This is a genomic window from Bradyrhizobium sp. Leo114 (genome assembly GCF_055229415.2).
On record NZ_JBUYEN020000008.1, the window covers coordinates 167,661 to 258,541 of the forward strand.

83 protein-coding genes, 2 tRNA genes and 1 riboswitch (1 of these 86 only partly in view) are annotated in these 90,881 nt (G+C 64.3%); of the genes, 44 read left to right on the forward strand and 41 right to left on the reverse strand.

Features of this window, described 5'->3' with window-relative positions:
* Positions 1–943, reverse strand: partial view of an MATE family efflux transporter gene (locus tag ACZIRK_RS12210; protein ID WP_463327385.1) — the 5' portion only. The gene continues 404 nt to the left of window position 1, outside the view; 943 of the gene's 1,347 nt are visible here — the first part of the coding sequence; it begins with the start codon at positions 941–943; its stop codon lies off the left edge, out of view.
* Between the two features lie 215 nt (positions 944–1,158).
* Entirely contained in the window at positions 1,159–1,740 is a 582-nt protein-coding gene (locus ACZIRK_RS12215; RefSeq protein ID WP_130226316.1) for a DUF2239 family protein, read from the reverse strand.
* 159 nt (positions 1,741–1,899) lie between these two features.
* On the opposite strand from ACZIRK_RS12215, the gene ACZIRK_RS12220 reads away from it, so the two are divergent.
* Entirely contained in the window at positions 1,900–2,565 is a 666-nt protein-coding gene (locus ACZIRK_RS12220; RefSeq protein ID WP_463327386.1) for a glutathione S-transferase, read from the forward strand.
* A gap of 134 nt (positions 2,566–2,699) precedes the next feature.
* Here ACZIRK_RS12220 and ACZIRK_RS12225 read toward each other — a convergent pair whose 3' ends face one another.
* The 4 genes from ACZIRK_RS12225 to ggt all read right to left on the reverse strand — a co-directional run bounded on the left by ACZIRK_RS12225 (position 2,700) and on the right by ggt (position 8,495).
* Positions 2,700–4,088, reverse strand: a complete 1,389-nt coding sequence (locus tag ACZIRK_RS12225) for a serine hydrolase domain-containing protein (RefSeq protein ID WP_463327387.1) — start codon at positions 4,086–4,088, stop codon at positions 2,700–2,702.
* A gap of 206 nt (positions 4,089–4,294) precedes the next feature.
* Positions 4,295–5,191 carry an SDR family oxidoreductase gene (locus ACZIRK_RS12230; RefSeq protein WP_130226298.1) on the reverse strand — a complete coding sequence of 299 codons (897 nt, stop codon included), beginning with the start codon at positions 5,189–5,191 and terminating at the stop codon, positions 4,295–4,297.
* A 19-nt stretch (positions 5,192–5,210) separates the two neighbouring features.
* Positions 5,211–6,509, reverse strand: coding sequence for an MFS transporter (locus tag ACZIRK_RS12235; protein ID WP_130226297.1), 1,299 nt, complete (start codon positions 6,507–6,509; stop codon positions 5,211–5,213).
* A gap of 339 nt (positions 6,510–6,848) precedes the next feature.
* Positions 6,849–8,495 carry a gamma-glutamyltransferase gene (ggt, locus tag ACZIRK_RS12240; RefSeq protein WP_245474745.1) on the reverse strand — a complete coding sequence of 549 codons (1,647 nt, stop codon included), beginning with the start codon at positions 8,493–8,495 and terminating at the stop codon, positions 6,849–6,851.
* Positions 8,496–8,714: 219 nt separating this feature from the next.
* On the opposite strand from ggt, the gene ACZIRK_RS12245 reads away from it, so the two are divergent.
* Positions 8,715–10,100, forward strand: a complete 1,386-nt coding sequence (locus ACZIRK_RS12245) for an MFS transporter (protein ID WP_130226295.1) — start codon at positions 8,715–8,717, stop codon at positions 10,098–10,100.
* A 182-nt stretch (positions 10,101–10,282) separates the two neighbouring features.
* Here the strand turns inward: ACZIRK_RS12245 and purH are convergent, their stop codons facing one another.
* The 3 genes from purH to ACZIRK_RS12260 all read right to left on the reverse strand — a co-directional run bounded on the left by purH (position 10,283) and on the right by ACZIRK_RS12260 (position 15,428).
* The gene (purH, locus tag ACZIRK_RS12250; protein ID WP_130226294.1) at positions 10,283–11,875 is read right to left on the reverse strand and encodes a bifunctional phosphoribosylaminoimidazolecarboxamide formyltransferase/IMP cyclohydrolase; all 1,593 of its coding nucleotides are present in this window, start codon (positions 11,873–11,875) and stop codon (positions 10,283–10,285) included.
* A gap of 23 nt (positions 11,876–11,898) precedes the next feature.
* A riboswitch (ZMP/ZTP riboswitch) is annotated at positions 11,899–11,980 on the reverse strand.
* 156 nt (positions 11,981–12,136) lie between these two features.
* Complete coding sequence (locus tag ACZIRK_RS12255) at positions 12,137–13,891, reverse strand: heparinase II/III family protein (protein WP_130226293.1); 1,755 nt, start codon at positions 13,889–13,891, stop codon at positions 12,137–12,139.
* Positions 13,892–14,081: 190 nt separating this feature from the next.
* A complete protein-coding gene (locus tag ACZIRK_RS12260; protein WP_130226292.1) occupies positions 14,082–15,428 on the reverse strand; it encodes an RsmB/NOP family class I SAM-dependent RNA methyltransferase in 1,347 nt (448 codons plus the stop codon).
* 196 nt (positions 15,429–15,624) lie between these two features.
* Here ACZIRK_RS12260 and ACZIRK_RS12265 point away from each other — a divergent pair, with 196 nt between their 5' ends.
* Both ACZIRK_RS12265 and ACZIRK_RS12270 read left to right on the forward strand, forming a co-directional pair.
* On the forward strand, positions 15,625–15,822 hold the full coding sequence (locus tag ACZIRK_RS12265; protein ID WP_028165213.1) for a DUF1674 domain-containing protein: 198 nt from the start codon (positions 15,625–15,627) through the stop codon (positions 15,820–15,822).
* Positions 15,823–16,038: 216 nt separating this feature from the next.
* Complete coding sequence (locus tag ACZIRK_RS12270; protein ID WP_035690561.1) at positions 16,039–16,548, forward strand: thermonuclease family protein; 510 nt, start codon at positions 16,039–16,041, stop codon at positions 16,546–16,548.
* A 51-nt stretch (positions 16,549–16,599) separates the two neighbouring features.
* On the opposite strand, the gene ACZIRK_RS12275 is transcribed toward ACZIRK_RS12270, so the two are convergent.
* The 3 genes from ACZIRK_RS12275 to acs all read right to left on the reverse strand — a co-directional run bounded on the left by ACZIRK_RS12275 (position 16,600) and on the right by acs (position 19,771).
* The gene (locus ACZIRK_RS12275) at positions 16,600–17,130 is read right to left on the reverse strand and encodes a L,D-transpeptidase (protein ID WP_028165211.1); all 531 of its coding nucleotides are present in this window, start codon (positions 17,128–17,130) and stop codon (positions 16,600–16,602) included.
* Positions 17,131–17,404: 274 nt separating this feature from the next.
* Positions 17,405–17,797 (reverse strand): Kazal-type serine protease inhibitor family protein, encoded by a 393-nt coding sequence (locus ACZIRK_RS12280; protein WP_130226291.1) that lies wholly within the window; start codon positions 17,795–17,797, stop codon positions 17,405–17,407.
* Between the two features lie 21 nt (positions 17,798–17,818).
* The gene (acs, locus tag ACZIRK_RS12285) at positions 17,819–19,771 is read right to left on the reverse strand and encodes an acetate--CoA ligase (protein ID WP_165435248.1); all 1,953 of its coding nucleotides are present in this window, start codon (positions 19,769–19,771) and stop codon (positions 17,819–17,821) included.
* A 373-nt stretch (positions 19,772–20,144) separates the two neighbouring features.
* Here acs and ACZIRK_RS12290 point away from each other — a divergent pair, with 373 nt between their 5' ends.
* Positions 20,145–21,293: a DNA topoisomerase IB gene (locus ACZIRK_RS12290; protein WP_130226289.1), complete on the forward strand. Its 1,149-nt coding sequence runs from the start codon at positions 20,145–20,147 to the stop codon at positions 21,291–21,293.
* Positions 21,294–21,386: 93 nt separating this feature from the next.
* On the opposite strand, the gene ACZIRK_RS12295 is transcribed toward ACZIRK_RS12290, so the two are convergent.
* From ACZIRK_RS12295 to tsaD, 3 genes are all read right to left on the reverse strand, one after another.
* On the reverse strand, positions 21,387–21,800 hold the full coding sequence (locus ACZIRK_RS12295; protein ID WP_130226288.1) for an EVE domain-containing protein: 414 nt from the start codon (positions 21,798–21,800) through the stop codon (positions 21,387–21,389).
* Between the two features lie 2 nt (positions 21,801–21,802).
* Positions 21,803–22,783 (reverse strand): NAD(P)H-dependent glycerol-3-phosphate dehydrogenase, encoded by a 981-nt coding sequence (locus tag ACZIRK_RS12300; protein WP_463327388.1) that lies wholly within the window; start codon positions 22,781–22,783, stop codon positions 21,803–21,805.
* A 198-nt stretch (positions 22,784–22,981) separates the two neighbouring features.
* A complete protein-coding gene (gene tsaD, locus ACZIRK_RS12305; RefSeq protein ID WP_130231333.1) occupies positions 22,982–24,055 on the reverse strand; it encodes a tRNA (adenosine(37)-N6)-threonylcarbamoyltransferase complex transferase subunit TsaD in 1,074 nt (357 codons plus the stop codon).
* A 134-nt stretch (positions 24,056–24,189) separates the two neighbouring features.
* Here tsaD and ACZIRK_RS12310 point away from each other — a divergent pair, with 134 nt between their 5' ends.
* From ACZIRK_RS12310 to ACZIRK_RS12325, 4 genes are all read left to right on the forward strand, one after another.
* On the forward strand, positions 24,190–24,927 hold the full coding sequence (locus ACZIRK_RS12310; protein ID WP_130231325.1) for a uroporphyrinogen-III synthase: 738 nt from the start codon (positions 24,190–24,192) through the stop codon (positions 24,925–24,927).
* 112 nt (positions 24,928–25,039) lie between these two features.
* Complete coding sequence (locus ACZIRK_RS12315) at positions 25,040–26,314, forward strand: COG4223 family protein (RefSeq protein WP_463327389.1); 1,275 nt, start codon at positions 25,040–25,042, stop codon at positions 26,312–26,314.
* A gap of 7 nt (positions 26,315–26,321) precedes the next feature.
* Positions 26,322–28,082, forward strand: coding sequence for a heme biosynthesis HemY N-terminal domain-containing protein (locus ACZIRK_RS12320; protein ID WP_463327390.1), 1,761 nt, complete (start codon positions 26,322–26,324; stop codon positions 28,080–28,082).
* A 90-nt stretch (positions 28,083–28,172) separates the two neighbouring features.
* Positions 28,173–28,248: transfer RNA gene (locus ACZIRK_RS12325), tRNA-Thr, on the forward strand.
* A gap of 137 nt (positions 28,249–28,385) precedes the next feature.
* Here the strand turns inward: ACZIRK_RS12325 and ACZIRK_RS12330 are convergent.
* Positions 28,386–29,435 carry a polysaccharide deacetylase family protein gene (locus ACZIRK_RS12330; protein ID WP_463327391.1) on the reverse strand — a complete coding sequence of 350 codons (1,050 nt, stop codon included), beginning with the start codon at positions 29,433–29,435 and terminating at the stop codon, positions 28,386–28,388.
* Between the two features lie 283 nt (positions 29,436–29,718).
* Here ACZIRK_RS12330 and ACZIRK_RS12335 point away from each other — a divergent pair, with 283 nt between their 5' ends.
* Positions 29,719–29,934, forward strand: a complete 216-nt coding sequence (locus ACZIRK_RS12335) for a hypothetical protein (protein WP_130227354.1) — start codon at positions 29,719–29,721, stop codon at positions 29,932–29,934.
* 58 nt (positions 29,935–29,992) lie between these two features.
* Here the strand turns inward: ACZIRK_RS12335 and ACZIRK_RS12340 are convergent, their stop codons facing one another.
* Positions 29,993–31,684, reverse strand: coding sequence for an MFS transporter (locus tag ACZIRK_RS12340; RefSeq protein ID WP_130227353.1), 1,692 nt, complete (start codon positions 31,682–31,684; stop codon positions 29,993–29,995).
* A gap of 251 nt (positions 31,685–31,935) precedes the next feature.
* Here ACZIRK_RS12340 and ACZIRK_RS12345 point away from each other — a divergent pair, with 251 nt between their 5' ends.
* The 5 genes from ACZIRK_RS12345 (at position 31,936) to ACZIRK_RS12365 (ending at position 37,440) form a co-directional block, all read left to right on the forward strand.
* Positions 31,936–33,321: a cytochrome P450 gene (locus tag ACZIRK_RS12345; RefSeq protein WP_463327392.1), complete on the forward strand. Its 1,386-nt coding sequence runs from the start codon at positions 31,936–31,938 to the stop codon at positions 33,319–33,321.
* Positions 33,322–33,367: 46 nt separating this feature from the next.
* Positions 33,368–34,777: an adenylate/guanylate cyclase domain-containing protein gene (locus tag ACZIRK_RS12350; RefSeq protein WP_130227352.1), complete on the forward strand. Its 1,410-nt coding sequence runs from the start codon at positions 33,368–33,370 to the stop codon at positions 34,775–34,777.
* Between the two features lie 219 nt (positions 34,778–34,996).
* Positions 34,997–35,500, forward strand: coding sequence for a tellurite resistance TerB family protein (locus ACZIRK_RS12355; RefSeq protein ID WP_028165197.1), 504 nt, complete (start codon positions 34,997–34,999; stop codon positions 35,498–35,500).
* Between the two features lie 229 nt (positions 35,501–35,729).
* Positions 35,730–36,509: an SDR family NAD(P)-dependent oxidoreductase gene (locus ACZIRK_RS12360; protein WP_130227351.1), complete on the forward strand. Its 780-nt coding sequence runs from the start codon at positions 35,730–35,732 to the stop codon at positions 36,507–36,509.
* Positions 36,510–36,636: 127 nt separating this feature from the next.
* Complete coding sequence (locus ACZIRK_RS12365; protein ID WP_130227350.1) at positions 36,637–37,440, forward strand: glutamine amidotransferase; 804 nt, start codon at positions 36,637–36,639, stop codon at positions 37,438–37,440.
* A 153-nt stretch (positions 37,441–37,593) separates the two neighbouring features.
* Here ACZIRK_RS12365 and ACZIRK_RS12370 read toward each other — a convergent pair.
* Positions 37,594–37,669, reverse strand: a tRNA-Ala gene (locus ACZIRK_RS12370).
* Positions 37,670–37,849: 180 nt separating this feature from the next.
* Here ACZIRK_RS12370 and ACZIRK_RS12375 point away from each other — a divergent pair.
* From ACZIRK_RS12375 to ACZIRK_RS12385, 3 genes are read left to right on the forward strand one after another with little or no spacing between them, the layout of a single operon-like run.
* Positions 37,850–38,140, forward strand: a complete 291-nt coding sequence (locus ACZIRK_RS12375) for a YggT family protein (RefSeq protein ID WP_028165194.1) — start codon at positions 37,850–37,852, stop codon at positions 38,138–38,140.
* 25 nt (positions 38,141–38,165) lie between these two features.
* A complete protein-coding gene (locus ACZIRK_RS12380) occupies positions 38,166–38,495 on the forward strand; it encodes a DUF167 domain-containing protein (RefSeq protein WP_130227349.1) in 330 nt (109 codons plus the stop codon).
* Between the two features lies 1 nt (position 38,496).
* Positions 38,497–39,381 (forward strand): bifunctional methylenetetrahydrofolate dehydrogenase/methenyltetrahydrofolate cyclohydrolase, encoded by an 885-nt coding sequence (locus ACZIRK_RS12385; RefSeq protein ID WP_130227348.1) that lies wholly within the window; start codon positions 38,497–38,499, stop codon positions 39,379–39,381.
* Between the two features lie 140 nt (positions 39,382–39,521).
* Here ACZIRK_RS12385 and ACZIRK_RS12390 read toward each other — a convergent pair whose 3' ends face one another.
* The 3 genes from ACZIRK_RS12390 to ACZIRK_RS12400 form a co-directional block, all read right to left on the reverse strand.
* Positions 39,522–41,003: a M20 family peptidase gene (locus ACZIRK_RS12390; RefSeq protein ID WP_130227347.1), complete on the reverse strand. Its 1,482-nt coding sequence runs from the start codon at positions 41,001–41,003 to the stop codon at positions 39,522–39,524.
* A 61-nt stretch (positions 41,004–41,064) separates the two neighbouring features.
* Entirely contained in the window at positions 41,065–41,592 is a 528-nt protein-coding gene (gene ppa, locus ACZIRK_RS12395; protein WP_130227346.1) for an inorganic diphosphatase, read from the reverse strand.
* 168 nt (positions 41,593–41,760) lie between these two features.
* A complete protein-coding gene (locus ACZIRK_RS12400; protein WP_028165189.1) occupies positions 41,761–42,270 on the reverse strand; it encodes a GNAT family N-acetyltransferase in 510 nt (169 codons plus the stop codon).
* A gap of 269 nt (positions 42,271–42,539) precedes the next feature.
* Here ACZIRK_RS12400 and ACZIRK_RS12405 point away from each other — a divergent pair, with 269 nt between their 5' ends.
* Both ACZIRK_RS12405 and ACZIRK_RS12410 read left to right on the forward strand, forming a co-directional pair.
* A complete protein-coding gene (locus tag ACZIRK_RS12405) occupies positions 42,540–43,436 on the forward strand; it encodes a dienelactone hydrolase family protein (protein WP_130227345.1) in 897 nt (298 codons plus the stop codon).
* Between the two features lie 44 nt (positions 43,437–43,480).
* Positions 43,481–43,888: a thiol-disulfide oxidoreductase DCC family protein gene (locus ACZIRK_RS12410; RefSeq protein WP_130227344.1), complete on the forward strand. Its 408-nt coding sequence runs from the start codon at positions 43,481–43,483 to the stop codon at positions 43,886–43,888.
* Positions 43,889–44,109: 221 nt separating this feature from the next.
* Here the strand turns inward: ACZIRK_RS12410 and ACZIRK_RS12415 are convergent, their stop codons facing one another.
* The 3 genes from ACZIRK_RS12415 to ACZIRK_RS12425 form a co-directional block, all read right to left on the reverse strand.
* The gene (locus tag ACZIRK_RS12415) at positions 44,110–45,354 is read right to left on the reverse strand and encodes a flavin monoamine oxidase family protein (RefSeq protein WP_130227356.1); all 1,245 of its coding nucleotides are present in this window, start codon (positions 45,352–45,354) and stop codon (positions 44,110–44,112) included.
* A 151-nt stretch (positions 45,355–45,505) separates the two neighbouring features.
* Positions 45,506–47,332 carry a translational GTPase TypA gene (typA, locus tag ACZIRK_RS12420; protein WP_028165184.1) on the reverse strand — a complete coding sequence of 609 codons (1,827 nt, stop codon included), beginning with the start codon at positions 47,330–47,332 and terminating at the stop codon, positions 45,506–45,508.
* A 326-nt stretch (positions 47,333–47,658) separates the two neighbouring features.
* Positions 47,659–48,420 (reverse strand): Crp/Fnr family transcriptional regulator, encoded by a 762-nt coding sequence (locus tag ACZIRK_RS12425; RefSeq protein WP_130227343.1) that lies wholly within the window; start codon positions 48,418–48,420, stop codon positions 47,659–47,661.
* Between the two features lie 200 nt (positions 48,421–48,620).
* On the opposite strand from ACZIRK_RS12425, the gene ACZIRK_RS12430 reads away from it, so the two are divergent.
* Positions 48,621–49,001, forward strand: coding sequence for a response regulator (locus ACZIRK_RS12430; protein WP_130227342.1), 381 nt, complete (start codon positions 48,621–48,623; stop codon positions 48,999–49,001).
* Between the two features lie 99 nt (positions 49,002–49,100).
* Here ACZIRK_RS12430 and ACZIRK_RS12435 read toward each other — a convergent pair whose 3' ends face one another.
* Both ACZIRK_RS12435 and ACZIRK_RS12440 read right to left on the reverse strand, forming a co-directional pair.
* Positions 49,101–50,648 carry an alkaline phosphatase D family protein gene (locus tag ACZIRK_RS12435; protein ID WP_463327393.1) on the reverse strand — a complete coding sequence of 516 codons (1,548 nt, stop codon included), beginning with the start codon at positions 50,646–50,648 and terminating at the stop codon, positions 49,101–49,103.
* Between the two features lie 288 nt (positions 50,649–50,936).
* Positions 50,937–52,379 (reverse strand): TAXI family TRAP transporter solute-binding subunit, encoded by a 1,443-nt coding sequence (locus tag ACZIRK_RS12440; protein WP_165435319.1) that lies wholly within the window; start codon positions 52,377–52,379, stop codon positions 50,937–50,939.
* Positions 52,380–52,551: 172 nt separating this feature from the next.
* Between ACZIRK_RS12440 and ACZIRK_RS12445 the strand changes: the two genes are divergently transcribed.
* Both ACZIRK_RS12445 and ACZIRK_RS12450 read left to right on the forward strand, forming a co-directional pair.
* Positions 52,552–52,851, forward strand: a complete 300-nt coding sequence (locus ACZIRK_RS12445) for a 4a-hydroxytetrahydrobiopterin dehydratase (protein WP_208823086.1) — start codon at positions 52,552–52,554, stop codon at positions 52,849–52,851.
* Positions 52,852–52,962: 111 nt separating this feature from the next.
* The gene (locus ACZIRK_RS12450) at positions 52,963–53,346 is read left to right on the forward strand and encodes a YkvA family protein (protein WP_130227339.1); all 384 of its coding nucleotides are present in this window, start codon (positions 52,963–52,965) and stop codon (positions 53,344–53,346) included.
* Here ACZIRK_RS12450 and ACZIRK_RS12455 read toward each other — a convergent pair whose 3' ends face one another.
* The 3 genes from ACZIRK_RS12455 to ACZIRK_RS12465 all read right to left on the reverse strand — a co-directional run bounded on the left by ACZIRK_RS12455 (position 53,347) and on the right by ACZIRK_RS12465 (position 56,735).
* Entirely contained in the window at positions 53,347–54,522 is a 1,176-nt protein-coding gene (locus tag ACZIRK_RS12455; RefSeq protein ID WP_028165177.1) for a TAXI family TRAP transporter solute-binding subunit, read from the reverse strand.
* Positions 54,523–54,540: 18 nt separating this feature from the next.
* Entirely contained in the window at positions 54,541–55,407 is an 867-nt protein-coding gene (locus ACZIRK_RS12460) for a hypothetical protein (RefSeq protein ID WP_130227338.1), read from the reverse strand.
* Between the two features lie 353 nt (positions 55,408–55,760).
* Positions 55,761–56,735 (reverse strand): NADPH:quinone oxidoreductase family protein, encoded by a 975-nt coding sequence (locus ACZIRK_RS12465; RefSeq protein ID WP_130227337.1) that lies wholly within the window; start codon positions 56,733–56,735, stop codon positions 55,761–55,763.
* Between the two features lie 89 nt (positions 56,736–56,824).
* Between ACZIRK_RS12465 and ACZIRK_RS12470 the strand changes: the two genes are divergently transcribed.
* The 8 genes from ACZIRK_RS12470 (at position 56,825) to ACZIRK_RS12505 (ending at position 65,811) form a co-directional block, all read left to right on the forward strand.
* Complete coding sequence (locus tag ACZIRK_RS12470; protein ID WP_130227336.1) at positions 56,825–57,664, forward strand: SDR family oxidoreductase; 840 nt, start codon at positions 56,825–56,827, stop codon at positions 57,662–57,664.
* Positions 57,665–57,786: 122 nt separating this feature from the next.
* A complete protein-coding gene (locus tag ACZIRK_RS12475) occupies positions 57,787–58,407 on the forward strand; it encodes an invasion associated locus B family protein (RefSeq protein ID WP_130227335.1) in 621 nt (206 codons plus the stop codon).
* Positions 58,408–58,472: 65 nt separating this feature from the next.
* On the forward strand, positions 58,473–59,687 hold the full coding sequence (gene rlmN / locus ACZIRK_RS12480; protein WP_130227334.1) for a dual-specificity RNA methyltransferase RlmN: 1,215 nt from the start codon (positions 58,473–58,475) through the stop codon (positions 59,685–59,687).
* 153 nt (positions 59,688–59,840) lie between these two features.
* Positions 59,841–60,326, forward strand: a complete 486-nt coding sequence (locus tag ACZIRK_RS12485) for a hypothetical protein (protein ID WP_463327394.1) — start codon at positions 59,841–59,843, stop codon at positions 60,324–60,326.
* Between the two features lie 179 nt (positions 60,327–60,505).
* Positions 60,506–61,261 carry a phosphatase PAP2 family protein gene (locus ACZIRK_RS12490; protein ID WP_130227332.1) on the forward strand — a complete coding sequence of 252 codons (756 nt, stop codon included), beginning with the start codon at positions 60,506–60,508 and terminating at the stop codon, positions 61,259–61,261.
* A 101-nt stretch (positions 61,262–61,362) separates the two neighbouring features.
* Positions 61,363–62,700: an argininosuccinate synthase gene (gene argG, locus ACZIRK_RS12495; protein ID WP_130227331.1), complete on the forward strand. Its 1,338-nt coding sequence runs from the start codon at positions 61,363–61,365 to the stop codon at positions 62,698–62,700.
* A 192-nt stretch (positions 62,701–62,892) separates the two neighbouring features.
* Positions 62,893–64,650, forward strand: a complete 1,758-nt coding sequence (locus ACZIRK_RS12500; protein WP_130227330.1) for an alkaline phosphatase — start codon at positions 62,893–62,895, stop codon at positions 64,648–64,650.
* Between the two features lie 225 nt (positions 64,651–64,875).
* Positions 64,876–65,811, forward strand: coding sequence for a homocysteine S-methyltransferase family protein (locus tag ACZIRK_RS12505; protein ID WP_130227329.1), 936 nt, complete (start codon positions 64,876–64,878; stop codon positions 65,809–65,811).
* 139 nt (positions 65,812–65,950) lie between these two features.
* On the opposite strand, the gene ACZIRK_RS12510 is transcribed toward ACZIRK_RS12505, so the two are convergent.
* Positions 65,951–66,886 carry an OmpA family protein gene (locus ACZIRK_RS12510; protein WP_463327395.1) on the reverse strand — a complete coding sequence of 312 codons (936 nt, stop codon included), beginning with the start codon at positions 66,884–66,886 and terminating at the stop codon, positions 65,951–65,953.
* 271 nt (positions 66,887–67,157) lie between these two features.
* Here ACZIRK_RS12510 and ACZIRK_RS12515 point away from each other — a divergent pair, with 271 nt between their 5' ends.
* Together ACZIRK_RS12515 and ACZIRK_RS12520 are read left to right on the forward strand one after the other, a co-directional pair.
* The gene (locus tag ACZIRK_RS12515; RefSeq protein WP_463327396.1) at positions 67,158–67,514 is read left to right on the forward strand and encodes a hypothetical protein; all 357 of its coding nucleotides are present in this window, start codon (positions 67,158–67,160) and stop codon (positions 67,512–67,514) included.
* A 118-nt stretch (positions 67,515–67,632) separates the two neighbouring features.
* Entirely contained in the window at positions 67,633–68,223 is a 591-nt protein-coding gene (locus tag ACZIRK_RS12520) for a hypothetical protein (RefSeq protein ID WP_463327397.1), read from the forward strand.
* Between the two features lie 197 nt (positions 68,224–68,420).
* On the opposite strand, the gene ACZIRK_RS12525 is transcribed toward ACZIRK_RS12520, so the two are convergent.
* The 4 genes from ACZIRK_RS12525 to ACZIRK_RS12540 all read right to left on the reverse strand — a co-directional run bounded on the left by ACZIRK_RS12525 (position 68,421) and on the right by ACZIRK_RS12540 (position 72,345).
* Entirely contained in the window at positions 68,421–68,663 is a 243-nt protein-coding gene (locus tag ACZIRK_RS12525; protein WP_130229005.1) for a hypothetical protein, read from the reverse strand.
* Positions 68,664–68,792: 129 nt separating this feature from the next.
* A complete protein-coding gene (locus tag ACZIRK_RS12530; protein ID WP_130229004.1) occupies positions 68,793–69,176 on the reverse strand; it encodes a VOC family protein in 384 nt (127 codons plus the stop codon).
* A gap of 17 nt (positions 69,177–69,193) precedes the next feature.
* Entirely contained in the window at positions 69,194–70,129 is a 936-nt protein-coding gene (locus tag ACZIRK_RS12535; protein ID WP_130229003.1) for a glutathione S-transferase family protein, read from the reverse strand.
* A gap of 71 nt (positions 70,130–70,200) precedes the next feature.
* Positions 70,201–72,345 carry a hybrid sensor histidine kinase/response regulator gene (locus ACZIRK_RS12540; RefSeq protein ID WP_463327402.1) on the reverse strand — a complete coding sequence of 715 codons (2,145 nt, stop codon included), beginning with the start codon at positions 72,343–72,345 and terminating at the stop codon, positions 70,201–70,203.
* 225 nt (positions 72,346–72,570) lie between these two features.
* On the opposite strand from ACZIRK_RS12540, the gene ACZIRK_RS12545 reads away from it, so the two are divergent.
* The 8 genes from ACZIRK_RS12545 to ACZIRK_RS12580 all read left to right on the forward strand — a co-directional run bounded on the left by ACZIRK_RS12545 (position 72,571) and on the right by ACZIRK_RS12580 (position 81,781).
* On the forward strand, positions 72,571–73,044 hold the full coding sequence (locus ACZIRK_RS12545) for a nuclear transport factor 2 family protein (protein ID WP_028165160.1): 474 nt from the start codon (positions 72,571–72,573) through the stop codon (positions 73,042–73,044).
* A gap of 273 nt (positions 73,045–73,317) precedes the next feature.
* The gene (locus ACZIRK_RS12550; protein ID WP_028165159.1) at positions 73,318–73,596 is read left to right on the forward strand and encodes a hypothetical protein; all 279 of its coding nucleotides are present in this window, start codon (positions 73,318–73,320) and stop codon (positions 73,594–73,596) included.
* Between the two features lie 264 nt (positions 73,597–73,860).
* The gene (locus ACZIRK_RS12555) at positions 73,861–74,745 is read left to right on the forward strand and encodes a LysR family transcriptional regulator (RefSeq protein WP_463327398.1); all 885 of its coding nucleotides are present in this window, start codon (positions 73,861–73,863) and stop codon (positions 74,743–74,745) included.
* A 113-nt stretch (positions 74,746–74,858) separates the two neighbouring features.
* A complete protein-coding gene (locus tag ACZIRK_RS12560; protein WP_130229001.1) occupies positions 74,859–75,293 on the forward strand; it encodes a cupin domain-containing protein in 435 nt (144 codons plus the stop codon).
* Between the two features lie 317 nt (positions 75,294–75,610).
* Positions 75,611–75,982 carry a hypothetical protein gene (locus ACZIRK_RS12565; RefSeq protein ID WP_130229000.1) on the forward strand — a complete coding sequence of 124 codons (372 nt, stop codon included), beginning with the start codon at positions 75,611–75,613 and terminating at the stop codon, positions 75,980–75,982.
* A gap of 97 nt (positions 75,983–76,079) precedes the next feature.
* Positions 76,080–76,952, forward strand: coding sequence for a hypothetical protein (locus tag ACZIRK_RS12570; protein ID WP_130228999.1), 873 nt, complete (start codon positions 76,080–76,082; stop codon positions 76,950–76,952).
* A gap of 94 nt (positions 76,953–77,046) precedes the next feature.
* On the forward strand, positions 77,047–80,391 hold the full coding sequence (locus tag ACZIRK_RS12575; RefSeq protein ID WP_130228998.1) for an adenylate/guanylate cyclase domain-containing protein: 3,345 nt from the start codon (positions 77,047–77,049) through the stop codon (positions 80,389–80,391).
* A 196-nt stretch (positions 80,392–80,587) separates the two neighbouring features.
* The gene (locus ACZIRK_RS12580; RefSeq protein WP_474417939.1) at positions 80,588–81,781 is read left to right on the forward strand and encodes a GGDEF domain-containing protein; all 1,194 of its coding nucleotides are present in this window, start codon (positions 80,588–80,590) and stop codon (positions 81,779–81,781) included.
* Between the two features lie 119 nt (positions 81,782–81,900).
* Here the strand turns inward: ACZIRK_RS12580 and ACZIRK_RS12585 are convergent, their stop codons facing one another.
* The 5 genes from ACZIRK_RS12585 to ACZIRK_RS12605 form a co-directional block, all read right to left on the reverse strand.
* Positions 81,901–82,683 (reverse strand): succinate dehydrogenase iron-sulfur subunit, encoded by a 783-nt coding sequence (locus tag ACZIRK_RS12585; protein WP_130228996.1) that lies wholly within the window; start codon positions 82,681–82,683, stop codon positions 81,901–81,903.
* A gap of 24 nt (positions 82,684–82,707) precedes the next feature.
* Positions 82,708–84,549 carry a succinate dehydrogenase flavoprotein subunit gene (sdhA, locus tag ACZIRK_RS12590; RefSeq protein ID WP_130228995.1) on the reverse strand — a complete coding sequence of 614 codons (1,842 nt, stop codon included), beginning with the start codon at positions 84,547–84,549 and terminating at the stop codon, positions 82,708–82,710.
* 3 nt (positions 84,550–84,552) lie between these two features.
* Complete coding sequence (gene sdhD / locus ACZIRK_RS12595; RefSeq protein ID WP_130229006.1) at positions 84,553–84,927, reverse strand: succinate dehydrogenase, hydrophobic membrane anchor protein; 375 nt, start codon at positions 84,925–84,927, stop codon at positions 84,553–84,555.
* Between the two features lie 17 nt (positions 84,928–84,944).
* On the reverse strand, positions 84,945–85,343 hold the full coding sequence (sdhC, locus tag ACZIRK_RS12600) for a succinate dehydrogenase, cytochrome b556 subunit (protein WP_028165151.1): 399 nt from the start codon (positions 85,341–85,343) through the stop codon (positions 84,945–84,947).
* 209 nt (positions 85,344–85,552) lie between these two features.
* Positions 85,553–86,476 (reverse strand): LysR family transcriptional regulator, encoded by a 924-nt coding sequence (locus tag ACZIRK_RS12605; RefSeq protein WP_130228994.1) that lies wholly within the window; start codon positions 86,474–86,476, stop codon positions 85,553–85,555.
* 89 nt (positions 86,477–86,565) lie between these two features.
* On the opposite strand from ACZIRK_RS12605, the gene ACZIRK_RS12610 reads away from it, so the two are divergent.
* Entirely contained in the window at positions 86,566–86,820 is a 255-nt protein-coding gene (locus ACZIRK_RS12610; protein WP_130228993.1) for a hypothetical protein, read from the forward strand.
* A 17-nt stretch (positions 86,821–86,837) separates the two neighbouring features.
* Positions 86,838–87,698, forward strand: coding sequence for a sulfite exporter TauE/SafE family protein (locus ACZIRK_RS12615; protein ID WP_463327403.1), 861 nt, complete (start codon positions 86,838–86,840; stop codon positions 87,696–87,698).
* A 98-nt stretch (positions 87,699–87,796) separates the two neighbouring features.
* On the opposite strand, the gene ACZIRK_RS12620 is transcribed toward ACZIRK_RS12615, so the two are convergent.
* The gene (locus tag ACZIRK_RS12620; RefSeq protein ID WP_130228991.1) at positions 87,797–88,294 is read right to left on the reverse strand and encodes a DUF3658 domain-containing protein; all 498 of its coding nucleotides are present in this window, start codon (positions 88,292–88,294) and stop codon (positions 87,797–87,799) included.
* A 26-nt stretch (positions 88,295–88,320) separates the two neighbouring features.
* Positions 88,321–89,850, reverse strand: coding sequence for a malonate--CoA ligase (locus ACZIRK_RS12625; RefSeq protein WP_130228990.1), 1,530 nt, complete (start codon positions 89,848–89,850; stop codon positions 88,321–88,323).
* A gap of 89 nt (positions 89,851–89,939) precedes the next feature.
* Here ACZIRK_RS12625 and ACZIRK_RS12630 point away from each other — a divergent pair, with 89 nt between their 5' ends.
* On the forward strand, positions 89,940–90,701 hold the full coding sequence (locus tag ACZIRK_RS12630; protein ID WP_130228989.1) for an SDR family oxidoreductase: 762 nt from the start codon (positions 89,940–89,942) through the stop codon (positions 90,699–90,701).
* Positions 90,702–90,881: the final 180 nt, after the last annotated feature.

A 90,881-nucleotide genomic window follows, 5' to 3' on the forward strand; every position in this document is an offset into this window, starting at 1 on the left:
TCGCGCCGATCTGGCTGGCCTCGCCACGGCCGATCGCTTGCGCGCCGAAGATCGAGACCGCGATCGCGATCGACAGCGCGGGAAACTGCACGTAGCTCAAGACCTGGTTGACGGCGCCATAGGCCGCCGTGGCATTGGAGCCGAAACCGTTGACGAGGCCGAGCAGCACCAGCTCGGCAAGCGACATCACGACCATGCCGAGCGCTGCGGGAATGCCGAGCCGCAACACGGTTCGCAGCAACCTGCCGTCCGGCCGCATCGCGCGCAGGAACGCGCCATCGAAAGCCAGCGCATGGCGTCGTCGCCACAGATAGAGGTTGAGCCACACCAGTGTCAGCAGGCTCGATACCGCCGAGGCCCAGGCCGCGCTGGCGACGCCGAGATGCGGCAGGCCAAGCCAGCCGCGGATCAGCGCCGGCGTCACCACGAGGCCGATGACGGTCGAAATCGCGAGCGCGAACAGCGGCGTGAGCGTGTCGCCGACACCACGCAGCATCGAACTGGCCAGGATGAAGGCGAAGGTGAGCGGCATCGTGACCATCATGGTCTGCGCGTAGGAGGTGGCGGCATCGAGAATGTCGGATGGTGTGGCGAGCGCGACCAGGAGTTCGCGCGTGAACAGCAATCCGAACAGCGCGATTCCACTCGCCAGCAGCAGCGCGACCGTCAGCGTCGTGCCGGCCACCGCCTTGACCTTGTCGACTTGGCCGGCGCCGAAGGCTTGGCCGACCAGCACGGTCGCGCCCGAGCTCAAGCCCATCACGAAAGCGATCAGGAAGAACATCACCGGGAAGAACACCGAGACCGCTGCGAGTGCCTCGACTCCGATCATCTGTCCCAGATAGATGTTGTTGATGGTGCCGAACAGCGCCTGCAGGATGTTGCTCAGCATCATCGGCAGCAGGAAGGCGAGGAAGGTCCTCCAGAGCGGCGGCTTGGACATGGAAAGGGTACCTGTTGAAATGTGATAGGTCGTTGATTGAATCAGTCGTGCCGCGAGTTCACCTCCCCCGCTTGCGGGGGAGGTCGGATCGTTAGATGCGATCCGGGTGAGGGCTCTCACCACCTGAAGAATCCCGCCGCGGAGACACCCTCACCCCAACCCTCTCCCGCAAGCGGGAGAGGGGGTGCAGCTCCGTTGTGGCTTAGTTCCACGCGCTAATCCGCGCGGTCGCTGTAGGCGAGCTTGACGACGTGGTCGCGAATGTCCGGCGGCCAGTCGGCGATCTCGCTGATAAAGCGGCGGCGGTCGTCCGCGAACAGGGCGCGCGAGGCCTCCTCGAATTTCGGCAGGTTGCCAGCCATCGCCGACATGAAATGATAGGCGGCATCGCGCGCGGCGCGCTGACGGTCGCGGTCGCCGCTGCTGCGCCGGGCTTCGTCGACGAGCTTGCGGAGCGCGACCGAGGCGCCGCCGGGCTGCGCGTTGAGCCATTCCCAATGGCGCGGCAACAGCGTCACCTCGCGCGCGACCACGCCGAGTTTCGGCCGGCCGCGGCCACGCGGCTCGCTCGGCGCCAGCTCCGGCGCTTCACCTGGCGGAGCCGATGTTGGCAGCCGTGCCAGGATCTCGTCATCGCTGCCGCGAAGGTCCAGATCGAGGGCGCGTCCGGTCCCGTCGCAGAAGATCGCAATCGGCTCGGCGCTCTGGCCGGCCCGTTTGATCGCCAGCGCCACTTCCGGCAGGGGCCCGGCGGCGAGGCGCCGCTGGCCTTCGAAGGCCGTAAAGGTCTGATTCATCTGAGACATCTGGTTAATCTGTGTTCAGCAATTTATGCCCGGGTATAATTCAGGTGTCAATATCACCCGGGTAAATAATTTGGCCGCTCGGCCAATCGCGAATCTGGCGATTGCCTGATACGGAACGCCCGGTAAGTTTTTCGAATTCCGGGGGACGCCGTGCTGACCGTTCATCACCTCAACAATTCGCGCTCGCAACGGGTGCTGTGGCTGCTCGAAGAGCTCGGCGTGCCCTATGAGATCGTGCGCTATCAGCGCCAGCCGGACATGCGCGCGTCGAAGGAGCTTCTGGTCGTCCATCCGCTCGGCAAGTCGCCGGTCATCACCGACAAGGGCAACACGATCGCGGAATCGGGCGCGATCGTCGAATACATCCTCGGCGCCTATGGCCAGGGACGCCTGATCCCGGCGGCCGAGACGCCGGAACGGCTGCGTTACACCTATTGGCTGCATTATGCCGAAGGCTCGGCGATGCCGCCGCTGCTGTTGAAACTGCTGTTCACGACAATGCCGAAACGCGCGCCCTCCTTGCTGCGCCCGCTCGTGCGCAAGGTCTCCAACCAGGTGCTGACGGCGCTGGTCAATCCGCAGCTCAAGCAGCACATGGCGTTCTGGGAGGCGGAGCTCGGCAAGAGCGAGTGGTTCGCAGGCAATGAGTTCAGCGCCGCCGACATCCAGATGAGCTTTCCGCTGGAAGCAGCTTCCGCGCGCGCCGGGCTGGAGGAGGGGCACCGGAAGTGCATGGCCTTCCTCGAACGCATTCACGCGCGCCCGGCCTACGCCCGCGCGCTGGAGAAGGGCGGGCCGTATCAGGTCGGACGGTAGATGTGGCTCACCTCTCCCCGCTCTTGCGGGGAGAGGTCGGTGCGCAGCGCCGGGTGAGGGGACTGACCGCACACTCCTGTCCATCGAATTCGCGGAGGCAGCCCCTCACCCCGCAAGAGCGGGACGAGGGAGTCTCACTGCCCCACCGCCGCGATCACCTCTTTCACCAGCCGCGCCAATCCGCGCATGTCGCCGGTCCGATCAACGCTGTTGCCGAGGCGGACAACGACGAGGCGCTGCGTCGGCATGATGACGATGCGCTGGCCGAGATCACCAGAGGCAAAGAAGGCGTCGCGCGGAATGCCGAGCGCGACGCGGGCCTTGGCATTCCGGTGTTCGCCGCGGTTGGTCCAGAAGCCCGCGCCATAGTCGGTCTTCAGGGTTGGGGCGGCGGAAAAGTCCACCCAGTCCTCGTGCAACAACCGCTTGCCGCCGACCACGCCGTCATTGAGATAGAGCAGCCCGAAACGGGCCCAGTCCCGGGCGCTCGCCAGCATGTAGGCGGTGCCCTGCAGCGTGCCGCTGCCGTCGAACTCCAACGTAACGCTGCGCATGCCGAGCGGGTTGAACAATTCGCGCCAGGCAAAGGCGAGCGTCTGTTCGGGCCCGCCGACGGCATCGCGGATGATCCGCGCCAGGAGTTGCGTCGAGGGGCTCGAATAATGCCAGCGAGTGCCGGGCGGCGCCATCAGCGGTGCCTTCACTGCAAAGCCCGCCATGTCGTCACGCAGGTAGACCATCTGGCTCGAGGGATCGAAGCCCGAATTGGTCTCGTCCAGCGCCAGCCCTGAGGTCATGCGCATGAGGTGCTCGACCTCGATCTCGCGACGCGGATCATTCCTGCCGCGCCATTCCGGAATCGGCGCCGGCATCGACGGCGTGACCACGCCTTGTTGCGTCAGGATTCCGATCAGCGCATTGATCACCGACTTGGTCAGGGAAAAACCAAGCAGCGGTGTGTCGACACTGATGCCCTCGGCATAGCGCTCGGCGATCACCTTGCCGTTATGGACGACCACCACCGCCTTGGTGCGCCGGAGTGGCGGTTCCGACGGCTCCTCGAAGGCATGATCGAGTGCCGCTTCTAGCGCTGGGTCCGAAGGCTCGACAGGTTCAGGGCCCCCGATCTCCTCAAGCAGCGGCGGCGCTTTTGCCACCTTCAGCGCGTCGATATCGCTCTTGAGCACATAAGGCGCTTTTCTACCGTGCAGCAGCACGCAACCGAGTCCGTCGTGAAAGGCGGCGCGGCTTGTCAGCCATCCCACAACCGACGCATCGACGGTCTTGCCGGTGCGGTCGAGCGCAAAGCGTAGCAGCGGACGCAGTCTGCGGATGCCGGCCCGATCGATCGTTTCCGAAAACACCGTCTCCGGATCGAGGCCAGAGACGAACACTTTGGAACACACATTGTGTGCGACCACGCCCGTCGCGACACGAACGGCCCGATCGGGACGGAAGTAGGCGGCAACCGCCACCGCGGCGGCGAACGCGATTGCTGCCGCGATCCATTTCTGCCAGCCCACAAATTCCTCCGCGCTGAAGCTGAGTGGTACTCTACCTCGCCCCGCTTACGGGGAGAGGTCGGAATTCAAGCGGAGCTTGAATTCCGGGTGAGGGGACTCTCCGCGAGTCCACCTATCACCGTGCGCGCGGAGACAGCCCCTCACACCGCCCCTCTCCCCGTGAAGGACGGGGAGAGGGAGAGGGCCCGCGATCGTGTCGTTGAGTCTTACCGCGACTTCTGCGCTTCGCCAACGGAGGGCAGCGGCTGAACGGTGACGCCGGGCGGCGGCACGTCGTCGTCGGGCACGAAGAAGTCGGACATCAGCGGCCGCGACGGATCGACGCGGTAGCGCTCGAAATCGCGCACGCCGCTGTCATAGAGCACCTTGTCGTCAATGCAGAACTGCCCGGTGAATTCGCGTGCCGGTTTGGTCAGGATGACATGCGCGGCATCGCCCATGATCTCGGGCGTGCGGCTGGCGCGCATCATGGCGTCGCCGCCGAGGAGATTGCCGACCGCGGCGGTCGCGATCGTCGTACGCGGCCATAGCGCGTTGACGGCGACACCAGCCGATCGCAATTCGCCCGACAGCCCCAGCACGCACATGCTCATGCCGTATTTCGCCATCGTGTAGGCGGTCGAGTTCTCGAACCACTTTGTCTTCATATCGAGCGGCGGCGACAGCATCAAAATGTGCGGGTTCGCCGCTTTCTTCAAATGTGGGATGCAGTATTTCGACACCATGAAGGTGCCGCGCGTGTTAATGCCCATCATCAGGTCGAACCGCTTCATGTCGGTGGCCTGCGAGGTGGTCAGGCCGATCGCGCTGGCATTGTTGACGCAGATGTCGATGCCGCCGAATTCCCCGACCGTCTTGTCGATCGCCGTGATCACCTGCGCCTCGTCCCTGATATCGCAGATAACAGGCAGCGCCTTGCCGCCGGCGGCGCGGATCTCGTCTGCGGCGGTATAGATCGTGCCCTTGAGTTTCGGATGCGGCTCGGTGGTCTTGGCGGCGATCGCGATATTGGCGCCATCGCGTGCCGCCCGTAGCGCCATCGCGAGCCCGATGCCGCGGCTCGCGCCGGTGATGAACAGTGTCTTGCCCTTGAGCGACGTCATCCGAACCCTCCCGTGTTATTTATCCCTCAGCATGCAACACCCGTCCGCGCGTCTCCGGCAGCGCGTAGGCGGCCAGGAAGAATACAGCGTAAGCGGCGACCGCGAAAATCGCGATCGCGTTGGCGAGCGAGGTCGTGGTCGAGAGCGCGCCGACGAGAAACGGGAACAGCGCGCCAATGCCGCGGCCAAAATTATAGCAGAAGCCCTGTCCGGAGCCGCGCAGCCGCGTCGGATAGAGCTCGGTCAGGAACGCGCCCATGCCGGAGAAATAGCCTGACGCGAAGAAGCCGAGCGGAAAGCCCAGCACCCACAGCAATTCGTTGCTGATCTCCACTTGCGTATAGACCAGCACGACGGCGATGGCGCCGAGCGAGAAGGTCAGGAACAGGTTCCGACGCCCGATACGATCGGCGAGCCAGGCGCCGACAAGATAGCCGATGAACGAGCCGATGATCAGCGCGGCGAGATAACCGGTCGAGGTGACCACCGAAAGGTGCCGCTCGGTGGTGAGGAAGCGCGGTACCCAGAAGGTGATGGCGTAGTAGCCGCCCTGGCAGCCGGTCGCCGCCAACGACGCCAGGATGGTCGTCTTCAGGATCGGTCCGTGGAAGATCTCCCACAGCGACGGCCGGTCGCCCGCGGCCTGCTGCTTTTGGCGCGTGGCAGCGGCGATCTCGGGCTCGGTGACGTAGCGGCGCAGATAGAACACCAGGAGCGCCGGCAGCGCGCCGATCACGAACATCCAGCGCCATGCGATTTCCGCCGGCAGGATCGAGAACAGGATCGCCTGCGCGAGCACCGCAAGACCCCAGCCGACGGCCCAGCCCGATTGCACCGAGCCGACCGCGCGCCCGCGATATTGCGGCCGGATCGCTTCGCCCATCAGCACCGCGCCCGCCGCCCATTCGCCACCGAAGCCGAGGCCCAGAACTGCCCGCGCGATCAGGAGTTGATCGAAGTTCTGCGCGACCGCGCAGACCAGCGAGAAGAACGAGAACCAGAGAATGGTGAGCTGCAACGTCCTGACGCGGCCGATGCGGTCGGCGAGATAGCCGCCGAGCCAGCCGCCGATGGCCGACGAGAGCAGCGTCACCGTTCCCGCAAGGCCCGCGGTGCCGGGATCGACCTTCCACAGGGTGATGATGGTGCCGATCACCAGCGGATAGATCATGAAATCCATGCCGTCGAGCGCCCAGCCCGAGGCGCACGCCCAGAAGGTGCGCCGCTCCTGCAGGTTCATGTCGCGGTAGAAGGCGAGCAGGCTCGTGTCGTGGATTTCGGCGACTTCCACCGCCTTCGATGGCTCCGATATCGTCATGTTCGAGGTCTCCGCGAGTTTCTTCTTGATTGGCGCTATTGCATGCGGCCGGTTTGCGGGAAAGTTAAATTTATCGCGATGGTTCCGCAAAAAGATGTAGGGTCGGCGGCCTTCCCTTCTCGCCTTGTGGGAGAAGGTGGCGCGCATGCAATGCGCGACGGACGAGGGATTGTCTCCGCAGGCGGAGGCGTTGGTGGAGAGAGACCCCTCACCGAAGCGAATTCGTGGCTAGATCGGAACAGCCCTCTCCCACAAGGGGAGAGGGCACATCAACTGGAAGAGTCTTGGTGGTGGGCACGCCGCGCTTTGCCTACCCTACGCTTTAGCCAACCGCCTCCGTCAATACCCCGCCGCTTCGGCGCCGCGAGTGCGCGGATCCGGGGCGCCGAGCGGGCCGTTCGATGTCAGCAGGATCGAGTTGGCGGAGGAATAGCCGAGCGGCTCGACCAGCTTGTGGCCTTTGGCCCTGAGCTCGGCCAGCACGTCATCGGGAAATCCCTTCTCGATCCGCACTTCATCCGGCAGCCATTGATGATGCACGCGCGGAGCGGCGACGGCGGCGGCGATATCCATTTTATAGTCGATGACATCGACGATCACCTGCGTCACGGCCGAGATGATGCGGCTGCCACCGGGTGTTCCGGTCACCAGCACTGGCTTGCCGTTCCTCAGCACGATGGTCGGCGACATCGACGATAACGGCCGTTTTCCCGGACCGGGCAGATTGGCCTCGAAGCCGACCAGGCCGAATGCATTCGAGGCGCCGGGCGCGGCGGTGAAATCGTCGAGCTCATTGTTGAGCAGCACGCCGGTGCCCTCCGCGACGAGGCCGACGCCATAGGGAAAGTTCAGCGTATAGGTGTTGCTGACTGCATTGCCGCTGGCGTCGACCACGGAGTAATGGGTGGTGTTGGAGCCTTCGCGTTGCGGCGGCACTGCTGCCGCTTCGGCCCAGGGCGTGGCGCGGGCAAGGTCGATGGTGGCACGCTGCTTGGCGGCATAATCCTTGTCGAGCAAAGCGAGTGTCGGCGCGTTGATGAAAGCGGGATCGCCGAGATAGCGGGCGCGATCGGCATAGGCGCGCTTCATCGCTTCGATCATGACATGGAGCGAGGAGGCGGAGCCCTGCTTCATGTCGGACATCTGGAAACCTTCGAGGATGTTCAGTATCTCCAGCAGCACGATGCCACCAGAGGAAGGCAGCGGCATCGAGACGATGTCATATCCCCGATAGGTGCCGCGCACCGGCGTGCGGATCACGGGCTGATAGGATTTCAGATCGTCCAGCGCCATGATGCCGCCGGCATCGCTGATAGCCTTGACGAGTTTTTCCGCGACCGGCCCTTCGTAGAAGCCGCGCGGACCCTGTTCGGCGATTGCGGTGAGCGTGGCCGCAAGATCGCTCTGAATCAGCGTGTCGCCCTCATGCAGCGGCGAGCCATCGACGCGGGAGAACGTCCTGGCCGAGTTCGGCCAGCGCGACATGCGGCGATACATGTCCGGCAGCGTGTCCGCGATATCGTCAGCAACGGGAAGTCCGTCGCGCGCCAGATCGATCGCGGGTTTGACGATCTGCGCCAGCGTGAATTTCCCCGAGCCATATTTCTGAAGCGCCAGCGCGAGACCGGCAACGGTGCCGGGCACGCCGATGCCGAGCGCGGAATTGCGCGACTTGTCGGGATCGGGCTTGCCCTCGGCATTGAGGAAGATGTCGCGGGTGATGGCGCTGGGAGCGGTCTCGCGATAGTCGATCGCGACATCCTCGTTGCGGTCGGCAAGGTGGATCACCATGAAACCGCCGCCGCCGATATTACCGGCGCGCGGATAGGTCACCGCCATGGCAAAGCCGGTCGCGACTGCCGCATCGACGGCATTGCCGCCCTGGCGCATGATGTCGGCGCCGACGCGCGCTGCCAGCTTTTCCTGCGCCACCACCATGCCATGTTCGGCCGCAATGCCCCGCATGGTGTCGGCAGCCGGTGGCATGTAGAAGCGGCGCTGTTCCTGCGCGGCCGCCGGCATGATGGTGAAGACCACGAGCACGACAGTCGCGACAATCCTGCGCCAACCATTTGAGGAAGTTGTCATCAATATTTCGCCGCGGTTGGAGCCGAAGTGAAGCGCTCGCGTCGGGACCGCATGCTATATGGATTTGAAGCCGACAGGCAAAGCGCCTGTTCGTGATTGGGGCAGGACGATTTTCGCATGGACATGGCAATCAGCGAGGCAGGCAACGCGGAGTTGCCGAAGGGATATCCAGGCCGTGCCGCCGTCGTTAGCTGGATCTTTTTCGACTGGGCCGCGCAGCCTTATTTCACGCTGATCACGACCTTCGTCTTCGCGCCCTATTTTGCAGGTTTCGTCGCGCCCGATCCGGCGAGCGGACAGGCGATGTGGGGCTTTGCCACCGCTGCAGCGGGACTTGCGATCGCGCTGATGTCGCCGGTGCTCGGCGCTATTGCGGATGCGAGCGGCCGACGCAAGCCGTGGATCGCAGGCTTCGGCGCGCTGCTCGTGCTCGGTTCCTCCCTGATGTGGATCGGCCGGCCCGGCGATGCCAGTATCATCCCGCCGCTTCTGTTCGCCTATGCGCTCGCCTCTGTCGGCGCGGAATTCGCCACCGTCTTCAACAATGCGATGATGCCGACCTTGGTGCCGCCGAACCGGATCGGGCGGCTGTCAGGAACGGGCTGGGCTACCGGCTATGTCGGCGGCGTGCTTAGCCTGTTTTTGGTGCTCGGCTTCCTCGCGGCGAGCCCCGACAGCGGGCGCACGCTGTTCGGTTTCAAGCCGCTGTTCGGGCTCGATCCCGCCACGCATGCGGGCGATCGCATCACCGGGCCGTTGACGGGGCTGTGGTTCATCCTGTTCGTGACGCCGCTGTTTCTGTTCACACCGGACTATCCGGCGAAGCGGCCGGTGCGGCAGGCGCTGCGCGAAGGTCTGCGCGAACTGAGGCAAACGATCGGCGAATTGCCAAGGCGGAAATCGGTGGCGACGTTCCTGCTCGCCAACATGATCTATGCCGATGGGCTGGTGTCGCTGTTCGCCTTCGGCGGCATCTACGCTGCCGGGACCTTCGGCTGGCGCACGATCCAGATCGGTACGTTCGGCATCATCCTCGCAATCGCCGGCGTGTTCGGCGCCTGGCTAGGCGGCAAGCTCGACGATCTCCTGGGGCCGAAGCGCGTGATCGTGGGCAGCCTGGTCATCCTCTTGTTCTCGATCGCAGCTATTCTGCTGGTCGACAAGGATTCGATCCTGTTCGTGCCGGTTGCGCCGCCCGAACCGGGCGGTGCGCTGTTCGCTGGCGCGGCCGAGCGCGCCTATCTCGTGCTTGGCTGTCTGATCGGCGCCGCCGGCGGGCCGTTGCAGGCGGCTTCGCGCACGCTTCTCATCCAGCTCGCGCCGAGGGATCGAATCGCGCAATATTTCGGATTGTTCGCGCTGACGGGGAAGGTGACGTCGTTCATGGGCCCGCTCCTGATCGGCGCCATCACCGCAGCAACCGCGAGCCAGAAGGCCGGCATGGCGGTGCTGGTGCTGTTCTTCCTTGGGGGGCTGGCGCTGATATTGCGGGTGCGGGATTAACTCCCGTCGTCCCGGCCTTGAGCCGGGACGACGAAGTCGTCATTGCGAGCGTAAGCGAAGCAATCCATCGCGCCACTTGCGGAGACGTGGATTGCTTCGCTGCGCTCGCAATGACGGGTGAGGTTCGGCTCAAGGCCGGGACGACGGCGGGTAGCGCGGATGGTGCGGAGCGTGATCCCGGCTCAATGCCGGAAATGCCGCACGCCGGTGAACACCATGGCGATGCCGTGCTGGTCGGCGGCCTTGATGACTTCGTCGTCGCGCATGGAGCCGCCGGGCTGGATCACCGCGGTGGCGCCGGCCTCGATGCAGGCGAGCATGCCGTCGGCAAACGGGAAGAACGCATCCGAGGCGACGACCGAGCCCCTGGTCAACGGCTCGGCGAGCTTCAATTCGGCTGCGGCGTCCTGCGCCTTGCGCGCGGCGATGCGGGCCGAATCGACCCGGCTCATCTGGCCGGCGCCGATGCCGACGGTGGCGAGATCCTTGGCGTAGATGATGGTGTTCGACTTCACGTGCTTTGCAACGCGGAAGGCGAATTGGAGATCGCGCAGCTCGGCATCCGACGGCGCGCGCTTGGTCACGACTTTCAGCGCCATGTCGTCGACCACGGCATTGTCGCGGCTCTGCACCAATAGCCCGCCGGCGACGGTCTTGGCGGTGAGGCCGACGCTTCGCGGATCGGGCAGGCCGCCGGCGAGCAGAAGACGGAGATTCTTCTTCGCCGCGACGATCTTGATCGCTTCATCGGTCGCGTCAGGCGCGATGATGACTTCGGTGAAGATCTCGGTGATCGCGCGCGCGGCGTCCGCATCGAGCGTGCGGTTGACGGCGACGATGCCACCAAAAGCAGAAGTCGAATCGCAGGCGAGCGCCTTGCGATAGGCGCTGACGAGATCGGTGCCCTCGGCGACGCCGCAGGGATTGGCGTGCTTGACGATGACGCAGGCAGCGGTGCGCTTGGCGTCGAACTCGCCGATGCATTCATAGGCCGCATCGGTGTCGTTGATGTTGTTGTAGGACAGTTCCTTGCCCTGCACCTGCCGCGCGGTGGCGACGCCGGGGCGTTTCTCCGGCGTCGCGTAGAACGCGGCGCTCTGGTGCGGGTTCTCGCCATAGCGCAGCTTCTGGATCAGCTTGCCGCCGAAGGCGCGGAAATCCGGCGCCTCGGTGTTGAGCTCCTTCGCGAACCAGTTCGAGATCGCCGCGTCATAGGCCGCGGTGCGGGCATAGGCCTTGGCGGCGAGGCGGCGGCGAAGCGCGAGCGTGGTCGCGCCCTTGTTGGTCGCGAGCTCGTCGAGCACCGCCTGATAGTCCTGCGCTTCGACGATCACGGCGACGTCGTCATGATTCTTCGCCGCGGCGCGGATCATCGCGGGACCCCCGATGTCGATATTCTCGATGCACTCTTCGAAATCGGCGCCCTTCTCGACGGTGGCCTCGAACGGATAGAGATTGACGACGAGCAGGTCGATCGGCGCGATGCCGTGGGCCTGCATGGCCGCCGCATGCTCCTTGTTGTCGCGGATCGCGAGCAGGCCGCCATGCACCTTGGGATGCAAGGTCTTGACCCGGCCGTCCATCATCTCGGGGAAGCCGGTGAGGTCGGAAACGTCCTTCACCTTGAGGCCGGCGCCGGCAATCGCTTTCGCGGTGCCGCCGGTGGAGACGAGCTCGACGCCATGGACGGCGAGCGCGCGGGCGAACTCGATCAGGCCGGTCTTGTCGGAAACGGAAAGGAGGGCGCGGGTGACGCGGCGGGTCGTGTCAGTCATGGGCAAGATCCTCTGTTAGGGAGTACCTATGCCCAGGCGCGCGGCAGATAGATCCCGCGCTTCCCGATGGTGCTCCATCCAAGGTCGCCAGTCGCGCGAGCGAGTGCTCGTTAGCAGCTTTCGACGATCTTCACAACGGCCCAATAGGTCTGGACGGCGGGCGTCTAGAGCATCTTCGGTTCTGATTGAACCGAAGCTCTAGACTCTTGTTTTGACGCGTTTTCTTCACGCGAACCGGTATCCACTTCGCTCGAAAACGCTCTACAGCGGAAGTTCCGGCTCCCGTCGTGCATTGCGGCGTGCATTGGTGACCGACGCCGAAGTGCTCGAGCGGACGAAACTCCAGCGGATGGTGGAGACCTGCCTTGCATCCTGCCGGATCACGATCTGGGAGGTGCGGCGCGGGCCGTCATTGCCGGCGAGGAACACGCTGTCCTCGAGATCGACCTTGTCGTCGACCGCCTCGAAGGTCCAGACGTCGCGGTTCGGCAAGACCAGCATGACGCCGCGGGCATCCGAAAGCCGGCTCGCCTTCACCGACGGGTGCAGGTGAAACCGCAGGGCGTATTCGCTGTCGTGGCCCTTGATGCGGCCACCTGATGGCGGCGACACCGTGTCCTCGCCGTCGAGCCGCGAGCCGTCCTGCGCCGCCATCAGCACGCGGTGGTGGATGACGCCGAAGCGCGAGAGATAGCCGTCATGCGAGGTCGTCAGGACATCGCCATTGCCGGTTGCCTCGCGATAGCTCTCGACATTGCTCGGGCCGCTGGTGATCGGCGCGCCCTTGAGCAGGCGCTTCATCGCGGACATCTCGACGAACTGGCAGGATGAGGTGTCGTGATAGGTCAGTGTCGAATGCGCCGCCGTCGAGCGCGCGAACGGCCGCCAATTGTCGCGACCGGTGGCAGGCATGCCGCAATTGACGACGATCCGGCTCGGTCCGGATGAAAGCTCGAACGACAGACATCCGGCATGGGCATCCTGGCTGATGCTGGGCGGCGGCGGCGGGCCGGTGTCGATGATCACGGTCATGTTGCCGGCGTCGAGCCGCTGATAGCCGGTATGCGGCATGCTCGCCATCGGTGCGCCGTGGGCGTCGTCATAGGCCAAGAGTGTCGCGACGAGGTCGGACGGCGCGGTGCTCATGCCGTTGAACAGCGCGAAGCTGCCATCGCCATGGCGGAAGAAGCGCAGCATCGGCATCATGCGATCGATGGCGTTGAGCAGCGCCGGCGGCGGGGCGATGTTGCGAGCGGCGAAGGTCTGGCGCAGCGGCAGCATATCGCTGAGCAGTTCCACCAGCGCGCCGGGATTGCGCGAGATGTGGCCGCCATCGGGCAGGATCTGCCGTTGCAATTCGTCGGACAGACGTCGCGTCGCCGAGCGGACGTGGCGGGCCTGGTTGGCAAGGCAGAGCGAGGCGTAGCACAGCGCGATCAGGACCTGCAGCCGCGGCACGCCATCGGCGGCATCGACCATGCCGTAGCGCAAATGGCGGATCTCGCGTCCCAGCCCGCGCAGATATTTTCGGTAGAATTTGCCGTCGGTATCGCTGAGCACCAGCGGCGCCTGCGACAACAGCGAGATGACACGGCGCGCCCGCACGTCGGCGCGCCGCTCCAGCGGCCGCTTGCGCGACGCATTCGACATCCAGTCGTCGATCAGGGAACGCGCATTGGCCCGGGTCAGCGCGGTATCGGCGACGCGCAGATGGCGCAGCCAGCCGAAGCCGAGCAGGGCCGCCTCCCAATCCTCCGATGGCGGCTCGAGGTCGAAGATCGAACGGCCGTGGCAGGTCACGATCTTGCCGGCGAACACGAAGCGGCCGGCATAGATTTCCGCGGCGCGGGTGGCATCCGCCGTACGCAGGTCATGCGGGGCGATGATCAGGCGGTCGCTGCGGCCGGGCCACAATCGCGAGAGCGCGACGGTTCCGCCGCTGGCGCGCGCGGCCACGCTGCGCGCGAAGCGGCCAGCGATTAGCGTCGAGATGCGTCTGCGTTGGGCGACGGACACGCCTAACCTTTGAAGGGAGAAGGGATTCTGGCGAATCCTTTTAATCCGGAAACGCCGCCAAGACACCATCTTGAAACGGCGCGAATCAGGTGCAGCGCGATCCGCACAAGGGCGCACCGGTTTTCTTCGCGCCAACCGCAAACCATTGGCGCGAAGATCGGGCTCCGGCGATGGCGAAAATGCAATGAAATCAGGATTTAACCAGTCGCGCGGCGTAGAATCCGTCCAATCCGCCGAGCCTCGCATCGGCATGGGGCAGATGGCAGGGCAGTGTGCGCAAGTCGCCGTCGGCGGTCACGAGCTCGGAGAGGCCGGCGACCTCGCTTGGGGTGATCGGCGCGCGGCGCAGCCCTGATTCGCTGCCCAGGAGCGCCGCAATGGGTTGCTCGCCCTCCTCCGGCTCCAGCGAACAGGTGCAATAGACCAGTGTTCCGCCTGACTTGAGCAGCGTGACCGCCTTTTGCAGCAGCCGTTTCTGCAGGGCGGCCAGCGTCGCGATCTCGGCCTCCTGCCGCAGCCAGGCCACATCGGGGTGGCGGCGGATGGTGCCGGTCGAGGTGCAGGGCGCGTCGAGCAGGATGCCGTCGAAGCCATCACCACCGCCCGGCCACTCGACGGCGTCGGCGACGATGCATTCCGCCGAAAGCGAAAGTCGCGCAAGGTTGTCGCGCAGCCGTGCCATCCGCGCCGGCGAGCGATCGACGGCAGTCACCTGTGCGCCGGCATAGGCGAGCTGCGCCGTCTTGCCGCCGGGCGCGGCGCAGAGATCGGCGATTCGCTTGCCTTTGATGTCGCCGAACAGCCGCGCCGGAAGTGCCGCGGCGGCGTCCTGCACCCACCATTGCCCTTCCGGAAAGCCCGGCAGCATGGTCACCGAGCCGTGCAACAGCGTGCGCACGGTTCCCGTCGGCAGCATCTCGCCGTGCAGCCGGCTCGCCCATTGCGCGGGGTCGGATTTCACCGTGAGGTCGAGCGAGGGCTCATTGGCGATGGCAAGCGCCATTTCGCGCGCGGTGGCTTCGCCGTAATGGGCGGCCCAACGCGCAAACAACCAGTGCGGGAGATCCAGCGTCTGGGTCCTGACCTCGTCGACCAGCGCATGGCCCTCGCGGGCGCAGCGGCGCAGCACGGCATTGACGAGGCCTGCATATTTGGCGGCACGCCGGTCCGATTGCACGAGTCGCACCGACAGATCGACCGCGGCATGATCGGGTACGTCCATCCAGAGGATCTGCGCGGCGCCGATCAAAAGCGCGCTCTGCGCACGCGGCGCATCGGTCGGGATGCCGCGGTCGAGCAGGCGCGACAGCAGATGGCCGAGGGTTCCGAGCCGGCGCAGGATCGTCGACACCAATCGGCGCATCAGCGCGCGGTCGCGATCGGCAAGCGTCTTGAGGCCGGGATGGGCGCCAGTGCCATCGAGCTGGTCATCGAGCGTGCGATGCTTGTGCAGAACGCCGTCCAGAATGTCGGCTGCGATCCGTCGCGCCGCAAGGCCGGGCACTTCGATCGACGCTGCAAATCTTGAAGGGGGCATGGAGCGGAAATATCTCAGTCAGGGAAAGCGGATAGCGCCTCGGCTCATGCCATCATGGGGAAGAGACCACAGCTCTGGCATGCGAATAAGCCAAATCTAAGAATCGGTCTTCCGATTTCTTGATCGTGATGCCAAAGGTTTGTGGTCATCCGCGATATAAAAATCCGTTGCAGGAAAGTTGCAGGAAAATCGTAGCATGGCCGACAATGGATCACCGCCGGAACGCAAGCCGCTGACGCCAGCCGCGCAGCGCGCGCTTGCCGAAGCCGAAGCGCGACGGAAGGCCGCGGCGGCAAACGCAACGCCGATGCAGAAGGAGGTTCAGGGACCAAAGGGACCGGAACCGACACGCTACGGCGATTGGGAGAGCAAGGGCATCGCGTCGGATTTCTGACGCAGGCGTCTCTTCTCACCTCACCGGGCTCGATCTTGTTTGGGCATGATCTTCCTACGCAAACGCTTCGCGTTTGTCGCGAGGGAAAACCGGTTTCCACTTTTCCGGATCATGCTCTAGCGTGGGGCGATGCCTCCCGATGAGCGAATCAATCCATATCGGCGATCATTTCGCCGCGCTCCATTTGGCCGTCGGTTCTCGGCTGCTTTGCCATGGGTGTTCGTGATCGGTATTGCGCTCGGCACCATGCTTCCAATCCGGCAATGGGTGCCTTGGCAGCTTCCGCATTGGGGCAGTAGCCGCGTGCAGGATGCCGATGCGATCTGGCAGCGCGGCGGCACTCCAGATGTCCGCCGCACTGTCGACGTCATCAGGACGATCGACGGCGACACGTTCGAGGCGCGCGTGCATCTGGAGCAGGGACGCGATCTCATGACCCATGTCCGCTTGCGCGGCATCGATGCGCCGGAGTTGAAGGCATCATGCCAGGAAGAATTGGAAAGGGCCGAGGCTGCGACTGATGCCTTGCGCAATCTTCTCAGCCAGGGCGGCGTCGTGATCTACAATATCGGTCCCGACAAATATCCGGGGCGCGTCGTCGCCAACGTCGCGACCAGGCGTACGGACAACGTGTCGGCGGCATTGCTCGCGGCAGGCCATGCGCGCAGCTACAATGGCGGCCATCGCTTTGGCTGGTGCGCGAGGAGCCGACGCTTCTGGGAATGAAGAAAGCCGCGCGACAGCGCAGGTCTTGTTAATTCGCGTGCTTCGATCGGTTCAGTGCGTGACGACCACGGTGGCGCCGACGGGGACGCGGGAGTAGAGGTCGGTGATGTCATCGTTCAGCATGCGGATGCAACCATAGGAGACGAAGCCGCCGACCGAGCCCGGCACGTTGGTGCCATGGATCGCATATTCGCCGCCGGCGAGCGTCATCGCCGCAACGCCCATCGGATTGCGCGGCGAGCCGCCGGGAATCACGTCGGGCATGTGGGGCTTGTCGCGCTTGACTTCGGCGGGCGGCGACCAGGCCGGATAGCGGTATTTGCCGTCGATCTGCGTGGTGCCGGCCCACTGCTTGCCGGCCTTGCCGACGCCGACCGGATAACGCATGGCGTGACCGTAATCGAGAACCAGATAGAGGCGCCGCTCGCCGGTCCTCACCACGATCGTGCCCGGAGAATAATGGTCGTCGTGCATATCGACCATTTCCGGCCGCGCTTCGGCGGCTGTCGGCATCAATGCGCCCAGCGCAAATACGCCCAGCCCAAAGGTGGCAGCCATGGCCACCGCGATCCTCATCGACATGAAACTCTCCACATCCAGCCGCCCCTTCCGGGGCCTCAGATATCGCGCCGCCGGTCAGGCTCCGGCCTGCCGTTCGCACCCGGCATTCTTGACCGTGTGTGTTAACCGGCTGTTTTCTTATGTCGCGCGGGGGGCGGTTCGCGTCGGGCGGAAGAGCGGAAAAGTTGCAAATAAAGTAAATGACCCGCAAACAACACAACCTGCGGCGGCAAACGTGCCGCTCCCGCTGCGGACGCGTGACAATCGCGTGAGGATTGGAAGATGTCGATCGCGCCTACTTGCTCGATTTTTTCTTCTTGGTCGCGGGCGACTTCTCCGGCTTCGGCTCGGCGGCACCCGGTGCCTTCTTGCAAGGGCCGGTATAATCGACCGCGACCTTGACATGCCGCGCTTCGCACTCGTTCGGATAGGTCTTGCCGTTGCAACCGCAAACCGGCCGGTGAATCCGGATGCAAAAAGCCGGGGCTTTTTCGCAGGTGCCCTTGGCATCCGCGACCCCGCACTGTCCGGCCTCCTTGCGACAGAACAGTGCCGAGTTGCAGGTGATCTTCTCCGGCCCCCCGCAGGCATCGTCGAGATTCGCCGCGCGCAAGCTCGGCATGCCGACCACGAGACCGGCCGCGGCGATCAGCGCCGCGGCGGCAAGACGACCAAAGTGCAACCCCATGAACTCCCCCCTGCCGCGGTGTTAAACCGCGGCGCCCTTCTTGTTCTGCCGGTTCTTGACGAGATCATCAACCACCGCGGGATCGGCCAGCGTCGAGGTGTCGCCGAGGCTTGACGGTTCGTCCTCGGCGATCTTGCGCAGGATGCGGCGCATGATCTTGCCGGAGCGGGTCTTGGGCAGGCCCGGCGCGAACTGGATCAAGTCGGGCGAGGCGATCGGACCGATGTCCTTGCGCACCCAGGCAACCAGCTCCTTGCGCAACTCCTCGCTCGGCTCGGTGCCCGCCATCAGCGTGACATAGGCGTAGATGCCCTGGCCCTTGATGTCATGGGGATAGCCGACCACGGCGGCTTCCGACACCGCCGCATGCGCCACCAGCGAGCTCTCGACCTCGGCGGTGCCCATGCGGTGGCCGGAGACGTTGATGACGTCGTCGACGCGGCCGGTGATCCAGTAAAAGCCGTCGGCGTCGCGCCGGCAGCCGTCGCCGGTGAAATACTTGCCCTTGTAGGTCGAGAAATAGGTCTGCTCGAAACGGGCGTGGTCGCCATAGACGGTGCGCATCTGGCCGGGCCAGGAACGGATCAGGCACAGATTGCCGGTCGCCTCCCCCTCCAGCACCTTGCCCTCGGCATCGACGATCTCAGGCACCACGCCGAAGAATGGCCGCGTCGCCGAGCCCGGCTTGAGCTTGGTGGCGCCGGGCAGCGGGGTGATCAGGATGCCGCCGGTCTCGGTCTGCCACCAGGTGTCCACGATCGGGCAGCGGCTGTCGCCGACCACGCGGTAATACCATTCCCAGGCTTCCGGATTGATCGGCTCGCCGACCGAGCCGAGCAGCTTCAGGCTCTTGCGCGACGTCTTCTTGACGGGCTCGTCGCCACCCTGCATCAGCGCGCGGATCGCGGTCGGCGCGGTGTAGAAGATGTTGACCTTGTGCTTGTCGATGACGTTCCAGAAGCGGGAATTGTCGGGATAGTTCGGTACGCCCTCGAACATCAGCGTGGTCGCGCCGTTGGCGAGCGGACCGTAGAGGATGTATGTGTGGCCGGTGACCCAGCCGACGTCGGCGGTGCACCAGTAGATGTCGCCATCGTGATAGTCGAACACATATTGATGCGTCATCGACGCGAACACGAGATAGCCGCCGGAGGTGTGCAGCACACCCTTGGGCTGGCCGGTCGAGCCTGACGTATAGAGGATGAACAGCGGATCTTCCGCGTGCATCGGCTCGCACGGGCAGTCCGTCGTCACCATCTCGGCCGCCTCGTGGTACCAGAAGTCGCGGGTCGGATTCATGTCGACGGGAGCGCCGGTGTGCTTGACCACGACGACCCAGTCGACGCCCTCGGTCTTGGCCAGCGCCGCGTCCACATTGGCCTTCAGCGGCACCTTCCTGCCGCCGCGCAATCCCTCGTCGGCGGTGATGACGATCTTGGATTTGCAGTCGCTGATGCGCTGGGCGAGGCTGTCGGGCGAGAAGCCCGCGAACACCACCGAATGAATCGCGCCGATCCGCGCACAGGCCAGCATCGCATAGGCGGCCTCGGGGATCATCGGCAAATAGATGGTGACGCGGTCGCCCTTGCTGACGTTGCGGTTGCGCAAGATGTTGGCCATCCGGCAGACTTCGTCGTGCAGCTCGCGATAGGTGATGTGCTTCGACTTCGAGGGGTCGTCGCCCTCCCAGATGATCGCGGTCTGGTCGCCGCGGGTTTCGAGATGGCGGTCGATGCAGTTCCAGGCGACGTTGAGCACGCCGTCCTCGAACCATTTGATCGAGATGTTGCCGGGCGCGAAGGAGACGTTCTCGACCTTGGAGTACGGCTTGATCCAGCCGATGCGCTTGCCGTGCTCGGCCCAGAAGCCGTTGGGGTCGGAAACCGAGCGCGCATACATCTCCTGGTATTTGGCGTCGTCGATATAGGCGCGTTTGGCCCAATCGGCTGAGACGTCATAAATCTTCTCGGACATCACATTCCCTCCACTCGACATCCGGCCCGCGTGATCCCGGTGTTGCGGGCCATCTTCATGGTTACGGTGATTATGCGTCGCCGGACAATACCCGGACAAGCGCTGGTGTCTTGGACCTTGGTCGGCTTCTCGTGCCGGAGCCTTGCTTCCAGTTGGGGGGATTGATCAAAATCGCGTTTTGAGCGAGGTCAAAATCAACGTTATCGCGCGAATGGCGGCCATGAACGGTATTTAGGAACCGTTAATGACTGATTCGCGACTCGCAAAAGCCGGAGTAACCCCCTAAATGGCGTTCCCGAGGCCAACAGCCTCCGGAACCAAGCCATAAAAATCGGCATTACCGAAAACCAGTGGAGCCAAGGCGTCAACGGTCATGATGGATCAGCAGAATTTTGTGGCTACGCGGCCCGTTTCCGCCGATCCGACGCTGCCGCTGGCGAAAGCACTGGGCCAATGGCCGACCAAGCTGCCCACTCCCAAGCAGAAGATCACCGTCAAGGGCTCGGTGAAGGAACTGGCTGCGGAACTTGGCCTCAAGCTCGGCGACCAGGCTCTGCTCACCATCCGCCGTGTCAAGCGCGGCAAGAACTATTCATTTGTTCGCGCCAACGGTTCGCACATCCGCGACGCCCGGACCATCCGCCGCCTCCATGCGATGGCGGTACCGCCCGCCTATCGCGAGGTGCGCTACTCCCACGATCCGAGTTCGCATCTGCAGGCGATCGGCCGCGATGCCGCGGGACGGCTGCAATACCGCTATCACGCCGACTGGGAGAAGGTCCGCGAGCACCGCAAGGCGCATCGGCTGGCAAAGCTGGTGGGGGCGCTGCCGAAGATCCGGCGGAACGTCTCGAAATATCTGTCCGGCGATGAGCCGACGCGCGAATTTGCGCTGTCTGCGGTGATCGAATTGATTGCGCGCACGGCGATACGCCCCGGCAATGAATCCTATGCGCGGCTCAACGGCACCCGCGGCGCCACCACGCTCTTGAAGTCGAACGTCACGCTCGAGGACGACTGCGTGGTCCTGACCTTCAAGGCCAAGGGCGGCAAGGCCGTGCGCAAGGAATGCGACGCGGCCAAGCTGGTGCGCGCGATCGGCATCCTGCGGAGCGTGCCGGGCAAGCGCATGTTCCAGTATCGCGACAGGTCCGGCACCGTCCGTGCGGCGTCGACCACGGCGGTGAATGCGTTCCTGCGCGAGATCGCCGGTATCAAGATTTCGCTGAAGGATTTTCGCACGCTGATGGCCTCCGCCGTCGTGCTGGAATCGCTGTCGCGGATCACGCCGGCCTCGAGCGCCCGCGGCCGCAAGAAGCAGGTGCTGGAAGCGGTGCGCGCGGCGGCCGATGAACTCTCCAATACGCCCGCGATCTGCCGCAAGAGCTATGTCCACGACACCATCGTCACCGCCTTCGAGGACGGCATCCTGGAGCGTTTCGCCGCGACCATGAAAGGCTATCGAACGCAAGCCAAGCGCGAGCAGCTATTGGCGCAGGTGGTGACCGCAGCGGCGGTTTGACGACATTCGTCATGCGCGGGCTTGACCCGCGCATCCATCAAGAAAAAGTCTTTGAAAGATGGATTGCCGGGTCAAGCCCGGCAATGACGAGGCTTACAGCCCGCCCATCTTGCAGACGATCTTCCACTCGTCCGCGGTCACGGGCTGCACCGACAGGCGCGAATATTTGACCAGCGCCATATCGGCGAGCTTGTCCTCGGCCTTGATCGCTCCGATCGTCACCGGCGTCTTCAAGGGCTTGTCGGCCTTGATGTCGACGCAGACGAATTTGCCGGTCTTGTCGGTCGGGTCGGGATAGGCCTCCTTGATGATCTCGGCGATGCCGACGATCTCCTTGCCCTCGTTGGAGTGATAGAAGAAAGCCTTGTCGCCCTTCTTCATGTTCACGAGATTCTGGCGCGCGGTGAAGTTGCGCACGCCGGTCCAGGCCTCACCCTTGGCGCCCTTCGCCACCTGCTGGTCCCAGGACCAGGTCGACGGTTCGGATTTCACCAGCCAGTACGCCATCATCATCCCTCCGCCTTGAACGGCCGCGTCAACAGGCCCTCGATCGCAGCATCGATCGTCAATTGCCTGGTAAGGATCGCTGCGACCGCATTTGATACCGGCATCTCGATATTTTGCGAAGCCGCAAGCTCGATCAGCACCGGTGCAGTGAACATGCCTTCGGCAAGCTTGCCGGCTGGCGGCTCTTCCCCGCGGCCGAGCGCAATGCCAAGCGCGAAATTGCGCGACTGCGGGCTGGAGCAGGTCAGGATCAGGTCCCCGAGGCCGGACAGTCCCACCAAGGTTTCGGCGCGTGCGCCGCACGCACGTCCGAGCCGCGCCAGTTCGCTGAAGCCGCGCGTGGTCAGTGCGGCAAGCGCTGACGCGCCGAGCTCGCGGCCAGCCACGATGCCGGCCGCGATCGCCAGCACGTTCTTGGCGGCACCGCCGATCTCGACACCGCGCACATCGGTCGTGTGATAGGGCCGGAAGGTCGGCGACCCCAGCGCCTGCACCAGCGCGCTCGCCAGGGATTCATCTCTCGTCGCCAGCGTCACCGCTGTTGGAAGCCCGCGCGCGACATCGTCGGCGAAGCTTGGTCCCGACAATATCGCCGGCGTCGCATCGGGTGCGGCCTCCGCAATCACGTCGGTCATGAACTTGTGGGTGCCGCGCTCGATGCCCTTGGCGCAGGCGATGACGGGCGTCGCCTCTGCAAGTCGGGGCGCCAGATGCATGACAGCCGCACGCAAATGCTGCGCGGGGGTTACGACGAGGAGGAGATCGGTGCGGGCAGCCGCTGCAATGTCGGCGGTGACCTTGACGCTGGAGTCGAGAGGCACGCCGGGAAGTCTTGGATTGGTGCGCCTCGCCTGGATCTGCGCAGCGTGCGCCGCGTCGCGCGCATAGAGCACGACATCGCGACCGGCCCGCGCCGCGACGGCCGCGAGCGCCGTGCCCCACGCGCCCGCGCCGATCACTCCAACGGATTGATGCGCCGGCATCAGGCAGACTCATCTGAACTCCCTCTCCCCGCTCTTGCGGGGAGAGGGTTGGGGTGAGGGGCTGCTCTCCGCGAATCCGCAAAGTGAGGTGTGCGCGGAGGCTCCCCCTCACCCGGATTTGCGCTACGCGCAAATCCGACCTCTCCCCGCAAGCGGGGCGAGGTGGCACGGCGTCTGCGGCGTGATCCTTCAAACATCTCAGAATCCCGCGCGGGTGTTGGCGTAGCCCGCGGGCGCCTTGGCGTTGGCGTCGAGCAGCCAGCGCGCGCGCGGCGGCGCGTCCATTGTGTCGGTGAGGCCGAGCGCCATCCGCTCGGCGCCGGCCCAGGCGATCATCGCGCCATTGTCGGTGCAGAGTGCGGGCGGCGGAATGATCAGCGTCGTCTGCGCCTTGGCGGCGACATCCTGCAGCGCGCCGCGGATCGCGTGATTGGCGGCGACGCCGCCGGCCGCGACGAGCGCGCGGGGCGGACCGAATTGCTCCTGGAACAATCTCAAACCGACGCTCAACCGGTCCGCGGTCGATTCCAGCACCGCGGCCTGAAAACCGGCGCAGAGGTCGCTGACATCCTGCGGCTCCAGCGGCGCCAATCGGCTCGCCTCGTTGCGCACGGCGGTCTTCAGGCCCGACAGCGAGAAATTGGCGTCGGGACGGCCGAGCATTGGCCGCGGAAATGCAAAGCGCGTGGCGTCACCGCCCTCTGCCGCGCGTTCCACCTCCGGCCCGCCCGGATAGGGCAGCGACAGCATCTTTGCGATCTTGTCGAAGGCCTCGCCCATGGCGTCATCGACGGTGGTGCCGAGCCGCACATACTGGCCGACGCCGACCACGGCGACGATCTGGGTGTGGCCGCCGGAGGCCAGGAACAGGCAATAAGGAAACGCCAATGCACAGGTGAGCCGCGGCGTCAGCGCATGCGCTTCCAGATGGTTCACCGCGATCAGCGGCGTGTCGTGCACCATCGCGATCGCCTTTGCCGTGGTGAGGCCGACGATGACGCCGCCGATCAGGCCAGGACCCGCGGCAGCAGCGACGGCGGACAATTGCGCATAGCCGACATCAGCGTCTTTCATGGCGCGATCGATGATACCGTCGAGCAGGTCGACATGGGCGCGCGCGGCGATCTCCGGCACCACGCCGCCGAAGCGCGCATGCTCTTCTGTCTGCGAGCGCACGATGTTGGACAGAATCCGTCCGCTGCCGTCGCTCTGGCGCTCGACCACAGCGGCTGCGGTTTCATCGCAGGTGGTCTCTATACCCAACACCAGCATCGGCGTGTCGTTACCCAAGTTCGGTCCTTGTGCTATTTCGCGTGCTATCTTCCGTTCCGTCACTCGGTAGCATTGTGAGGTCACAGCGTGCAATCGTCGGTTCTGCCCCAAATGTCGCTCCCGAAAGCCTGAAGATGGCCGTTCTTGTCACGCGCCCGCAAGGAGATGGTGAGGCCACTGCCGATAGTCTGCGCAGCCTGGGTTTTGAGGTATTGCTCGCACCGGTGCTGCGGTTCGAGGTGCTGCCGTTCCAGGAAGACGATGCCGCGGACTATGACGCTGTCATCGTCACCAGCGCCAACGCGCTGCGCGCCGCTGCGCCCCAGCTCGCCGGCCATGCGCTGCTTCGCCTGCCGCTGTTTGCGGTCGGCGAGCATACCGCTGCCGCGGCCCGCGAGGCTGGATTTGGCGAAGTGGCAAGCGCCGACGGCGATGCCACCGCACTCTACGAGCTCGTGCGGGCGCACAGGAAAGCGAAGAAACTGAAAAAGGCGGCAACCTTGCTTTATCTCGCGGGTGCCGATCTTTCGCGCGATCTCGCCGGCGAGCTGGGCGATGCCGGCTTTACGGTCATAACCCGCACGACATACCGGATGAGCCCGGTGGCGGGACTGCCGCGTCCGGTGTGTGACGCTTTCATGGCTGGTGGTATCGAGGCCGTGCTGCATTATTCCCGCCGCAGCGCGCGGGCGTTTCTCGATGCGGCGCGGGCCGAAGGCCTCGAAATATCGGCCCTGGCGCTGCCGCATTGCTGCATTTCGCCTGCTGTTGCCGCCGTCCTGCGCGAGGCCGGAGCCACCCAGGTCGTCACCGCCGCCTCGCCGGACGAAAATGCCCTGTTCGAAGCCCTGACGCGTGCTTTGCGGCCCTGATTGGCTTAAGAGAACGGTCCGATTCTGGTAAGTCTTATTCTGGTAAAGTCTTGTTCTGGTAAAGTCTTGGCTTTCCCGGTTTCGGCGTATCAACAGTCAAGGGAACCGCTGCATGGTCGATGAGAGGCCTGAAGACACCGAATCGGCGGCGGATTCCTCCGCCCGGTCGCGGCGCGCGCCGCCAACCATCGATCTCAAGGCGACCGAGGTGTCGAGCGAACCGCCCAAGACGGATTCCGTGAACATGGATAGCGCTCAGGCGGATAGCGAAAATGTGAGCGGTGAAGCGGCCGCCGCCGAGGCGGCGCCGCAACCCGAGCCTGCGATGGAGACGGCTGCAGCCGCGCCGGATCCGGAACCCTCCTCCGCCGAACCTCCGCCTCGGCCGATCTCGCCCTGGGTGATTGCGCCTGTTTCGGGCGCTGTCGCTGCCGCGCTGGTGATCGGCGTCGGCTGGTTGCTCGGCTGGCCCGCGGTACAACCGGCGCAGCCGCCTGTGCCGCAGCTTAGCGCCGGCGCTATCGACGAGCTTACGGGGCGCGTCGCAGGCGTCGAAGCGAAGATCGGCAGGCAGGCTTCAAGCGATCAGGCGCTGGCCGCGCGGATCGACGGGCTGGAGAAATCCGCGAATGCGCTGCGCGGCGAACTTGCGGCATCACGCGCGCAATCGGACAAGCTGGCCACGGCGATCGATCAGGTGAAATCGATGCCACGCGATGGGTCCGCCTCCACGCCGGATCTGTCAGCAGTCAACGATCGGATTTCAAGAATCGAGAGCGCGGTACGGAAGCAAACGGCTGAGCTCGCCCAGCAAGGCAACAAGATCGCGGAAGTGGGCGCAGCCGATGCAAAGCTCGCTGACGATCTGCCGCTGCGCCGCGTGGTTGCCGCATCGCTGCTCGATGTCGCGGTCCGCCACGGCGATGCCTATGCAGCGCCGCTCGAGGCCGCCAGGCAGTTTGCGGAAAATCCTGACGTGCTCAAGCCGCTCGATACGTTCGCAGCCAGCGGCGTGCCGAGCGCCGGCGCGCTCTGCCGCGAGCTGCTCGAGATCGTGCCAAGGCTTGCGCCGCCCCCGCCGTCGGCCGCGGCCACCACCGGCACCGGCATCGTCGATCGCCTGCAGGCCGGCGCGGCCAAGCTCGTGCGCATCGAGCGCACCGATGCGACGGGTACCGATCGCGGCAGCGTGGTTGCGCGCATCACCCAGGCCGCACTGCGCAACGATCTCGGCGAGGCGCAGCGCGAACTGAAGACGCTGGCGCCCGCCGATCGCACGGCGGCGCAAGCGTGGCTCGAAAAAGTCGAAGCGCGCGCCGCAGCGCTGGCGGCCTCGCGAACATTTGCCGACAACGCCATGGCTGGGCTCGCGAAGGCCGGACAGTAGGTTCTCCATGATCCGGATCATTCTGTTTCTCGTATTGATCGCGCTTGCCGCGGCCGGCGCGGCCTGGGTCGCCGACCAGCCCGGCGATGTCGTGCTGTCCTGGGGCGGCGGGCGCGCGGTGACCACGCTGCCCGTGTTCGCGCTGGGGCTCGGCATCGTCGCGGTCGTGGCCGTCATCGTCTGGTCGGTCCTGTCCTGGCTGTGGCGGGTGCCGGCCCGCATCCGGCGCGGCCGGCGCGAGCGCCGTCATGCCCGTGGCCGTCATGCGATCACTCAAGGGCTGCTCGCGATCGGCCATGGCGATTCGACGGCGGCGCGGCACCATGCGGAAACCGCGCGGCGTCACGCCGGCAGCGATCCGTTGACGCTTCTCCTCCATGCGCAATCGGCGCAGCTCGATGGCGATCGCGAGGGGGCGCAGCGCGCATTCCGCGCAATGGCCGAGCGCGAGGATACGCGGCTGCTCGGCTTGCGCGGCCTGTTCATCGAGGCGCAGCGTTCGGACGATGCGGTCGCCGCCGTCATGATCGCGGAAGAGGCGCTGAAGGTTTCGCCGTCCTCGCCATGGGCCTCGCAGGCCGTGCTCGGCTTCTGCTGCGCCAAGGGCGACTGGGCCGGCGCGCTTTCGATCCTCGACAACAACCAGAGCTCCGGCCTCATCGACAAGGCGACCTATCGGCGGCAGCGCGGCGTGCTGCTCACCGCACGCGCGCTGGAGTTCGAGACCGTCGACCGCGATTTGTCGCGCGAGAGCGTGATGGAGGCGATCAAGCTCGCGCCGACGCTGATCCCGGCCGCGGCGCTTGCCGCCAAATATGAGAGCGAGGCGCATCAGGTTCGGCGCGCGATGAAGATCGTCGAGACCGCGTGGCTGTCGCAGCCGCATCCCGAGCTCGCCGATGCCTATGCGCATGTGAAGCTCGGGGACTCCGCGCGGCAGCGGCTGGTGCGGGTCGAGACGCTGGCGGCGAAGACGCCTGATAATATCGAGGGCGCGCTCGCGATCGCGCGCGCGGCGATCGACGCCGCCGAATTCGCCAAGGCACGCGAGGCGCTGACGCCGTTCATCGCCGCACCGACCCAGCGCGTGGCGCTGTTGATGGCCGAGATCGAGCGCACCGAGCATGGCGACAGCGGCCGGGCCCGCGCCTGGACCTTGCGCGCGGTGCGCGCGCTGCACGATCCAGCCTGGACCGCGGACGGCTATGTCAGCGACCGCTGGCGGCCGGTCTCGCCGGTCACCGGCCGGCTCGATGCCTTCCAGTGGAAGGCCCCGGTCGCCGCGCTCCCGTCCGACAAGGGCCCGGCGATCGAATCCTCGCCGTTCGAGGAAGCGATGCTGGCCTCGAAGCGGATCGAGCTGCCGAAGGAAGCCCCGCCCGCGAAACCGCTCGAGCGAGTGGCCGAAAAGCCGGTCGACATCATAAAACCGGTTGAAGCAGCGCCGCCCGCCCCACAGGACAACACGCCGCCGGCCGCATCCCCGGCCCCGGTGGAACCAGCGCCCGCCGCCCCGTCGGTGACGGCATCCGCCCCGCCAGCTCCACAGCCGGCTCCAGCCGAAGCGGTCGCGCCATTGTTCCGCGACCGCCAGGACATCCCCAAAACGCCGCCGGCGCCGATTCCGGCCGTGATTCCCATCGTCCGCGCCCCCGACGACCCCGGGATCGAGGAAGACGGCACCCGCGACGAATTTTCCGAGCAGATCGGGCCGCCAAAGGCCCAGGCCGGCGGCTGGCGCGGATTTCTGTCCCGCTGGGGGAGCTGAGACGCGGTCAAATGGCCGCGTCAATCTTGCCAATCGGGGCTACGCCCGATATCAGTGCGCACGCTTTCCGGCTAAGTTGCCGAACGGTTCGCCGCAATAGCTCAGTTGGTAGAGCACGTCATTCGTAATGACGGGGTCGGGGGTTCGAGTCCCTCTTGCGGCACCATCGCTCAAAAGTGATTCCTGCGACGAACTCAGCGGTAAGCGTCTGGCGCGCGCGAGCCCTTTCGAACTTAAGCCGTCCCCAAAAACGTGGATGGCCGGGACGAGCCCGGCCATGACGACGATACGCTATTCGATCGGCTACTGCTGCGACACCGTCTGCACCACGCTTGAGAGCGGACGCGCGCTCACGGCCGGGACCTTCATGTCCTTGACCATGAGGGCGTCGTATTCGGGCAGGGTTTCCAGCTGCTCCTTCGCCTTCATCTGGACCACCTTGTAGCCGCCGGCCTTCAGGCGACGCAGCAGCGTCGGCAGGGCTTGCGCGGTGTGCTTCTGCAGGTCGTGCATCAGGATGATGCCTTTGCCCTGCTTGTCCAGCTTGGTCATGACGGTCTGGATCACCTGGTCAGGCGAGCTGGACTTGAAGTCCAGGGAATCGACGTCGACGGAGAACATCGCGATGTTCCGGGAGCCGAGATAGCCGAGCGTCGCCTGGGTATGGGCGAGCGCGGGGAAGCGGAAGAACGGCGAGGGCGCGGCCCCGAGCGCCATCTTCACGGCGCTGAATCCCTTCTCGATCTCATCCTTGGCCTGCTGCTCAGTCAGCTTCTTGCTGTCGAGATGCGCGTGTGACCAGGTGTGCGAGCCGATGGTGTGGCCGGCGGCGGCGACCTGTTTCAGGATCTCCGGGTGATAGGTGGTATGCAGGCCGATCGGGAAGAACAGCCCCTTGGTGCATTCGTCCGCGAGCGCCTTCAGCACCGCCGGCGTGGTCGGCCACGGGCCGTCGTCGAAGGTCAGCACGACCTCCTTGTCGGTCAGGAAGTCGAACTGCTTGTACTGCAGGAAGCCGAAGCCCGGGCCGCCGGTGGTGTCGATGACGACCGTGCGGCTGACGCCGAGCGCATCGGGATTGGTGCAGGTCGATTTCGCCTGCATCGGGGCCGGCGCGGGAGCAGGGGCGGGCGCCGGCGCGGCAGCCGCCTGTTTCGACACCGTGGCGGTGGTCTCGACATCGTCCTTGGCGGCCGATTTCGCGGCGGCTGGCGGCAGCGAATCCGCCGGCCGGGCGGCGACGGTTTGCGGCGGCGCCGCATCGGCCCGCGGCGCGGCAGTCCAGAACCACACTCCGGCGATCACGACCGCCGCAACAACAACGGCCAGCATCAGGCCTATCGGATTACGCATCGCTACTCTCTTGGGAAACTCGGGGCTCGCTCGTAACGATCCATTAGTGCCAACGAGGTCTTAACGCGATCCCAACGCGCTTGCCTTTGCCGAAGAAAATTAGGCCGTTGTTCTGCGTGATGGTCATCACAGACGCTTGCGGCGATGCAGCACAGCGTCTTTGCAGGCTCGTCCGTTCGGCCGGAACCGAGTCGCGGGTGCCGTCGTTTGAACCTTTCTTCGAGGTGCGTGAACAATATAGCACCCCGTTGTCCTGCCTATTGCCAATATGAAGGCTGGAGAAATGACCAGATTGCTGTTCGTCATTCCGCTGCTTCTGGTGGCGTCCGCGGCCTCGGCGCAGCAGCAGCAGGGGCGGGAAGCTTGCACACGCGACGCGTCGCGGTTCTGCCGGGCGTATCTCGACAAGGGCGATGATGCTGTGCTGGCCTGCCTGAAAGAGCACCGCGGTCGCCTCACCAGGGCCTGCCAGCAGACGCTGACCGCGCACGGGCAGTAACGGCTCCTGTCATTCCGGGGTTCGCGTCTTCGACGCGCCCCGAAATGACGGCAAGGGGTCAGGTGCTGCTGCCGGCCGCCGTCGCGACGACGGGCAATACTTCGGTGGCTCCGGGGTCGGGCGTCTCGTCCTTCCAGCGCACCGAGCCGAACGGGCGCTCCAGCATGCGGCGCACCCGGATCGGTTCGGGACCGAGATGGAAGGCGATCGCCTTCAGATGCAATTCGCGCTCGGACTGGGTGGCGCGGTTGCGCTGGCGCAGGTAATCGAGCCAGGTCGGGCAGTGATAGCGCTCGGTCCACAATTCGGGATCGGCGATGTCGCGCGCGATCGACCAGCCATAGGCGCCGTTGCGCTGCCGGCTGAGCTGCACCTCCAGCATCACGTTGTGGAAGGCGCGCGCGCTCTCTTGTGCGACGCGGTACTCGATCTCGACCACCAGCGGCCCGCTGCGCGGCGTGAGCGGCATGCGGACCTCGGGATCCGCGAGCATCTCGGTGGCGTCCTCATTGCGGGCGCCGACCGGTGGCATCCTGAGCCATAGTCCCAGCAGTGGCGACAGCAGCATCAAGGCGGCGGAGACCAGGAGCGCGAGCTCGACGCCGGCGGCATCGGTGAGCCGGCCCCAGCCCCAGCTACCGATCGCGATTCCACCGGCGATCGCGGCCTGAAACGCCGCCAGCGAGCGGCCGGCGACCCAGCGCGGCGCCGAGAGCTGCACGCCGATATTGAACAGCGCGATCGCCATCATCCAGACCGCGCCGGCCAGCACCAGCGCCGCGGCGGTCACCACCGCCAGCTTGCTGATCGCAACCGCGGCGATCGCGCCCGCCATCGAGATCGCGCAGACGCGCACCGCCGCCTCGCCGCTCATCCGCTTGCGCACCTCCCCGATATTGAGGGCGCCGAGCACCGCGCCCATGCCGAAGGCGCCGAGCATGATGCCGTAGGTCTGGGCGCCGCCATGCAAGAGGTCGCGCGCCACCAGCGGCATCAGCGCGGAGACCGAGCCGCCGATGATGCCGGTGACCAGCGTGCGCGTCAGCACGATCTTGATCGACGGCGAATGATTGATGTAGCGCATGCCCGAGACGATGGCGCGGTTGAGCCGCTCGCGCGGCAGCCGCGACGGCTCGCTGACGCGGTCCCAGAGGAACAGCACGATCAGGAGCGGCAGATAGAACAGGGCGTTGAGCGCAAAGGCCGCTACCGCGCCCGCGGCTGCGACCACGATGCCGCCGATCGCCGGCCCGAAACTGCGGGCGATGTTGTAGCTGATGCCGTTCAGCGCCACCGCGGCGGGCAGTGTTTCGGGCGGCACCTGCTCGTTGACCGAGGACTGCCAGGCCGGTCCGAACAGCGCCATGCCGCTGCCGACGATGAAACAGAGCGCGAGCAGGATATTCGGCGTCACCAGGTCGAGCCAGGCCAGCGCGGTCAGAACCGTGGCGCCGACCAGCGCGATCAGAAGCGACACCATCGCCACGACCCGGCGGTCGTGCATGTCGGCGATGGCGCCGGCCGGCATCGAGATCAGCATGACCGGCAGCATTAGGGCGGTCTGCACCAGCGCCACCTTGTCGGCCGCAGATGTCATCTGCGTCATCGCCCAGGCGGCGCCGACCCCCTGGATCAGGATCCCGAGGTTCGAGAGCAGGCTCGCCAGCCAGATGCGCCGGAACACTGAATGCCGAAGCGGCGCCAAGATGCCGTCGGAGGCAGGGCTCGGGCGTCGCGGCGATGCTGTCATGGTGGTTCCGTGGTCCTCTGTTGGTTGGCTGGCTGATTCCGGCCGCCGAGTGATGCCCGTCAAACGCCCGCATTGTCCAGTCGTCATGCTGTCATTTCCGTTCCGCAAAAACACGGCTTGGGAGCGAGGAGCGGTCGGCGAGGTAACAAATGCGCGTGTTCGGCGAACTCTCCCCGAGAACGCTGTTTTACGTCTTCATCACCCCCGGATGGAGAGCGTAGACTGGGTGGATCGAGACTGGAGCGAGCACCATGAGCATGGCCGAAGTCTACGAGCTGCCGCTTGCGCGAAACCGGCTGGTGCCGCCGGCTCCGCCACGGGCGCCCGACGATTTGTCCGCCTTCAGGCGCATGACGCTGATCAGCCGCAGCCCGATCGCAAGCTGGAGCCAGCGCGCCTATGAGGAGGAGATCGTCCGCGGCCGCTTCTTCGGCCGCAGCAGCTTCATCCTCAACACGCCCGATGCGATCAGGCATGTGCTGGTCGACAATTACGAGACTTATACGCGCACGCCGGCCGCCTTCCGGGTGTTGCGCCCGATGCTTGGCGAAGGTCTTCTGATCGCCGAGGGCCGTGCCTGGAAACATCAGCGCCGCACGCTCGCACCGGCCTTCACGCCGCGCGCGATCACGACGCTGGTGCCGCACATGGTGGCCGTGACCGACGAGACCATCGCAAAGCTCAGGGCCGCGAGCCATGGTCCGGTGGACCTTCGCGAGACGATGCAGCGGATGACGCTCGAGATCGCCGGCCGCACCATGTTCTCGTTCGGCATGGATCGCCATGGCGGCATCTTGCGCGATTTCGTCATGGAATATGGCGAGCGATTGGCGCGGCCGCGCTTCCTCGACATGCTGCTGCCTTTGAGCTGGCCGAGCCCGCAGGATTTTGCGCGCGCCCGCTTCCGCAAGCGCTGGACCGCGTTCGTTGCCATGCTGATGGCGGAGCGCCGCGCCGCCGGCAAGACCAGCGATGCGCCGCCGCGCGATCTGTTCGATCTGATGGTTACGGCGCGCGACCCCGAGACCGGCCAAGCCTTCACCGAAGTACAGCTCGGCGACGAGATCGCGACCATGATCCTGGCCGGCCATGAGACGACCGCGACCGCGCTGTTCTGGGCGCTCTATCTGCTTTCGCTCGATCCGCCGACGCAGGAGGAGCTTGCCGCCGAGGTGAAGGCGGTCGCCGCAAGCGGTGGACTCGAGATCGAGCGGTTGAAATTCACCCGCGCCGTCATCGACGAGACCATGCGGCTCTATCCGCCGGCCTTCCTGATCGCGCGCGCCGCAGCGGGGGCGGATACGATCGCTGGCATGCCCGTGAAGAAGCATGACGTGGTGATGATCGCGCCATGGCTGCTGCACCGGCATGAGAAGCTCTGGCACGATCCGGCGGCATTCGTGCCGTCGCGTTTCATGACCGGCACGCCGCCCGATCGCTTTGCCTATCTGCCGTTCGGTGTCGGCGCACGGGTCTGCATGGGCGCGCATTTCGCGCTTGTCGAGGCGACGCTGGCGCTGGCGAAGCTGATCGGCGCCTTCCGTATCTCGCTGGTCGACAGGCAGCCGGTGATGCCGGTCGGGGTGGTGACGACCCAGCCTGACCGGTCGCCGATGTTCACGATCAAGCCGAGATAGCCAGACCTTGCGTTTCGGCGCGGGTCATCTCATCTAAGGTTGCGCCATGAGCGATACCCAGGCCCAATTTGCTGTGTTGAAACAAACGGCCGATCCGGCCGTCGTCGACGAAATCGCGCGGCTGATCGCCGATGGTGATGATCGCGATCTCAACCGCATCAACGCTTTGGACTTCGCCGGGCGTACCGGGCTCGACGAGGAAAAGGTCATTTCCGGTTTCCTCCACTCGTCACGGCTCGGCCTGTTCGACATGAGCTGGAACGTGCTCTGTCCCGGCTGCGGCGGGGTGCTCGATGCGCACTCGACGCTCAAATCGCTGCGTCACGACGATTACAATTGTGCGCTCTGCGCCGCCGGCTACGAGGCTTCGGTCGACGAAATGGTCGAGGTCGCCTTCACCGTCAGCCCGCGAGTCCGCCGCATCGGCGCGCACGATCCCAACACGCTGCCGCTCTGGGACTATGTGCGGCAGATGTTCTGGAGTTCGGGTGTCGACATCAACGACGAATCGTTTTCGCGCCTGATCAACGAAGCGACGCTCGAAGCGCTGGAACTGCCCGCCGGCGAGAAGGCGATCCTGTCGCTGAACTTGCCCAGCCAGTACGTCATCGTGTTTGAGCCGGTGACGCATTCGGCCCACTTCCTTGACATTCAGGGCGAGCCGACCACCGATCGCCAGCAGCTTTCAGTCGTCTACAACAAGCTGCAGGCGCCGACCGGCACGACGGTGCTGCGGCCAGGGCCATTGCGACTTTCGCTGGAAAACCAGGCCGGCGTCCGCGTGCTGCCATCGGTCTGGGTTGCCGGCGACGCGCTGCACCAGATGCTGGGCAGGCGCAAGCCGATCCTCACGGCGAAGCGGATGCTGAGCAATCAGACCTTCCGCGACGTCTTCAAGGCCGACAACCTCAACGTCGACCAGCGATTGAAGATCACCTCGCTGACTTTTTTGTTCACGGATCTCAAGGGCTCGACCGCGCTTTATGAGCGGGTCGGCGACCTCGCCGCTTTCGATCTCGTGCGTGCGCATTTCCATGCGCTACTCGAGATCATCGCGTCCGAGCACGGCGCCGTGGTGAAGACCATTGGCGATGCCGTCATGGCGACCTTCATCAAGCCTGAACATGCGCTCGCCGCCGGCCTACGCATGCGCGCAGCGATGAAGAAGCTCAACGACGAGCGCGGCAAAGAGGACCTGATCGTCAAGATCGGGATTCACGAAGGTCCTTGCCTCGCGGTGATGCTGAACGAGCGGCAGGATTATTTCGGCCAGACCGTCAACATCGCCGCGCGTGTTCAGAGCCTGTCGACCCAGCAGGAAATTCATATCACTGCGCCGGTGATCGATTCGCCGGAAGTGCTCTCCATTCTGAGGAATGCGGAGATCCGGCCGATCCAGAAGGAAGCGGCACTGCGTGGTATCGCCGACAAGATGGTGGTGTACGAGATACCGTGATCCGCTGGCCTCAACCATCATTGCGAGCGAAGCGAAGCAATCCATCTCACCACTTGCGGAGGCATGGATTGCTTCGCTCCGCTCGCAATGACGGCGAAATGGGCCTCATCGACGCCCAGATTGCCTAAACGTAATGCAGGCCGCAGAACCGGCGCGATTGCGCGGGTCGGGTTTCCACGCCATATAGGTCCCGTACCCTGTCGATCGATAGAGGCGTTGATGCTTGACGGACTTCGCCAGTTCATTGCCGATATTGTGTCGCCCGACGCGCAGGCGGATCGGGCATTCGATGACAATGATTATCGTCTTGCCGCCACTGCGCTGCTCGTCCACGTCGTCTCGATCGACGGCGAGCCGAGCGCGAACGAGAAGCGCAAACTGCACAGCCTGATCGAAAGCCGCTTTGGACTCGATCGTGGCACCGCGGACAAATTGATCGCGTCCGCAACTCGGATCGAAGGCGAAGCGGTCGATCTCTACCATTTCACGAGCGTCATCATGCGGCAGGTCAACGAAGAGGGGCGCCTGCGCATCGTCGAGATGATGTGGGAGTTGGTTTTTGCCGATGGCCAGGTCAGCGAGTTCGAGGACAACGTGGTGTGGCGAGCGGCGGATCTCCTGGGTGTGTCCTCGCGTGATCGCATCGATCTCAAGCGCCGCGTAGGCGAAAAGCAGGCGAGCCTGCCCCGGGGGCCCTGGGGTGTTGCCGACGCGGCAATCTGACACTGCGTTCGCGGGCTGTTCGCTTCCCGCCGTGCAGATGACGAAACTTTAATGTACATCGCGCAACCGGCCGGTTTGCGCGCTAAGCCTCAAAATGATGCATTCCGATCGCGAAGGCGGCCAGCGCTGCATGCGGATATGCCCGCGGGTGGCTTGCGCCGGACCACAAGCCTATGCTCTCGTTCGGCCGTTCGTAACGGGCCCTGTGATTCATTAAGAGCATTCGATCGTGACCGAGTGTGTGACGCTGATTACCGGTGCATCGGCGGGTATAGGCGCCGAGCTGGCGCGTGTTTTCGCATCCAACGGTCATCGTGTGGCGTTGGTGGCGCGCCGCGCCGATCGCCTCACGGCGCTCGCCAGTGAAATCGCTGGCAAGGGTGGTGCAGCGCCGATCGTGATTCCGTGCGACCTCGAGCAGCCAGATGCCGGCGACAAGATCGCCGCCGCGCTGGCCGAGGCCGGCGTCGAGGTCGAATATGTCGTCAACAATGCCGGCTTCGGCGTGTTCGGCTACGCGAACAAGCGCGACCGGGCCGACCAGCTCAACATCATCAACGTCAACATCCGCGCGCTGACCGATCTGTCGCTGCGATTTGCCGATTCGCTGATCCGCCATCGCGGCGGCATCCTCAATGTCGGTTCGATCGCGGGCTTCCTGCCGGGGCCGGGCATGGCGGTCTATTACGCTTCCAAGGCCTATGTGCTGTCGTTCACGGAGGCGCTGCGCAAGGAGCTCGAGCCGCACGGCGTTCGTGTCACCCTGGTCTGTCCGGGGCCGGTGCCGACGGAATTCCAGGCCCGCGCCGGCTTCGCACCGGGATTTGATTCCGCGATCCTCAACGTCTCGGCGGCGGAGGTCGCGCGGCAGGCCTATGGTGGCTTGATGGCGAACAAGCGCGCGGTGCTGCCCGGCCTCTTCATCAAGGTGGTGCCACTGCTGCTCCGATTTTTCCCGCGGTCATTCATCCTGACGGCGGTCGGCGGTTTCCAGCTACGTCGGCGCTGACGCAAACCAAAGGGCTCCAATCTGGCCCGCGATTTGCTTTAAAATTTTCGATGAGTTGGCGTGAACTCACCCGAAATTAAGAATCGCTTAGGCATGCTGCCAGCTTGCTGCATGCCGCTTGAGGTCGATGTCGTCACGGTCTGAAACAGCCAATGCCGTGCTGCCTTTCCCCGGCGGAAGGCGCGCGGCCGTCACCCCAACCGGGCCTGACTCCCTGCTGCCGGTCCTGATCGTCCTGCACCAGGAGACTTCCAAGCCCGGCCGCGTCGGCAACGCCTTGCGTGCGCTCGGCCATCCCCTGGATATCCGCCGCCCGCGGTTTGGCGATGCGCTTCCCGCAACGCTGGACGAGCACGCGGGCGCCATCATCTTCGGCGGCCCGATGAGCGCCAATGATGGCGATGATTTTGTGCGGGGGGAGATCGACTGGATCGAGATTCCGCTGCGCGAGCAACGGCCGTTTCTCGGCATTTGCTTGGGGGCTCAGATGCTCGCCAGGCAGCTCGGCGCCAGCGTCGCGCCGCATCCGGAAGGCCGCGCCGAGATCGGCTATTATCCGATCCGCCCGACCGAAGCAGGCCGCGCGCTTTGCCCCTATTGGCCGCAGCAGGTCTACCACTGGCACCGCGAGGGATTCGAATTGCCTGACGGCGCCGAGCTTCTTGCCGAGGGCGGCGACTTTCCGGTGCAGGCGTTCAGATACGGACACGCCTTCGGCTTGCAGTTCCATCCTGATGTCACCTACGCGATGATGCATTGCTGGACCACGCGCGGCGGCGACCGCCTGGATTCGCCCGGCGCCCGCCCACGCCATCAGCATTTCGCCGACCGCGCCGTCTACGACGCGGTCGAACGGGCGTGGCTGAAGCATTTCATCGACGACTGGCTGGCGCGCGAGCCGATGGCGGTGATGTCGGAGGCGGCGGAGTAGGGGGGCGTGGGGTAACGGCGCGAACGCGGTATTGGTTGGCAGGTTAGCTTGTGGAGAAAAAGCCCGTCGTCGCCCTTCGGGCTATGCCGGGCACCACGCTTCACCCCTCGGGCTCTGCGCGGCTGCGCCACGCGTAGCCCGAAGGGCGAAGCGTGGTGGAGCCAGGCGGGATCGAACCGCCGACCTCATCATTGCGAACGATGCGCTCTCCCAGCTGAGCTATGGCCCCGTCCAGACCGGTCCGTGCTGAGCAGTGCGGCCGGCAATCGGCGCCATTTACCGTCCCGCCCAAGCCCAAGTCAAGAACAGTAAACGCCCGGTTTTTGGCCACGTTGATCCGGAAGTTCCCTTGTTTGTGCAGGGGCGAACCGATATTTAGCTCGTTGTCCCACCCGCGAGCCCCCACCACATGCGCGCCATCCTCGACATCGTCATCATTGTCCTTGACCTCTATGTCTGGCTCCTGATCGCCGCTGCGATCCTGTCATGGCTGGTCGCGTTCAATGTCGTGAACACGCGCAACCAGTTCGTATCAGCGGTGGCCGAGTTCCTGTACCGGATCACGGAACCTGTGCTGGCGCCGATCCGGAAGATCATGCCTAATCTGGGCGGGCTCGATATCTCGCCGATCATCGTCATTCTGCTCATCATGTTCATCGAGCGGGTGATCATGTACTACGTCTATCCCAACGTGATCTGAGCGCCCTTCGGCCGGTGACCGATCCTTGGCAGATCTCCCTTGGCGCTATTCCACCGGTGGCATCAGCGTCGCACTCCGCGTGACGCCCCGCGGCGGCCGCGACGACATCGATGGGATCGAGACGCTGTCCGACGGCCGTAATGTGCTGAAGGTCCGGGTCCGCGCCATTGCCGACGGCGGCGAGGCCAATCGGGCGGTAATGGGCCTGCTTGCCAAGGCGCTGGGCGTGCCCAAGGGGCGGGTGAAGATCCTCTCGGGCGCCACCTCGCGGCTCAAACAGGTGGCGATCGAAGGCGATCCACGGCAGCTCGGTGACACCTTGCGCCAACTGACTGCACCCAACGCGAAGGATTGAGATGACGGCTCACATCATCGACGGAAAAGCCATTGCAGCCGACCTCCGCGCACGCGTCGCGGAGGAGGTTGCCCGCGTCAAGCGCGAACACGGGCTGGTGCCGGGGCTGGCTGTGGTCCTGGTCGGCAACGATCCCGCGAGCGAAGTCTATGTCCGCAGCAAGCACACGCAGACCCAGGCCGCCGGCATGGCCTCGTTCGAGCACAAGCTGCCGGCCGATGTCGCACAGGCCGATCTGCTGGCGCTGATCGGCAAGCTCAACCGCGACCCGGCGGTGCACGGCATCCTGGTGCAACTGCCGCTGCCGAAATCCATTCACACCGAAACCATCATCAATGCCATCGATCCGGCCAAGGATGTCGATGGCCTGCATCCGAACAATGCCGGGCGGCTGGCTGGCGGCTTCGCCGCGCTGTCGCCCTGCACGCCGCTCGGCTGCATCATCCTGACCAAGAGCGTGCATCCCTCGCTCGACGGCATGAATGCGCTGGTGATTGGCCGCTCCAACCTGGTCGGCCGGCCGCTGGTGCAGTTGCTGTTGAACGAAAATGCGACGGTGACGATCGCGCATTCGCGCTCGCGCGACCTGCCGAAGCTCGCCGCTAGCGCCGACCTGCTCTATGCGGCGGTCGGCAGGCCCGAGATGGTGCGCGGCGACTGGATCAAGCCGGGCGCGACCGTGATCGACGTCGGCATCAACCGCATCCCCGTAGAGGGCGGCAAGCCGCGTCTGGTCGGCGATGTCGCCTATCAGGAGGCGCTGAGCGTCGCCGGCGCGATTACGCCGGTGCCGGGCGGCGTCGGGCAGATGACGGTGGCCTGCCTGTTGGTGAATACGCTCCGCGCCGCTTGCGCGATCGCCGGCCTGCCAGCGCCGGGGGTTTAGGTAAATGCCGTCATTCCGGGGCGCGCGCAGCGCGAGCCCGGAATCCATTTCTCCGCCAGCGCATGCGGCTCGATCGATTCTCTGATGTGCAATTGCACATCATAGCTCGCGCTCCGCGCGCCCCGGAATGACGGTGGTGGTCACCCCGCGCTGTTCTCGATGAATCGCCGATAGAACCGGATCATGTCGGCGTAGCCCTCGATGCTGAGGCGCTCATTGGTGCCGTGGAAGCGCTTCAGGTCGTCGCTGTTGGCGCGCACCGGGGAGAAACGGAAGATGTTGTCGGCGATCCCGGCATAGTGCCGCGAATCGGTTGCGGCGATCATCAGGCCGGGCGCGACGATGACATCAGGATAGATCTCGCGGATGGTGCGGTTGAGCGTCCGGTAGGACACGCTGGCCGTGCCGGTCACCGGTGGCGGATCGGTATTGCCGGGAAACGGCTTGATCGAGATGCGATCGTTGCCGACGGTGGAGCTGACGTGATCAGTCACGCTTGCCTGGGTGTCGCCGGGAAGCAGCCGGAAGTTGACGGTGGCCTCGGCGCGGCCGGGCAGCACATTGTCCTTGTCGCCGGCATTGAAGATGGTGAGCGCGGTGGTGGTGCGGACCATCGCTTCTGTCGGTCCGGTCTTCTCGAACTCGCGCAACAGCAGCGGCTTGAACAGCCAGAGATTCGACAGGATCACGCGGTTGACGCCGTTCATCTCGGGCGCCAGCGTGTCGAACATCTCCGACACCGTGGCGCGGATTTGCATCGGCAGGCGGTGATCCTCAAGCTTGACCAGCGCCGCGCTCATCATGCCGATCGCGGTCTCGCGCGGCGGCATTGAGGAGTGGCCGGGCGTCGCCTGCGCCGACAGCACCAGCGTGGCATAGCCTTTTTCGGCGACGCCGATCAGGGCAGCTTGCCTGGTAAGCCCCTTCATGATGCCGTCGGTGATCAACAGGCCTTCGTCGAGCACGAAGTCGAGCTTGATCCCGCGCGAGGCGAGCGTCGCGGCGATCGCCTTGGCGCCGCGCGTGCCCGCGACCTCCTCATCGTGGCCGAAGGCGAAATAGATCGTCCGCTTCGGCTGAAAGCCGGCTTTTGCGAGCGCCTCGGCGGCCTCCAGCATCGCATAGAGGTTACCCTTGTCGTCCCAGGAGCCGCGGCCCCAGATGAATCCGTCGGCGATCACGCCGTCATAGGGCGGCTGCTGCCAGTCCTTGTCGGTGCCCGGCGCGACCGGCACCACGTCCTGATGCGCGAGCAGGGCGATCGGCTGTGCCCGCGGGTCGCTGCCTTCCCAGGTATAGAGCAGGCTCAGGCCGGCGATGACCTCGCGCTTGGCGGCGGCATGAAACGCCGGGAAGCTTTTCTCGATATGGGCCTGCATGCCGCGCAACGCCGGGGCATGCTGTTCGGGCTTTTCGAAGCTCGAGATGGTCCTGAAGCGGATTGCCTCGGCCAGCCGGGAGGCGGCGGTTTCCGCATCAACGGCCGCGCGCGGGATGGCCGCGACCTGGAGCTGCCGCGAGCCGCGGCTGAAGACATTGAAGGCGAGCACACCGGCAAGGACGAGCGCCGCTGCAACCAGGAGCAGCACGGCCTTGCCGATGATCTTGATGAGCCGGCGCAATCGTTCCCCCTCGACATTCCCATGCCCCGGAGGCGCCACACCGCGCGTTCGGGATCAGGTGTTACTTCTTCGCCCGTGCGATCCCTTCGGTGATCAGCCTGCGCGCTTCTTCGGCATCGCCCCAGTGCAGCACCTTCACCCACTTGTTCTTTTCGAGATCCTTGTAGTGCTCGAAGAAATGCTGGATCTGGTCCAGCGTGATCTGGGGAAGGTCGCTGTAGTTCTTCACCTTGTCGTAGCGCTGGGTGAGCTTCGAGGAGGGGACCGCGAGGATCTTTTCGTCACCGCCGGCTTCGTCTTCCATCAGGAGCACGCCGACCGGGCGCACGCTCATCACCGCGCCGGGCACGATGGCGCGGGTGTTGACGATCAGGACGTCGCAGGGGTCGCCGTCGTCGGACAGTGTGTGCGGGATGAAGCCGTAATTGCCGGGATAGCGCATCGGCGTATAGAGGAAACGGTCGACCACTAGCGTGCCGGCTTCCTTGTCCATTTCATATTTGATCGGCTCGCCGCCGACCGGCACTTCGATGATGACGTTGACGTCATGCGGCGGATTCACTCCGATCGATACCGCATCAATACGCATAGAGAACTCCGTGATTGCCAACGCGGGTGCGCCGGGCAGGACCAGTGATTGCTGCTGTCATACGCGGGCTGGGCCCGCCCATCCATCTAACTTTCGAGGAAAAATGATGGATTTTTGGGCTATTGGTTGACGCGCGCCCGTAGCGCCGTCCCGGAGACGCTCGCAGCCTCAGTTGGTCCAGGCAAAAGCGACCTTGTCGAGCGATTTCGGCCCGAACCTTTCGGAGGAGCGCGCCACCATGCGGCCGCCGAGCGCGCGATAAAACTCCGTGGCCGGGTCGTTATCCGACAGCGCCCAGACCACCATGCTCTTCAGCCCGCTCTGCGCGAGGTCGCGGCGGGCGGCGTTGAACAGGCGGCGGCCGAAGCCGAGGCCCTGGAATTCCGGCCGCAGATAGAGCTCGTAGATCTCGCCTTCGAAGTGCAGGCTGCGGGCGCGGTTACGACCGTAATTGGCGTAGCCTGCGATCTTGTCCCCGAACACCAGCACGCTGACGCGGCTGCCCTTGCGAATCGCGCTGTCCCACCAGTGCGGACCGCGCCGGTTGATCAGCTTTTCCAGTTCGGCGCCGGGGATGATGCCCTGATAGGCTGAACGCCAGGCTTCGTCATGCGTAGCCGCCACCGCGGCTGCATCCGCAACCTTGGCCGGCCGGACCTCTATCAGGGTTGTGCTCATGATCCAATCAAAGCAAGTCGGCGCGCCGCCTTCAAGCTCTATCGTTAATTATCGGTTAACCTGTGGATTTTTTGCATCAGTTTTCGAACGACTTGTACCGAAAGAGGACAGTGCGAACTTCAATCGGCCAGTTCGTGATGCGGGGCAGGCCGGCGTCACGCCGGTGACATATGGTCAGCAAGCGTGTCGTGAAAAACTGCGCCGGGTTGATTCGCGAGACCGTCTTTCGGCGAATCCGGTTTCCCCAGCATGGTCGCGTCAGGCCAAGAATGCATTCACTTAAAGTGATTTTCGCGCTGCTTGTTGCCGCGGCGCTCGGCTCCGAAGCAGCTCTGGCGCAACCCGTCCTAGGGGCGCAGGGCGGGGAGGGCGAGCCGAGCCGGCGGCAGCAATGGCTGGTGCCGTCGCCCGACCCCGCGCGGCCGGCGCGCGCCTTGCTGTTTCGCCCACCGGGCGCAGGGCCATTTCCGCCTGTCTTGATCGCACATGCCACGACGCAGAACGTGCTGCGTCGGGCACAGATGCCCCAGCCCGAATACCGCGCGCTGGCCGGCTCGATGGTCGCACGCGGTTTTGCCGTGCTGGTGCCGGAGCGGCTCGGCCATGGCGCAACAGGCGGAACATACCTGGAAGACCAGGGCGGCTGCGACGAGGCGAATTATTCACGCGCGGCTCGGGCTACCGCCGGGCAGATCAGGCTCGCACTCGATTACCTCAGCGATCAGCCTTTCATCCGGAAGGATCACGCTGTCGTCATCGGCCATTCCGCCGGCGGCTGGGGTGCGCTGGCGCTTGCCGCCGAGAGCCCAAATGGCATCTTGGCGATCATCGCCTTCGCGCCGGGGCGCGGCGGCCGCGCCAATGATTTTCCGGACCAGGTTTGCGCGCCGCACACCCTGCTCGCTTCGGCGGCCGAGTTCGGCCGAGGGGCGAAAGTGCCGGTGACATGGTTCGTTGCCGCCAATGACAGTTATTTTTCGCCGGCGCTGTCGCGGCAGCTCGCCGATGCCTTTCGCGAGGCCGGCGGGCGGGTGGATTTTCACGTGCTGCCGGCCTATGGCGGCGAAGGCCATTGGCTGCCCGAAAGCGAGAATGGCGTTAAGCTCGCCGCGGCAGACATCGATCGCGCGCTGAGAGCGCGGCGTGCCGCTCGGGCTAAACCATGACGCTCGCTTCGTCGTCGCGCAAGAATGCGTCAACTGGAAACAGAATGCGACTCTGGCCGGACGATGACGTGATCCTCTATGACGGCGTCTGCATCTTCTGCTCGCGCTGGGTCCGCTTCGTCGTCGCGCGCGACGCGGACCGCCGCTTCCGCTTCACGCCAGTCCAATCGGGCTATGGCACGCGGCTGGCGCGGGCATTCGGCATCGATCCTGCTGATCCTGACACCAACGCCGTCGTGCATGGCGGTGTCGCCTATTTCAAATCCGACGCCGCGCTCACGGTGCTGAGCCACCTGCCGGGCTGGCGCTGGACCCGAGCACTGTTCGCGGTGCCGAAGCCGCTGCGCGACGCCGTCTACAATCTCGTGGCACGCAATCGCTATCGCATTTTCGGCAAATACGAGACTTGCTTTGTGCCGGATGCTGAGATGCGGACGCGGGTGATTGAATGATGGGTTTCGCTGCGCTCTACCCATCCTACGACTGTCGTCCGTGCGAAAGCAGCGACCCATAACCACAGCCTCGTAGCCCGGGTGGAGCGCCAGCGTAACCCCGGGCCGCTCGCAAGGCGGATAGAGATGTCCCGTGTTGCGTGGAGCCTGTCATCGGGCGCGCGTTCACGCGACCCGTTGGCTCCACCCGGGCTACGCTGCTCGCGATGACTGGAAAGCGGTTAGCGCTTCGCCTTTGAAGCCAGCACTTCCTGTGCCGCGCGCTCGCCGGAGTCGCGCGCGCCATGTGCGGTGGAGAAGAAGTTCGGCGAGGTCGCTTCACCCGCGAAGAACAATCGTCCATCGACGGGCGCGGCCAGCACGGCACGTTTGCCGGCATGGCCGGGGAGCGCGTGCGAATAGGCGCCGCGGGCGAAGGGGTCGTGCGCCCAGCGGGATTCCGCAAGCGGCGTCAGCTTGCGCCGGATGTCGCTACCGAGAAAGCCCGCGATTTCGTCGATGCTGTGCGCGGCAAAGGCGCCGTCGCCGGCATCTTCCAGCTCTTTTGCGAACCGGCCGCCGAAAAAGCCCTCGATGCAGGGCTGGCCGAACGGACGGATGTGATAGGTGCCCATTTCGGTGCGCATGGTGGCGCCGCGCAAATTGCCTTCCTTCGGAAATGCCTCCGCATCGGCGAGCGCCAGCACCACCTTATCGTCGACGCCGAGCGGCAGTCCGCGCGCGGCGTCGACTTTTGACGGCAGCGCGGGCGAGAAGCGGATCGCTTCATCCGCGATCAAATTGGTCGGCACGGTCACGATCACATGGTCGGCCGCAAGGGTGCCCAGCGACGTTTCGAGGCGCAGGCGTTTTCCGGAATGGTCGATCAGCGTGACATTGCAATTGAGCGCGACGGGACATGAGGCACCATAGGCGGCGACCAGCGCGCCATAGCCGCGCCGCACGCGCCAATTGATGTTGGTGTCCTCATAAGCCTCCATGTCAAGAATCGAGACCTGGTCGAGCTCGCAGCCGTTCACATAGGTGGAGATCGCATCGATCATCGGATTCCAGCGATTACCCGGCTCGAGATAACGGTTCGCGGGCGCGTCCTCGCCCCTTTGCGCGGCCTTCCAAGCGCGCTCGTAGAATTCATCGAGCGAACGCATGAAATCGTCGCGATCGGCTTGCGGGAACGCCTTGCCATAGGCGCGCTCGCGCCAGGGCGGCAAGGTCTTGTTGATCTCGAAATTCAGTTGTTCGGCGACGGCGACGAAACTGTTCTTGTCCGCCGAATGCAGCCAGCCGCAGCCGACGTCGAACACCACATCGGGCGCGGCCTGCACCGTATGCGCCCGCCCGCCGAGGCGGTCGCGCGCTTCCAGCACTATCACCGACAGGCCGGAATCCTTCAGCGCATTGGCTGCGCCAAGGCCGGCTGCGCCAGCGCCGATGATGGCGACGTCGACTGAGGAGGGGAGGGACATCGGGTCGTCCACTTCATCGTCATGCCGGCGCAAAAGCGCGAAGCGCGTCTTCGCGCAGATGTCCCGGGCATCCAGCTCTTGGTTCCCAGTATCGAAGACGTGGATGGCCGGGACAAGCCCGGCCATGACGGTTCCCTTGTGGAGCGAGAGGTTAAGCCACCGCTTCCTTGGCCTTTTCGGCGCGCTTGCGGTCGTTTGGATCGAGGTGCTTCTTGCGCAGCCGGATCGACTTCGGCGTCACTTCGACGAGCTCGTCGTCCTCGATATAGGCCAGCGCCTTTTCCAGGGTCATCCGGATCGGCGGGGTCAGGCGCACCGCTTCGTCCTTGGAGGTGGTGCGGATGTTGGTGAGCTGCTTGCCCTTCAGCACATTGATCTCGAGATCGTTGTCGCGGGTGTGCTCGCCGACGATCATGCCCTTGTAGACCTTCCAGCCCGGCTCGATCATCATTGGGCCGCGATCCTCCAGCTTGAACATGGCATAGGCGACGGCCTCGCCCTGATCGTTGGAAATCAGGACGCCATTGCGACGGCCCTGGATCTCGCCCTTGTAGGGCGCATAGCCGTGGAACAGGCGGTTCATGATCGCGGTGCCGCGGGTGTCGGTGAGCAGTTCACCCTGATACCCGATCAAGCCGCGGGTCGGCGCGTAGAACACGAGCCGGAGCCGGTTGCCGCCGGACGGGCGCATCTCGATCATCTCGGCCTTGCGCTCGCTCATCTTCTGCACGACGACGCCGGAATGCTCCTCGTCGACGTCGATCACGACTTCCTCGATCGGCTCCAGCGCCTGGCCCGTGGCCTCGTCCTTCTTGAACACGACGCGCGGACGCGACACCGAGAGCTCAAAACCTTCGCGGCGCATGGTCTCGATCAGGATCGCGAGCTGCAATTCGCCACGGCCGGAGACTTCCATCGAGTCTTTATCGGCGGCTTCGATGACGCGCAGCGCGACATTGCCTTCAGCCTCGCGCATCAGGCGATCGCGGATCATGCGGCTCGTCACCTTGTCGCCCTCGGTGCCTGCGAGTGGGGAGTTGTTGACGATGAAGGACATCGACACCGTCGGCGGATCGATCGGCTGCGCGAGCAGCGGCGTCTCGACGGTGGGATCGCAGAACGTATCGGCGACGGTGCCCTTGGTGAGGCCGGCAATGGCGACGATGTCGCCGGCTTCAGCTTCATCGAGCGGTGTGCGCTCGATTCCGCGGAACGCCAGGATCTTTGACACGCGTCCCTGCTCGACCAGCTTGCCTTCCGCATTTAGCACCTTCACAGCCTGGTTCGGCTTGACGATGCCGGAGGTGATGCGGCCGGTGATGATACGCCCCAGATAGGGATTGGCCTCGAGGATGGTGCCGATCATGCGGAACGGGCCTTCCTCGACCTTCGGCGGCGCGACGTGCCGCACGATCAGATCGAACAGCGGCTGCATGCCTGCTTCCTTTGGGCCTTCCGGGCTCTCCGCCATCCAGCCCTGCTTGGCCGAGCCGTACAGGATCGGGAAATCGAGCTGCTCCTCGCTGGCATCGAGCGCCGCGAACAGATCGAACACTTCGTTGATGACTTCCGTCGGTCGCGCGTCGGGGCGGTCGACCTTGTTGATGACGACGATCGGCTTCAAGCCGACCTTGAGCGCCTTGGAGACCACGAACTTGGTCTGCGGCAGCGGGCCTTCGGCGGCATCCACCAGCACCAGCGCACCGTCCACCATGTTGAGGATGCGCTCGACCTCGCCGCCGAAATCGGCGTGGCCGGGGGTATCGACGATGTTGATGCGGATGTCCTTCCACTGCACCGATGCGGCCTTGGCCAGGATGGTGATCCCGCGCTCGCGCTCGAGATCATTGGAGTCCATGGCGCGTTCGGCGACCTTCTGATTCTCGCGGAACGTACCGGATTGCTGCAGCAGGCGGTCCACCAGGGTGGTCTTGCCGTGGTCGACGTGGGCGATGATGGCGACGTTACGAAGATTCATGGCTCTGCTTTTCAGTCGTGCACAGGTCTTGAGCGATCTCGCCGGAAAGCCGGGATCGATCTTTGGTAACTACGGCCCCTCCGGGTCCGGATCACACTCAAGCCTTTGAAATCTCGCGGGGCGCGGCTCGCCTCAAAAAGCAAGCCCGGCCAAAAGGGACCGGGCAAAGCTTGCGCGTTTGCGGCGCAATATAGTCAGAAACCGCCAAAAAACAATGCGTTGTTTGCCGGGTACCCGCCGTTTTTGGAACCCTTTGGCACCTCCCCGCGAGCGGGAGAGGGGGCGCACCGTGGCCGGGGATGCAATTCAGCCTGATTTCATGATGCCTATCCGGCTTCCTCTTCCTTGCTCGGATAGACCCCACGGAGCACCTCCTCAAAGTGGTCCTTGACGGCCTCGTTGCACAGGCAGGAGCGGAGGCGCAAGACGTCGTGGTTGCGGACCAGGATCGCGCCGCGGCGCGTCTCCAGCACGCCTTCGGCCTTGAAGGACTGAATCACGCGGCTGGCATAGCTACGGCCCACCCCCAGCAGGGTGGCGAGCTGCTCATGCGTGAGCGGCACAGCGCCATCGCCATTGGTGCGCTCCATCGCCGAGATGATCCATTTGGCGGTGCGCTGCTCGATCGAGTGGATCGCGTTACAGGCCGTCGACTGAAAGATCTGCGCCAGCATGCAATCGGCGTAGCGCGCGAAGACGTTGCGGATCGAGGGCGATTTCAGCTTGGCCGCTTCCAGCCTGCCGACCGTCATCCGCGCGAACGGCCCGCCGAATTTGACGATGATGCGGGTATAGGCGGGAAGAGATCCCTGGCTGACGATGCCACCGACGGCACCCTCGCGGCCGACCAGAATGGTCTCGACGTCCCGGCCGTCCTCGTTGGTCACGAGGTAGGAGACGAGGCCGGGCCCGCAGGGAAAATACACGGTCTCGACGTCGTCGCCGGGGCTGTAAAGCAGGTCGTTGGCATTGGCCTCGGCGCGCGCGAGGTGCGGTGCGATCAGCCCATAATCGGCGTCGCTCAGACGGCGCAACAGGTTGTTGAAGGGCCGGTCGGCTCTGTCCGGTTGGCTGCGTTGTTGAAGCATCGGGTCTCCCCCTCACCAACCGCGACGATAGTCAACCCGTTCCTCCTGTTGTGTGCACAAGTGAACAGACGCCGGGACCGCAGTGTGGTGGTTTCAATGCGGGAACCGCCGGTGTGCTTCAGAGGCGCCGGCAGCGTGCCGACTGGCGGCTCATGTCCGGACCATCAGATCAATGCCTCAAAACAGGACCTGGCGCGCATATGATACCGGCCCTCTTCAGCCGCATGCCTTCCGACGTGTTGATCGTCGAGGACGACCCGATCATCGCCATCGATTTCGAGGACACGATCCTCGGCTTCGGGGTGAAGACGGTGCGGACAGCGACCAGCGTCGCGCGAGCACTTCAGATGATCGCCTATCGCCGGCCCGACTTCGCGCTGCTGGATGTCGTGCTGGCCCGCGAGAACACCTTTGCGCTCGCCGAGGAGCTCGACGCGCTACGGATCCCCTATCTCTTCGTCACCGGCTATGGCGCTGACGTCCAGCTTCCCGCTGCGCTGGCCGGCAAGCCGCGCCTGGTCAAGCCATGCTCGACCGAAGCGCTGGAAGCAGCGCTGCGAATGAGGGTTTCGGATTCGTAGCCCGGATGAAGCGCAGCGCAATCCGGGGTCCTGGGTTCGCGGATAGACCGTCCCGGATTGCGCTCCATCCGGGCTACGTCACGTCACTACGTTACGATGTTACACCGGCTTCGGGTCGAGCGTGGTCGACCACAGCGCGACGTCGGCGCGGTCGCGCAAGGTTACTGTCATCTGTCCGGTCGCGCCGTCGATCTTGACGTGGCCGAAGAACTGCATGCCCGCCGATGGCGGCAGGTTCTGCTTGTCGGCTCCGGGCGCCTTGATGAACTTCACCTCGGGTCCAAACGTGTTGTCGAGCTCGTTGGGGCCGAAAGTGCCGGCATGCAGCGGGCCGGAGACGAATTCCCAGAACGGGTCGAAGTCCTGGAACTGCGCCTTGTTCTGATTGTAATAGTGCGCGGCGGCGTAGTGCACGTCGGCGGTCAGCCACACGGTGTTGACGATCCCGGCGGTCTTGATGAAACGCAGGATCTCGGCGATCTCGAGCTCGCGGCCGCGCGCCGGGCCGTCTCCTTGCGCGAACGCTTCGGAGCCCTTGCTGTTGGCCGCATCGTCATAGACGATGAGGCTGAGCGGCATGTCGGAGGCGATCACCTTCCAGGTGGCGCGCGAGTTGAGCAGTCCGCGCTTCAGCCAGGCGAGTTGGTCCGGGCCAAGGAAATAAGCATCGGGACCGTAGCTGGTCTGCTGGTTTGGCCCGTTGGGTCCGCGATAGCTGCGCTCGTCCAGCATGAATACGTCGAGATGCGGTCCGTAGCTGAGCGTGCGATAGACGCGTCCCGGCTCGACGATGCTTTCGCGCATCGGATACATCTCGTGGAAGGCGCGCGCCGCACGCGCCGCCAGCACGTTGATGTCGCGCTCCTTGTAGGCGGCAGGAAGCTGTTTCGACAGCGACCAGTTGTTGGTGACCTCGTGGTCGTCCCACTGCACGAAGATCGGCACCTCCGCATTGAAGCCGCGCACATGCTCGTCGAGCAGGTTGTACTTGTGCGCCGCGCGGTACTCGTCGAGCGTCTCGGCGACCTTGGCCTTCTCCGGGATGGTGAGGTTCTTCCAGAGCTTGCCGTCGGCGAGTTTCACCTCGGACGGAATGACGCCATCGGCATAGATGGTGTCGCCGGAATGCAGGAAGAAATCCGGCTTGTATTTGGCCATGGTGGCGAAGGTGAACATGCCGCCATCGTCGGGATTGATGCCCCAGCCCTGGCCGGCGACGTCGCCGCCCCAGACAAAGCTGACATCGCGCCGGTCGGCGGGCGCGGTACGGAAGCGGCCGGTTACGGGCTCGCCGAGGACGTTGACATGGGCGAGGTCGCGGAAGCGCACGCGGTAGAAGATGTCCTGGCCCGCGGGCAGGTTTTCCAGGAGCATCTTGGCGGTGAAATCGCTTTCGGGCAGGGCCGCGATCGGCGGCAGTGCGCGCGCGTCCTTGAAGGATTCGGTCGTCGCGACCTCGACCATCATTTGCGACGGCCGGTCGGCGCGCGCCCAGACCACGCCGCCGTCAACTCCGACGTCGCCGGACTGCACGCCATGGGTGACGGCCGGCCGGTCGGCGGCGCGGGAGAGGTGGGGCATCGCGATGACGCCGGCGCCGACAGCGGCTGAAGAGAGGAACTTTCGGCGGGAAATCCTGATCGTCATGGCAAGCCTCCGTCGGTCCGGCGCCGGATGCGCCGAAATGTCGCAACAGACCTAGAAGGATTCTATGACGAAGCGATTACGGCGGCATCTCCACGTGATCGCAGAGAAATTGCATCTGGTCGTCATTCCGGGGCACGCGAAGCGTGAGCCCCGAATCCATTCATCCACGTCGCTTGCGGCCCGATGGATTCCGGGCCTGCGCCTTCGGCGCATCCCGGAATGACGGAGGAGAGGTCGCGTGCCCCGCAAACAGGGAACTGAAGCGAACCCGATTGCGTCCCGCCTTGGCTAAGCGGTCCCTGCCGCCCGGAATTGCGCGCTGGCGCGCTGCAGGTTTTGCGGCATGCTGATCAACAGCAGCTTGCGGTCGGTGACCGCATTGTGGAATTGCTCGAGCGCGATGTTGAAGGCGGTCAGCGTGCCCTGCTCGATTCCGCCGTGCTCGAAACAGGTCAGCGCTTCGCGCAGGATGTTGTCGGCTTCGGCCTGCATCTGGTCGAGTTCTTCCATCGAATCGCTGTGGCGCGCGGCAGCGAGCATGTCGAGCAGCCGGTCGCGCTGCGACGTGTTGATGCTGCGTTCGTCCTTCTTCAGGTAGCCGGCAAACCAGGCGCCGGCCGAACCCATTGCGGAGACCAGCATCAGCCCCCACCAGATGTAATCGCTGTAGCGGTCGAGGAAGGTCTTCTCGTCGCCATCGACGAAAGCCGCAGCGCCAGGGTGCACGGGAATCGTGGCGTCCTTGTCGGTGTCCGGCGTCTCGATCCTGGCGGCCGGCGGGAAATCGTTCTTCAGCGACTGCCGGATCGAGAACAGCTGTCGGGTGAAGATGGCGATGGTCGATTCGGAAATGCCCCTGCGCGCCACGATATGGTGCGAGAAGCTGATGGTCTTGACCTCGTCCGCAGGGCGGTCGACGCCGCCGAGCGAGCCGGCGGGGATTTGCGAGGCTTCATAGGCGGGATGGTTCTGCGCGATCGCTTCCGCCGCGTCGATGGCGAGGAAGGTCGGCGTGCCGCGCGTCGAAGCTGCGATCGCGTCGGTTGTGATCTTGCTGTTGACGGGTCCGGCGGCGAGATAGGCGTCCGCCTTCTGGCCCTTGATGGTCTCGGCCGTCTCATTGGCGGGAAACTGGACGATCTCTACCTTGGCGGGGTCGACGCCATATTGCTGCAGGATCACCTTCAAGAGGTTGACGTTGGCGGGCGTGCGGCCGACGACACCGACGCGGTGGCCGGCGAGCTGCGCGATCTTGGTGATTTTTGGCGCTGCTTTCCTGCCCCTGCCTTTGCCCTGCGGCGGCACCCAGATCGCCACGACATTCTTGCGCAGCGTCGCCACCGCCTGCGCATTCTTGGGGACATCCAGATCGCCGCGGATAATGGCGAGGTCGGCCTTGCCGCCGGCCAGCGCCTCGGCGCTCGCTACCGCGCCGTCCGTCTGCATCAGACGCAGCCGGATTTGGCTGTTGCCCTGGTTGTAGGCTTGGGCGAGCGCCTGGACTACTTTGAGGTCGTCACTGTTGGCGGGCCCGACCGCGATTTTCAAGTTCACCGGACGCATCGCGAAGTAATAGCCGGCGGCCAGTGCGCCGATGATGGCAAGCGCGCCGGCAATCATCACGAAACTCAGCCGACGCCGCGCCGAACGCGGCGGAGGCGAAGCTGGAGCGGCGACGAAGTCAGGCTCGGTCATCGATCGCGCAAACAGCCGTTTGAGGTTCTGGGTCATCCCGCCGACGCGTTTATCCTTTGCATTGTAACAAAATTCCGGCAGCAGCTAGGTTACAATCCCGTCATGGTTACCAGCGGCGATAGGACGCGCTTTGCGGCCGCGTCGTGAGCATGGATCCCGCTGGTGGCTGCCGGTGTTAGGGTGTGAACGAGTGAAGTGGAGATTTGCCATGGCAGGACGGTTATCGGCGGAAGCGCGGAAATCGGCGCTGAAGGAACTATCCGGCTGGTCCGAGGTGCCGGGACGTGAGGCGATCGCCAAGACTTTCACGTTCAGGGATTTCAACGAGGCCTTCGGCTTCATGACGCGCGTCGCGCTGATCGCGGAGAAGCGCGACCATCACCCGGAATGGAGGAACGTCTACAAGACGGTCGATGTGGTGCTCGCAACCCATGACGCCGGCGGCGTCACGGCGCGCGACATCGAATTGGCCAGGGCGATGGAGGCGATCGCCAAGCAGGCTGGCTGAGAGAGGCGACTTCTCCTTGGATGATCTTGCAGGGCAGGCGGGAGGTCCCCACCTTTTGCGTCAGGGGTCGCGGGACCGTTTGGCGGCTGTGGTCCGAGGGAGCTTCTTCCGATGACATCATCCGAACACACTGTCGCTTTCGAGCCGGCCGATGGGCTGGCGCAGGACCGCGAGAGCGTGCGACGGCGTTTCTGGATCAAGTTGAAGCGGGTGGCGGCGAAACTGCCTTTCGCCGAAGATCTACTGGCGGCCTATTATTGCGCCTTCGACAAAGAGACGCCGCGCCATGTGCAGGCGGCGCTGCTTGGCGCCATCGCCTATTTCGTCCTGCCGTTCGACTTCGTGCCGGACGTGATGCCGGTTCTCGGCTTCACCGATGATGCTGCGATCCTGGCGACCGCGATCCGCATGGTCGCAAGCCACATCACGCCGGAGCACCGCGAAGCCGCCCGTGCCGCGCTGAAGCGCGGCATCGAGACGGCCGAGGAGATCTAGCTAGCGCTTCTCGCCTGTGCGCACCTGCGCGCGGGCATTGTTCTCCGCTTCCCAGGCCTGGAACTGCTTGAACAGCGCCTCCTTGTCGGCGTCCGTCTGCAGCTTGGCTGCGCCCGGCGATTGCTTCAGGAACTCATCGAAGCGACTGCGTGTCACCGCTTCCACGCTGTGCTTCTCCAGCCATTGCTTGGCCGACGGCAGCCGGGTCCAGTCTGGCAGCGGTGCAGCCAGCGAGACCTCCTTCCACTTCGGATGGAACGGCGGATTCTGGAAGGCCGGGAATTTCGTGAAGAAAGCGTCCACGAACAGCGCCAGCTTGCGCGAGCGCTCGGTGTTCGGCGCCCAATTATAGGCCGCGAGCACGGCAGGCACGGCGATGGTGTCGACGCGCTCCTGATCCGAAATCAGGTTCGGATAATCCTTCGAGGTGAGCGTCGCCGGCAGATAGTCGTTCTGCAGCGGCTTGTCATAGTTGACGGTGACGAGGTGGAAGCGGCCGTCATTGTTGAATGTGCTGACGGATTTGTACGGCTTGCCGCCGGTCACGATCACGGCGTCGATTTCACCGGCCTTCAATTTCTCCATTGCGATGCGCTGCTCGATGTAGAGAAATTTCGCCTTCATCCCGAGCCGCTCGAACACTGTCAGCGCGGTGACGAAGGTGCCGCCATTGGGCAGGTCGACACTGACGATCCTGCCGTCGAGATCCTTCAGGGTCTTGATCGTCTTCGGCGCGACGACATGCATCTCCTCGTTATAGAGCTTGGTCACATAGGCGAACTGCCTCTTGATGTCCTTCGCAAAGCCCTTTCTTTCGAGATAGTCCAGCGTGTCCGCGCGGACGATGCCAAGATCGACGCCCTGCAGGAACAGGATATCGGCGACGCTCTGCACGGAGCCGCGCCCGACGATCGGCAGTACGCGCAACTTGTTGCCGTCGTCGAGCACGGAAGCGAGGTCGGCGCCGAACTGGACGTAGGTGCCGCCGATCGTGCCCGTGATCAGCGTCACCGTGTTGGCGTTCAGGTTCTGCTTGGTGGCGGCCGAGCCGAACTGGAAGATGGCCCTCAGGCTGTCGCTGACCTTGGCCGGATCATATTCGGTTTCCTCAGCCCGTACTGTCGGGCCGCAAATCATCGTCAGGGCGAATAACGCCACTCCAAACAATCGCAGCATGTGCTACCCCAAAAAGGTTCAATCTTGCATTTGTGTGAGACGTTGCTGGGCGTGTTGCGAGCCAAGCTCGGCCGCCCGGCGGTACCAGATCCGCGCCTGAGCCGGATCGGGCGTGATGGCGCGCGCATCCTTCGTTCCCAGCACCAGGGGATCGTAGGTCCGCGCCAGCAGCAGCGCCGCGTCGGCCTCCTGCGCATCGGCGGCGCGCTCGAGCAGCAGCCGTGCGGCTGCGATATCGCCGATCGCAAGCAGGCTGTTCGCCCGCTTCATCAGTGCGCCGAGCTCGTCGGGACTGACCTGTCTTGCCGGCGGCGCAGCGGGCGGTGCCGCTTGTACTGCGGCGGATGGCGCGGGTGGAGCGGCTGCTGGTGCCGGTGGAGCGGCAGATGGCGGTGCCACCGACCGGACCACGGCCTGGCCGCCCTTGATCGCCTCCTGATACGCGGCCGTGATTTGCTCGCGCGACGGCGGACCTGAATTGGTCGATGGTGGCGGTACAGGCTCGCTCACGGGTTGCGGCAGCGCCGCCATGACGGTTCGGGCCTGCACTTGCGAGGTGCCGAGCAGCCACGTCTTGGCGGTGGCCGTGATGTTATGCGTGACGTCTAGCGAAACCAGCAGGACAGCCGCCGCTGCGGCGGCAGCGATGAGAAGACCACTCGTGAGCAACGAGCGGCCGAGCGAACGTTCGAGAGAACCTCGCCGATATTTCGCACCGCTGTCCTCGTCGAGAGGGTATGACAGGAACAGCGGGGCGGGCTCGTCTGTGTCGATGTCGGTATCCGATCGATACGACCGCTGGTAGCGATACTCTGCCAGCTCAGGATCATCGATATCTACGTCATGCGCCTGTCTCGGCGTGACGCGTGATGAAATATCCACCATTTTGACGCTTCCCGTTACACAATACGCAACGCATGGGGCATCTCTGGTTGTCTCTTGCTTCTTGTCGGCTTTCCCCGAGTGCCCGCTAACGGGAACTTACGCACTGCGAATGAGCCCAAAAAACGGCCCTGACCTGCGGGAATTGGGACTTATTTTGGTTCGATTATGGCAAAAATGCCCTATTCACTAAATTAAAAATGGTGATTTTGGGAATAAGTTCCGCATTCGGAACTAACCCGGTCAGTTAATTCACATAGTTAAATGAATTGGGGTCACGGGGTAAGTGCGCGTGATTCCGTAATAGGAGAGCGCGGCGCCTGGATGGCGCCACAACTCACGCGCGTGTCGCCTCTTTATGGATGCAGGATCACCTTGCCCATCGCCTTGCGGCCGGCGAGCACCTTCAGTGCTTCCGCCGTTTGCGACAGCGGGAAGGTGCGATCGACATGCGAAGAGATTTTTCCTTCGGCGGTCCACTGCACGAGCTTCTGCAGGTTCTTGCGGTTCTTCTCGGGGTTGAGCCGCGTCCACGCGCCCCAGAACACGCCGCGGATATCGCAGCCTTTGAGCAGCGCAAGGTTGAGCGGCATCTTCGGAATGTCGCCGGCGGCAAAGCCGATGACGAGAAAGCGGCCTTCCCAGGCGATGGCGCGGAGCGCAGCTTCGGCGTAGGTCCCGCCGACGGGATCGAAGATGATGTCGACGCCCTTGCCGCCGGTCAGCGCCTTTAGGCCCTCTTTCAGATCTTCCTTGGCGTAATTGAGCGTCAGCTCGGCGCCATGCTGCTTGGCAAACTCAAGCTTCTCGTCCGAGGAGGCGCAGGCGATCACCTTCAGGCCCATCAACTTGCCGAGCTCGCAGGCCGCAAGCCCCGTGCCGCCGGCGGCGCCAAGCACGGCCAGCGTCTCGCCCGGTTTCGGGCTCGCACGATCTTCCAGCGCGTGCAGCGCTGTGCCGTAGATGATGATGATCCCGGCGGCGCGATCGAAATCGAGATTGTCGGGAATCTTCACGATCGAATTCGCCGGCAGCGCGATCTTCTCGCGCGCGCCATTGTGGCCGCAGGAGGCGACCACGCGATCGCCGGGCTTGAGATCAGTGACGCCGTCGCCGACGCTCTCGATCACGCCGGCGACTTCTGCCGCGGGCGAGAACGGGAACGGCGGCTTGATCTGGTACTTGCCCTGGATCATCAGGATGTCGAAGAAATTCAGGGCCGCGGCTTTGATCGCGATCACCGCTTCGCCCGGTCCGGCCACGGGATCGGGCACGTCAGCCAGCACGAGATCGTCGGGTTGGCAATATTCTGTGCAGAGAATGGCTTTCATGGATGCACCTGATTTTCGGACACAGAAGGATTACTCGCTTCATGCCGGATTTGAAGCCGGGCGACAATACAACGCGGAGGGATCAAACAATGTTTGAAAAGAGCCTGCTGGCACACAAGCGGATCCTCGTCACCGGCGGCGGCTCCGGGCTTGGCGCAGCGATGGGGCGACGCTTTGCCGAGCTCGGCGCCGAACTGATCATCTGTGGCCGCAGGACGGAATTACTGCAGCACACGGCGACGAGATTGCGCGACGATCTCGGCGCCAAGGTCACTACAATCACATGCGACATCCGCGACGGCGCGGCGGTGGATGCGATGATGGACGCGATCTGGCAGGAAGCGCCGATCGACGTGCTCGTCAACAACGCGGCCGCAACCTTCATTGCACAGACTGAGCATCTCTCATTCCGTGCTGCGGACGCGATCCTGGCGCCGACGCTGCACGGCACGATGTATTGCACGCTTGCCGCCGGCAAGCGGTGGATCGAGAGCGGGCACAAAGGCGTCATCCTCTCGATCCTCTCGACCTCGACGATCACCGGGCGCGCCTTCACGGTGCCGTCAGCGATGGCGAAGTCGGCGGTGCTTGCGATGACCAAGAGCCTTGCCGTGGAATGGGGGCCAAAGGGCATCCGCACTGTCGCGATCGCGCCGGGCGCATTTCCGACGCCGGGAGCAACCGGCCAGCTCCGGCCCGAAGGGCGCGAGGAGAGCTGGGCGCACCGCAACCCGCTGGGCCGTCCCGGCGGGCACGGCGAGCTCGCCAACCTCGCGAGTTTCCTGATCTCCGACCAGGCCGGCTACATCAATGGCGAGATGGTGGTGCAGGACGGCGGGGCGCATTTGCGCAGCTCCGGGGCGGAGGACCTCCTGCATTGGACCGACGCGCAATGGGAACAGCAGCGCGCCTCGCGTACCAAAAGTTAATGCGGCGGAACCGCGCGCCATGCCCCTAACTACCTTCCCAAAAAGGCCTTTTCCGGCTATTGCATCGCGCCGGGGACGACGCCGGTTGGGCCATCTTCCAGTCACAATGATAGGGGAACCAGTTGTCCGTGCGGCAAATACTGACATCTCTGGTTGCAGGCGCCCTGCTTTGCGCGACGACTTCCCTTGCCGTGGCGCAGGGCGGTTCCCCCAAGGCGGCCACCAAGGGCGCGGCAAAGTCTGCGGCCCCGGCCAAGCCGGAGGGCGCTGCGGCGGCTGCCGCGGCCGGGGGCGCCGAACCGACCCTGATTGGCCAGTTCGGCACCTGGGGCGCCTATACCGCGACCCCGAACGGCAAGAAGGTGTGTTTTGCGCTGGCAAAACCGTCGTCGTCGAAGACCAATCCGCCGAATCGCCCGCGCGATCCGGCCTACGCCTTCGTCTCGACCCGTCCGGCGGAAAAGGTCATCAACGAAGTCTCGATCATGATCGGCTACACCCTGAAGCCCGGGTCGGAATCGACGCTCGAGGTCGGCGGCGGGTCGTATGCGATGTACACCCAGGGCGACGGGCTCTGGATCAAGAACGCCGCAGAAGAAGAGCGCATGGTCGAAGCCATGCGCAAGGCTGCGGACCTGACCGTGAAAGGCGTCTCGGCCAAGGGCACCGAGACGACGGACACGTTCTCGCTCAAGGGCCTGTCGCAGGCGCTCGATCGGCTGGCGCAGGACTGCCGGCGCTAATTCAGCCTGAAATCCGCGCATTTCCCGCCTTTCCAGCGCCTGCTGGAAGGCCTATGTGATGTTTCATGACCGACACCCTCACCAGCCAGAGCGATCGCGCCAGCACCGCGCTCGTGGAGAAAGTTCCGCTCGAGACCTATGTGCCGCCGGCCAAGCCGTCGCTGATCGGGCTGTCGCGCACGGAGATCGCCGAGCGGCTCGGCGAGATCGGTGTGCCGGCCTCGCAACGCAAGATGCGCACCCAGCAGCTCTGGCACTGGATCTATTTCCGCGGCGCCAAGAGCTTTGCCGAGATGACCAACGTCTCGAAGGAGATGCGCAGCGAGCTGGAGAAGCATTTTACCGTCGACCGGCCCGAAGTGGTCGCCGAGCAGATTTCGAACGACGGCACCCGCAAATGGCTGTTGCGGCTGCCCAGCGGCAATGATCTTGAGAAGCCGCATGAAGTCGAATGCGTCTATATCCCCGAGACCGATCGCGGCACGCTCTGCGTCTCCTCGCAGGTCGGCTGCACGCTGAATTGCGCCTTCTGCCACACTGGCACGCAGCGCCTGGTGCGTAACCTCACGGCCGGCGAGATCGTCGGCCAGGTGATGGTGGCGCGGGATCGGCTGAACGATTGGGCCGACCGCGAGAGCGGCGGCCGCCTCGTCACCAACGTCGTGATGATGGGCATGGGCGAGCCGCTCTACAATTTCGATGCGGTGCGCGATGCGTTGCTCATCGTTGCTGATAATGAAGGCATCGGCATCTCCCGCCGCCGCATCACGCTGTCGACCTCGGGCGTGGTGCCGAACATCATCCGCACCGGCGAGGAGATCGGCGTCATGCTCGCGATCTCGCTGCATGCCGTGCGCGACGAGTTGCGCAACGAATTGGTGCCGCTCAACCGCAAATTTCCGATTCAGGAATTGCTGCAGGCCTGCCGCGACTATCCCGGGGCCTCCAACGCGCGGCGCATCACCTTCGAATATGTGATGCTGAAGGGCATCAATGATTCGCTCGATGACGCCAAGCTGCTGGTGAAGCTGCTGAAGGGCATTCCGGCGAAGATCAACCTGATCCCGTTCAATCCCTGGCCGGGCACGCGTTACGAATGCTCGGACTGGGAGCAGATCGAGAAGTTCTCCGAATATATCTTCAACGCCGGCTATTCCTCGCCGGTGCGCACCCCGCGCGGCCGCGACATCCTCGCCGCCTGCGGCCAGTTGAAATCGGAGACCGAAAAACTCTCCGCCCGCGAGCGCCAGGCGCTGCGCGCAATGGCGATGACGGATTGAGACGATCTATGCACCGAAACTCGTCATGGCCGGGCTCGTCCCGGCCATCCACGTCTTTCCGAAGCTTCGAGGCAGGCGTGGATGCCCGGGTCAAGCCCGGGCATGACGGTGGAGAGTAGTGTCGCGGGTACGGTCTGACGGTGGAATGAAGCCATGGCACTGATCGGCCGCGTCTTCCTGATCCTGTTCGCTTTCCTTGCCTCCTGTCTGGTGGCGGGCATGATCATCGTCGTGGCGGTGCTCTATCCGGAGCTGAGCGATATCGGCACCGGTCAGATCGATCAGAACGCCATCAACATCGTGCTCGGCTTCATCTTCATTTCCGGATTCGCGCTGCTGCCGGCGCTGATCGTGGTGCTGATCACGGAAGCCTTCAATGTCCGGGGCGCGCTGAGCTATGCGATCGGCGGCGCGATCGTCGGGGCCGCCTGTTATCTCGGCCTGGTTCCGTTCGACCCCGATACGTTCCGGTTCGAGGGCATCGTGCATCGCCATCTCGAGATCATGACCGGCGCCGGCATCGTCGCGGGTCTGGTGTACTGGCTGATTGCGGGCCGCACCGCCGGCGCCTGGCGCGAGCCGCCGCGCAAATTGCCGCCGCCCCCGCCACTGCCGTCACAATCCCGGCCGCAGCCGTGAATGGAGCTGTCATTGCGAGCCACCGGGTCGGCGCGAAGCGCCGCCCGACGACAGGCTCCGCGAAGCAATCCATGCAGCTGCGCGTGCGGAGAGGTGGATTGCTTCGTCGCTATCGCTCCCCGCAATGACGGTTGAATTCGGGGTTTCCACATCCCGCCGCCTCGGGTAAACCGCGCGCCATGAACCGGACCGGACTTTTCATCGCGCTGGGGCTTGCGGTCGTGATCGGGCTGTTGTTCGGGCTCTTTCCCGAACTCGACCTGAAGCTCGGTGCGCTGTTCTACGATGCCGCGCAAAAAACCTTTCCGCTGAAGCTGAACGCTGTCGCGTCGTTTGCGCGCGATGCGGCGATGTGGATCGCATGGGGATTTGCGCTGCCCGCGATCGCTGCGTTCGTCGTCAAGATGATCCGGCCCGACCGGCCGATGCTGATCTCGGGCCGCGCCGCGACGTTTCTCCTGGTGACGCTGCTGCTCTCCGCCGGCGTCCTCACCAACTTCACCTTCAAGACCTATTGGGGCCGGCCGCGACCGGTGGCGGTGACCGAGTTTGCCGGCGACAAGAGCTTCGTGCCGTGGTGGGATCCGCGCGGCACCTGCGGCCGCAACTGCTCGTTCTTCTCCGGCGAGGGGGCGACTGCGTTCTGGACCTATGCGCCGGCAGCGCTGGCGCCGCCGCAATGGCGCGCCCTGGCGTTTGCGGCGGCGACCGTGTTCGGTATCGCCACCAGCGCCCTGCGGATGGCCTTTGGCGGGCATTTCTTCACCGACGTCGCGATTGCCGGCATCGTGACCTACCTGGTGATCTGGCTCGCCTATGCCCTGATCTACCGCTGGCCGTCGACGCGGGTGACGGATGCCCAGGTTGATGCCGCGCTAACCCGGTTCGCGCGACGGTGGCGCCGGCGCGAGACGGACCCCAGGCCGTCGATATGAGCGACGTCATAAAGGCCGCCATTAATCACGTGCCCATCAGCGCGAAATTTGATATTCGCGCAACTTAACAGCAAACGACTTTACGACCGATTGGACGCTCCATGAGTACGATTTTGAAAAGCCTGCCCAAGGGCGAAAAAGTCGGCATCGCTTTCTCGGGCGGTCTCGACACCAGCGCAGCGCTGCTATGGATGAAACAGAAGGGCGCGCGCGTCTTTGCCTACACCGCGAACCTCGGCCAGCCCGACGAGTCCGACTACAACGAAATTCCGCGCAAGGCCATGGAGTTCGGCGCCGAGAAAGCCCGCCTCGTGGATTGCCGTATGCAATTGGTCCACGAAGGCATTGCCGCGATCCAATCCGGTGCCTTCCACATCTCGACCGGCGGCGCCACCTATTTCAACACCACCCCGCTCGGTCGCGCCGTGACTGGCACCATGCTGGTCTCGGCCATGAAGGAGGACGGGGTCAACATCTGGGGTGATGGCTCCACCTTCAAGGGCAACGATATCGAGCGGTTCTATCGCTACGGCCTGCTGACCAATTCGAACCTGAAGATCTACAAGCCCTGGCTCGACCAGCAATTCATCGACGAGCTCGGCGGCCGCGCGGAAATGTCGGCGTTCATGACCGCGCAAGGGTTCGCCTACAAGATGAGCGCCGAGAAGGCGTATTCGACCGACAGCAATCTCCTCGGTGCAACCCACGAGGCCAAGGATCTCGAGAGCCTGCAAAGCGGTATCAAGATCGTCAATCCGATCATGGGCGTGCCGTTCTGGCGCGACGACTGTGTCGTCAGGGCCGAACAGGTCACCGTGCGCTTCGAGGAAGGCCAGCCCGTCGCGCTGAACGGCCAGACTTTCCCGGACCCGGTGGCGCTGTTCCTCGAGGCCAACGCCATCGGCGGCAGGCATGGTCTTGGCATGAGCGACCAGATCGAGAACCGGATCATCGAGGCAAAGAGCCGCGGCATCTATGAAGCTCCCGGCATGGCGCTGCTGCACATCGCCTATGAGCGCCTGATCACCGGCATCCACAACGAAGACACCATCGAGCAGTACCGGATCAACGGCCTGCGCCTTGGCCGGCTGCTCTACCAGGGGCGGTGGTTCGATTCTCAGGCTCTCATGCTGCGCGAAACCGCCCAGCGTTGGGTGGCGCGCGCCATCACCGGTGAGGTGACGCTCGAGCTGCGCCGCGGCAACGACTATTCGATCTTGAACACCGAGAGCCCGAACCTGAGCTATCAGCCGGAGCGGCTGAGCATGGAGAAGGTGGAGGATGCGGCGTTCACGCCGGCGGACCGTATCGGCCAGCTCACAATGCGCAACCTCGACATCGCCGATACCCGCACCAAGCTGGATCTCTACGCGGAGACAGGCTTGCTGTCGCTCGGCGAGGGCTCGAACATCTTGAGGCTCGATAGCGACAAGAGCTGAAGCGTGTGAGCTCCGTAGCCCGGACTACGCTTGCGCTCCATCCGGGCTACGGACTGCGACGATCCATCGCCGGTATCCAGGCTCGATGTGTAATGGACGCGTCATTCGGCGCGGCTAGTCTCGTCGCCTGCGCGCCCGTGACCTCCGTACTGCAGCCGGACGGCGCGGGCGAACAATTGTGGGGCGCAAATCATGATCAAGCCATTTGCCGGTGCCGCTCTCCTCGTCCTGTTGTCCGGATCGCCGACGCTAGCCCAGACGATCTATCCGATCGACCGCGCCGACATCCTCGCCAGCGCCCATTTCGACTTCAAGGTCGAGTTTCCCGATCGCGTTGATCCGGCGAATGTGAAAGTCACGGTGAACGGCGCGGATTATTCCGCAGCGTTCGGCCAGCCCGGCACCTTCGTGGAGCACGAAGACGGCAAGGAGCAGTCGGCCCTGATCGTTCGCGACGTCGCATTGACCAAGCCCGGAAGCGTGAAGGTGGAAGTCTCTGACGGCGCACGCAGCCGCACTGTCGTGTGGTCGGTTTACGACACCGGTCCGCGCAAGGCCAAGAACGTGATCCTGTTCATCGGTGATGGACTGTCGCCGGCGCATCGGGTTGCGGCGCGTATGCTCTCCAAGGGAATTGCGGAAGGCAAAAGCCTCGGCAAGCTTGCCATCGACGACATGCCGCATATGGCGCTGGTTGCGACTGCCGGCTCCGATTCGATCATCACCGATTCGGCGAATGCGGCCAGCGCCTACGCCACGGGCCACAAGACCGCCGTCAACGCGTTGGGTGTCTACGCTGATCGCTCCACAAGCCCGTTCGATGATCCCAAGGTCGAAACCATCACCAGCGTCGCGAAGCGGCGGCTTGGTCTGGGCATCGGGATCGTCACCAACACCGAAGTCGAGGATGCCACACCGGCGGCAATGGTCGCGCATACCCGCCGCCGCGCCGCCTATGATGAGATCGTCGCGCAGCTCTTCGCCGCCAAGCCCGATGTCCTGATGGGAGGAGGCAGCGCGAATTTCCTGCCGCAAGCAGCAGCGGGAAAGCGCAAGGACGACATCGATTACATCGCCCGCTTTCGCGATGCCGGCTATCAGGTGGTGACGACAAAGTCCGAGCTTGATGCCTCGGCTGCGAAACCCGACACGAACAAGCTGCTGGGACTGTTTGCCTCCGGCAACATGGACGGCGTCCTGGACCGCAAGTTCCTCAAAGGCGGCAGCGTCGGCAAGTTTCCCGAACAGCCCGACCTGACCGAGCAGGTGCAGGCCGCGCTGAAAGTGCTGTCGAAGAACGATGCCGGCTTCTTCCTGATGGTGGAATCGGGACTGATCGACAAATACGCTCATCTCCTGGACATGGAGCGCGCGGTCTACGACACGATCATGCTCGACAATGCCGTTCGTTTTGCGCGCGACTGGGCGCAGGCCCGCGGCGACGACACCTTGATCCTGGTGGTGGCGGACCACAATCATCCCAACAGTCTTGTCGGCACCATCAATGACGACATGACTAAGACGCCCAACGTCCCGTTCCGCGAACGCGTCGGCGTCTATGACAAGGCGGGATTCCCCAACTATCCGGCTGCCGATGCGGAAGGCTATCCCTCGCGGGTGGATGTCAGCCGGCGGCTCGCGATTTTCTCGGCCAGCCTGCCGGACCATTACGAAACCTTCCGCCCCAAGCTCGATAACCCGAATGATCCGACGGCGAAGGGCGATGAGCCTGGGACTTTCAAAGCCAACGACAAATACAAGGACGTTCCGGGAGCCGTGCTACGCCCCGGCAATCTGCCGGCGATGATCGGCGCCAGCGTGCATTCGGGAGAAGACGTCATCCTGACAGCAACCGGCCCAGGCAGCGAACGCGTTCATGGTTCGATGGACAACACGGACGTCTTCCGTGTCATCGCCGATGCGCTGGGACTTGCCGCACCGGCGCCGTAGCCTCGCGAGCTCTTGTAGCGTGGGCGAAGCGAAGCGTGCCCGCGATCAACACTCCGCTCGGAGGCGGGCACGCTACGCTTTTGCCCATCCCGACAGGTTCTGCGTTCACGCCTCTGCGCGCGGGAGCCATCTGGAAGTCGCGACAATATGAGGCACCAGCCGGCCCAACCAAACCCGGCATTGGCCGACCTACCGGTGACAGCCCTTTTGATCACGGAGGCATCAATGGCCAAGTATCGGCACGACCTGCCACAGCGGCGCGGCGGCATCTTCCTGACCGACGGCGGCATGGAAACGACGCTGATCTTCCACCACAGCCTCGAGCTGCCGCACTTTGCCGCTTTCGTCCTGCTCGATTCCGCGGATGGTCGTGAGCACCTCAAGCGCTACTACGAGTCCTACCTTGCGATTGCGCGCGCGAAGGGCACCGGTTTCGTGCTCGACAGCCCGACCTGGCGCGCCAATCCGGATTGGGGCGTCAAGCTCGGCTACGACGCGGCTGCGCTGACATCGATCAACGTCCGTTCGATTGAGTTCCTGAACCATCTGCGAACCGGCTGGGAGCGGCCGAACATGCCCTGTGTCATCGATGGCGCGATCGGTCCGCGCGGCGATGGCTACAAAGCCGGCAACATGGATGCATCGGAGGCGGAAGCCTATCATGCGCCACAGATTGCCGCCTTCGCGGAAGGCGGCGCCGACATGGTGACGGCGTTCACGCTGAACGGGATCAATGAGGCGATCGGCATCGTCCACGCGGCCAAGGCACACGGTATTCCGGTGGCGATCTCCTTCACCGTCGAAACCGATGGTCGTCTGGTGAAGGGTGAAACGCTGCGTGAGGCGATCGAGGCTGTCGATCGCGCCACGCAAAACGGGCCGGAATATTTCCTGATCAACTGCGCGCATCCGTCCCATTTCGCAGGCGCGTTGAGCGCGGGCGACACGTGGGCCGGGCGCATCCATGGCGTCAGGGCCAATGCGTCGGCCAAGAGCCACCAGGAGCTCGACGAATCCGAGACGCTCGATGCCGGCGATCCCACCGATCTCGGCCGCCGCTATGTCGACCTCCGGCGCTCGTTTCCCGGCATGCACATTCTCGGCGGCTGCTGCGGCACCGACCATCGCCATGTCGCCGCGATCTGCGAAGCCTGCCTATAGCCGAGTGGCCCGCAATGACGGGCTCGTAGGATGGGTCGAGCGAAGCGAAACCCATCAAAAGTCTGAAGCGAATTCGTGGTCACTGTCGAAACAAAAATGGCCGGGATCGCTCCCGGCCATTTGTTCGAAATCGCTCGCCTCAGCGCGGTGTGCTGGGTGGTGGCAGTGAAGCGGTGCCGCCGTTGAGCAGCGGGGTGATGCGGCGGACAGTGACGCGCCGGTTGATGCGGCTCGGTCCGTCCGTCTGCTCCTTCAGATACTGCTTGCCGTAGCCCTGCGACGTCAGGTTCTCCGCCGGCACACCGAACTGCTGGGTCAGCAATTCAGCCGCGGACTGCGCACGGCGATCCGACAATGACAGATTGTCGACGTCGTTGCCGACCGCGTCGGTGTGTCCCTCGATCAGGAACACCTCGCGCGGGTTGCGCTGGATCGCGCGGTTGAGGCCGTCGGCGATCACCTGCAGCCGAGCCGCCTGGTCCGGCGGGATAGTCCACGATCCCGTCTCGAAGTTGATCGTGTTGACGTCGATGCTCGGCATTTGCATGCGAACATTGGGGCTGTAGCGGATCTCGTCGAGCGAATAGCGCCGTTCGATCCGTTGTACCGGCGGTGCCTCCATGGTCTCGTAGATCACGTCCGGCGACGCCTCCTGGGCGTCGACGATGTAGCGATCGTAGGGAATGTTGACCACGGGCGGCGGCACGTCGACATAGAAGCCGCCGACCGCCCGCGGATCGCGGTAGCTGTTGTCGATGATGACGATCTCGCGGCCGCCGGGGTCCCTGCGGATTCGCCGCAGCAGCGTGCCGTCCGCACCAACCACGGTGATCACCTCGCTGCCGTCGGGACGGACCACGACGGTGCGGGTTTCGCCGCCGATCGTCTCGCTCCGGATGTCGCGAGCGCCATAGCGGAAGCGATAGAGATCGTTGCCGCGGACGTACTCCTGCCCACTCGGGTCGCGGATGATGATGCGATCCGGCTCGGTGTAGACGGTACGGCCGCCTTCGACGACTTCCTGTCGCTGGTTGCGGAGGTCGGCGATTGTCGCGCCGATCACGGCGCCGGCCACCACGCCCGCACCGATCGCGAGCGGCGTCAGGTCACGCTGCGGCGGACGCGGCGGTGGTGGCAGCGGCGCTGCGACCGTAGGTGCCGCCCGGAAGGCCGGCGCAATCGTCGGCGGCGCGTATTGCGCCCTGTTGGGCGGGGGCGCTGCGGCGGGCGTGCCGGGGACGACGGTCGGCGCAGCGGCTCCGGGGGGAGGAGCTGCAGGCCGGGGCGGGAGGCCGGCTTGGGGCGGCGCAGTCGGAGTTCCGGCAGCGGGTGCGCCGGCAGGCGGTGTGCCTGCAGCCGGAGGCGGGCTCGCTGGCGTGCCGGCGGCAGGAGGTGTCGTCGTCGCTGCGCCAGGCCGCACCGGCGAAGGCGTCGGAGACGGGCTTCCCGCGGCCGGCGGCGTTGCGGGTGTCGGCGTTGCCGCAGGCGCAGGCCGAGTCTGCGTCGGCGTGGCGGTGGGGGCCGCCCCGGGCTGCTTGGCGCCGGCGGGCGGCGTGCCTGCAGCGGGAGGCTGGCTCGCCGGCGTACCGGCGGCGGGAGGTGTCGTCGTCGCCGCGCCAGGCCGTGCCGGCGAAGGAGTCGGAGACGGACTTCCCGCGGCTGGCGGCGTTGCGGGTGTCGGCGTTGCCGCAGGCGCGGGATGAGGCTGCGTCGGCGCAGGCGCGGGCTGCTTGGCGCCGGCGGGCGGCACCTCCTTTTGCGCGCCGCGCGGTGGCGTCGGAGTGGCTGGCGTCGTGGGCGCAGCGGGCGGCGTCGCCGCGGATGGAGGCGTGGGCGGCTGCGTGCGCGCCGGCGGCGCTGCAGTGGGCGGCGTCGGAGTATGCGGCGCTGCTGCCGGAGGCGGCGTCGGACGCGCCGGCGGAGCAGCAGACGGAGGTGGAGCTGTTGGTCGTTCCGGAGCAGCGGCTGGCGGCGGAGTCGGCCGTGCCGGGGCGGCAGGCGGGGGCGTTGGCCGCTCTGGAGCAGCGGCTGGAGGCGGAGTCGGCCGTGTCGGCGCGGCAGGCGGAGGCGTTGGTCGTTCCGGAGCGGCGGCCGGCGGCGGTGTCGGCCGTGCCGGCGCAGCAGCCGGAGGCGGTGGTGCCGGTCGCGCTGGCGCAGCGGCCGGTGGAGCGGACGGATGAGCAGGCGGAGCGGCGCCAGGCGGCTGCGGCGGTGCGGGCTGCTTTGGCGCGCCGGCCGGCGGCGCTGCCTTCGGTGGCTGCTTCGGCTTTCCGTCGGGGCCGAGTTCTTCCTTCGGCGCCGCTGCCTGTGCCACGACGAGTGGCGCGGTTTGCGCATGCGATGCGAAGCTGGCTAGCTGCGTCACCGTCAATGCGGTCGTGGCAAGCAGCACGAGGCGGAGGTTGGTCATGATTGCAGGTCCCGGGAAAGTTCTTGGTAAGGAAGGAGGATGGGCGGGGGCCGAATAGCTCGGCGGTCGGATCAACGGTTATTCGTTAGGCCGCAATGTGGCGGGCGACAAAGGGGAAAGGCTTTTTATTTCAGCGTTGCAATGACTTGCAAGCAAACTTGTTCATTGCTCATTCAGACGAGACTTGCAAATCGCGATCTCACCATTGTTGCTTGCGTGGTTCCGCGGCATCGGTCGGATTCGGCGGAGGCGGTCCGTTCGGCCCGCGAATCGGCAATTCATCCGGCAGCTTGCCGGGCAGTTCGTCAGGTACTGGCGGTTCGCCGGGCTCACGTGCCGGCGGCGGCACCTCAGGGCGCGGACTCCCCGGAGGGATTCCGGGAGGTGGTTCGCTCGGCGTGCCTGGTGTTGGCGGCGGAACCTCGGGCGGTTCGATCGGCATCTACGTAACCGTGCCGTTGTTTCCGATCGCGGCGCGCGGATCATCACGCGTCATGGTTCGCTCCGTTTCTGTTTCGGAAGAACGATAACGGCACGCATGCTGTGATGTTCCGGCGGTCCAAGCCCGGAACTATTCCGGCGCGTGGCAGACCGCTTCGATGTTGTGGCCGTCGGGGTCGAGCACGAACGCGCCGTAATAGTTGGGATGATAGTGCGCGCGGATACCGGGCGCGCCATTGTCGCGTCCGCCGGCTGCGATCGCTGCCTTGTAGAACGCATCCACGGTTGCGCGGTCCTTTGCCACGATCGCGACATGCAGCGGCTTTTCAAGCCCGCCTTCACCGCCGATCCAGAAATCCGGCTTGCCGCCCGCGCCGAAGCCGGCCGCCCGGTCAGCGCCGTTCTCCTGCGTGACTTTCATGATCAGCGTGTAGTCGAGCGGCGCGAGCGCCTGCTGATAGAACGCCAGGGAACGCTGATAGTCGGAAACCGGAAAACCGATGTGATCGATCATCAAGCAACTCCTTCGGCCTATCTGCCCTGATCAAACACCAGAAAGCCGGCCCGCGGGAAGTGCACCACCACCTCGCCGGCGCGGGGGTCGTGCCTGCGGATCGCGATATGCTGCGAAGACAGGGAAACGATCTCGCCGCTCACTTTGATCTTGCCGTAGTCATCGGGCATCACCTCGACCTGGTCGCCCGGCTTGCGGTGGTTGGGATCGTAAGGGTCGGCCAGCACGGTGGTCCGCGGCGCAGCATTGGCGGCGATGTCGAGCGCGGAGGCGGGCGAGATTTCCTTGCATGGCTTGTGCTCGATGGCGCGAATGCGCGCCTCCCATGATCGCGTGGCGGGGAACTCGAACAGCAGCTTGTCGAGGTCGGGAAGGTTGGTGCGCACGTACCAGATATTCATGTAGGCGTTGACGTCGCACAGGCTGGCGCTATCGCCGCACATCCAGCTATGGCCGTTGCGAAGCTGGGCTTCGATCCATTGCAGGTGGGCACGAAACTGATCGCGCATCTGCGGGATCGCTTCCCGCATGGCGGCAACATCAAATTTGGCGCCGCGCAGCTTTTCGCGGTCGTCGATGAACTCCTGCGGCACATTGTCGGCCACCGAGCCGAAGATCAGGTTGACGGTGTTCTGGAAGAACGGACGGTCGGTCCACATCGCGGTCGCGGCGGCAAGCCCGTAATACCCGCTCGGGAACAGCGTCGGCTGCGGATAGCGCCGTTCCAGTTCGCGGACGATGCATTGGGTGTCGCAGTAGATATCGGCGCCGATCTGCAGCACCGGGGTCCGCCGGTAGCCTCCCGTCAGCGGCATCAGATCCGGACGGGGCATGATCCGGGAAATCAGCACCGAGGTCCATGTCACGTTCTTCAGCGCCAGGATCAGGCGGATCTTCTCCGAGAACGGCGATTGAGGAAAATGATGGAGGATGACCGGGTAGTCGGGACTCATCGTTCCCTCCTGGATAGACGCCGACGGAAGGCTAACCCCGGCCTGGACCGGTTACAATGGACCGGCGCGCGTCAGGACGACGCCGCCGTCGGTGTTCGTGTTGGTTTCGGCCGGGAGACCTTGTGCAGCGCGTGCGAGAGCTGCTCGATCGAATACGGCTTTTGCAGGAAGTCGAATCCATAGCTGCCTCGCTGCGCCAGCACCTGGCTGTAGCCGCTGGTCAGCACGACCGGCAGGTCCGGGCAGCGGCGGCGGATTTCCTGGGCGAGCTCGACGCCGCTTATGCCGGGCATCGCGACGTCGGTGAACACCACGTCGAAGCGGGCGGCGTCGCCGGCCAGCGCGTCCAGCGCCTGCGTAGCGTTCTCGACCAGGGTCGCGGCGTAGCCGAGTTCGGCGAGCGCATCGGCCGTAAACCTGCCGACCTCGATATTGTCCTCGACCACCAGCACCGACATGCCGCTGCCGTCGACCGGCGGCGCATCCGCGGCCGCGAACTGCAATGTCGGACCCGTGGCCGCGGCGCGAGGCAGATAGAGCGTGAAGGTAGAGCCCTTGCCGACCTCGCTGACGACGACAATCTCGCCGCCGGACTGCTTGGCGAATCCGAATACCTGCGACAGCCCGAGCCCGGTGCCCTGACCGATCTGCTTGGTGGTGAAGAACGGCTCGAAGATGCGCCCGAGCTGATCCTGCGGAATGCCGATGCCGACGTCCCCGACCGCCACCGCGACATAGCCGTGCGGCGCCGGCGGATGGCCATCGGCAACGGGCAGTTCGGCTGCGCGACGCACCGCGATCGTCAGCCGGCCGGCACCATTCATGGCGTCACGGGCATTGACGGCCATGTTGATGATCGCGGTCTCGAACTGGCCGGCATCGGCGTTGATGAAGCAGGGTTCGTCCGGCAGCCTGGTGACGATCTCGATCCGCGGCCCGACCAGCGTTCCGATCATCTCGCCCAGCACCTGCACGCTCTGGCCGACGTCGAACAGTTCAGGCTTGAGCGTCTGTCGTCGGGCGAAGGCGAGCAGTTGGCCGGTCAGTTTCGAGGCCCGGTTGACCGTCTCCGAAATCGCATCGATGTAGCGCAGCCGCCGCTGCTCCGGAAGGTTCGGCCGCCGCAACATGTCGATGGAGGCGCGGATCACGGTCAGCAGATTGTTGAAGTCGTGCGCGACGCCACCGGTGAGCTGGCCGAGGGCCTCCAGCCGTTGCCCATGCTTCAGCGCCTCTTCGGCTTCCTGGCGTCTTTCGGCCTCCTCATGCAGGCGTCGCGTCCGCCGCAGCGCCAGAGCGAGCAGCAGGAACAACAGCGCGGTGGCGGGCACGCCGAAGATCAGGTGCTGGCCGATGGTCGCGAGCCAGCGCGCGCGGATCGCCGAGGTCTCGAGCCCCGCGCTGACATAGATAGGATATTCGGCGAGCCGCCGATAACCGAGACGGCGTTCGATGCCGTCGGCCGGCGAGGTGACGGTGATCAGGCCGCCATCGGGGATCGCGGCAAGCTTCTGCCCGACCGGTCCGTCAGGGTCGAGGCGGAACTCACGGTCGGCCGTCGGATAGCCAGCCAGCATCGCGCCGTCGGTGCGCCCGAGCGCGAAGAAGCTGCCGGGTTCGCGGCCGATCCGCGCGTAGAAATTCTCGAAATATTCGGGCAGCACCGATGCCTGGATCACGCCGGCAAAGTCGCCTGTCTCGGTCGACCGCCGACGGCTGACGCCGAAGAATGGTGCGCCCCGGTAGGGCGGCCGCGGCGTCAGCACGTCGCCGATATGGGTGCCGACGTCGCCGGCGGCATGGGCCCTGAAATACGCTCGGTCCGAGAAATCGATGTCGGGCGCCGGGGCCACCAGGCTGTTGACCAGAGCATGGCCCCTGGCGTCGAAGACCCACGCCGATTTCACCTGGGGCAGCGATGCCGTGAGCTGCTTCAGCCGCTCGTGCAGGCTCTCTTCACGCGAACGGATCGCGTCGTCGGGAAGGCCGCGAATGATTTCCGCGATCTCCGACAGGCTGCGGTCGATGGTCTCGAACACTTTCAGCGCGTGCTCGTGCGCGACATCGAGCGTGCGCTCGATTTCCCGGTCGGCGGCCTGGTTGATTGAATTCCAGGAGATCACCGAAGCAAAAACAAAGAGCGCCAGCGGAAGGGCCAGGGAAGCGGCCATCATCCATTGCAACAACTTCAGCGAATGGCGTTGTGCGGTCTGCACGGGCACTCCGGATCCTCCGCAACCTTAACGCAAAATTCGGCTCGGAAGGAAGGGGAGCTGACGCGGCTTGCTGGCCGCCATCGCCGCCAGTTCCGTCCCTCGCATCACAAGCTATCGTGCATTATGGAAAGCTGGCGCGTGCTTCGGAAAGATAAGGATGAGCCGCCCGGGCACACTCGCGTGCCATGCGCCGGACCCGGGCCGAGCTAGAAATGGAGATCGTATATGGCCGAGAGCCGTCCCCCCTTTCCACCCTTCACCCATGAGACTGCCGTGCAGAAAGTGCGCGGCGCGGAAGACGGCTGGAATTCCTGTAATCCGGAAAAGGTGTCGCTCGCCTACAGCCCGGACAGCTACTGGCGAAACCGGTCGGAATTCATCAACGGCCGCGCCGAGATCGTCGCGTTTCTCACGCGGAAATGGGTCAAGGAGCTCGACTACCGCCTGATCAAGGAGCTCTGGGCGTTCACCGAGAACCGGATCGCCGTACGTTTCGCCTATGAGTGGCACGACGATTCCGGAAACTGGTTTCGCTCCTACGGCAACGAGAACTGGGAATTTGCCGAGAACGGGCTGATGCAAAAACGGTTCGCCTGCATCAACGATCTCCCCATCAAGGAGTCCGATCGCAAATACCACTGGGACCGTTCGGGACCTCGTCCCGCCAATCACCCGGGGCTTTCCGACCTCGGGCTTTGAACGTCTCTGTTCGAAGTGGCAACCCACGCTCCATGGCACGCGTCGATGATCTATCGACGCGCCGGAGTGCCTATTGCTTAGGCGGTGCAAGAACAGATCGTCGGGTCGTTCGCCCGCAGTTCATCACGGCTAGCTGGTCGGTTCTTACAACCGCAACTCTTCTCCCGAATGATTGAAATCACGCTGTAGCAAGCCGCGCCGATTCTGGCCGCTCCATATCGGAAGGAGGTCAGCCGATGACACCAACGGCAATCGAAGCTTTGGAGAGCAATCATGCGTGAGATGATCGGAGCAGTGCTTCTGGCAGCTTTACTCTCTGGTCGCACGGCCACGGCCGAGACGGTGGGACTGGCGAAACCATCGCCCTCGGCCGTCTCGTCAGGCATGTCCGATGCCTCATCACGGACGTTAGGTCTGCCGTGGCCTGCGCCGGTCGGCCATCGTCAGCCCCATGCGAAGGACCTGCCGTCGCAGAACACGAACGAGCTCGAGCAAATCAGCGAAGAGGATCGCGCTGTCGATCGCAAGCTCACGATCTGCCACGGCTGTTGAGTTTCGTGCGCCGCATCTGTGGTCCCGTGCGTCCTGGCCGGTGTGACGCACGGGACAACATTTCGAATGTAACTCATCTCCGATTCGTTGAAACGATCCTGTAGCTCCGCAACGTCATTGAAGCCGGCAACCACATCAATCCTCTTCCGCCACGACGTGCTTCGTCCGTCTGCCCGCAGATCGCGGATAAATCATATGACATGCGTGATTTCGGCCCGGCCGATGCGACGACATCCGAATTTGGCGTGACAAAAGGCGCGCCGAATGGACCTCAACTCTCTTCAGACCTTTGTCGCTGTCGTGCGGGCTGGCGGATTTGCGGCGGCCGCACGTCAGACCAACACCCCGCGCTCGTCCGTCAGTTTGCGCATCCGGACCTTGGAAAGGACACTCGGCGTGCGCCTTTTCAAGCGTTCGACTCGCGCTTTCTCGCTCACCACGGAAGGCGCCGAACTGTACGGACGCTCTGCGGAGGCTCTGGCCTCCCTCGCCGGCGCGCTCGACGGCCTGGGCAAGGCAGGCAGCCCCTATGGCGGTGGAATCCGTCTTACGGTGCCGGCGGATTTTCCGCCCGGGCTCATTGCCGGCGCCGTTTCCGAATTCCGTGAAGCGCATCCCGCCGTGCGGTTCGAGGTGCTGCTCACGAACGACGTGCTCGACCTCGTCTCCGAAAACATCGACGTCGCCCTTCGCATCGGCGCTTCCAACCCGCAGGGAGCGCTTGTCAGGGGCGTTCTGGACATGGAGTTCGGCCTCTATGGCAGCGCCGAATATCTGCGCAGGAACGGCGAGCCGGCCAACATACACGCGGTGAGCACGCTGATTGGTCCCGAACGGCCCGAGCTGCGTCGCCTGCTGTCCCGTGCTCTCAAGAACGGGGTCGAGTTCCCGCAATTCCAACTCGCGGTGGACAGTTTCGCCCTGGTGCGTGAGTTCGTCTTGCTGCATCAAGGCGTCGGGCTGCTGCCGCAATCGCTGTGCCAAGCCGAGCTTGCGTCGAAAGCCGTTTTACCCGTGCTGCCGAACCTGTTCTCGGGATCGATCCGGCTGCATCTCACCTTTCCCTCGCGCGCCGACCTCAATCCCAAGGTCAATGCGTTCGCGCAAGTCCTGGCGCGCCACCTGGAGGCTGCGGCGGCCGGACAGTGACGCGCCCGATTGGCCAGTATCCTGGCCGCTCTGTCCGGACCGGCAGGGCTACTCAGGGCGGGCGCGGTCGCTACATGCGGTTTGTCAGATCGCAACCTTGCCCTGGAGCGAACATGCAAGCCGATATCACCACGGAATTCGAAACGACAGAATTCGCCGGGATCACCACCGGGATCATCAACCCCTATCCGAGCCCCTTCACGATCCTCGACATGACGATCAAGCCCGGCACCGGCGCACCCGCGCACATCTCCGCCACCGAAGACAAGCTCTTCATCGTGATCGCAGGCCAACTGAAATACCTCATCGGCGACCGCACCGCCGTGGCAGGGCCGGGCGCACGCGTCCTGGTCCCGAGAGGCACGGTTCACGGCTTCACCAATGTCGGGGACGCCGACGCGCGACATATTCTGGTGTCCACGCCGCGCCGCCACGAAGAATTCTTCCGCGACCTGCACGGCATTCCCGATCCCCGGGAGGAGCATATGGATCTCTTGCCCGGCATCGCGGCACGCCACGATCAGGCGATCGTCGGGCCTCTTCCTTAAGTTCTCTGCACTCGGCCTGCGCCTGATGGCCGCAGGCGCGGGCCGGTTTTCACTATCGGTTTTCTACCGAAGTTGGAAAACAGCTGGGCAGGAAGATCGGCGAATTGATCGTAGCCACCCAGCTTCACGGCGTGGAAGCCGCGGCGAAACCCTGACGGCGAGGTGTTCGGCCGCGACCAGCTTTCATCGTCGACCGCCAAGTGCTTACAGCCTTTTCGGTGGCGCTAGTCTGGCTTGCCACCGCAGAGTTCTACAACTAAGCTACGAAAATACCGGGCGTCAGAACGGCGCCCCTGTATTTTACGGAGGGCTTCGCTATGGCAGGTATCTTCCGGGACGCTAATCTCCAAGAAAGAGTTGCTGATTTTTCTTATCAGAACGATGCCCTCGCACAGTTGATCGTCGAGGCGTGGACCGATCCAGATTTTGAAAAGTGGTTGACGACGCGGCAGTCGGACGGCACCTCGCCAAACGCCAAGGCGTCGCTCGAGGCCCGGGGCATATTCCTCGCGAACCCCATCGTGTTCACGGAAGAAGAGTATAATGACGGCTGTCACAACCCGGACCCTGATGGGACCGGAGTCATTTTCGTGGTGCCGGACCGATCGCGCGTCGAGCAGCCTCCGCATCACCTGTCTCTGCTCGAGACAGCGCGCTTGCTGATGGCCATTACGCCAAACGGAATCTAGCGCAGTCGAGATTGGCCTGAGCTGTTTTTTTGGCGAGTTTCGCGCGCACCGTGCGGGAAACGTTGCGCGCGCGACCGCTCGGATATGGAGGTGTGGAATGGCGCCCCTGGTCACGGAGTGGGTCAGCGTTAGCGGCAATATTTCGATCATCGCTCGCGAGTCCGGGGAGGTCTGGTTTCATCTCCCGGGCGGCACAAAGGAATACGCAGATCCGTTTGCGACGCCTATGACGGGCGTCGGCGCCAGGGGCAGCACGATCGGGCTGCTCGACGGCGCGATCAATCTCGGATTTTCCAGAATTGAAAAGCGCCTCGCCAGCCCGGCGCCGACGCTTGTCGGCTACATCATCGCCATCGTGGGCGCCTACCACACGTCTGTCCACACGCCGCGAAATCTCCAGCGCGCCGCCAGGCGATTCAACGAACTGGGGCGGCCGGAAGTGGCGGCTTATCTTGAAGAACGTGCGCGCGAGGAGACTGGTCACGACCGGCTTGCGCTCAAGGATCTTCGCGCGCTGGGCCTGCCCGCCGAGCGATTGGTCGCCAACTTCATTCCCGACGGCATCAAGCCGCTCTGCGAGCGGTTCGATGAGCTCTGCGTCGAGGACTACCCGATCGGCTGCATCGGCTATTCCTACTGTCTGGAACGCATCGCCGCGCTCAAGCAGAAGACCGATATCGAGAAGGTGCAGGCACTATGCCCTGACGGCGTCGATGCGACCCGCTTTCTCCGAAGTCACAGTTGCCTTGGGAGCGAGGTTGCCCATGTGGAAGAGACGATCGAGTTCGTCGCGTCGCTTCCTCCGAGCGACCGCATCAGGGTCGTCCAGGAGACGTATGAATCGGCATTGATCATGGCGGAGGGATATAATCACGAGCTCCTCAAATCCGAGGCGGAGATGCTCGACGAGCTTCAGCAGGCGGCCGGAGAGGCGCTTCCGTATCGTCTGAGCAGGGCCTTCGTACAGTAAGAGGCGCGGTGCTCGGCCCTCGGCGTGAGCAGAACGGCACGGCAGTCGTCGCAGTCTGGCGTGCCTCGAGCGACAAGAGACGAGGGCCTCTGCAATGGCGAGGACAACCACCGAGGTGACCGACTGGCTGTGTGGACACGGCCTGGGGCAGTACGCCCAAACCTTCGCCGACAATAATATCGAATACTCCGTCCTTCCGGATCTGACCGACAATGATCTCAGGAAGCTCGGCGTTATTTCGTTAGGCCATCGCAAGAAGCTGCTGAAGGCCATCGAAGCATTGACGGCAGCGAAGTTCGGCATCGCGTCCGCCTCGGTCGTGCCGCAGCGCGAGGCCGAGTTCCGTCAGATCACGGTGATGTTCAGCGATCTGGTGGGGTCCACGCAGCTTTCGGAGGCGCTGGACCCGGAGGATCTGCAAAAACTCATTGACGCGTATCGGGGCGAATGCAGCACCGCGATCCGGCGCTACGGAGGCGAGGTCGCGCGCTACTTCGGCGACGGCGCGATGGCGTTCTTCGGTTGGCCCTATGCGCATGAGGATGACGCAGTTCGTGCCACGCATGCGGCGCTGGAGATCGTTTCCAGAGTTGCGACCATTCCAGGGCCGGTCACCCTGACGTGCCGGGTGGGTGTCTGCTCCGGCCCCGTCGTGGTCGGCGAAACCGGAGAGAGCGGCACGTGGTCGATGGACGCGGTGGGCGAGACGCCGAATATCGCCGCGCGTCTGCAGACGCTTGCGGCCGCCAATACGGTGGTCGTTTCGGAATCGACCAGACGGCTTGTTTCGGCCGCGTTTGATTTTCAGGACCTCGGTCTCCAGGAGCTCAAAGGTGTAACCGAATCCGTTCACGTCTATCGCGTGCTCTCGGCAAAGCACACCACGAGCCGCTTCGAGGCCGCGCATGCGGGTTCCCTTACGCCACTGATCGGGCGCTCGAGCGAGCTTTCCCTGCTGCTCGACAGGTGGCAGAAAGCCAAGGAAGCCGACGGCCAGGTCGTGTTTCTTTCGGGCATTCCCGGAGTCGGGAAATCGAGGCTTCTCCACGAACTGAAATCGCGTGTCGAGGATGAGCCGCACGTCCTGCTTCACCATCAGTGCTCGCCCTATCACAGTCAGAGCGCGTTCTTTCCCGTGATCGAGCAGATCGAACAGGCGGCCCAACTGACGGCTCGCGAGCCCGATACCGACAAGCTTGCAAAGCTCAAGGCCTACCTTCCGCGCCCGATTGACGGCTCGGCAGAGCCGGTCGCCCTGATCGCTAAACTGTTGTCGATCCCGCTGGAAGATGACCTCGAACTGTCAGGACTGACGCCGCGGCAAGTGAAGAACAGGACGATCTCTACGCTTGTTGACATCCTCTTGGCATTTTCCATCCGGCGCCCGACGCTGTGCATTTTCGAGGACGCGCATTGGCTTGACGCGTCGACCCTTGAGCTGCTCGAACTGGCCACCAGCCGCATCGACCGCGCCCGCGTGCTGCTGATCGTATCCTGCCGGCCCGAATTTCGCCCCGCGTGGATCACTCACGCGAACACCACTCTGCACTCGCTCACCCGGCTGTCGCATAGCGAGGTCAGGGCGATGATCCGGGAGCTCCTGAGCGGCGCGAGCATGCCCCAGCCGTTGCTCGACCAGATCGTCGAAAAGGCCGATGGCGTCCCGCTATTCATCGAGGAACTGACAAACAGCACGTTGAGCGCGCCTTTGCGAAGCCGAGGTGCCGTCGAGCGCAAGGCGCAGCCGGCCTTGCTCCGCGTTCCGGACACGCTAAGCGACGCCCTGATGGAACGGCTCGACCGGGTCGCGCCGAGCCGCCGGCTTGCGCAGATCGCGGCCGTGATCGGACGAGAGTTTTCCTATGACCTCTTGTCGGCTGCATCGCAGGTCGACGAGGAGGATATGCTGTCGGCGCTCTCATTGCTCGAACACGCTGATATCATCTACCGGGTCGACGTTTCGCCGTTCGTCCGTTTCGCCTTCAAGCACGTGCTGCTGCGCGATGCGATCTACGACTCCCTGCTCAAAAGCAAGCGGCTGCAGTTTCACGCCGACATCGCGACGATCCTGGAGCATGATTTCCCGGAGCTTGCCGAAAATCAGCCCGAGGTTCTCGCCTATCATCATCAGGAGGCCGGCAATCATCCGCTTGCCATTCGCTGCTGGTTCAAGTCCGGGCAACGCGCGCTAGCGCATTCGGCCAATGTCGAGGCCATCGCCAATTTTCGAAAGGCGCTTCAGCTTCTGAGCGGCCTGCCGGACTCACTCGAGCGGACCAGGCAGGAGATCGACATCCAACTGGCGTTGGGCATACCGCTCATCGCGGTGCAGGGCTATGCCTCCGCTGATACCCGCGAAGCCTTTTCGCAGGCGCGGGCCCTGTGCCTGCGGCTCGGCAATATTCCCGAATATTTCCAGGCGCTGTTCGGGTTGTGGGGAAATTCCTGGATGTCCGGCAAGAATGATGAAGCGCTCGCCATGGCCGATGAGTTCATGTCGCGAACCCAGGCGTTGCCGGACGCCGTGCCGCGCATGGTCGCTCATCGAATGATGGGCAGCACGCTATTGACGATCGGGAACTTTCGATCGTCGGTGGACCATTTCGAGGAGTCGATCAAGCTTTCGATGAACAAGGGCAGGCCGCCGCTATACCATCTCTACATGGTCGAGCCGCAGGCGGCCTCGCTCCTGCTGCTGTCCTGGGACTTGTGGTTCCTCGGCTATCCCGACCAGGCGCTCGCGCGCGTCTCGGAGGCGCTTGCCTTGGCACGGGATCTTCGCCACCCCTACACCATAGCGTTCGCGCATTACATGACCTCAGTCGTGCACCTGTTGCGCGGCGAGGCCGATCTCGCCTTCGAGAACGCCGAAAAGAGCTTCGAGGTGTCGCGGGAGCAGCGGTTTTCGCTCTATGCAATCCTGTCGCGAATTTCGCGCGGCCGGGCCGTCGGCGACCTCGGCCGGATCGAAGAGGCTCGCGCCGAGATTGCCCGAGGACTCGATGAGGCCCGGCAGAACAATGTCGGCTTCATGTTGCCGATGATGGAGAGCTGGCTTGCGGAGATGCACGCAAGGGCAGGAGAAAACGAGTACGCGCTATGGATCGTCGAGCAGACCCTGACCAATCTCGATGACGTGACCGGCAGGTCATGGGAATCGGAATTGCATCGGCAAAAGGCGCAGCTTCTTCTGGCGATCGACCCCTCGAACATTCTGGAAGCCGAATCGTGCCTGACGAAGTCCATCGAAGTGGCCTGCGGTCAAAGCGCGAAATCCTTGGAGCTGCGCGCCTCTATGGATCTCGCCGAACTCTGGCGCACGCAAGGAAAGCTTGAGGCGTCGCGCGCGCTATTGGAGCCGATCTGCTGCTGGTTCGATGAGGGCGCCGAGACGGCCGACCTCAGAAGGGCGCGCGCCGTTCAAGCTGCGGTGCGCTGATCCTCACGCGCGATGGCCGCGGATGTGGGGAACGGAGGATTTCAAGGTACTGCTTGCACCGACGACGCGCCCTATTGAGGGGAGCAAAGCAAAATGGCAAGGGAGAGGAACAGATCGACTTTCACGGTAGGGGCTTCTCGGCGGTATGTTCGGTTCTCTCGTCCTGCTCGCGCATGGCATCATCTATTTCATTGTCATGGGGAGCATTTTCAGAGCAAGGCAGAGCATCGGAGTTGGTGTTTTTTTCTGCCTCCTCGGCACGATGCACTTCCTCGAGACCTATTTAGCCGCGACCTTCTTCATCGAACTGCCCTTCGGGCTGATCTCGCCGGGATCCACCGTGATGTTCACGGGCAAGCTCGCCTTTTTCCTGCTGCTTTACATCAAGGAAGACGCCGAGGTGATGCGGCAGCCGATCTACGGCCTCCTGAGCGGCAACATTCTGATGATCGCGCTAGGGCTTCTCCTGCGCCTCTATAGCAATCCCGCGAGCTTGCCAGGCTATAATCCGGATCTCCGCTTCATCGACCAAATGGGCTTGCTCATGGTCTGGGGCAGCCTATTGCTGTTCATCGATCTGATCGCCCTTGTCATCATTTATGAACGGCTTGGAAAATTGGTGACGACCACCGTTCCCGGGCGGATCTTCATCAGCCTGGCGCTTGTGTTGAGCTTCGACCAGGCTTTCTTCTACCTGGGGCTGCATCATCTTACCGGCGTGCCAGAATCGGCATTCTACGGCGGGTGGATCGCCAAGGTCGCCGCGGCTGCCTTCTTCAGCCTCATGATGACCGCATATCTCCGCATCTTTGAACGAGAGCCTCTTCCCGTGCAATCGCGTCGCGCCGCGGACGTGTTCGATCGCCTGACTTACCGGCATCGCTACGAGAAGCTTGCTGAGCGAGTTGGCAGGGATGCGCTGACAGGACTTCAGGATCGTGGGCAGTTCGATGCGAAAGGGGCGGCAATGCTGCAGGCTGCTTCGCAATCGGGCCTGTCACTTAGTCTCATGATGATCGACATCGACCACTTCAAGTCGATCAACGACAGCCGTGGCCACGTCGTCGGCGATGGAGTGATCCGCAAGGTGGCCGAGACGATTGTCGCCTCAAAGCGTGAGGGTGACGAGCTGTTTCGATATGGCGGGGAAGAGTTCGCATTGCTGTGCCCGCAGATGCCCCCAGGCGCCATGGCGCTGGCAGAACGCATTCGGGCGGCTGTGGCCGACAGCACTCATCCAGAACTGCAGCGGCCGGTGACGGTCAGCATCGGCATCGCCACGTTTCCAACGCATGCCAGGGTTTTTCGAGAGCTGCTCGAGAAGGCGGATGCTGCTCTTTATCGGGCGAAGGCGTCGGGCAGGAACGGGGTTGTCGGCGCGGACGCTTAAATGTTTGATGACCGCTTTCGAGGGTAGACCGGTACCCCGAATGAGCGAAGACGACCCGCGCTTTTGACCCGTTGCGCGAGTTATCGCAGGCCGTCCTCCCTATAACGTTCGCCGGCGGCTTACATCTGCCGCTCGACCAGCTTCAGCTTGAGCTCGGCGATCGCTTCCGAGGGGTTGAGGCCCTTGGGGCAGGCCTTGGCGCAGTTCATGATGGTGTGGCAGCGATAGAGCCGGAACGGGTCCTCGAGATTGTCGAGCCGTTCGCCGGTGGCCTCATCGCGGCTGTCCGTGACCCAGCGCGTGGCCTGCAGCAGCGCGGCGGGACCGAGGAAGCGCTCGCTGTTCCACCAGTAGCTCGGGCACGAGGTCGAGCAGCAGGCGCAGAGGATGCACTCGTAGAGGCCGTCGAGCTTCTCGCGGTCCTCGTGGCTCTGCTTCCATTCCTTCTGCGGCGTCGGCGTTGTGGTTTTCAGCCACGGCTCGATCGAGGCGTATTGCGCGTAGAAATTGGTGAGGTCGGGGACAAGGTCCTTCACCACCGGCTGGTGCGGCAGCGGGTTGACCTTCACCGCGCCGTCTTTGACGTCGTGCATCGACTTGGTGCAGGCGAGCGTGTTCTGGCCGTCGATGTTCATGGCGCAGGAGCCGCACACGCCTTCGCGGCAGGAGCGGCGGAACGTCAGCGTCGGGTCGATGTGGTTCTTGATCCAGATCAGGCCGTCCAAAACCATCGGCCCGCAATCGTTGATGTCGACATGATAGGTGTCGACGCTCGGATTCTTGCCGTCGTCCGGATTCCAGCGATAGATCTTGAACTCGCGCGTCTCGGTCGCGCCGGCCGGTTTCGGCCAGGTCTTGCCGCCTGAGATCTTCGAGTTCTTCGGAAGCGCGAATTCAACCATGCTTGCTAGCCTTCGCTGTCGTCATCAATACACACGCGCCTTGGGCGGGATGTACTGTACGTCGTTGGTCATCGTGTAATCGTGCACCGGGCGGAACTCGATCGTGGTGTTGCCCTTCTGATCAAGCCAGGCCAGCGTGTGCTTCATCCAGTTCTTGTCGTCGCGATCAGGGAAATCCTCGCGGGCATGGGCGCCGCGGCTCTCGGTGCGGTTGGCGGCCGAATCCATGGTGACGACGGCCTGCACGATCAGATTGTCGAATTCCAGCGTCTCGATCAGGTCGGAATTCCACACCAGCGAGCGGTCGGAGACGGCGATGTCGCCAATGCCGCCATGCACCTTGTGGATCAGGTTCTTGCCTTCCTGCAGCACTTCGCCGGTGCGGAACACCGCGCAATTGGTCTGCATCACATGCTGCATGCTGTCGCGCAGCTTCGCCGTCGGCGTGCCGCCCGAGGCGTAGCGGAAATGGTCGAGCCGGCCGAGCGCCATCTCGGCGGAATCCTTCGGCAGTTCCGGCTGCTTGCCATTGGCGGTGAGTTTTTCGGCGCAGCGCAGCGCGGCGGCGCGGCCGAACACCACAAGGTCGATCAGTGAGTTGGAGCCGAGCCGGTTGGCGCCGTGCACGGAGACGCACGCGGCCTCGCCGATCGCCATCAGGCCGGGGACCACCGCATTGTCATCGCCGTCCCGCTTCGTCAGCACTTCGGCATGGAAGTTGGTGGGGATGCCGCCCATGTTGTAGTGCACGGTCGGCACGATCGGGATCGGCTCGCGGGTGACGTCGACATTGGCGAAGATTCGTGCCGATTCGGAGATGCCGGGCAGCCGCTCCGCCAGCACCTTCGGATCGAGATGATCGAGGTGCAGGTAGATGTGGTCCTTCTTCTTGCCGACGCCGCGGCCTTCGCGGATCTCGATGGTCATCGCGCGCGAGACCACGTCGCGCGAGGCGAGGTCCTTGGCCGATGGCGCATAGCGCTCCATGAAGCGCTCGCCCTCGGAATTGACGAGATAGCCGCCTTCGCCGCGGGCGCCCTCGGTGACGAGGCAGCCGGCGCCGTAGATCCCGGTCGGGTGGAACTGCACGAACTCCATGTCCTGCAGCGGCAGGCCGGCGCGCAGCACCATGCCGCCGCCGTCGCCGGTGCAGGTATGGGCCGAGGTGCAGGAGGCATAGGCGCGGCCATAGCCGCCGGTGGCGAGGATCGTGGTCTGGGCGCGGAAGCGATGCAGCGTGCCGTCGTCGAGCTTGATCGCGATCACGCCGCGGCAGACGCCCTGGTCGTCCATGATCAGGTCGATGGCGAAGAACTCGATGAAGAACTCGGCGGCGTGCCGGAGCGACTGGCCGTACATCGTGTGCAGCATCGCGTGGCCGGTGCGGTCGGCGGCGGCGCAAGTGCGCTGCGCCTGGCCCTTGCCGTAGTCGATCGTCATGCCGCCGAACGGGCGCTGGTAGATCTTGCCGTCCTCGGTGCGCGAGAACGGCACGCCCCAATGCTCGAGCTCGTAGACCGCCTCCGGCGCGTTGCGCACCATGTATTCGATCGCGTCCTGGTCCCCCAACCAGTCCGACCCCTTGACGGTGTCGTACATGTGCCAGCGCCAGTCGTCCTGATGCATGTTGCCGAGCGAGGCCGAGATGCCGCCCTGCGCCGCGACCGTGTGCGAGCGGGTCGGAAACACCTTGGTGATGCAGGCGGTGCGCAGGCCCGCTTCCGAGCAGCCGACCACCGCGCGCAGGCCGGCGCCGCCGGCGCCGACCACGACGACGTCATAGGTGTGGTCTTCGATCGGATAGGCTTTGCCGTTCGTGGCCGGGCCACTGCCATTGGTGGCCTTGCCGTTACCTTCAGCGGCCATGGTTCATACTCCCGAGGATAATTTAAGGAGCGCGTAGATCGAGGCCAAGGCCACCGCAGCGCAGAAGAAATTGTTGGCCATGATGCTGGCGAGCTTCAGCTTCTCGTTATGCACATAGTCCTCGATCACGACCTGCATGCCGATCTTCATGTGCCAGGTGCTGGCGACGATGAAGAGCAAGAGGATGATCGCGATCGGCAGCGAGCCGAGGATCTGTGTCGCGCCCGCATGGTTGCGGCCGACCAGCGTCAGGATCACGAACAGCACCGGCACGATCAGCAGCGTCATCGCGACAGCGGTGAGGCGCTGGCGCCAGAAATCGGTGGTGCCGGAATGCGAGGCGCCGAGATTGCGGACGCGGCCGAGCGGCGTGCGCATCGAGGAACGAGAGTCGCTCATCGTCCGCCTCCGATCGCGTAAGCGATGATCCAGATCAGCACCGTGAGCACGATGCCGCCGATCAGCGCGGCCCAGGTCAGGGCTTCCCGTTCATTGGCCTTGAAGCCGTAGCCCAAGTCCCACACGAAATGCCTGATGCCGCTGAGCAGATGGTGCATCAGCGCCCATGTGTAGCCGAACACGATCAGCTTGCCGATGAAGCTGCCGGTGAAAGCCTGCAGATTGGCGTAGGCGCTGGGGCCGGAGGCCGCCGCGATCAGCCACCAGGCGAGCAGCAGCGTGCCGGCATAAAGCGCTATTCCCGTGGCGCGATGGACGATGGAAAGCGCCATCGTCAGGGTCCAGCGATAGGTCTGTATATGGGGCGAGAGCGGTCGTTCGATCCTGGCGGTCATCAGCGACTTTGAGTTTGGTGGGACCGCGGCCGGCCCATCGGGGAGCGCGGTAGATAAATTCTATTTACGGAGTCGAACCTTACAGCGCAACGGCCAAATGCCTGCAAAACGAACGGGTATTCATTGCTACACCATTGATGAAGCAAGCCGATCAGGGGCTTGGTATACCAGGGCGGTCGATCCAGTCCAAGAAGCGAATTCTGATTCCGTTATAAGGCTGCGACTGCATGCGCGCCGAACGGGTCGGCGGCTCGCCATCGCTCAACCAGATAATCGACAAATGCCCTCGTCTTTGGCGACGCAAGCCGCGATGGCTGAAACACGAGGTGCAACGGCGTGGGCGGCGGTTCGTAGTCGGCGAGGATGCGCCGCAAGCTGCCAGCCCTGATATCGGCGTCGACCTGCCACGACGGCACGCGCACAATGCCCGCGCCTTCCTTCGCCGCCGCGGCAAGCGCATCGAGGCTATTCATCCAGAGCCGACCGGATATGCGGATTTTGCGGTCTGCCTTCGTGCTCTCCGCGAAGCGCCACTCGGCGCTGCCGGGTGCATCGGAGAACACGAGACAGTCATGACTAGCGAGGTCGCGCGGCGTCTGCGGCACGCCGTGGCGCGCGAGGTAGGCGGGTGAGGCGCACACGATCATCCTGAGGTCGGCGAATTTGCGCGCGACCAGTTGCGAATCCCGCAAGCGGCCGACACGGATCGCCAGATGGATGTCTTCCTCGACCATGTCGACGGCGCGATCAATCAGCAGCAGATCGACTGACAGCAGTGGATAGCGGCGCAGGAATTCGGCGAGCAGCGGCGCGATCACGAGCCGTCCCATCAGGCTGGGGCAGCTCACGCGAAGCCGTCCCGAGGGCTGGTGGCGGTCGCGTGACAATGCGGCTTCGATTTCCTTGACCTCGCCGAGGATTGATTTCGCGCGCTCATAGAGGATCCGGCCATGATCGGTCAGCGCGAGCTGCCGCGTGGTGCGCAATAGCAGCCTGGTGCCGAAATGCTGCTCCAGCGCGGAGATCTGGCGGCTGACCGAGGTCAGCGAACTCGGGAGCGAGCGGGCCGCCGCCGAGAAGCTGCCCGTCTCCACCGCGCGCACAAAGGTCGCCATGGCCGAAAGCTGGTCCATCCGATCCTTCCGGAATTCGCAAAGGTAACCACCAAAGAGGCTAGATACTCCCGCCTTCGACAAGGGTCTAGGCTTCGGGAAGCCGTCATATGGAGGAATTTGAGATGGGATGGAGTACCGGCTTCGTATCGCATCCCAGGACGATGCGTCTGCTTCACAACCGATCGGCCGATGGCCTGATCGGTCCGGTTGTTTTCGCGGTTACGGGGCTGTTGCTGGATGGGGCCGCGATGCTGGCTCAGGCGGGCGATCGATACCCCTCGGTCTTCGGGGTGAGCCTGATCCTCGCGGCGCCAGCCGTGGCGGCTCTGGCGGCCTTGCGCGTGCAAGGCTGCAGAGACTAAACGCTGGCGCAAGGGACATCATGGCTGGCCTCGATCTTATCGAACTCCTTGAACTCGCATTGCTGCTGATCGCGGTTGGGGCCTTGTCCGGCTTTCTCGCCGGCCTGTTCGGCATCGGCGGCGGCGCGATCCTGGTGCCGGTGTTCTACGAATGCTTCCGTCTGGCCGGGGTGCCAGTGGAGGTGCGGATGCCGCTCTGCATCGGCACCTCGCTTGCCGTCATCATCCCGACCTCGATCAGTTCGTTTCGCGCCCATTACCGGCGTGGCGCTGTCGACATGGAGGTGCTGAAGCGCTGGTGGATTCCGATCGTGCTCGGTGTCCTCGCCGGCAGCGTCACCGCGCGGTTTGCGCCGGAGCGGCTGTTCAAGATCGTGTTCGTGATGGTGGCCTGGTCGGCCGCGGCTCGGCTGTTATTGGCGCGCGAGGGCTGGAAGTTCGGCGACGAACTGCCGAAAGGTCTCCTGATGCGCGTCTACGGCTTCTTCGTCGGCCTGCTCTCGACTTTGATGGGCATCGGCGGTGGCCTGTTCGCCAATCTCCTGATGACCTGCTACGGCCGCCCGATCCATCAGGCGGTCGCGACCTCTTCGGCACTCGCGGTGCTGATCTCGATCCCCGGCGCGCTCGGCTATGTCTATGCCGGCTGGCCGGCGGCGGCGAGCTTTCCCGATGTCCTTGCGCTGCAGGTTCCGTTCGCGCTCGGCTATGTCTCGCTGATCGGCGCCATCCTGGTGATGCCGACCACGCTGGTCACCGCCCCGCTCGGCGTGAAGGTCGCGCATGCGCTATCGAAGCGGGCGCTGGAGATGGCGTTCGGCGCCTACCTCTTCATCGTCGGCGGCCGGTTCGTGATCAGCCTCGTGAGCGGGCAGTAGTCCCGTAGCCCGGGTGGAGCGCAGCGCAACCCGGGGATACCGAGTCAGCATCTGCCGACGGTCCCGGGTTACGCTGGCGCTCCACCCGGGCTACGGCGCTAGTCCTTCAGTCGCACTTCGCTGTAGCGCCACATGCGGATATCGCCGACACCTTCGATGCGATTCGAATCGGCGAGGACTTTCAATCGTGCAGCGATCGCCGCATGGCTGATCGGCACGCTAAGCTCCTGGCAGCGCCCTTCGACCAGAATGATCATCCTTGCGGTCTTCTGCCACTGTGGCTTCAACAACGAGAATATGATGCTGTCGAAATCCGCTTCGGTCAGGGACGGCGGGAGACGCACCTGGCTCCACTCGAGCCTGCTGTCCACGGTGGGGATTTCTTCATCAACTACCGGCGGCTCCAAGTCCGGATACTGATCATAGATCGGTGCAAGCAGCTTCTGTTGCAAAGCTGCGACAACCTCTTGAAGCAAGTCCTCGAGCTTTAGTCGCTCATCTTTGCCGAGACCGGCAATGGCCATCCTTGCGTCGTCCATCGCCTGATAGGCATCGAGTAAGTGTTCGTTAATTCGGACGGCTTGTTTGCGGTTCATTATTTCAACGCGACGTTCTTGCGCCCCTACTTCTTCGTATAAATATCCTTATACGTATCCCGCAGAATGTTCTTCTGCACCTTGCCCATGGTGTTGCGCGGCAGTTCGTCGACGATGAACACCCGCTTCGGCATCTTGAATTTCGCCAATCGGCCATCGAGCCCGTTGAGCACCGCGGCTTCATCGATCGTGGCCCCGGGCTGGCGCACCACGACGGCGGTGACCCCTTCGCCGAAATCGGCATGCGGCACGCCTATGACGGCGGATTCGACCACGCCGGGCATGCCGTCGATCTCGGTCTCGATCTCCTTGGGATAGACGTTGAAGCCGCCTGAGATCACGAGGTCCTTGCCGCGGCCGAGGATGTGTACATAGCCCTTGGCGTCGATCTTGCCGAGGTCGCCGGTGATGAAGAAGCCGTCGTCGCGGAATTCGGCCTTGGTCTTCTCCGGCATCCGCCAGTAGCCCTTGAAGACGTTCGGGCCCTTGACCTCGATCACGCCGATCTCTTCGCGCGCAAGCTCCTTGCCCGTTTCGGGGTCGGTGACGCGCGCGGAGACGCCGGGCAGCGGAAAGCCGACCGCGCCGGGCACGCGCTCGCCGTCATAGGGGTTGGAGGTGTTCATGTTGGTCTCGGTCATGCCGTAGCGCTCGAGCACGGCGTGGCCGGTGCGCGCGGACCATTCGCGGTGGGTATCGGCGAGCAGCGGCGCCGAGCCCGAAACGAACAGCCGCATATGCCTGGTCGTCTCCTTGTTCAGCGCGGTGTTCTGCAGGAGGCGCGTGTAGAAGGTCGGCACGCCCATCAGCACGGTGGCGCGCGCCATCAGCTTGACGATCAGGTCCGGATCGAACTTCGGCAGGAAGATCATCGAGGCGCGCGCGAACAGCGTGACGTTGCTGGCCACGAACAGGCCGTGGGTGTGATAGATCGGCAGCGCGTGGATCAGCACGTCGTCCTTGGTGAAGCGCCAGTAGTCGACCAGCGACAGCGAGTTCGAGGCCAGATTGTCGTGGCTCAGCATCGCGCCCTTGGAGCGGCCGGTGGTGCCCGACGTATAGAGGATCGCGGCGAGATCATCATTGCCGCGCGCGACCGTCTTGAACTCCGGGCTCGCTTTGTCGGCGGCCTCCGTCAGCGAGCCCTTGCCGTCGGCACCGAGCGTCTCGACCTTGGCGCCGACTTTCGCCGCGATCGCGCCGATGCCTTCCGCCTTGGAAGGATCGCACACCACCAGCGATGGCTCGGCGTCGCTGATGAAGTAGTCGAGCTCGTTCAGCGTATAGGCGGTGTTGAGCGGCAGATAGATCGCGCCGGCGCGCACGGTCGCGAGATAAAGCACAAGGCCCTGCACCGATTTTTCGGTTTGCGCCGCGACACGGTCGCCGACCTTGACGCCGCGCGAAACCAGCACGTTCGCCATCTGACTGGTGCGCGCGATCAGGTCCGCATAGCTGATGCGACTGCCGTCGAGTTGCTCGATCGCGAGCCGGCTCGGATCCTCGAGACCGTCGAACAGGCGGGAAAACAGGTTGGCGTTGGCGCTCGTGTTCATGCAACATTCCCTGGAAGGGCGAAAAGGCCGGGAAATCCGGCGAATGGCTTAGCAAAAACGCCCTTTGGAAAGCAACGGAGACAGTTTGCATGACAAATGATGGGAAACGCGTGGCCTGGGTGACGGGCGGCGGCACCGGGATTGGCGAGTCCGGGGCGGAATTCCTGGCGGCTGACGGCTGGACGGTGGTGGTCTCGGGCCGCCGCAAGGAGGAGCTGGACCGGGTGGTCGCCAACATCGCCAAGAAGGGCGGCAAGGCCGAGGCCATCCCGCTCGACGTCAGCAACAAGGACGAGGTCAACAAGGCCGCCGACCAGATCCTCGGCCGTCATGGCCGCATCGACCTCCTGGTCAACAGCGCCGGCATCAACGTGCCGAAGCGGAGCTGGGCCGACATGGAGCTGGAAGGCTGGGACAAACTGGTCGAGATCAATCTCAACGGCGTGCTCTACTGCATGCATGCGGTGCTGCCGGCGATGCGCAAGCAGCAGGATGGCTGCATCATCAACGTAGCCTCCTGGGCCGGACGCCATGTCTCGAAGATGCCGGGGCCGGCCTACACCACGACCAAGCATGCGGTGCTGGCGCTGACCCATTCCTTCAACATGGATGAATGCGCCAATGGCCTGCGCGCCTGCTGCCTGTCGCCCGGCGAGGTCGCTACGCCGATCCTGAAACTGCGGCCGGTGGTGCCGAGCGAAGCCGAGCAGGCCAGGATGCTGCAGCCGGAGGATCTCGGCCGCACCATCGCCTTCGTCGCCAGCCTGCCGCCGCGGGTCTGCGTCAACGAGATCCTGATCAGCCCGACCCACAACCGCGGCTTCATCCAGACCCCCACGAGCAGGGATTAGTCTTTGATCCCCTGTAGCCCGGATGGAGCGCAGCGTAATCCGGGATAGGTGCATGGAGTGCCCCCCAAAAGTGAGACACGGGAAATTAGGGACAGTTCTCTAACGGAGAACGTATGCCCAACAAATCTCCCCGTGTTTTCAGCCGAGAGTTCAAGCTCGAAGCGGTCCGCCGCATTCTGG

Excerpts from the sequence above, each read along its gene's own strand:
- ACZIRK_RS12235 (WP_130226297.1), bottom strand. The coding sequence starts at position 6,509 with ATGACGATATCGGAGCCATCGAAGGCGGTGGAAGTCGCCGAAATCCAC.
- ACZIRK_RS12625 (WP_130228990.1), bottom strand. The coding sequence starts at position 89,850 with ATGAACACGAGCGCCAACGCCAACCTGTTTTCCCGCCTGTTCGACGGT.
- ACZIRK_RS12410 (WP_130227344.1), top strand. The coding sequence starts at position 43,481 with ATGCGACTCTGGCCGGACGATGACGTGATCCTCTATGACGGCGTCTGC.
- ACZIRK_RS12535 (WP_130229003.1), bottom strand. The coding sequence starts at position 70,129 with ATGAGTCCCGACTACCCGGTCATCCTCCATCATTTTCCTCAATCGCCG.
- ACZIRK_RS12440 (WP_165435319.1), bottom strand. The coding sequence starts at position 52,379 with ATGACCCAGAACCTCAAACGGCTGTTTGCGCGATCGATGACCGAGCCT.
- ACZIRK_RS12455 (WP_028165177.1), bottom strand. The coding sequence starts at position 54,522 with ATGCTGCGATTGTTTGGAGTGGCGTTATTCGCCCTGACGATGATTTGC.
- ACZIRK_RS12605 (WP_130228994.1), bottom strand. The coding sequence starts at position 86,476 with ATGGACCAGCTTTCGGCCATGGCGACCTTTGTGCGCGCGGTGGAGACG.
- ACZIRK_RS12585 (WP_130228996.1), bottom strand. The coding sequence starts at position 82,683 with ATGGTTGAATTCGCGCTTCCGAAGAACTCGAAGATCTCAGGCGGCAAG.
- ACZIRK_RS12355 (WP_028165197.1), top strand. The coding sequence starts at position 34,997 with ATGCTTGACGGACTTCGCCAGTTCATTGCCGATATTGTGTCGCCCGAC.
- ACZIRK_RS12630 (WP_130228989.1), top strand. The coding sequence starts at position 89,940 with ATGACAAATGATGGGAAACGCGTGGCCTGGGTGACGGGCGGCGGCACC.
- ACZIRK_RS12485 (WP_463327394.1), top strand. The coding sequence starts at position 59,841 with ATGGCACTGATCGGCCGCGTCTTCCTGATCCTGTTCGCTTTCCTTGCC.
- ACZIRK_RS12300 (WP_463327388.1), bottom strand. The coding sequence starts at position 22,783 with ATGCCGGCGCATCAATCCGTTGGAGTGATCGGCGCGGGCGCGTGGGGC.
- ACZIRK_RS12445 (WP_208823086.1), top strand. The coding sequence starts at position 52,552 with ATGGCAGGACGGTTATCGGCGGAAGCGCGGAAATCGGCGCTGAAGGAA.
- ACZIRK_RS12500 (WP_130227330.1), top strand. The coding sequence starts at position 62,893 with ATGATCAAGCCATTTGCCGGTGCCGCTCTCCTCGTCCTGTTGTCCGGA.
- ppa (WP_130227346.1), bottom strand. The coding sequence starts at position 41,592 with ATGCGTATTGATGCGGTATCGATCGGAGTGAATCCGCCGCATGACGTC.
- ACZIRK_RS12295 (WP_130226288.1), bottom strand. The coding sequence starts at position 21,800 with ATGGCGTACTGGCTGGTGAAATCCGAACCGTCGACCTGGTCCTGGGAC.
- sdhC (WP_028165151.1), bottom strand. The coding sequence starts at position 85,343 with ATGACCGCCAGGATCGAACGACCGCTCTCGCCCCATATACAGACCTAT.
- ACZIRK_RS12385 (WP_130227348.1), top strand. The coding sequence starts at position 38,497 with ATGACGGCTCACATCATCGACGGAAAAGCCATTGCAGCCGACCTCCGC.
- ACZIRK_RS12375 (WP_028165194.1), top strand. The coding sequence starts at position 37,850 with ATGCGCGCCATCCTCGACATCGTCATCATTGTCCTTGACCTCTATGTC.
- ACZIRK_RS12520 (WP_463327397.1), top strand. The coding sequence starts at position 67,633 with ATGGAGGCGTGGGCGGCTGCGTGCGCGCCGGCGGCGCTGCAGTGGGCG.
- sdhA (WP_130228995.1), bottom strand. The coding sequence starts at position 84,549 with ATGGCCGCTGAAGGTAACGGCAAGGCCACCAATGGCAGTGGCCCGGCC.
- ACZIRK_RS12425 (WP_130227343.1), bottom strand. The coding sequence starts at position 48,420 with ATGCTTCAACAACGCAGCCAACCGGACAGAGCCGACCGGCCCTTCAAC.
- ACZIRK_RS12545 (WP_028165160.1), top strand. The coding sequence starts at position 72,571 with ATGGCCGAGAGCCGTCCCCCCTTTCCACCCTTCACCCATGAGACTGCC.
- ACZIRK_RS12580 (WP_474417939.1), top strand. The coding sequence starts at position 80,588 with ATGGGGAGCATTTTCAGAGCAAGGCAGAGCATCGGAGTTGGTGTTTTT.
- ACZIRK_RS12275 (WP_028165211.1), bottom strand. The coding sequence starts at position 17,130 with ATGTCGATGAGGATCGCGGTGGCCATGGCTGCCACCTTTGGGCTGGGC.
- ACZIRK_RS12310 (WP_130231325.1), top strand. The coding sequence starts at position 24,190 with ATGGCCGTTCTTGTCACGCGCCCGCAAGGAGATGGTGAGGCCACTGCC.
- ACZIRK_RS12505 (WP_130227329.1), top strand. The coding sequence starts at position 64,876 with ATGGCCAAGTATCGGCACGACCTGCCACAGCGGCGCGGCGGCATCTTC.
- ACZIRK_RS12365 (WP_130227350.1), top strand. The coding sequence starts at position 36,637 with ATGTCGTCACGGTCTGAAACAGCCAATGCCGTGCTGCCTTTCCCCGGC.
- ACZIRK_RS12555 (WP_463327398.1), top strand. The coding sequence starts at position 73,861 with ATGGACCTCAACTCTCTTCAGACCTTTGTCGCTGTCGTGCGGGCTGGC.
- ACZIRK_RS12560 (WP_130229001.1), top strand. The coding sequence starts at position 74,859 with ATGCAAGCCGATATCACCACGGAATTCGAAACGACAGAATTCGCCGGG.
- ACZIRK_RS12215 (WP_130226316.1), bottom strand. The coding sequence starts at position 1,740 with ATGAATCAGACCTTTACGGCCTTCGAAGGCCAGCGGCGCCTCGCCGCC.
- ACZIRK_RS12490 (WP_130227332.1), top strand. The coding sequence starts at position 60,506 with ATGAACCGGACCGGACTTTTCATCGCGCTGGGGCTTGCGGTCGTGATC.
- ACZIRK_RS12460 (WP_130227338.1), bottom strand. The coding sequence starts at position 55,407 with ATGGTGGATATTTCATCACGCGTCACGCCGAGACAGGCGCATGACGTA.
- ACZIRK_RS12405 (WP_130227345.1), top strand. The coding sequence starts at position 42,540 with ATGCATTCACTTAAAGTGATTTTCGCGCTGCTTGTTGCCGCGGCGCTC.
- ACZIRK_RS12265 (WP_028165213.1), top strand. The coding sequence starts at position 15,625 with ATGGCCGACAATGGATCACCGCCGGAACGCAAGCCGCTGACGCCAGCC.
- ACZIRK_RS12290 (WP_130226289.1), top strand. The coding sequence starts at position 20,145 with ATGATGGATCAGCAGAATTTTGTGGCTACGCGGCCCGTTTCCGCCGAT.
- ACZIRK_RS12620 (WP_130228991.1), bottom strand. The coding sequence starts at position 88,294 with ATGAACCGCAAACAAGCCGTCCGAATTAACGAACACTTACTCGATGCC.
- ACZIRK_RS12350 (WP_130227352.1), top strand. The coding sequence starts at position 33,368 with ATGAGCGATACCCAGGCCCAATTTGCTGTGTTGAAACAAACGGCCGAT.
- ACZIRK_RS12280 (WP_130226291.1), bottom strand. The coding sequence starts at position 17,797 with ATGGGGTTGCACTTTGGTCGTCTTGCCGCCGCGGCGCTGATCGCCGCG.
- ACZIRK_RS12330 (WP_463327391.1), bottom strand. The coding sequence starts at position 29,435 with ATGCGTAATCCGATAGGCCTGATGCTGGCCGTTGTTGTTGCGGCGGTC.
- ACZIRK_RS12345 (WP_463327392.1), top strand. The coding sequence starts at position 31,936 with ATGAGCATGGCCGAAGTCTACGAGCTGCCGCTTGCGCGAAACCGGCTG.
- ACZIRK_RS12450 (WP_130227339.1), top strand. The coding sequence starts at position 52,963 with ATGACATCATCCGAACACACTGTCGCTTTCGAGCCGGCCGATGGGCTG.
- ACZIRK_RS12530 (WP_130229004.1), bottom strand. The coding sequence starts at position 69,176 with ATGATCGATCACATCGGTTTTCCGGTTTCCGACTATCAGCGTTCCCTG.
- ACZIRK_RS12575 (WP_130228998.1), top strand. The coding sequence starts at position 77,047 with ATGGCGAGGACAACCACCGAGGTGACCGACTGGCTGTGTGGACACGGC.
- sdhD (WP_130229006.1), bottom strand. The coding sequence starts at position 84,927 with ATGCGCACGCCGCTCGGCCGCGTCCGCAATCTCGGCGCCTCGCATTCC.
- ACZIRK_RS12435 (WP_463327393.1), bottom strand. The coding sequence starts at position 50,648 with ATGACGATCAGGATTTCCCGCCGAAAGTTCCTCTCTTCAGCCGCTGTC.
- ggt (WP_245474745.1), bottom strand. The coding sequence starts at position 8,495 with ATGCCACCGGCTGCCGACACCATGCGGGGCATTGCGGCCGAACATGGC.
- ACZIRK_RS12400 (WP_028165189.1), bottom strand. The coding sequence starts at position 42,270 with ATGAGCACAACCCTGATAGAGGTCCGGCCGGCCAAGGTTGCGGATGCA.
- acs (WP_165435248.1), bottom strand. The coding sequence starts at position 19,771 with ATGTCCGAGAAGATTTATGACGTCTCAGCCGATTGGGCCAAACGCGCC.
- ACZIRK_RS12525 (WP_130229005.1), bottom strand. The coding sequence starts at position 68,663 with ATGCCGATCGAACCGCCCGAGGTTCCGCCGCCAACACCAGGCACGCCG.
- ACZIRK_RS12465 (WP_130227337.1), bottom strand. The coding sequence starts at position 56,735 with ATGAAAGCCATTCTCTGCACAGAATATTGCCAACCCGACGATCTCGTG.
- ACZIRK_RS12315 (WP_463327389.1), top strand. The coding sequence starts at position 25,040 with ATGGTCGATGAGAGGCCTGAAGACACCGAATCGGCGGCGGATTCCTCC.
- purH (WP_130226294.1), bottom strand. The coding sequence starts at position 11,875 with ATGACTGACACGACCCGCCGCGTCACCCGCGCCCTCCTTTCCGTTTCC.
- ACZIRK_RS12335 (WP_130227354.1), top strand. The coding sequence starts at position 29,719 with ATGACCAGATTGCTGTTCGTCATTCCGCTGCTTCTGGTGGCGTCCGCG.
- ACZIRK_RS12565 (WP_130229000.1), top strand. The coding sequence starts at position 75,611 with ATGGCAGGTATCTTCCGGGACGCTAATCTCCAAGAAAGAGTTGCTGAT.
- ACZIRK_RS12570 (WP_130228999.1), top strand. The coding sequence starts at position 76,080 with ATGGCGCCCCTGGTCACGGAGTGGGTCAGCGTTAGCGGCAATATTTCG.
- ACZIRK_RS12610 (WP_130228993.1), top strand. The coding sequence starts at position 86,566 with ATGGAGGAATTTGAGATGGGATGGAGTACCGGCTTCGTATCGCATCCC.
- ACZIRK_RS12230 (WP_130226298.1), bottom strand. The coding sequence starts at position 5,191 with ATGACGTCGCTCAAGGGCAAGACACTGTTCATCACCGGCGCGAGCCGC.
- rlmN (WP_130227334.1), top strand. The coding sequence starts at position 58,473 with ATGACCGACACCCTCACCAGCCAGAGCGATCGCGCCAGCACCGCGCTC.
- typA (WP_028165184.1), bottom strand. The coding sequence starts at position 47,332 with ATGAATCTTCGTAACGTCGCCATCATCGCCCACGTCGACCACGGCAAG.
- ACZIRK_RS12245 (WP_130226295.1), top strand. The coding sequence starts at position 8,715 with ATGGACATGGCAATCAGCGAGGCAGGCAACGCGGAGTTGCCGAAGGGA.
- ACZIRK_RS12340 (WP_130227353.1), bottom strand. The coding sequence starts at position 31,684 with ATGACAGCATCGCCGCGACGCCCGAGCCCTGCCTCCGACGGCATCTTG.
- ACZIRK_RS12260 (WP_130226292.1), bottom strand. The coding sequence starts at position 15,428 with ATGCCCCCTTCAAGATTTGCAGCGTCGATCGAAGTGCCCGGCCTTGCG.
- ACZIRK_RS12320 (WP_463327390.1), top strand. The coding sequence starts at position 26,322 with ATGATCCGGATCATTCTGTTTCTCGTATTGATCGCGCTTGCCGCGGCC.
- tsaD (WP_130231333.1), bottom strand. The coding sequence starts at position 24,055 with ATGCTGGTGTTGGGTATAGAGACCACCTGCGATGAAACCGCAGCCGCT.
- ACZIRK_RS12550 (WP_028165159.1), top strand. The coding sequence starts at position 73,318 with ATGCGTGAGATGATCGGAGCAGTGCTTCTGGCAGCTTTACTCTCTGGT.
- ACZIRK_RS12470 (WP_130227336.1), top strand. The coding sequence starts at position 56,825 with ATGTTTGAAAAGAGCCTGCTGGCACACAAGCGGATCCTCGTCACCGGC.
- ACZIRK_RS12430 (WP_130227342.1), top strand. The coding sequence starts at position 48,621 with ATGATACCGGCCCTCTTCAGCCGCATGCCTTCCGACGTGTTGATCGTC.
- ACZIRK_RS12415 (WP_130227356.1), bottom strand. The coding sequence starts at position 45,354 with ATGTCCCTCCCCTCCTCAGTCGACGTCGCCATCATCGGCGCTGGCGCA.
- argG (WP_130227331.1), top strand. The coding sequence starts at position 61,363 with ATGAGTACGATTTTGAAAAGCCTGCCCAAGGGCGAAAAAGTCGGCATC.